The sequence below is a fragment of the Bowmanella denitrificans genome, assembly GCF_002887595.1.
In the GTDB taxonomy this organism is placed as follows: Bacteria; Pseudomonadota; Gammaproteobacteria; order Enterobacterales; family Alteromonadaceae; genus Bowmanella; species Bowmanella denitrificans.
In genome coordinates this window covers 1-81,002 of the sequence record NZ_PEBU01000017.1, presented here as the reverse complement: position 1 = coordinate 81,002, position 81,002 = coordinate 1, and the positions used below count along the sequence as shown (strand labels likewise).

At 50.3% G+C, this 81,002-nt stretch carries 82 protein-coding genes; 19 read left to right on the top strand and 63 right to left on the bottom strand.

Features of this window, described 5'->3' with window-relative positions; all coding sequences use genetic code 11:
- Positions 1 to 239 precede the first annotated feature (239 nt).
- Positions 240 to 995, top strand: a complete 756-nt coding sequence (locus CSR04_RS22955; protein WP_102798687.1) for a hypothetical protein — start codon at positions 240 to 242, stop codon at positions 993 to 995.
- A 56-nt stretch (positions 996 to 1,051) separates the two neighbouring features.
- Here the strand turns inward: CSR04_RS22955 and rplQ are convergent, their stop codons facing one another.
- From rplQ to CSR04_RS22830, 25 genes are all read right to left on the bottom strand, one after another.
- A complete protein-coding gene (gene rplQ / locus CSR04_RS22950; protein WP_102798686.1) occupies positions 1,052 to 1,450 on the bottom strand; it encodes a 50S ribosomal protein L17 in 399 nt (132 codons plus the stop codon).
- 42 nt (positions 1,451 to 1,492) lie between these two features.
- Positions 1,493 to 2,482 carry a DNA-directed RNA polymerase subunit alpha gene (locus tag CSR04_RS22945; RefSeq protein ID WP_102798685.1) on the bottom strand — a complete coding sequence of 330 codons (990 nt, stop codon included), beginning with the start codon at positions 2,480 to 2,482 and terminating at the stop codon, positions 1,493 to 1,495.
- A 22-nt stretch (positions 2,483 to 2,504) separates the two neighbouring features.
- A complete protein-coding gene (gene rpsD / locus CSR04_RS22940) occupies positions 2,505 to 3,125 on the bottom strand; it encodes a 30S ribosomal protein S4 (protein WP_102798684.1) in 621 nt (206 codons plus the stop codon).
- A gap of 30 nt (positions 3,126 to 3,155) precedes the next feature.
- On the bottom strand, positions 3,156 to 3,545 hold the full coding sequence (gene rpsK / locus CSR04_RS22935; RefSeq protein WP_102798683.1) for a 30S ribosomal protein S11: 390 nt from the start codon (positions 3,543 to 3,545) through the stop codon (positions 3,156 to 3,158).
- Between the two features lie 12 nt (positions 3,546 to 3,557).
- Positions 3,558 to 3,914 carry a 30S ribosomal protein S13 gene (gene rpsM, locus CSR04_RS22930; RefSeq protein WP_102798682.1) on the bottom strand — a complete coding sequence of 119 codons (357 nt, stop codon included), beginning with the start codon at positions 3,912 to 3,914 and terminating at the stop codon, positions 3,558 to 3,560.
- Positions 3,915 to 4,019: 105 nt separating this feature from the next.
- Positions 4,020 to 4,136: a 50S ribosomal protein L36 gene (gene rpmJ / locus CSR04_RS22925; protein ID WP_102798681.1), complete on the bottom strand. Its 117-nt coding sequence runs from the start codon at positions 4,134 to 4,136 to the stop codon at positions 4,020 to 4,022.
- Positions 4,137 to 4,160: 24 nt separating this feature from the next.
- Complete coding sequence (gene secY / locus CSR04_RS22920) at positions 4,161 to 5,480, bottom strand: preprotein translocase subunit SecY (RefSeq protein ID WP_102798680.1); 1,320 nt, start codon at positions 5,478 to 5,480, stop codon at positions 4,161 to 4,163.
- Between the two features lie 5 nt (positions 5,481 to 5,485).
- The gene (gene rplO / locus CSR04_RS22915) at positions 5,486 to 5,920 is read right to left on the bottom strand and encodes a 50S ribosomal protein L15 (RefSeq protein WP_102798679.1); all 435 of its coding nucleotides are present in this window, start codon (positions 5,918 to 5,920) and stop codon (positions 5,486 to 5,488) included.
- 3 nt (positions 5,921 to 5,923) lie between these two features.
- Positions 5,924 to 6,109 carry a 50S ribosomal protein L30 gene (gene rpmD / locus CSR04_RS22910; RefSeq protein ID WP_425427716.1) on the bottom strand — a complete coding sequence of 62 codons (186 nt, stop codon included), beginning with the start codon at positions 6,107 to 6,109 and terminating at the stop codon, positions 5,924 to 5,926.
- A gap of 3 nt (positions 6,110 to 6,112) precedes the next feature.
- Positions 6,113 to 6,613 (bottom strand): 30S ribosomal protein S5, encoded by a 501-nt coding sequence (rpsE, locus tag CSR04_RS22905; protein WP_102798677.1) that lies wholly within the window; start codon positions 6,611 to 6,613, stop codon positions 6,113 to 6,115.
- Between the two features lie 9 nt (positions 6,614 to 6,622).
- A complete protein-coding gene (gene rplR / locus CSR04_RS22900) occupies positions 6,623 to 6,976 on the bottom strand; it encodes a 50S ribosomal protein L18 (RefSeq protein WP_102798676.1) in 354 nt (117 codons plus the stop codon).
- Positions 6,977 to 6,988: 12 nt separating this feature from the next.
- Positions 6,989 to 7,522, bottom strand: a complete 534-nt coding sequence (gene rplF, locus CSR04_RS22895; protein WP_102798675.1) for a 50S ribosomal protein L6 — start codon at positions 7,520 to 7,522, stop codon at positions 6,989 to 6,991.
- Between the two features lie 14 nt (positions 7,523 to 7,536).
- On the bottom strand, positions 7,537 to 7,929 hold the full coding sequence (gene rpsH / locus CSR04_RS22890) for a 30S ribosomal protein S8 (protein WP_102798674.1): 393 nt from the start codon (positions 7,927 to 7,929) through the stop codon (positions 7,537 to 7,539).
- A 12-nt stretch (positions 7,930 to 7,941) separates the two neighbouring features.
- A complete protein-coding gene (gene rpsN, locus CSR04_RS22885; RefSeq protein WP_102798673.1) occupies positions 7,942 to 8,247 on the bottom strand; it encodes a 30S ribosomal protein S14 in 306 nt (101 codons plus the stop codon).
- Positions 8,248 to 8,258: 11 nt separating this feature from the next.
- Entirely contained in the window at positions 8,259 to 8,798 is a 540-nt protein-coding gene (rplE, locus tag CSR04_RS22880) for a 50S ribosomal protein L5 (protein ID WP_102798672.1), read from the bottom strand.
- Positions 8,799 to 8,814: 16 nt separating this feature from the next.
- Positions 8,815 to 9,129, bottom strand: coding sequence for a 50S ribosomal protein L24 (gene rplX / locus CSR04_RS22875; RefSeq protein ID WP_102798671.1), 315 nt, complete (start codon positions 9,127 to 9,129; stop codon positions 8,815 to 8,817).
- A 12-nt stretch (positions 9,130 to 9,141) separates the two neighbouring features.
- Positions 9,142 to 9,510, bottom strand: coding sequence for a 50S ribosomal protein L14 (gene rplN, locus CSR04_RS22870; RefSeq protein WP_102798670.1), 369 nt, complete (start codon positions 9,508 to 9,510; stop codon positions 9,142 to 9,144).
- 2 nt (positions 9,511 to 9,512) lie between these two features.
- The gene (locus CSR04_RS22865) at positions 9,513 to 9,854 is read right to left on the bottom strand and encodes a hypothetical protein (protein ID WP_102798669.1); all 342 of its coding nucleotides are present in this window, start codon (positions 9,852 to 9,854) and stop codon (positions 9,513 to 9,515) included.
- Positions 9,854 to 11,212 carry a DUF4397 domain-containing protein gene (locus CSR04_RS22860; RefSeq protein ID WP_102798668.1) on the bottom strand — a complete coding sequence of 453 codons (1,359 nt, stop codon included), beginning with the start codon at positions 11,210 to 11,212 and terminating at the stop codon, positions 9,854 to 9,856. The genes CSR04_RS22865 and CSR04_RS22860 overlap by 1 nt, the downstream gene beginning before the upstream one ends.
- A gap of 215 nt (positions 11,213 to 11,427) precedes the next feature.
- On the bottom strand, positions 11,428 to 14,007 hold the full coding sequence (locus CSR04_RS22855) for a M1 family metallopeptidase (protein WP_102798667.1): 2,580 nt from the start codon (positions 14,005 to 14,007) through the stop codon (positions 11,428 to 11,430).
- A 158-nt stretch (positions 14,008 to 14,165) separates the two neighbouring features.
- Entirely contained in the window at positions 14,166 to 14,912 is a 747-nt protein-coding gene (gene rlmB / locus CSR04_RS22850; RefSeq protein WP_102798666.1) for a 23S rRNA (guanosine(2251)-2'-O)-methyltransferase RlmB, read from the bottom strand.
- Positions 14,913 to 17,288: a ribonuclease R gene (rnr, locus tag CSR04_RS22845; RefSeq protein WP_102798665.1), complete on the bottom strand. Its 2,376-nt coding sequence runs from the start codon at positions 17,286 to 17,288 to the stop codon at positions 14,913 to 14,915.
- 121 nt (positions 17,289 to 17,409) lie between these two features.
- The gene (locus CSR04_RS22840; RefSeq protein ID WP_102798664.1) at positions 17,410 to 18,030 is read right to left on the bottom strand and encodes a tetratricopeptide repeat protein; all 621 of its coding nucleotides are present in this window, start codon (positions 18,028 to 18,030) and stop codon (positions 17,410 to 17,412) included.
- A gap of 79 nt (positions 18,031 to 18,109) precedes the next feature.
- Entirely contained in the window at positions 18,110 to 19,237 is a 1,128-nt protein-coding gene (locus tag CSR04_RS22835) for a MalY/PatB family protein (protein WP_102798691.1), read from the bottom strand.
- 14 nt (positions 19,238 to 19,251) lie between these two features.
- Positions 19,252 to 19,683, bottom strand: a complete 432-nt coding sequence (locus CSR04_RS22830; protein WP_102798663.1) for a response regulator — start codon at positions 19,681 to 19,683, stop codon at positions 19,252 to 19,254.
- A 159-nt stretch (positions 19,684 to 19,842) separates the two neighbouring features.
- Between CSR04_RS22830 and CSR04_RS22825 the strand changes: the two genes are divergently transcribed.
- Positions 19,843 to 20,061, top strand: a complete 219-nt coding sequence (locus tag CSR04_RS22825; RefSeq protein WP_102798662.1) for a YgaP family membrane protein — start codon at positions 19,843 to 19,845, stop codon at positions 20,059 to 20,061.
- 306 nt (positions 20,062 to 20,367) lie between these two features.
- On the opposite strand, the gene CSR04_RS22820 is transcribed toward CSR04_RS22825, so the two are convergent.
- A complete protein-coding gene (locus CSR04_RS22820; protein WP_102798661.1) occupies positions 20,368 to 20,559 on the bottom strand; it encodes a hypothetical protein in 192 nt (63 codons plus the stop codon).
- Between the two features lie 269 nt (positions 20,560 to 20,828).
- Here CSR04_RS22820 and CSR04_RS22815 point away from each other — a divergent pair, with 269 nt between their 5' ends.
- Positions 20,829 to 21,605: a DUF2884 family protein gene (locus CSR04_RS22815; RefSeq protein WP_102798660.1), complete on the top strand. Its 777-nt coding sequence runs from the start codon at positions 20,829 to 20,831 to the stop codon at positions 21,603 to 21,605.
- Positions 21,606 to 21,651: 46 nt separating this feature from the next.
- Positions 21,652 to 22,455 (top strand): NAD(P)-binding domain-containing protein, encoded by an 804-nt coding sequence (locus tag CSR04_RS22810; protein WP_102798659.1) that lies wholly within the window; start codon positions 21,652 to 21,654, stop codon positions 22,453 to 22,455.
- A gap of 38 nt (positions 22,456 to 22,493) precedes the next feature.
- Here CSR04_RS22810 and CSR04_RS22805 read toward each other — a convergent pair whose 3' ends face one another.
- Together CSR04_RS22805 and CSR04_RS22800 are read right to left on the bottom strand one after the other, a co-directional pair.
- Entirely contained in the window at positions 22,494 to 23,924 is a 1,431-nt protein-coding gene (locus tag CSR04_RS22805; RefSeq protein ID WP_102798658.1) for a sodium-dependent transporter, read from the bottom strand.
- A 124-nt stretch (positions 23,925 to 24,048) separates the two neighbouring features.
- Positions 24,049 to 24,759: an SDR family NAD(P)-dependent oxidoreductase gene (locus tag CSR04_RS22800; protein WP_102798657.1), complete on the bottom strand. Its 711-nt coding sequence runs from the start codon at positions 24,757 to 24,759 to the stop codon at positions 24,049 to 24,051.
- Between the two features lie 135 nt (positions 24,760 to 24,894).
- Here CSR04_RS22800 and msrA point away from each other — a divergent pair, with 135 nt between their 5' ends.
- The gene (gene msrA, locus CSR04_RS22795; RefSeq protein ID WP_102798656.1) at positions 24,895 to 25,437 is read left to right on the top strand and encodes a peptide-methionine (S)-S-oxide reductase MsrA; all 543 of its coding nucleotides are present in this window, start codon (positions 24,895 to 24,897) and stop codon (positions 25,435 to 25,437) included.
- A 3-nt stretch (positions 25,438 to 25,440) separates the two neighbouring features.
- Here the strand turns inward: msrA and CSR04_RS22790 are convergent, their stop codons facing one another.
- From CSR04_RS22790 to purE, 8 genes are all read right to left on the bottom strand, one after another.
- On the bottom strand, positions 25,441 to 26,907 hold the full coding sequence (locus CSR04_RS22790; protein WP_102798655.1) for a sensor histidine kinase: 1,467 nt from the start codon (positions 26,905 to 26,907) through the stop codon (positions 25,441 to 25,443).
- Positions 26,907 to 27,620, bottom strand: coding sequence for a response regulator transcription factor (locus CSR04_RS22785; protein ID WP_102798654.1), 714 nt, complete (start codon positions 27,618 to 27,620; stop codon positions 26,907 to 26,909). Before CSR04_RS22785 ends, CSR04_RS22790 begins: the two co-directional genes overlap by 1 nt.
- A 14-nt stretch (positions 27,621 to 27,634) precedes the next feature.
- Positions 27,635 to 28,354 carry a spondin domain-containing protein gene (locus CSR04_RS22780; RefSeq protein WP_102798653.1) on the bottom strand — a complete coding sequence of 240 codons (720 nt, stop codon included), beginning with the start codon at positions 28,352 to 28,354 and terminating at the stop codon, positions 27,635 to 27,637.
- A gap of 10 nt (positions 28,355 to 28,364) precedes the next feature.
- The gene (locus CSR04_RS22775; RefSeq protein ID WP_102798652.1) at positions 28,365 to 29,063 is read right to left on the bottom strand and encodes a spondin domain-containing protein; all 699 of its coding nucleotides are present in this window, start codon (positions 29,061 to 29,063) and stop codon (positions 28,365 to 28,367) included.
- A gap of 92 nt (positions 29,064 to 29,155) precedes the next feature.
- Positions 29,156 to 32,071 (bottom strand): ligand-binding sensor domain-containing diguanylate cyclase, encoded by a 2,916-nt coding sequence (locus tag CSR04_RS22770; protein ID WP_172449466.1) that lies wholly within the window; start codon positions 32,069 to 32,071, stop codon positions 29,156 to 29,158.
- A 193-nt stretch (positions 32,072 to 32,264) separates the two neighbouring features.
- Positions 32,265 to 33,122, bottom strand: coding sequence for a thioredoxin (gene trxA, locus CSR04_RS22765; protein ID WP_102798650.1), 858 nt, complete (start codon positions 33,120 to 33,122; stop codon positions 32,265 to 32,267).
- 100 nt (positions 33,123 to 33,222) lie between these two features.
- Entirely contained in the window at positions 33,223 to 34,362 is a 1,140-nt protein-coding gene (locus CSR04_RS22760) for a 5-(carboxyamino)imidazole ribonucleotide synthase (RefSeq protein WP_102798649.1), read from the bottom strand.
- The gene (purE, locus tag CSR04_RS22755; protein ID WP_102798648.1) at positions 34,359 to 34,850 is read right to left on the bottom strand and encodes a 5-(carboxyamino)imidazole ribonucleotide mutase; all 492 of its coding nucleotides are present in this window, start codon (positions 34,848 to 34,850) and stop codon (positions 34,359 to 34,361) included. Before purE ends, CSR04_RS22760 begins: the two co-directional genes overlap by 4 nt.
- Positions 34,851 to 35,168: 318 nt before the next feature.
- Between purE and nhaA the strand changes: the two genes are divergently transcribed.
- On the top strand, positions 35,169 to 36,344 hold the full coding sequence (gene nhaA / locus CSR04_RS22750; RefSeq protein WP_102798647.1) for a Na+/H+ antiporter NhaA: 1,176 nt from the start codon (positions 35,169 to 35,171) through the stop codon (positions 36,342 to 36,344).
- Here nhaA and CSR04_RS22745 read toward each other — a convergent pair.
- Together CSR04_RS22745 and betI are read right to left on the bottom strand one after the other, a co-directional pair.
- Positions 36,299 to 37,471, bottom strand: coding sequence for a BCCT family transporter (locus tag CSR04_RS22745; RefSeq protein ID WP_102798646.1), 1,173 nt, complete (start codon positions 37,469 to 37,471; stop codon positions 36,299 to 36,301). The genes nhaA and CSR04_RS22745 overlap by 46 nt on opposite strands.
- Before the next feature lie 2 nt (positions 37,472 to 37,473).
- Positions 37,474 to 38,070, bottom strand: coding sequence for a transcriptional regulator BetI (betI, locus tag CSR04_RS22740; protein WP_102798645.1), 597 nt, complete (start codon positions 38,068 to 38,070; stop codon positions 37,474 to 37,476).
- A 216-nt stretch (positions 38,071 to 38,286) separates the two neighbouring features.
- On the opposite strand from betI, the gene CSR04_RS22735 reads away from it, so the two are divergent.
- Positions 38,287 to 40,650, top strand: a complete 2,364-nt coding sequence (locus CSR04_RS22735) for a TonB-dependent receptor domain-containing protein (RefSeq protein WP_102798644.1) — start codon at positions 38,287 to 38,289, stop codon at positions 40,648 to 40,650.
- Between the two features lie 64 nt (positions 40,651 to 40,714).
- On the top strand, positions 40,715 to 41,758 hold the full coding sequence (locus CSR04_RS22730; protein ID WP_102798643.1) for an alkaline phosphatase D family protein: 1,044 nt from the start codon (positions 40,715 to 40,717) through the stop codon (positions 41,756 to 41,758).
- Here the strand turns inward: CSR04_RS22730 and CSR04_RS22725 are convergent.
- A complete protein-coding gene (locus CSR04_RS22725; RefSeq protein ID WP_102798642.1) occupies positions 41,755 to 46,260 on the bottom strand; it encodes a PAS domain S-box protein in 4,506 nt (1,501 codons plus the stop codon). The two genes, CSR04_RS22730 and CSR04_RS22725, sit on opposite strands and share 4 nt — an antisense overlap.
- Positions 46,261 to 46,472: 212 nt before the next feature.
- Here CSR04_RS22725 and CSR04_RS22720 point away from each other — a divergent pair, with 212 nt between their 5' ends.
- Genes CSR04_RS22720 through trmB form a run of 3 tightly spaced genes read left to right on the top strand, consistent with a single transcriptional unit; the run spans position 46,473 to position 48,851 of the window.
- Positions 46,473 to 47,429 carry an ABC transporter ATP-binding protein gene (locus CSR04_RS22720; protein ID WP_102798641.1) on the top strand — a complete coding sequence of 319 codons (957 nt, stop codon included), beginning with the start codon at positions 46,473 to 46,475 and terminating at the stop codon, positions 47,427 to 47,429.
- The gene (locus CSR04_RS22715; RefSeq protein ID WP_102798640.1) at positions 47,422 to 48,192 is read left to right on the top strand and encodes an ABC transporter permease; all 771 of its coding nucleotides are present in this window, start codon (positions 47,422 to 47,424) and stop codon (positions 48,190 to 48,192) included. Before CSR04_RS22720 ends, CSR04_RS22715 begins: the two co-directional genes overlap by 8 nt.
- Positions 48,192 to 48,851 (top strand): tRNA (guanine(46)-N(7))-methyltransferase TrmB, encoded by a 660-nt coding sequence (gene trmB, locus CSR04_RS22710; RefSeq protein ID WP_102798639.1) that lies wholly within the window; start codon positions 48,192 to 48,194, stop codon positions 48,849 to 48,851. The genes CSR04_RS22715 and trmB overlap by 1 nt, the downstream gene beginning before the upstream one ends.
- A 4-nt stretch (positions 48,852 to 48,855) precedes the next feature.
- Here trmB and CSR04_RS22705 read toward each other — a convergent pair whose 3' ends face one another.
- The 4 genes from CSR04_RS22705 to CSR04_RS22690 form a co-directional block, all read right to left on the bottom strand.
- On the bottom strand, positions 48,856 to 49,965 hold the full coding sequence (locus tag CSR04_RS22705) for a mandelate racemase/muconate lactonizing enzyme family protein (RefSeq protein WP_102798638.1): 1,110 nt from the start codon (positions 49,963 to 49,965) through the stop codon (positions 48,856 to 48,858).
- Positions 49,966 to 49,973: 8 nt separating this feature from the next.
- On the bottom strand, positions 49,974 to 51,869 hold the full coding sequence (locus tag CSR04_RS22700) for a serine hydrolase domain-containing protein (RefSeq protein WP_102798637.1): 1,896 nt from the start codon (positions 51,867 to 51,869) through the stop codon (positions 49,974 to 49,976).
- Positions 51,870 to 51,891: 22 nt separating this feature from the next.
- Positions 51,892 to 53,070, bottom strand: coding sequence for a dipeptidase (locus CSR04_RS22695; protein WP_102798636.1), 1,179 nt, complete (start codon positions 53,068 to 53,070; stop codon positions 51,892 to 51,894).
- A 223-nt stretch (positions 53,071 to 53,293) separates the two neighbouring features.
- Positions 53,294 to 54,439, bottom strand: a complete 1,146-nt coding sequence (locus tag CSR04_RS22690; RefSeq protein ID WP_102798635.1) for an alpha/beta hydrolase — start codon at positions 54,437 to 54,439, stop codon at positions 53,294 to 53,296.
- A gap of 212 nt (positions 54,440 to 54,651) precedes the next feature.
- Here CSR04_RS22690 and CSR04_RS22685 point away from each other — a divergent pair, with 212 nt between their 5' ends.
- On the top strand, positions 54,652 to 55,332 hold the full coding sequence (locus tag CSR04_RS22685; protein ID WP_172449465.1) for a GntR family transcriptional regulator: 681 nt from the start codon (positions 54,652 to 54,654) through the stop codon (positions 55,330 to 55,332).
- Here the strand turns inward: CSR04_RS22685 and CSR04_RS22680 are convergent.
- The 6 genes from CSR04_RS22680 to CSR04_RS22655 form a co-directional block, all read right to left on the bottom strand.
- Positions 55,308 to 56,459 (bottom strand): YkvI family membrane protein, encoded by a 1,152-nt coding sequence (locus CSR04_RS22680; protein WP_102798634.1) that lies wholly within the window; start codon positions 56,457 to 56,459, stop codon positions 55,308 to 55,310. The two genes, CSR04_RS22685 and CSR04_RS22680, sit on opposite strands and share 25 nt — an antisense overlap.
- Before the next feature lie 42 nt (positions 56,460 to 56,501).
- On the bottom strand, positions 56,502 to 57,548 hold the full coding sequence (locus CSR04_RS22675) for an N-acetyltransferase DgcN family protein (RefSeq protein ID WP_172449464.1): 1,047 nt from the start codon (positions 57,546 to 57,548) through the stop codon (positions 56,502 to 56,504).
- A 28-nt stretch (positions 57,549 to 57,576) separates the two neighbouring features.
- The gene (locus CSR04_RS22670; protein WP_102798633.1) at positions 57,577 to 59,835 is read right to left on the bottom strand and encodes a TonB-dependent receptor; all 2,259 of its coding nucleotides are present in this window, start codon (positions 59,833 to 59,835) and stop codon (positions 57,577 to 57,579) included.
- A 364-nt stretch (positions 59,836 to 60,199) separates the two neighbouring features.
- The gene (locus CSR04_RS22665; RefSeq protein ID WP_102798632.1) at positions 60,200 to 60,667 is read right to left on the bottom strand and encodes a GNAT family N-acetyltransferase; all 468 of its coding nucleotides are present in this window, start codon (positions 60,665 to 60,667) and stop codon (positions 60,200 to 60,202) included.
- Between the two features lie 11 nt (positions 60,668 to 60,678).
- Entirely contained in the window at positions 60,679 to 61,356 is a 678-nt protein-coding gene (locus CSR04_RS22660; protein ID WP_102798631.1) for a nitroreductase family protein, read from the bottom strand.
- Between the two features lie 122 nt (positions 61,357 to 61,478).
- Positions 61,479 to 62,192, bottom strand: coding sequence for an EAL domain-containing protein (locus tag CSR04_RS22655; protein ID WP_172449463.1), 714 nt, complete (start codon positions 62,190 to 62,192; stop codon positions 61,479 to 61,481).
- 147 nt (positions 62,193 to 62,339) lie between these two features.
- On the opposite strand from CSR04_RS22655, the gene panP reads away from it, so the two are divergent.
- A complete protein-coding gene (gene panP, locus CSR04_RS22650; RefSeq protein ID WP_102798688.1) occupies positions 62,340 to 63,953 on the top strand; it encodes a pyridoxal-dependent aspartate 1-decarboxylase PanP in 1,614 nt (537 codons plus the stop codon).
- A gap of 2 nt (positions 63,954 to 63,955) precedes the next feature.
- On the opposite strand, the gene CSR04_RS22645 is transcribed toward panP, so the two are convergent.
- The 8 genes from CSR04_RS22645 to sfsA all read right to left on the bottom strand — a co-directional run bounded on the left by CSR04_RS22645 (position 63,956) and on the right by sfsA (position 70,813).
- Positions 63,956 to 64,642, bottom strand: a complete 687-nt coding sequence (locus CSR04_RS22645; RefSeq protein ID WP_102798629.1) for a hypothetical protein — start codon at positions 64,640 to 64,642, stop codon at positions 63,956 to 63,958.
- A gap of 39 nt (positions 64,643 to 64,681) precedes the next feature.
- Positions 64,682 to 65,536, bottom strand: coding sequence for a pantoate--beta-alanine ligase (panC, locus tag CSR04_RS22640; RefSeq protein WP_102798628.1), 855 nt, complete (start codon positions 65,534 to 65,536; stop codon positions 64,682 to 64,684).
- Between the two features lie 10 nt (positions 65,537 to 65,546).
- Positions 65,547 to 66,341: a 3-methyl-2-oxobutanoate hydroxymethyltransferase gene (gene panB, locus CSR04_RS22635; protein WP_102798627.1), complete on the bottom strand. Its 795-nt coding sequence runs from the start codon at positions 66,339 to 66,341 to the stop codon at positions 65,547 to 65,549.
- A gap of 79 nt (positions 66,342 to 66,420) precedes the next feature.
- A complete protein-coding gene (gene folK / locus CSR04_RS22630; RefSeq protein WP_102798626.1) occupies positions 66,421 to 66,930 on the bottom strand; it encodes a 2-amino-4-hydroxy-6-hydroxymethyldihydropteridine diphosphokinase in 510 nt (169 codons plus the stop codon).
- Positions 66,927 to 68,276, bottom strand: coding sequence for a polynucleotide adenylyltransferase PcnB (gene pcnB / locus CSR04_RS22625; protein ID WP_102798625.1), 1,350 nt, complete (start codon positions 68,274 to 68,276; stop codon positions 66,927 to 66,929). Before pcnB ends, folK begins: the two co-directional genes overlap by 4 nt.
- Positions 68,277 to 68,392: 116 nt before the next feature.
- Positions 68,393 to 69,271, bottom strand: a complete 879-nt coding sequence (gene gluQRS / locus CSR04_RS22620; RefSeq protein ID WP_102798624.1) for a tRNA glutamyl-Q(34) synthetase GluQRS — start codon at positions 69,269 to 69,271, stop codon at positions 68,393 to 68,395.
- A 212-nt stretch (positions 69,272 to 69,483) separates the two neighbouring features.
- Positions 69,484 to 69,933 carry an RNA polymerase-binding protein DksA gene (dksA, locus tag CSR04_RS22615; protein WP_102798623.1) on the bottom strand — a complete coding sequence of 150 codons (450 nt, stop codon included), beginning with the start codon at positions 69,931 to 69,933 and terminating at the stop codon, positions 69,484 to 69,486.
- 175 nt (positions 69,934 to 70,108) lie between these two features.
- Complete coding sequence (sfsA, locus tag CSR04_RS22610; protein ID WP_102798622.1) at positions 70,109 to 70,813, bottom strand: DNA/RNA nuclease SfsA; 705 nt, start codon at positions 70,811 to 70,813, stop codon at positions 70,109 to 70,111.
- 86 nt (positions 70,814 to 70,899) lie between these two features.
- Here sfsA and pepB point away from each other — a divergent pair, with 86 nt between their 5' ends.
- Positions 70,900 to 72,186 carry an aminopeptidase PepB gene (gene pepB / locus CSR04_RS22605; protein WP_102798621.1) on the top strand — a complete coding sequence of 429 codons (1,287 nt, stop codon included), beginning with the start codon at positions 70,900 to 70,902 and terminating at the stop codon, positions 72,184 to 72,186.
- Between the two features lie 81 nt (positions 72,187 to 72,267).
- Here pepB and CSR04_RS22600 read toward each other — a convergent pair whose 3' ends face one another.
- A complete protein-coding gene (locus CSR04_RS22600; RefSeq protein ID WP_102798620.1) occupies positions 72,268 to 72,450 on the bottom strand; it encodes a helix-turn-helix domain-containing protein in 183 nt (60 codons plus the stop codon).
- Between the two features lie 204 nt (positions 72,451 to 72,654).
- Here CSR04_RS22600 and CSR04_RS22595 point away from each other — a divergent pair, with 204 nt between their 5' ends.
- Both CSR04_RS22595 and CSR04_RS22590 read left to right on the top strand, forming a co-directional pair.
- Positions 72,655 to 73,248: a YhgN family NAAT transporter gene (locus CSR04_RS22595; RefSeq protein ID WP_102798619.1), complete on the top strand. Its 594-nt coding sequence runs from the start codon at positions 72,655 to 72,657 to the stop codon at positions 73,246 to 73,248.
- Positions 73,245 to 73,820 carry a YjaG family protein gene (locus tag CSR04_RS22590; protein ID WP_102798618.1) on the top strand — a complete coding sequence of 192 codons (576 nt, stop codon included), beginning with the start codon at positions 73,245 to 73,247 and terminating at the stop codon, positions 73,818 to 73,820. The genes CSR04_RS22595 and CSR04_RS22590 overlap by 4 nt, the downstream gene beginning before the upstream one ends.
- Positions 73,821 to 73,832: 12 nt before the next feature.
- Here the strand turns inward: CSR04_RS22590 and CSR04_RS22585 are convergent, their stop codons facing one another.
- Together CSR04_RS22585 and rsmD are read right to left on the bottom strand one after the other, a co-directional pair.
- Positions 73,833 to 74,204 carry a diacylglycerol kinase gene (locus CSR04_RS22585; protein ID WP_102798617.1) on the bottom strand — a complete coding sequence of 124 codons (372 nt, stop codon included), beginning with the start codon at positions 74,202 to 74,204 and terminating at the stop codon, positions 73,833 to 73,835.
- A gap of 3 nt (positions 74,205 to 74,207) precedes the next feature.
- The gene (rsmD, locus tag CSR04_RS22580) at positions 74,208 to 74,792 is read right to left on the bottom strand and encodes a 16S rRNA (guanine(966)-N(2))-methyltransferase RsmD (RefSeq protein WP_102798616.1); all 585 of its coding nucleotides are present in this window, start codon (positions 74,790 to 74,792) and stop codon (positions 74,208 to 74,210) included.
- Positions 74,793 to 74,879: 87 nt separating this feature from the next.
- Here rsmD and ftsY point away from each other — a divergent pair, with 87 nt between their 5' ends.
- The 3 genes from ftsY to ftsX are packed head-to-tail and all read left to right on the top strand — an operon-like array spanning position 74,880 to position 77,783.
- On the top strand, positions 74,880 to 76,115 hold the full coding sequence (gene ftsY / locus CSR04_RS22575) for a signal recognition particle-docking protein FtsY (RefSeq protein WP_102798615.1): 1,236 nt from the start codon (positions 74,880 to 74,882) through the stop codon (positions 76,113 to 76,115).
- Positions 76,116 to 76,117: 2 nt separating this feature from the next.
- Positions 76,118 to 76,819, top strand: coding sequence for a cell division ATP-binding protein FtsE (gene ftsE / locus CSR04_RS22570; RefSeq protein WP_102798614.1), 702 nt, complete (start codon positions 76,118 to 76,120; stop codon positions 76,817 to 76,819).
- The gene (gene ftsX, locus CSR04_RS22565; RefSeq protein WP_102798613.1) at positions 76,803 to 77,783 is read left to right on the top strand and encodes a permease-like cell division protein FtsX; all 981 of its coding nucleotides are present in this window, start codon (positions 76,803 to 76,805) and stop codon (positions 77,781 to 77,783) included. Before ftsE ends, ftsX begins: the two co-directional genes overlap by 17 nt.
- Before the next feature lie 286 nt (positions 77,784 to 78,069).
- Here ftsX and CSR04_RS22560 read toward each other — a convergent pair whose 3' ends face one another.
- The 3 genes from CSR04_RS22560 to CSR04_RS22550 form a co-directional block, all read right to left on the bottom strand.
- Positions 78,070 to 79,431: a sigma 54-interacting transcriptional regulator gene (locus CSR04_RS22560; protein WP_102798612.1), complete on the bottom strand. Its 1,362-nt coding sequence runs from the start codon at positions 79,429 to 79,431 to the stop codon at positions 78,070 to 78,072.
- Positions 79,421 to 79,981, bottom strand: a complete 561-nt coding sequence (locus CSR04_RS22555; RefSeq protein ID WP_146027233.1) for a hypothetical protein — start codon at positions 79,979 to 79,981, stop codon at positions 79,421 to 79,423. The genes CSR04_RS22560 and CSR04_RS22555 overlap by 11 nt, the downstream gene beginning before the upstream one ends.
- Positions 79,974 to 81,002: HAMP domain-containing sensor histidine kinase (locus CSR04_RS22550; RefSeq protein WP_102798610.1), on the bottom strand; the 1,029-nt coding region annotated here is incomplete at its 5' end. The genes CSR04_RS22555 and CSR04_RS22550, both read right to left, overlap by 8 nt.

The window sequence follows — 81,002 nt, the reverse complement described above, 5'->3', positions numbered from 1 at the left end:
CTGGGAAGCCTTTCTGCCTGCCCCGTCGAAGTGGTGCGCATTCTAGAGATTTCCGCACAACCGTCAACAGGTTTTTTCATGTTTCTTAATTTTTGCCGTTCAAACGATTATTTTCCAGCCAAACGGCTATTTTTTGTTTTGTTTTGTTTATTTCTTGTTACTCTTTGAACTCATTTTCTGTACGACAGTCCAATATGGGACTAAGTCGTCAGTCGTTTGACACCTTCGGAAGTCTGTCCATGAGAAAGATAATATGTTCGGTGATGCTTTTGGCTATAACAGGGACAGCAGCCATGGCAGCGGAAAAAGCCGACAGCAATAATAAAGAGACTGCTGAGTTCATCCAAAGGCAAGTAGCACAGAATATGTCTATTGGCCGGGCAATAAAAAGTATTGTTGGCCACTATCCGCAGGATGTCGAGATAGTGGTGGGGACCGCTTTGGACTTATATCCTGACAGATATAAGGAAGTTATCCATGCAGCTATCGCTGCACAACCAGCACTTACAGAAGATGTGGTACGTATTGCTTTGGAAAAAGGTATCACCAGTTGCACTAATATAGTGGAGACGGCAATTAATGCTGAACCCAGCTATGTGGACTTTGTTGCAACTGCAGCAGCCTATTCAACACCTGAGGAATTGAACGATATCGTTCGGGTCGCAGTGGTGACAGAACCGAACTCGGCCGATGCAATAGTTCGTTCAGTAGCAAAAGCCCACCCGAATAAATTAGTGGATATCATCAAAACGGCAATGGAAGCCGTTCCCTTTGTAGGTGAATATATAGTAGATGCCTTACTCGCTACCTTTCCGGATAACGCTGACGCAGTAGTAACCACAGCTGTCCAGGAATCTTCAGCGCAGCACGAGAACCTGCAGCGTATTTTAGAAACTGCACGTAGTGCGGGTTTAACAGATGAACAACTAACAGAGTACGCAATAAAAGGTGGTGCCAACGCTGAAGAAGTCGCCGCCATCTTAAAGCAAGATTAGATTTTCGACAGACAATAAAAAACCGGGCCAGGCCCGGTTTTTTATTATTCGGTAGCTTATTCAGCTGCCGCTTCTTCGGTAGCTGCTTCTTCAGCAACTGGGCGGTCTACCAGTTCAACATATGCCATAGGGGCATTGTCACCGGTACGGAAGCCACATTTCAGTATACGAATGTAACCCCCTGGACGCTCGGTATAACGAGGACCCAGTTCATTAAACAGTTTACCTACAACCTCTTTATCACCAGTGCGGGCAAAGGCCAAACGGCGGTTTGCTACACTGTCTTGCTTAGCAAGTGTAATCAGAGGCTCAATAACGCGACGCAGTTCTTTCGCCTTAGGCAAAGTAGTTTTGATGATTTCGTGTTTCACCAAAGAACCTGCCATATTGCGGAACATCGCTTGACGATGGCTGCTGTTGCGATTTAACTGACGACCACTCTTACGATGGCGCATGGTTCTTTCCTTCTTAACAAATCAGTTTAACTTGCGACCTGATTAGTCTTTCTCAGCAATACTCTCTGGTGGCCAGTTTTCCAGGCGCATACCCAATGAGAGTCCGCGAGAAGCGAGCACGTCTTTGATTTCAGTCAGAGACTTCTTACCCAGGTTAGGGGTCTTAAGCAGCTCAACTTCTGTGCGCTGGACCAGGTCACCAATGTACTGGATAGCTTCTGCTTTCAAACAGTTGGCAGAACGTACTGTCAATTCCAGATCATCTACTGGACGAAGCAGAATCGGATCAAACTCCGGCTTCTCTTCTTTCGCCACTGGCTCTTTAATATCGCGCAGTTCTACGAAGGCATCCAATTGCTCAGCTAAAATAGTAGCAGAACGACGGATAGCTTCTTCTGGGTCGATAGTGCCATTGGTTTCCATATCAATGATCAGTTTGTCCAAGTCTGTGCGTTGTTCAACACGGGCAGACTCAACACTATAGGCAATACGCTCTACAGGACTGAAAGAGGCATCCACTAACAAACGACCAATAGGTCTGTCGTCTTCTTCAGAGGTACGACGAGTAGCGGCAGGAATATAACCACGCCCCATTTCCACTTTGATACGCATGCTGATGGAGGCATCGCCTGTCAGCGTACAAATCTGGTGTTCAGGGTTTACAATAGTGACGTCACCATCGTGCTGGATATCACCTGCAACTACCGGGCCTGCACCGGACTTAACCAGGGTCAGGGTAGCTTCATTCTTACCTTCGAGACGAACGGCCAGACCTTTCAGGTTCAGCAGGATCTCGATAACGTCTTCCTGGACGCCTTCCTTGGTGCTGTACTCATGCAGCACACCGTCAATTTCTACTTCAGTCACCGCGCAACCAGGCATGGATGACAGCAGGATACGACGCAGTGCGTTTCCGAGTGTATGACCGAAACCACGCTCCAACGGCTCAAGTGTGACCTTAGCGCGGGTTTTGGATACGTTATCTATCTCGACTAACCTTGGTTTAAGGAATTCAGTTACAGAACCCGACATTGTTTCCTCTCTTTGACCTTCTTTACTTACTGTAAAGTTCGACGATCAGCTGTTCGTTAATTTCGGCAGACAAGTCGCTACGCTCAGGAATGCGTTTGAAAACACCTTCCATCTTCTTGCTGTCCACTTCTATCCAAGTAGGCTTTTCGCGCTGATCGGCAAGCTCAAGGGCAGCCACGATACGTGCTTGCTTCTTGGCTTTTTCACGAACAGACACAACGTCTTCAGCAGATACGCTAAAAGAAGGAACGTTAACAACTTTACCATTGACCATAATGGCCTTGTGACTAACCAACTGACGCGCTTCAGAGCGAGTGCTGGCAAATCCCATGCGGTAAACCACGTTGTCAAGACGCTGCTCAAGCAATTGCAGCAGGTTTTCACCTGTGTTGCCTTTCAGACGTGCTGCTTCTTTGTAGTAGTTACGGAATTGCTTTTCCAGCACGCCGAACATACGACGAACTTTCTGCTTCTCACGCAACTGCACACCGTAATCAGACAGGCGGCCACGACGGGCACCGTGCTGACCAGGCGCAGTATCAATTTTACACTTCGAGTCAATTGCTCGAACGCCACTTTTCAGGAACAGGTCTGTTCCCTCGCGGCGGCTAAGTTTGAGTTTGGGACCCAAATATCTTGCCATGATCTTTCTCCAACTGTCCTAAAACGCTGCTTATACGCGACGTTTCTTAGGTGGACGACAACCGTTGTGAGGAATAGGAGTCACATCGGTAATGTTAGTGATACGGTAACCTGTTGCATTCAGGGCACGGATCGCAGACTCACGGCCTGGACCTGGACCTTTTACAAACACTTCTAGGTTTTTCAAACCGTATTCCTGGGCCGCAACACCGGCGCGCTCGGCAGCAACCTGAGCAGCGAAAGGCGTAGACTTACGTGAACCACGGAAGCCTGAACCACCGGAAGTTGCCCAAGACAGGGCATTACCTTGACGGTCAGTGATAGTCACTATCGTGTTGTTGAAAGAGGCATGGATATGAGCCATACCATCAGCAACCTGGCGTTTTACGCGCTTACGAGTACGTACTGGTGCTTTTGCCATAAATCCCCCCGCTTACTTCTTAATCGGCTTACGAGGACCTTTACGGGTGCGCGCATTAGTTTTAGTGCGCTGACCACGAACAGGCAAGCTGCGACGGTGACGTAAGCCACGGAAACAACCTAGGTCCATCAAACGTTTAATGCTCATTGACACTTCACGACGCAGGTCACCTTCAACGGTGAACTTGGCTACTTCGTCACGCAGTTTATCAATTTGCGTCTCATCAAGATCTTTGATCTTGGTACTCTCTGCAACACCAGCGGCAGCACAGATGCTTTTAGCACGTGTAGCACCGATACCGAAAATAGCTTGTACAGCGATTACGGCATGCTTGTGTTCAGGGATGTTAATGCCAGCGATACGGGCCACTAACAGCACTCCTATAGTTAAATTGTCGTCGGCCTAAAAAGCCCGCTAGGATACTTATCCAACGACAAAATTGCAAATTAAGCTCTCTAAAGAGCTTGTTTTTGATTAGCCTTGCCTTTGCTTATGCTTAGGGTCGCTGCTACAAATCACACGCACAACACCGTTGCGCTTGATGATTTTGCAGTTACGGCAAATCGCTTTGACAGATGCACGAACTTTCATTTCGTTACTCCGTAATTGCCAATCTTAACGGCCGAAGCCTTTAAGATTCGCTTTCTTCAGAACAGACTCGTACTGATGAGACATCAGGTGAGTCTGGACCTGTGCCATAAAGTCCATGATTACCACTACGATAATCAGCAGTGATGTGCCGCCAAAATAGAACTGTACGTTCCAGGCGATCATCATGAACTCGGGCACCAAACAAATAAAGGTAATGTACAGGGCACCAGCCAGAGTCAGGCGTGTCATCACTTTATCGATATAACGTGATGTTTGCTCACCTGGACGGATACCGGGCACAAATGCGCCGGATTTCTTCAGGTTATCTGCTGTCTCGCGCGGGTTGAACACCAACGCAGTATAGAAGAAACAGAAGAAAATAATGGCCGCTGCATACAACATAGCATGCAAAGGCTGTCCGGGTGACAACATCAAAGACACATCCTGCAACCAGGACATGGCTTCATTCTGACCAAACCAGCTCGCCAGCGTACCTGGAAACAGGATAATACTGGAAGCAAAGATTGGTGGGATAACGCCCGCCATGTTCACTTTCAATGGTAAATGTGTGCTTTGCGCGGCAAATACCTTACGGCCCTGCTGACGCTTAGCGTAGTTGACCACAATACGACGTTGGCCACGCTCTACAAACACCACGAAATACGTGACGGCGATAACAATCACACCAATCAATAACAGGAACAGCATGTTCAGGTCACCCTGTCTTGCCTGCTCAACTGTCTGACCGATCGCGGAGGGCAAGCCCGCCACGATACCGGTAAAGATCAGAATAGATATACCGTTGCCGATTCCACGCTCAGTGATCTGCTCACCCAGCCACATCAGGAACATAGTTCCCGTGACCAGGCTCACCACCGCTGTAAAGTAGAAGCCGAAACCAGGATTCATCACCAGACCCTGCATCAGGTTAGGCAGACCGGTGGCAATGGCAATTGCCTGGAAGATAGACAGCACCAAGGTTAAATACCTGGTGTACTGGCTTATCTTACGACGTCCCGCCTCGCCTTCTTTTTTCAGTTCCGCCATCTGAGGATGAACAACAGTCAACAACTGCATGATGATGGACGCAGAAATATAGGGCATGATGCCAAGCGCCAGGATTGATGCACGCTCAAGCGCACCACCGGAGAACATGTTAAACATTTCTACGATTGTGCCTTTTTGCTGTTCGAACAAACTCGCCAGCACTGCTGCATCAATACCAGGAATAGGCACGAAAGAACCGAGCCTGAACACGATAATCGCACCCAAGACAAACAAAAGTCTTGATTTCAGCTCGGTCAAACCGCCTTTGGCGCCTGAATCCAATCCTGGTTTAGCCATTTAGCTTATTCCTCTACTTTACCGCCAGCAGCTTCGATAGCTTCACGGGCGCCTTTAGTTACCTTCAAGCCATTTACAGTAACAGCGCGAGCGATGTCACCACTTTTCATCACTTTAACATGCAGCACGTCTTTCTTAACCAGACCTGCAGCTTTTAAAGTTTCCAGTGACACCACTTCACCCTCTACCTTAGCAATTTCAGCCAGCGTCACCTGGTCAGAAACCAGAGATTTACGCGAAGTGAAACCGAACTTAGGCAGACGACGCTGGATAGGCATCTGACCGCCTTCAAAACCAGGACGCACAGTACCGCCAGAACGTGATGTCTGACCCTTGTGACCACGGCCACCTGTTTTACCCAGGCCAGAACCGATACCACGGCCCAGACGCTTAGAGGGTTTTTTCGCTCCAGGTGCAGGAGCAATCGTATTCAAATGCATGAGTTACTCCTCAACTATCTCAACCATGTAGTTGACTTTGTTGATCATACCGCGAACAGCAGGAGTGTCTTCCAACTCACGAACATGACCAATACGACGCAGACCCAAACCGGTCAGCGTAGCCTTGTGGCTAGGCAGACGAGCGATTGAGCTCTTGGTTTGTCTTACTTTGATTGTCTTAGCCATGATTCATTACCCCAAAATCTGTTCTACGGACAATCCACGCTTGGCTGCTACCTGCTCTGGAGATTTCATATCCACCAGGGCATTGATAGTGGCACGCACTACGTTGATTGGGTTGGTAGAGCCGTAACATTTTGAAAGTACGTTCTGTACGCCAGCGACTTCCAGTACTGCACGCATCGCACCACCGGCAATAATACCGGTACCTTCAGATGCAGGCTGCATGTATACCTGAGAGCCGGAGTGACGACCCTTAATTGGGTGCTGAAGGGTGTTGCCATTCAGACCCACGGTAACCAGGTTACGACGCGCTTTTTCCATCGCTTTTTGAATTGCGGATGGTACTTCACGGGCTTTACCGTAACCGAAGCCTACACGACCGTTTCCGTCACCAACCACTGTCAGCGCGGTGAAGCTCATGATGCGTCCACCTTTAACAGTCTTGGCTACACGGTTTACGGCAATCAGCTTCTCTAACAGTTCACCGTTTTGAACTTCTACTTTAGCCATAATCTACTCCTAGAACTGAAGACCTGCTTCGCGAGCAGCATCAGCCAATGCCTTCACTCGACCGTGATACTTGAAACCGCTGCGATCGAAAGCCACCTCAGTGATGCCTTTTTCGATAGCACGTTGTGCGATCACTTTGCCAACTGCAGTAGCGGCATCTGCGTTGCCTGTTACTTTCAGGTCTTTACGCAGATCAGCTTCAACAGTAGAGGCAGCCGCCAGCACTTCTGCGCCGTTAGCGGCAATCAGTTGTGCATAGATGTGACGGGGAGTACGGTGTACTACCAGGCGAGCTGCGCCCAGTTCACTGATCTTTTTGCGTGCACGAGTCGCGCGACGCAAACGAGCTGTTTTCTTATCCATCGTATCAACCCCTTACTTTTTCTTGGCTTCTTTACGACGCACAACTTCATCGGCATAACGCACACCTTTGCCTTTGTAAGGCTCTGGCGGACGGTATCCACGGATGTTAGCTGCAACCTGACCTACCTGTTGCTTGTCAGCGCCTTTTACGACGATTTCAGTCTGGGTAGGTGTTTCTACGCTAACGCCGGCAGGCATTTCGTAGACTACGGGGTGAGAGAAACCCAGTGTCAGGTTCAGTTTGTTACCTTGTGCCGAAGCACGGTAACCAACGCCCTGCAGCTGCAGTTTTTTCTCGAAACCGTTGGTGACGCCGATCATCATGCCGTTCAGCAGTGCGCGAGCAGTACCAGCTTGAGCCCAACCGTCAACCGCACCTTCACGAGGCAGGGCTTTCAGGTTGTTTTCTTCTTTAACTACTTCAACTGCACCGTTGAACTCACGGCTCAGCGTGCCGTTTTTACCTTTCAGTGTGACCACTTGACCAGCGATAGTGACTTCTACGCCAGCTTGGATCTCAACCGGGGCTTTTGCTACACGTGACATCGAATAATCCTCCGTTACGCTACATAGCCGATGACTTCACCACCCATGCCGGCTTTACGCGCAGCTCGGTCAGTCATCACGCCCTTGGATGTTGAAACAATAGCGATACCCAGACCACCCATTACTTTTGGCAGCTCATCTTTTTTCTTATAGATGCGCAGACCTGGACGGCTGACACGCTCGATGGTTTCAATCACTTTCTTACCTTCGAAGTACTTCAGAGTTACTTCAAGGGTAGGCTTAACGTCACCAGATGCCTGGAAGTCAGCGATGTAACCTTCATCTTTCAGTACCTTGGCAATCGCAACACGCAGCTTGGAAGACGGCATAGTGACAGACACTTTGCTGGCCAGCTGACCGTTACGGATGCGGGTAAACATATCCGCGATAGGATCTTGCATACTCATCTTAGCTACTCCTTACCAACTGGCTTTCTTCAGACCAGGGACTTCACCACGCATGGCGGCCTCACGCAGTTTGATACGGCTCAGGCCGAACTTGCGCAGGAAACCATGAGGACGGCCAGTGATACGGCAACGGTTATGTTGACGTGTACGGGCAGAGTCACGAGGTAATGATTGCAGCTTGAGCACGGCGTCCCAACGCTCTTCGTCAGAAGAGTTTACACTGCTGATAATGGCTTTCAGCTCAGCACGCTTAGTTGCGTGCTTGGCTACCAGCTTGGCGCGCTTTACTTCACGCGCTTTCATTGATTGTTTTGCCATAACCCTACACCTTATTTCTTGAATGGGAAGTTAAAAGCAGCCAGCAGAGCGCGACCTTCCTCATCCGTAGCGGCGGTAGTAGTGATAGTAATATCCATACCGCGCACCTTATCAACTTTATCAAAGTCGATTTCGGGGAAGATGATTTGCTCGCGAACACCCATGCTATAGTTTCCACGGCCGTCGAATGACTTAGCATTCAGACCACGGAAGTCACGGATACGTGGGATAGCGATTGAAATCAAACGCTCCAGGAATTCCCACATACGCTCGCCACGTAGGGTTACTTTACAGCCAATCGGATAACCTTCACGGATTTTAAAACCCGCAACGGATTTACGCGCAACGGTTACTACAGGCTTCTGGCCAGCAATTGCCTGCATATCGGCAGTTGCATTTTCCAGAATCTTTTTATCCGCTACAGCTTCACCCAGACCCATGTTCAGGGTGATTTTTTCAATCCGAGGGACTTGCATGACGCTTTTGTAACCGAACTGCTTAGCAAGTTCCGCCACTACTGTTTCTTTATAGAAATCATGCAGTTTCGCCATCGTACTCTCCAATTAATTAAACCAGTTCACCGTTAGACTTGAAGAAACGTACTTTCTTCTCGCCTTCAAGACGGAAACCGACGCGATCAGCTTTACCCGTTTTAGGGTTCAGAATCGCTACATTCGATACATGAATGGATGCTTCTTTCTCAACGATGCCACCAGCAACACCTAACTGAGGGTTAGGCTTCTGGTGTTTCTTCATCACATTCACACCTTCTACTACCAGACGGTCAGACTCAACCAGCACTTTCAGGACTTTGCCTGTTTTGCCTTTGTCTTTACCGGCCAATACGACAACTTCATCATCACGACGAATTTTTCTTGCCATTATCGTGACTCCTTATAGTACCTCTGGGGCCAGTGAGATGATCTTCATGAATTTATCTCCACGAAGCTCACGGGTTACCGGGCCAAAGATACGCGTACCAATAGGTTGCTTGTTGTTGTTCAGCAACACGGCTGCGTTGTTATCGAAACGGATCAGAGAACCGTCAGGACGACGAACGCCTTTTCTAGTACGCACCACCACTGCATTCAGTACGTCACCTTTTTTAACTTTACCGCGAGGAATTGCTTCCTTGACGGTAACTTTGATGATGTCACCGATATGTGCATAACGGCGATGCGAGCCACCAAGAACCTTAATACACATTACCCTGCGAGCGCCGGAGTTATCGGCCACGTCCAGGCTAGTTTGCATTTGGATCATTGTTAGTGCTCCGCTGTTGTTAAGGCCTTCTCAGGCCGTTTAGCTGCTTTAATAGTCATACCCCTATAAAAAGGGCGCGAAATAATAACAGAAAAGAATTTGCGGCGATACCCGAAATGTTGAAAAAAGCGCCTAATTCGCTTTTTAACGCCGCAGCCCAGTCGCGACGGCCCTGGAAGGGCGAAGGACAGGGAAAGTTCAACGTTAAAAAATGCCAGCGGTGAAAATTCTTTGTCAGTCAAAAACCACTGATTGCACATGATGGGGGCAGGATGGTGGAAATTCATCCCCGTCACAAAAAAGGCCTCTAAAAAGAGGCCTTTTACCCATCCGTTGGATGTCACTAGTTCAGCAATACCACCCGGTAGCCGCTGGCTGATGTACTGTCCGGTTCCACAGCAACCATATAGTTGACCGCTTCATCAATGGCCAGAGCCGGTGTTCTGAACAATAAAGTCTGATTACCACTGTTATCATCATGCAAAGCAATGATCTCATAATAATCACTTGGCAAACTGATATCTTCACTTCCTGCAAAGCCCAAACGTTTGATCTTGTACTGGGCTGTCTCGACTGTCTCATCCTGGCGAACGAAATAGATATCCACGTTTGCGTAATCCTGTGCCAGGTTTACCACATTCAATTCGTGGTCATACACCTGGGGCAGATCACTCTCTTCAAACGCCAGTGAAGTCAGGGTATTTTCCTTATTCTTATAGAGTACGACTGTTTTGGCTTCACCTTGATTGAGAGTCAGCAGGCGATTGTTGAAAGACAGGCTGTTATCTTCATTTTGTGCTGAAATTTGATAATCACCATACTTAACAGCACTGAACTCACTTAGTTCATTATGCTGCAGGTTGCTACTCTGCTCGACATCATTGCCTTTAACCAGTGCTGTCAATCCGCTGTCTTGCAGACTGTTATACAGGCGGAATTGCGCCCCCGCCCGTACATCTTTGTAACTGGACACACTAGTGGAATTGATCACTAAGTCCACTGACAAGTTGTTTTGTGTGGTGGCGGCAGACTGTCTGATAACCAGCATATACTCAGTGTCATAACTGAATTTAATCGTGGGACTTTCATACAGCACGTCAGTTTTACCAGGCTCCGTCAGATAAACCACATAGTCACCGGTATCCCAGTCAGGGTTGGTCGTATCTGCATCCCAATACTTGCCCTCCACAACCTCACTGAAACTCAGACTGTCAATCTTATTAGCGTCGGTGAAAGGCGCGCCTGCTTCAGCCATATACAGGTCATAGTTGGCATCTGCCACAGCTGACATGGCGTAAAGAATGAAATGGTCTGTCAGTTCCTTACGTTCGAATTTATGCTCAATCAGCGTTGGACTCTCGTAATCACCAACAAGCAGGTAAAGAGACTTATGGCCGTCAGTGAAATTCACTTCTTTGCTCAAGACCTCCACCAGTTTATCGCTGGCATCGGTGCGTTTTAGAGTGAGGGTGGCATCGCCGGTATCCACGGTGTACAGCCCGGAAGCATCCCCGTAAGCCGCACCGCCTTGTTCAATGTCTTCAATGTAGAGATCGGTCTCGGCGCTGTTTGGAGAGCCGTTGTAGAATTGTACGTAGGCATTAGGATAGGTTTTATCATCATCACTGGAACCCCCGCAGGCGGTTAGTGCTAAAGCAGACGCAGTGATTAACAGGGGAAAAGATAATGCTCGCAAATGCATTTAAGGTCCTCATAACTTATAGGTTGGCTCGACTCAGCAAAGACCCGCCGCAGGCCGCGAAGTTCTTGAGGATTCACATTCTTTACCAATCTTTACATTGCTTTACAAACTGCAGTAACAAAAGCTAATTTTCCTGTATTTAGAGACTATTTCTGGCGACCAAACTGTACTAAGCCAATTAAAAAAGGCGGCCAACTGGACCGCCTTTGTCAAACTTAGCGTTTTTGATTTACCTGCTTCAGCAGTTGAGTAAAACTTGATTGGAAGCGTTGTTTCATAGCAACACATTGGCTTGCATCATTCATGGCCACCTCAAAACTGCGCGCCATACCATCAAATTTATCCATACGCGGCGTATAGAACGCTTTGGCCAGCTGAATATTGTGCGCATTACAACTGCTGGAGACAAACTCAGGCATGCGGCCTATGTGGTAACTGGGCATCCGCTCTACCAGTTGCTCAAAATGTGTGTCCAGCCATTGGTACAACAGATCCTGTTGTTCCTGCGCACGAGAAGCGACCACGAGGTTATAAATAACATTGGCTGGACTCATTTGCTCATCAAAGGAAAAGTTCAGAACTTTAGTCAGATTGCTATCTTGCGGGAAATACATGCCGGCCATTATCGTGCCGCGAATATTGGCATCCGTATGCTTCAAATAAGCTTGGTTGAACTTCTCGTACCATTCAGCATTGCCGTACTTAGCCGCATTGCGCAGTGCATAAGATGCCAGGTTGCGCGGCACTGATACAGGCTCATGCAGATAACTGGCAGCAAGCGCCTGAGCTTTGCTGTCCACCTCAGGCACATGCCCATATAGACTCAGCAAGCTAAAAACAGCCTGACGCAATTTAATGACATCTTCGGAATCATCGGGGCGCTGACTCATACCTAGTTGCTGATACCAGGGCAGTAATTTTGTTTGCAGGAAACTGGCAAAATCGTCCTCATTGGTTTTATCTACCAAATAAGTAAAATCGTTAAGCGAGGCGACCACCGCCCTTGCCACCATAGGTTCCTTATCTGCAGCCAGGGTATTCAGAACACTCAGATGTTGTTCAAAATCGGCTTTTCCGGCCTGCAGCAATGCACCGGAGTTATACAACAACTCCTTTTTCTCCCGGCCATTCAGCGCGTCTATATCCTTTAACAAGGCGCGCATCTGTTGGGCGGACATCTGCCAGCGGAAGTACCCCATTGCATTGTCATTAGGGTATACCCAATCTGCTTCAGCCAGCTCAACAACGTTGCTACTTGGTTTGTCCAGATACAGCATTCGACGCTGCAGCTTGCCATTTTTCTTGAAGCTCACAGAGAGGGGCACTATCCAGCTTTGCTCTGCCACGTCCGCCCCGGCCAGGTGATAACGGCTTTGGCTTACCGTGCCGTCCGCTGCAAAGCTGACCAGAGGATATCCAGGCTGCTCCAGATAAGTTCTCATCATGGCCGGCACGTCAAAGTCTGCCACGTCGCCCAGTACGGCCCACAGGTCATCGGCGGTGGTGTTGCCCCACTTATGCTTTTGCATATAGGCTTGCACCGCTTTTTGAAAGGGTGCTTCTCCGGTCAGTGATTCAATCATATTCAGAATGGATTCCCCCTTGCTGTAGTTCAGGCCCAGGCCATCCATCACATCCGCAGAGGAGCGCACAATCTTTTTCACCGGCTTAGTGGTGGGGCTGGCGTCAGCTTCAAAGGCCCCCTCCTGGACAATACGGGTATGGAAGTTCAGCTCAGGATAAAGTTTCATCATGACCTTACTGGCCATCCAGGAGGCAAACGCCTCATTCAGCCACAGATCATCCCACCAGGACATCGTCACCAGATTGCCATACCATTGATGTGCCAGTTCATGGGTTACGGTATCCAGCGGCCCACTGCGTTCTGCCAGACCAGGTTCATCTTCCAGCAACAACAGGCTACTTCTGAAGGTAATCAGACCGGCATTTTCCATTGCCCCGTGAGTAAAGTTTGGCACCGCAATAAAGTCCAGCTTTTCATAGGGGTAAGGTATGCCAAAGTAGTCTTCCAGACTTTTAAGTATTTGCGGCGTGTGCTTAATGATAAAACGCGTCTGCTCCGCCTTGCCTTTGGGGGTGTAAATTCGCCCTGGCACTGACAAACCAGAAATCTCGGCAGAATCCAGCTCTCCAATGGCATAGGCCACCAGATAGGTTGGTAGAGGTTTGGTGCGTTTAAACTCCACCGTTTGCCAACCATCTTTCACCTCCCGGCTCAGTACCGGGGTGTTCGATAGCACAACGTGTTTTTCCGGGGCCTGAATCTTCAGTTGAAATGGTATTTTGTAGTTAGGCTGGTCAAAGGAGGGAAATGCCCGCCTGGCTTCCATGTCCTCAAACTGGGTAAACAAGTAGTTACGCTCTTCAAACCTGGCCAGATACATGCCGTCAGAGCTGGTATTCACTTTGCCTTTGTACTGGATATGCAACTGATAGTCGCCAGGTTCAAGCACCGCGGCCGACTGGCCCCAAAAGATATCATAGTCGCCACCACTGACCGTCAAAGGAATGATTTTTCCATCTCTGATCAATTCCACTTTATCCAGGGTTAAATCAATCTGATAAAAGCCGACCTTGTCAGTGGCTTGCTTGATGGTCAGATCAATAAAAGTGTCACCACTGAAATCCGCTTGGTCCGGATCAACTTTCAAGCTGACTTGTTGAAAATTCGGCTGAATATTGTCAGGTAGTTGATAGTCTGGCGTCGCCTGCAAGCAAAAGCTGGTCAGCGCCAGCAGCCATCCATAAAAGCCGCGCGCAATTTTGTCGGCCATGGTTTTTCCTCTTCGTTGTTGTTATAGGGCTAACAGAGCACCCTACCCTAACAGCAACAAGCCGACTAGCGCAGAAAAGTTAACAACTGTGTCAGACAAGGCCAGGATAATGGGGAGACGATGTGTAAGTAGCGATAAAGGGGCTTGCCGCCCCCAATTTACAGTTGTGCGGCTCGTTGCCGTACGACTTCATATAAACAGATACCAGTGGCGACAGACACATTAAGACTGGATACCGAACCGGCCATTGGCAGTTTAATCAACTCATCACAGTGTTCGCGGGTCAGCCTGCGCATCCCTTTGCCTTCTGCCCCCATAACCAGCGCAATTGGGCCGGTTAGCTTAGCCTGATAAATATCCTGTTGCGCCTCGCCAGCGGTGCCTACGATCCACACCCCAGCCTGCTGCAGTTCCTTTAAGGTTCTGGCCAGATTGGTGACTTGCACAAGGGGAATGACCTCAGCCGCGCCGCAAGCCACTTTTCGTACTGTAGGGGTCAGAGACGCCGATTTGTCTTTAGGCACCACCACCGCATGCACACCAGCAGCATCAGCTGTGCGCAGGCAGGCCCCCAGATTATGTGGATCGGTAACACCATCCAAGATCAGCAGAAATGGGCTGCCACTGGCTGACAGAATCTGATCCAGGTCTTTTTCATCGTACTGGCGCCCTGGTCTGGCTTTCGCTACCACGCCCTGGTGCTGCTCCCCATGCGCTTTATCGTCCAGGGTTTTACGCTGGCAAAACTGAATAGAGGCACCAAAGCGCCTAGCCTGGTTGATAATATTCGTCAGCCGTTCGTCTTCACGTCCTTTCAAGACAAAAAGCTCAATCAGGCGCTCCGGTTCCCGCTGCAGCAGGGATTCAAGAGCATGGATACCATAAAGCCATTCTTGCTGAGCCATTTATCTATTCTTCCTGCTGGTTGCTTTTGATTTGCGGGACTTTTTATGATCGGCACCTTCTGCCTCTTCCCCGCGCCTGCTTCGGCGTGGGGCGGGTTTACCCGAGGTTGGCCATTTACCTTCTGACAGCTCACTTTTGTCGGACTTTCTGTTTACTTTTTTAACCATCACCTTGCGCCCCCCCTTACCTTTGCCCATGGGCTGGTCCAGCACAAAGTCGATTTTGCGATCATCCAGGTTCACGCCAGCTACTTTAACCCGCAGTTGGTCACCCAAGCGATAAACCGTACCAAAGTTCTCGCCAATTAAGTGTTGCTTGAGCTCGTCATAGTGGTAGTAATCGTTTTCCAGCGCAGTGATATGTACCAAGCCATCGATATGGAAATCACTGAGTCTGACGAAGAAGCCAAAATTGGTGACTGAAGCAATCACACCATCAAAGCTGTCGCCCACATGATCGAGCATAAACTCACATTTAAGCCAGTCAGCCACATCGCGAGTGGCATCATCGGCACGACGCTCAGTCATAGAGCATTGAATACCCAGCTGTGACACTTCTTCTTCGGAGTAAGCCTTACCGCCGGTCTTATTTTTACGTTTGGCTATTTTATCCAGTACCGCTTTAATCGCCCGATGCACCACCAAATCCGGATAACGCCGAATAGGTGAAGTAAAGTGTGCATAGGCATCCAGTGCCAGACCGAAATGTCCGACATTCTCCCGGTCGTACACGGCTTGCTTCATAGAGCGCAGCAACATGGTCTGAATCAGTTCCTGATCCGGACGATTAGCAATTTTGTCCACCACATTGGAAAAATCTGCCGGTTGGGGATCTTTGCCTATGCCATGCGGAATGCCGACTTCTCCCAGGTAGCTCAGAAAACTTAGCAGCCGGTCCTGATCCGGTTTGTCATGCACCCGGTAAAGGCCTTCAGCCTGGTGTTTCTGCAGGAAATTGGCGGCGCTGACATTGGCCAGGATCATACATTCTTCAATCATTTTATGGGCGTCGTTGCGCACCACCGGCACAATATGATCAATTTTGCGCTGGGCATTGAAAATAAATTTGTTTTCCTGGGTTTCAAACTCAATGGCCCCACGCCGCCCTCTGGCTTTTTTCAGGGTGCGGAACAGATCATGCAGATTTCGCAGATGTGGCACCAAAGGCTCGTAACGCTGATAAAGCTCTTTGTCTCCCTGCAGAATATCCCACACCTTGGTGTAAGTCAGTCTGGCATGGGAGTTCATTACCGCCTCATAAAACTGGTATTCCTTGAGTTGCCCTGACTTGGACACCTGCATTTCACAAACCATACACAGACGATCGACCTGCGGGTTTAATGAACACAGTCCGTTCGATAGTACCTCTGGTAACATGGGCACAACCTGCTCGGGGAAATACACCGAATTGCCCCTTTCGATGGCCTCTTTGTCCAACGCGGTAGCCGGACGCACATAGTAACTGACATCGGCTATCGCCACCCAAAGCTGCCAGCCACCATCATCCAGCGGTTCGCAATATACGGCATCGTCAAAATCCCTGGCGTCTTCACCATCAATAGTTACCAGCGGAAGCTCACGCAAGTCCAATCTGCCTTGCTTAGCCTCTTCAGGGACTTGCTCTGTGAGCCCCTTAACCTGCTTTTCAACGTCTTTGGGCCAGTTGTGCGGAATATCAAAGGTGCGCAGCGCCATTTCGATTTCCATGCCTGGGGCCATATGCTCCCCCAGCACTTCGACAATTTTCCCCACCGCATTCACGCGTTTCATCGGCCGCTGTATGATTTCCACTACTACGACATGTCCCTGGCGGGCACCATTTACATGCTCTGGTGGAATAATGATTTCCTGGCAGATTCGGCTGTCATCCGGCACCACCAGTCCCAGCCCCTGCTCCAGGAAAAAACGCCCGACAATGGCTTCACTGCGCGGCTCAACAACCCGCACAATACGAGCTTCCTTCTTGCCTTTAAAATTCTGGCTGCTTTCGGTTACCAGTACTATGTCACCATGCAGCAAAGCCTGCATTTGGGCATTATGAATAAACAGATCCGGCTGGCCGTCATCCCGCTTAAGAAAACCAAAGCCATCCCGATGCCCCAGCACCTTGCCACGGATCAGATCCATTTTTTCAGCCAGGCCATATTTTTTTGAACGGGTGAACAGAATCTGCCCTTCACGCTCCATGGCCCTTAAGCGGCGTTGAATGCCAATACGACTCTCTTCGTCCATGGCATCCACCAGCTCGCAAATCTCCATAAAGGAAAGCGGCTTGTTTTTATCGGTAAGAATTTGCAGCAGGTATTCGCGGCTGGCGACAGGATTTTCGTACTTTTCCTGTTCCCGTTGGAAGTAAGGATCGTCAGATTGAGACAAATGCGGAGTCCGTTATATCAGGTTTAGGCCCCTAGTATAGCGAACTCGCGCATTGATAGTAGCAGGGAATTTCAGCAAAACAGATTTGCACAGCAGTTACAGCCAATCCTACTCAAATTCCTTAACTGTCCAGCGCTCGCTTGGCGGCTCGAACCGCCTTGGGGTGCATCAATTTTTCAAGTTCTTGCAAACAACGGGCAATTTTCTGGTGAGTTGGCTTGTCATCGGTAATAGCGTTATACAACCAGTGGTAAGCATCTTCATAGTCATACGGGCTGCCATAGCCTTCGATAAACAGTTCTGCCAGACGGATCTGCGCTTTCAGATTACCCAGGCCAGCCGCTTCCCGCAAAAACACCACGGCTTTTTGCTTATCCTGTTGCACCAGTTTGCCCAGTGCGTAATAACGCCCCAGTTGTTCCAGCGCCTCGGGCAGCCCCTGCTGGGCCGCCTGTCGCATATAATGTACACCTCGCTCAGGATCGGCCTTAACACAGACTCCCCAGGCCAGCATATCGCCCCATAAGAATTGGTAGGCGGGCACCATCAATGTCTGCGCTCTGGCTTCAATATCTTGCACCAACTGGCATTTATCCAGCACCACCCGATCTAAATGGGCGTTGTCACGGATAAGACCTATCAGCTCGTCCTGAGAATAAAGCTGCACAGCTTTGAGCTCTTCCTCAGCCTGAACAGAGAGGCATAATGTCAACATCAGGGGCAAAGCAGCCAGGGCTTTCATCTTCAATCCTCTTGTGGGTGTGTTGTCTGTATCGGCCCGTCAACTGGATGCTGAAGAACTGATTCCATCAGAACCAGCCTTACCCTTTTAGTCTGGCAACGGCCTGCTCAAGGTAACTGCGCGGACAACCAAAGTTAATCCGGAAAAATCCCTTGTCGCCAAAGTCGACACCCGGCGAGGGACCCACCCCTTTTTCTTCGCACCATTTCTGCGGGTTATCCTCCTCCAGCCCGCGGGCATCCACCCAGGCCAGGAAGGTAGCCTGAGGCTTGAGCAGACGCAATCCGTCTATTTTGTTGATTTCCTGCATCAGATAATCGCGGTTACCACGCAAATAATCGAGCTGCGCCTGATACCAGTCATCACACAAGGTAAATGCAGCCTCTGTTGCAAACAATCCCAGCACATTGACCCAAGGCACTATCCCCATGGCAGCCTGGACAAACTGCTGCCGTACTTTGGCATCAGGAATAACCGCAAAAGACGCACCTAAACCAGCAATATTGAAGGTCTTACTGGCGGCCATCAGGGTAACTGAATGATGTTTTAAACTTTCCAGCTTGCTGGCAGGAATATGTAATGCCTGCTCATCCAGAATCAGGTCGCAATGAATTTCATCAGAACACAACATCAGGCCATGACGCTGACAAATATCTGCCACTCGCTCAAGTTCAGCCTCACTCAGCACCGAACCCACTGGATTCATAGGGTTGCATAAAATCAGAAGCTTGGCTTTAGGATCAGCGGCTTGCCGCTCCAGGCTTTCGAAATCCAGTTGCCAGCGACCTGACTCTTCAATGGTTGGGATATCTACCCGTTGTAATTGGTTCAGGGCCGGAGCGGCTAAAAGTGGCGGATAGTTGGGTACTTGCACTAAAACCTTATCACCAGGCTGGCAATAGGCCTTGCAGGCCACATTGAAGGCTGGCACAACACCAGGGGTCCAGACAATCCAGTCTGATTCGATCTGCCAGTTATACTGGCGACCCAGCCAGTGCACAATAGCTTGTTTAGCCGGTTCATACTGCGCCGGCAGCGTATAGCCCAACAGACCATGCTCAACCCGGTTATGCAACGCATCCAGAATCGGCTGTGCACAGCGAAATTCGCTGTCTGCCACCCACATAGGCAAAATGTCGCGGCCCTGATACTTGTTCCATTTAAATGAACAGCTTTGGCTGCGGTCGATAATCTGATCAAAATCCATAGGGCTCTCTTTTCTCATTCATTTGATGGGTCACGATAATCCCGTTGCAGCTTTTCACGCAGTACTCGCGCCAATTTTTCCTGCAACTCTTTTCTGGAGAAAGGCTTGGCAATAAATTCTGTGACACCGGCTTTATGTGCTTCGACTACGTTTTCGCGGGTAGCGTCGCCGGTAAGCATCAAAAAAGGTGTTTCAGGCTCCAACTGACGAAATACGGCCAGGAATTCCAGCCCACTCATGGTTCGCATATGCCAGTCACAGACGACCAGGTCGTAATAGCCGCTTCCCACCTCATTGAGGTGGTCAAGGGCAGGCGCCCCGTCACCAAAAAAACTGATTTCAGCAAAGTTCATATCACGCAACAGGTGCCCGAGCAGTTCCTGAGTGATGCCATCATCCTCCAGCACCAATGCATTCAACAATACTGCACTGATCTTTACGTCCATCCTATTCTCCTAATTTAGAGGGTTACTATATGCCCGCGACCGCGAAGGAAACAAATTTGATCTGGAACAATTTATTGCCTTCTGGAATTTGACGGACATCAATGTCCAATTTTTGTGCAAAGAAGACAATGATGCCATCAATCGGACGGAGAAAAATCAATGAAAGACAATGATAATGTTGGCGTTCTGGATACAGCCGTACGTTCAGTTTTGTCCTGTATCCTGTTGGCAATGGCGGTAGAGGGGATATTTTCAAATACAACCAGCGCAATTCTCGCCATTGCGGGTTTGCTGCTGTGGACCACCGCATCCAGTGGTATATGCCTGGTCTATAAACTGTTGGGCATTGATACCTACCACAAACCGGCAAACCACTAAAAACAAATAAGGCGCTCAAAGCGCCTTATTTATGTATTAGAGCGTGTTGACCTTTTGAGTATAGATTTTGTTCAAATCCAGCCACTTCTGGTCACTACGCTGGGCTGCAGGCCTAGTGGGCCTAAGTCAAAGCCCGGCAACACCGAGCAGGAGGGGCTGGGTTGACCCCTTCGGGCAGCGCTTGTGGGCCCTTTCTACGGCGTTATTACTCACTCATGTAGAATCACTACACCACGTTCGCTCTGCCTTGTATAAAGGGCCCACAAACTACTGCAAAATCATACTCAAAAGGCCAACACGCTCTCATTAAATGGCGTAGCTGAATAAAATACAGAGTACTAAACCAGCCACACCAAAAAAGCCGTATTCGACCTTTTCCTTCATTTCAGCGTCAACTGTTACAGGTTTGTGGATCATGGCCATAATGATGCTGCTAAAGCCCAATACGAAAGCTAACAGTGCCAAGCCAAACAGCAAGGCTTCAATCCAGTTGCTCATAGTTCACCCCAAGTTACATTCAAACTGTGCTTATTATGCATCAAAACAAGAGGATAATTCAGTGTGTTAGATCAAATTTTTAGCCGCCGGTTGCAAGCTGTTCACATCGACAGTTAGCGAATTTTGTTAACTTTTAGCAAAAATCGCTAAATGCACATTTCATCCATGTTCACCAAAAACCATAACCTACTGTTAACTATGAATTTATTCCATTGGCACAAGGGTTGCTGAAGCAATACCGAAGGCAAAGCCCAATAGAGGATAAATCAATGAGAACCTTAGTCGCTGCCACAGCCCTGTTTTTTTCCACTGCCAGCATGGCCAATGACTGCAATATGAACCTGCATGGTGAGATGGAGTTGAGTCATGGGCAACTTACCCTGCACTTGCCCGATGACAAGCTATTGCATCTGGATGGCCATAAAGCACTATTAAACGGTCAGGAAATGCACTTAAGCCATGCTCAGTTAAACATGCTGAATCAATACCATCAAAACGTTAATGATCTCGCTCCTAAAGTAGCAGGTATTGCTTTGGATGCGGTGGCCTTAGCTAATGAAGGGGTTGCAAAAGCATTTAATCAATTGCTGGGAGAAGACAACGAACTGGTTGCCGATCTGTCATCAGAAATTGATGCCTTACGTATTAAGCTGCACCAGGAATTCTACACCGAAGACGGTAGCATCAGATTTAACTCGGCCAACTTCGACAATGGCCAGTTTCTTGGCGAAGATTTTGAGTCAGAGTTTGAACAAAAACTGGAAAAACTGGTACAGCGTTCCATGGGTAGTTTGATGATCGCCATTGGTAAAGAAATGCTGTTCAGTGGTGGCGATATGCAAGCATTCGAGAAACGTATGGACAGATTTGGCGAACAGTTGGAAGCCGATATGGAAGTACGCGCGGCGGGCATTGAGGCTAAGGCACAGACTCTTTGCTATGACCTGAGCCAGTTGGATAGCCTGGAAAATCAAATCAGCAGTAGCATCCCCCAGCTATCAGGCCTGAATATGATCGAAGTTTCCGAGTCCAAATATTCCATGTAAGCTCGGCCTTATCTTTCTCCCTGGGCGGCGTAAGCCGCTTTTTTATATGCACAAAAAGATCGGAATCTGTGGCTGCGGTTGGCTGGGCTTACCGCTGGCCATGCAGCTAAAAGCCCGTGGTTATACCGTGCTGGGCACCTCAAGAAATAAAGACAAACTGAAATTCATGGCAGAGCAAGGCATTCAGGCTTTTGAATATTCACTCGGTGCGCCGCTGCCTTGGTCAGCCGCCCCCCCCGATGTGCTGGTAATAAATATTCCGCCCGGACGCCGGGAGTTTGATGAAGTTAGATTTGTCGCAGCCATGACCGCCTTGATTAATCAGGCACTGGTACAGAAAAGTCACATCCTTTTTATCAGCAGCACCTCGGTATACGGGGAGGTGAGCGGGGAAATATTCGAAACCACCCAGACTCACCCTGTCACGGCATCGGCTAAGGCCCATGCCATCATTGAGCAACAAGTATTACAAGGTAGCGGCACAATACTTCGCTTGGCGGGGCTAACCGGTCCGGCCCGTCACCCGGTGAGGCATCTCAGCGGCAGAGTTTTAGATAAAGGGCAACAACCGATCAATTTGGTGCATCAGCAGGATGTTATCACGGCGATAAAAGCGATTATCGTTCAGCAGCTTTGGCGGCAGACGTTCCACCTTAGTGCCACTGAACACCCCAGCCGCGCAGAATTTTACACTTGGGCTGCCACGGCAGCAGGATTAGCAGTTCCGCAGTTCAGCCAGGGGAACAATGCCGAGGCGGGGCGTTGGATCAATGCCTCTGCAACCCTGGATAAGCTGGGGTTTACGCTGCAATACCCCAGCCCGTATGATATGCCGATAGAGATTGGCTAAACATCAAGGCAGCCAAAGCTGCCTTGATGTTAGTTAACTCAGAACAGCAGATTTTTTCCGAAAAACACCGTCGATACGGTATTAACGAAAATCACCGCCAGAATCACCGGTATAAAAGTACCTAACGAGAAGTTCACATATTTCTGCAGCAAAGAGCCGGCAAAGGTACTGTTACCCTGGCTGATCTCTGCATCAAAATTCTGTTTTTTCCATTTGTAGATCACAAACAGGCACAGCAAAAATCCGTTCAGAGGTAGAATTGTTTCATAGAAAATGTCGTACACCACGTCAAAAAATGACTTGTTCAGCGGCATGCCCGACGCATTCAGGCCGTATGCAGTCAGGTTGGAAAATATCTCCACCCGGCCAAAAGACAGGGCGCTGACAATCGCCAGCAGAATCATCGCGCCACCCAGAGAATACAGGGCCTTACGACGGCTGACACCTTTACCATCCATCAGGCTGGCAACCGGCACTTCAATAATGGAAACCAGCGAGGTCAACGCAGCAAAAAACACTAACAGAAAGAAGAAACTGGCGATAAAGGATGCACCGAAATAACCAATGTTGGCTTGCAGCGCCAGGAAGATCTTCGGCAGGAATGTAAAGATCATACTGATACTGGACTCAGACAGGGTGCTAAGCTGCACATCCGGATTAAAAGAGAATACTGCTGGCAGAATCAACAAACCTGAGCAGGCGGCCACCAACAGTGACAAACCTGCCACCATTTTCCCTGCCTGCACAATATTGTTCTCTTTTTGAATATAAGAGCCATAGGTAATCAGAATCCCCATCGCCAGGGACAAGGAAAAGAACGCCTGAGCCAGGGCACCATTCAACACTTTACCTGTTACTTTGTCAAAATCCGGCACCAGGAAGAATTTAACTCCCAGTTCAGCATTGTCCAGGGTAAGCACATACAGAACCAAGGCTATCAACATCAGAAACAGCAGCGGCATCAGAACCTTAGCCGCTTTCTCAATCCCCTGTTTTACCCCTCCTTGTAAAATCAGGAAGGTCAGGGCAATAACCACCGCCATATAAATAAACAGTTCATTGCTGTTGATAAAAACACCAAAGCTTTCCGGTGCAGCCAGCAGGTCGAGTTGCCCCATAACAGATTTGGCCAGATAGCCAAAAATCCAGACCGTGATCACCAGATAAAACACACCGATCATAAATGGCGTTAATACCGACAACCAACCTACCGTACGCCAGGCAGGATTGCGACCTATCTCTGTATAAGCCCCCAGGGGATTTTGTCTGGTATGACGTCCCAGGCTCATTTCTGCCAGCATCACCGGCAAACAGATAAAAAATACAAAAATGGCATACATTATCAGAAAGGCCGCGCCACCGTTTTTACTGGCCATGACCGGGAAAGCAACAAGGTTGCCAATACCGACTGCCGAGCCTGCTGCTGCCAGGACGAAGCCCAGGCTGGAACTGAATTCTTCACGCTTCATTACTTGGTGAACTCCCTGGAGTTTATCATTATGGTTTTCTTCCCCAGCGCCGATGTTAACAGCCAAGTAACAAAATGTCTTTGTAGCAAACGTATTTATTCCACCACTTGCCGACGTGCGCTTTTTACCAATGGATGGGGTGTCCCTGCCAGTCAATAAAGATCGCTTCGCGCTGTTGTCTGGGCTTTTGCAACTCAGACAACAGGTATTGTGCCGCCTGGTGAGCAGAAAGACGTTGGTCGCGCGGAGCGCCGCCTTTGAAGGGACGCGACAGTGGGGTGTCCACTGTCCCTGGGTGGTAACACATAAGCTGCACACCTGGTACACGCCGCGCATATTCCACCTGCGCCGTTTTTACCAGCATATTCAGGGCGGCCTTTGAAGCCCGGTAACCATACCAGCCTCCAAAGCGGTTATCTTCAATGCTGCCCACCCGTGCACTCAGAAACGCCAGACGGGCATCCTGGTGGGGCTCAAACAAGCCAACCAAGTGTTTAAGCCACAAAGCGGGAAGAATACTGTTCACTTCAAAGTAACGTTGTAAATGCTGCGCTTGCAGATCCTCCAGACGTTTCTCGGGCATCATCGTCGATTCATAAAGCACACCAATATGACAGATAACCCATTTGAATCGCCAGCCCTGCTCTAGCATAGTCTGACAACAGCGGGCGATGGTACTGTCATTCTGTTCTGGCAATAACATTGACCCGCTCGAAGCCGAACAAGGACGGCGGCTAACACAAAACACCCGCTTGCCCGATTCAACAAGCAGCTCCGTTAGTGCGCTGCCAATACCACCACCGGCACCAATAACCAATACAGCATCTGTATCCATAACCTAGGTTTTCCCTAAAACAGACTAATAGCGTAAATACGACGATAAAGATCACTTGAAGCAGAAGGCACATGTACCCACATTATATGGTCAGCGCCGGAGTTCGCTTCGGTACAATCGACAAAGGTGAAAAAGATGGCAAAGAATATTCAACAAGCCACGTTGGCCGGTGGTTGTTTCTGGTGTATTGAGTCGGCATTTAACTCGCTAAACGGCATAGAGTCGGCATTTTCCGGATACGCAGGCGGACACCTGGACAGTCCCAGCTACAAAGCGGTATGCGAAGGAAATACCGGGCACGCAGAAGTAGTAAGAGTGAATTTTGATGCGGAGCAAATCAGTTATCGCGAAGTTCTGGAGATCTTTTTCGCCCTGCATGATCCCACCCAGCTTAATCGCCAGGGCAATGATATTGGCCCGCAGTACCGCAGTGCGGTGTTCTATCACGATGAGATGCAAAAACAGCAGGCCGAACAGTTAATTGGCGAGCTGGCTGAACAGCAGGTCTGGCCGGACCCGATAGTGACTGAAGTGACGGCACTGAACAACTACTATCAGGCGGAAGACTATCATCAGGATTATTTTCGTAATAACCCGCAGAATCAATATTGCAATGTAGTGGTGGCACCCAAGCTCGCCAAATTCAGGCAGAAATTTGCCAGCCGCCTGAAGAGCTAAGCCCTAGAACACCTGTTTCAGGTCAAAGCTGAAACAGGTCCCCTTGCCTAGTTCACTTTTTACCCTGAGCTCGGACTCCAACAAGGCCATCAACTTTTTACTGATGGCCAGGCCAAGACCTGCATGCAAGGATTTATCCTCGTGACTATTGCTGGCCCGGTAGCGCGCATCAAAAATATAGGCCAGCTCATTGCGTCCAATACCGACGCCGGTATCTTCCACTTCCACCTTAATGCTATCTTTGCCTAACAGCACGCGAATAATCACCCGTCCCCCTTTGGGTGTATGGCGTAAGGCATTCTCCAATAAGTTGGTCAGTACCCTTTCCAGTTTGGCAATATCAGCAAACACCTGATACTGGCACTGCCCGGGGACTATCTCCAGCTTCACCCCTTTCTCATTGGCTTTAAGAGAGAACTTCGCCACCACATCATACAGCAACTCGCCAAGGGGAAAGGCCTCCTGATTCAGGGTCACTTGACCGCCTTCCAGGTAGGCCAGTTCAAAGATCTGATCAATCAGGCGTTTAAGATTACGGGCATTTTTCAGGGAGATTTCAACAAAACGCCGCCGCTCCTCCGGGCTAAGGTGTTGATCATTCAACGCCAGGGTCTCGATATAGCCCTGCAAATTCGCCAGCGGTGTGCGCAGATCATGGGATAGGTCTGCCAGCAGGGTCCTGCGCTGCTGGTCTAATTGCTGCAGTTGTTCAAACTGTGAGTTGATTTGTGCCGTCATTTGCGTAAAGGCACAACCTAACTGATGGACTTCGTTGTGGCTGGTTGCACACCAATTATCCGCTGACGGTAACCTCTGATTGCTGCGAAAGGCTTGCATGGAACGGGTCAGTCGCAACAACGGGAGGGTAATAAACCTAAACAGTCCCAACAACACCACCAATAAGAAGGCCAGAGCTAATGAAGCCCACAATGCAATGGTTTGTAATCCATGGCTGTCTCTGACTTTGGCAAATACCGAGTCATAAGCTTCACCACCGATAATCATATACAGATACCCTTGCAACTGGTCGGCATGTTTGACCGCCGCCGCCGAGAATATTTTGCGACCATTGGGGTTACGCGGGTCATCCCCTAGCACGGGCACCGCATCCGGGTGCTCAATCAACTGCAATATGGGCGCCAGGCTCACAGACTGACGGCGAATTTTCTGAGGCTCTGCCGAGTAGGTGAGGATCCTGCCCTGGGGGTCCAGGTAGTAAAACTCGAAGCTCGGCCCCAGCACCATCAGGGTATGGAACAAGTTCTCCAGCCCTTGGTAATCATATACGCCCTGTGCCAACAAGGGGTTGTCATGTACAAGATGCGCGGCTAAATTTATGTGTAGCCGCTGCTCGGCCTCCAGCTTGGTCCGCTGGTGTAATTCACTACTCCACCAGTAAAACACCCACAGCATCAAAACAAATACCAACACCAGCGACAATGCCAGGCGCTGATACAAAGACAGATTCATCACAATACGCCCTGTGGATTGAGCTTATAGCCAACGCCCCAGACGGTTTCTATCACTTTGGGGTGATTGGGGTTTTGCTCCAACTTATTGCGCAATCTGTTGATGTGCGAATTCACCGTATGCTCATAGCCACTGTGATGGTAACCCCACACCGATTCCAACAATTGACTGCGGCTGAACACCTGATTAGGGTGACGAGCAAGGTAATGCAGCAGTTCAAACTCGGTGGCGGTTAAGTCCAAGTGCAATGAACCAAGGCTGGCTATGTGTTGCAACTGGTCGATACAGAGTCGCCCCAGTGTTAACTGGGCATCATCGCTATCGTTATGCTTGCGCTGCTGAATCAACGCTGCCTTGCGCAGCTGAGCCCGAACTCTGGCCTGTAATTCCCGGACACTAAAGGGCTTGGTCATATAATCATCGGCCCCCAACTCCAAACCAAGCACCCTATCCATTTCCGCGTCTTTGGCAGTTAACATCAAAATAGCCTGAGCAGGCCTTGCCTGGCGAACCTGCCGACAGATATCCAGACCACTGATATCCGGCAGCATCAAATCCAATAGCACCAGGTCAAATTCACCAGACAATGCCGCAGATAACGCATCGATTCCCTGATCAAAGTGTTGCGTGTGGATACCGGCTTCCAGCAGATTAACCCGCACCAGCTCAGCGATATCTGCATCATCTTCTACAAGCAACACCCTTTGGCCCATTTTGCTATTCCTCTTTATTGCGTGCGGGTGATACGGATCCTGGCGACAGGATTGTCGAAACGTTGCTCCTGGGTTAGCGCCGACGTAGCCAAGCCATCATCCATTGAAACGATACCGGGATGCATAGTCACCATGTTCCTGGCATCATCACGCACCTCACTGAAGCCTTCACCACCTGCGGCGCCAATCGACGCCATATTTTCAGTATTGGCTTCGGTACCGGCATCGTAAGCGTTAGTAAACAAGGTCCAGCTTTCTCCCACCATCAGTCCAGCCAGTCCCTGCGCATTGAGACCGGTAAAGGCATCATTTGATTTCCCCAACATGGCCGCAACAGACAAGTAAGCGTTGGTGACATCCTCAATATTGATGGTGATGGTCTGAGCATTTCCCGGCATGGTCAGCCCTTCCCCTGAAGCACTGGCCATCGCCATATCTAGTGCCAGTAAGTCAGCGTTGTCACCGCTTTCAGCAACCTTTTCCAGTGCCACAGAAGCGGGCTGCCCTATTTCCCATAAGGTACCTTCGCTATGCAATATCAGAGTAATAGGTGAAAGCGGTTGCCCCTGAGTCAGGTTATCCACCGTAACCTCATAGCTGACCATCAGCGGTTCCGGCTCGGGTTGAGGCATTGGTGTCATTGCAGTGTTATTGTCATTGCCATCAAAGCAGCCCGACAAACTTGCCGCACAAACCCAAAGGCATAACATTGGTTTATTATTCAAAACGTTCATAAACCACTCCTTAATTCACCGTTACAGTGACTTTGGCAACCGGGTTTAACCACCGATGGCGGCTACTGTCCAGATCGCTGCTACCGCCCTGCATATCCGTATCACCGATACTGCCACGATGAATATGTACTACAGGGTTGTTCTCTGTGGTGGTGACGCCCGTGCCATTCTGTCCCACTTCTGCATCGAAAAATGGCAACACGGGTAAGCCCGGTACACCAGGTGCGCCGCTGCCGCGGATTTCATCATTGGCTTCAGTGCCAGCATCATAGCCCTGCAAATAGAATTCATAGCTGCCAGCTTCGGTGGGAATTTCCCAGCTGTTTAAGCCAACAAATCCGTCGTTGGTGGGAACCATCATGCCGGTGACAGATAACCAGGTATTGCCCTCACTGGTAGACAGACTGGTCATAACGGTCATACCAGGAGACATAGGCCCCTGCGCCGGGTTTTCAACGCTGTCTGCGCCCATGGCACTGGCCATTTCAGCCAGACCGGCAATATTGCCGCCTTCAGCCATCGCCTGCAGCTCAGGACTTGCCGCTTCTCCGAGCTTAAACAAATACATGTCCTGGTTATGTGCACTGATAAAAAGAGGAGCAAAATAAACGCCGTGACTGATATTCTGTATTTGGATATCCAGGTCGGCAGCTTGGGCTGTGCTGGCAAGGACTGACATGCCAGCTAATGCAACTAGGGTATATTTCATAGCTTTTCCTTAATTGAACAGAGTCAGGGAAAAGCATCGGGGAGAATTATCGCAAAAGTATCACAAGACCTTCACAATTTCCTAAAGCTCGCTTAGCCTGCGATGCAGGTCTGGTTTCGACCATTCTGTTTGGCCTGGTACAATGCGGTGTCAGCTCGTTGCAGCATTTGCTCAGAATCCTGACAGTCTTGCTGTTCTGCTAACCCGATACTGGCCGTGACACTGAGTTCAGGAGCCAGCGCTGAATAGTCCAAAGCCTGTATTGCCAGGCGCAATCTTTCAGCAAGCTTATGAGCAGCATGCAAATCAGTGTTCGGTAATAAAACAGCAAATTCCTCGCCACCCCAACGGGCAACCAGGTCGGCGTCCCTGCTTAGTAAGCGCAAACATTCAGCAACTCGTTGCAAAACAACATCTCCAACAGCATGTGACCAGTTGTCATTAATGCGCTTGAAGTGATCTAAATCCAACAGTAACAAGCAGAATGGGTTAGCCTGACGGACGGCGCGGGAAAATTCTCTGTGCAAGGCTTCATCAAATGCTCTGCGGTTAGCCAGGCCAGTGAGAGCATCTTGTCGTGCCTGCAATTCATAGGCTTCAGCTTGCAAACGTATCTGCTCGAGCAACTGGGACTTTTCTTCATCAGCCCGTTTCAGAGATTCGGTTTGCCACCTCAGCGCTTGCGTCTGTTCCTGAACCTGCTCCTCAAGACGTTTTGCGCTGCGCTGTAACGCCAGCAAACGCAATTTGATTAGCAACACCAGAAACATCACAAACAGTAACCCAACCCCCACAGCAAATCCGGGATGCTGCCAAAAACGCGGAGGAATCTTAAAACGCAACTGCGCCACCTCGCCCCCCCAATCACCGCTGGGGTAACTGGCCATCACCTCAAAGCGGTATTCACCCGGGGGTAGACTGGTATATTCGGAGTTGTTATGAGTACCACGGTACACCCATCCTTTATCAAAGCCTTGTAAACGGGTTCGATAAAGGATGCGCGCTGGAACAACATACCCCAGTCCGGCAAACTGAAATTCAATGCGGCTGGCCCCAGCAGAGAGTGTCAGATTAGCCGCAGGATGCAGCGCTTGCCCATCGACCAACATCTGTTCAATCACCACAGGTAAACGAACATCGCCAAATTGCTGTAACCTGGCGGGCTGAACCACCGCAACACCTTTCGAGGTGGCTACCCAAATCCGTCCGTTTTCGGCCAGCGCCATGGCTGGATTGGAACCGCCATTGGCTTGAGCACTCACCATGCCATGGGACTCGGAAAACAGGCTGAACTCAACCTGCCCCCCTTCACCATCCAGTAATCTGTTGGCCTGGTTGGCGCTGATTCTCAGTACGCCGCGGTTACTACTTAACCAGAAATTGCCTTGTTGGTCTTCGCGAACCTGAAAATATTTATCAAAGGGCATGCCTTTATCGCGTCCCAACAACGCCAGTTGCTCATCCTCGTAGCGGTAACGTATCAGTCCCCTGTCGGTGGCTAACCACAACGCCTGACCATCAGTTTGTTCAAAAAAACCAAAGACAAACTGGGCACCATCCAGATGTGAAATGGATAAGGCCCGCAGACGCCCGTCCTGCCAACGGGCCACCCCTGAAGACGTGCCAATCCAGATGCCAGACCTTGTACTTTCAAATAAGGAAACGCTAAAGTTGCTGGGTAAACCATCTTGTACTTGCAGCGCGCTAATACGGCCTTGGTCAATACGATTCACCCCTAACGAGGTCGCCAGCCACAGACTGCCATCAGCCGCCGGTAATATCGCCCTGATTTCATTAGACAGCAGGCCCGTGTCCCGGTCATAGCAGGTCACCTCCTGATTGTCCCGCCAGTGGATTAATCCATGCGTAAAAGTACCGACCCAAATGCCCCCTTCCCTGGCATGCGCCAGACTGAGGATGGTCTGCTTGATCCGTTGCCCTGGCAGATGGGTTATTTGCCCTTTCTCAAGCAAATTTACCCCTTTACTGGTGCCGACCCACACCCGTTCAGCCTCATCCGTTAACAATGTGCGGACAAAGTCGTCGCTCAGTCCCTGCTCGGTGGTAAAGGTACGAAATGCTGCATCACGCAGCCGGAAAAGCCCCCCATTGGTGCCAAGCCAGACACTTTGCTCCTTGTCCTTGTAAATGGCAGTAATACGACCATTGGGCAGTCCATCTTCCTGACCAAGATGTTCAAGGCCATATGGCCCTAATCGATAGAGTCCCCGGCCAATCGTACCCAGCCATAATGCTGTGTCATCAACCAGGAGTTTGGAAATAGGCAGATTAGCCAGCTCATTGTCCAGCAACTGGAATTGTTGACCATGAAGTCTGAAGGCTCCTTGTTCCGTTCCAGCCAGTAAGCCGTCACTTGGATGCCAAGCCAAACTGAATACCGGACCCGAGGGCAAGCCCCGAAATTCGGTAACAGGGCTGACCTTATCATCCTCGATAACAAAGAGACCCTGAGCCGTAGCCACCCAAATGCGCCCCAGGGGATCTTCAAGCAGATCAAACACGCTTTCATCTTGCAGACCATTTAGCATGTTAAAGACCTGTCGCTTGCCATGTCGATCGTCACGCATCACACCGGAACCGTCCGTCCCAATCCATAAACGCGCCTGACTGTCACATAACAACGCCCTGACCAGCACCGGCGCTGAAGGCAGACCTGACCAACGCCCTTTACTGGTAAAACTGATGCCGCCACGAGCCCCCGCCACCAGCAAGTTACCCTGACAGTCATTAGCCAGGGTAAATACCCCATCATCCGGCAATTGTGTCAGCTCACCACGACCAAATACCTGAAAGTCCCGGCCGTTGTAGCGTGCCACACCTTCCCAGGTGGCAAACCATAGGTAACCGTCGTCGGTTTGCATAATACTGTTGATAGTGTTGTGGGGAAGACCATCTCTGGTGGTCCAGCTTTCACGGAAATAATCCTGCAGACGGCCATCCGTCGCAGCAGCAGAAGGGCATAATGATAGCGGCAGCAGAAGCCACAAAAGGCAATAACTAACTGTTGATCTTAAGCTCAAGATACATCCAACAATAAAGCAATTGGGCTCAGCCTGAGCCTGGAGGCTGGCAACCTCCAGTTGTGCCAACATCGATCAAATTGGCTGCGGAAAATGCCTGAAATTCATCCAATTGTCAATATTATTGAGTCAGAAGTGCCTCACATTGGCTGCTTTCATTCTAATAGAGCAAGCTGTACAAACGTCGGCGGTAACGACTGGCCAGTGGATCACCAGCAGGTAAAGCATTGAGACTGTCCAGCATCACTTTCTTGGCATCGGCAAAAGCCAAGTCTTTTTGCAGCACCGCCAGCAACAATTCCAGCGCTTCTTCCACTCTGCCAGCTTGCTGCAACTGTACCGCCAGTTTTACCTTCAGGGCCAGATCATCCGGAGCCTGTGCCAATGCATCCTGCAGCGCCTTAATTTCAGGGGTATCCGCTGCTTGTTCTGCCAGTTCCAGCCTGCCTTTAAGGCTTTGATACTGCGCATCCTGGTCAACCATAGTGATGCTGTCCAGCAGCTCTCTGGCTTGCGGTAAACGTCCTAAGTCAAGATAGGCTTCGACCAGCACCAGTTTGATATCAGCGCGCTGGCTGTCAAGATCCAGGGCTTGTTTAGCCAGGGTAAAAGCTTGCTGAGCGTCCCCGTCGGCCAGACTTTGGCGGGCTTGCTCCAGCAGGTTATCAGCAGGACTGGGCAGATGTTTTTCCAGCAAAGTGCGAATTTCGCTTTCACTTTGCAAACCAGCAAAACCATCGATGGGCTGCCCGTCTTTTACCAGAATCACCGTTGGCAGACTGCGTACACCAAATTGCATCGCTATTTGTTGCTGCTCATCACAATTCACTTTGGCCAGGATAAGATCACTGGCATATTCACCGGCCAGTTTTTCCAAAATTGGCATCAGGTTCTTGCAGGGCTCGCACCAGTCAGCCCAAAAGTCCACCATGACCAACTTCTGTTGGGACGCTTCCAGCATTACCTGCTGGAAATTATTCAGATCTACGTTGACGATATTTTCCACGAATTCTTCCATTTAGACTGCATTGAGCAATTGTTGAGATTATCGGGTCAAAACCGCGATTTACAAGACAAGGGCACCCAGATAAGAACACCAAGGGCCAGTTGGCCCTTGGTCAGCGTGCTTGTAATTTTTTTCCTTCCCCCAGAACATGAGGAAAATGGCTGGCCGGCAGATAGTCAGCCAACGCCAACATGGCCTCACCTAACTGCTTATAATTTCCGGCACTGAGATTGATATGCGCCATCTTGCGTTTTGCTCTGACGCTCTTGCCGTACCAATGCAAATGGCTGCCAGGTACTTTCAACAATTCCAGATCCAGACCATCGTAGCCAATCACATTGATCATGACATTAGCTCCTCTGGCTTGCGTATCACCCAAAGGCAAACCGCACACGGCACGCAGATGATTTTCAAACTGACAGGTATCAGCACCCTGCATGCTCCAGTGCCCTGAATTATGTACCCTGGGCGCGATTTCATTGACCAGCAGTTGGTCGCCCACCTGAAAAAACTCTACAGCCAGCACACCAACGTAGTCTAAGCCTTCTGCCAAGCGGCTAAAGATATCCTGTGCCTGCCCGGTTAGGGCGTCACTGCAATCAGGTGCAGGAGCCAGTGACACATGTAATTGCCCCTGGTGATGCAGATTTTCAGCCAATGGATAGAACTTTAGCTGGCCGTCTTTACTGCGCATGCCCACCAGCGACAGTTCACGTTCAAACTGCTGCATCTGTTCAACCACCAACGGCACCTTTTTCAAATCCAGTGCAGCCAGGGTCTGCTTCAGTGCGGGCAAGTCTTCACGCTCAGCCAAACGCCACTGACCATAACCATCGTATCCATCGCGACTGGCCTTGAGGATAAGTTTATCCCCCAGTGCATCCACCGCCTGGTCTAATTGCTCGACATTATCAACAATACGATGGGCACAATTGGGTATGGCAAGACGTTCGAGTAAACGTTTTTCCCTGACCCGGTCAGCACCGGTTAAAATGGCTTCCTTTCCAGGCAACAATTTACCGGTCAAGCGTGCCTGTTCCAGCAATGTCTCAGGAATATGTTCAAACTCCACCGATATGGCATCGGCAGCGTCCAGGGCCTCAGCAAGAGACAGCGGTAGTTTGTCCTTAGTAACAGGATTTACCACGTCTTCATTACTGACATCCACCGCCTGCACATCAATGCCCAGTGGGGCACCGGCCAGATACATCATTCTGGCTAATTGCCCGGCCCCGAAGATCAGTACCTTCATTCAGGCAGCTCCAATTCCTGGTTAGCCAGGACTTTATTGGTTTGGGCCTGACGAAATGCCTTAATACGGTCGGCCAGACTTTTATCGCTGATCCCCAGAATCTGAGCAGCCAGCAAACCGGCATTCGCCGCTCCGGCTTCACCTATTGCCAAAGTGCCTACGGCCACGCCTTTAGGCATTTGCACTATCGAATACAAGGAGTCCACGCCACTAAGGGCTTTGGATTTAACCGGTACACCCAGCACAGGCAGGTGTGTGTGGGCGGCGATCATACCTGGCAAATGAGCAGCGCCACCAGCCCCGGCAATAATCACTTCTATCCCATTATCGGCCGCTGTATGGGCAAACTCACTCAAAAGATCCGGGGTACGATGTGCAGACACCACCCTGGCGCTGTACTCAACCCCAAGTTCTTTCAACATCAGGGCAGCCTGCTGCATGGTGGGCCAATCAGACTGTGAACCCATCACAATGGCAACTTTAGGCATTGTAGCTCCTCAAATATCGGCAAAAATGCAAACCAGAGAGACTGCTTACAATTCCCCTGGTACAACAGATGCGCGATTGTACATTAATCTGCCGTCCAGCCAAAGTGTCGAGGATGGCTTACCGCAACTGGTCTTGCCGCACGGGTCGGTTTATCGAAAAGCATGGTTATGACTACTTGAAAATCAACCGGTTAAGTCATAAATATAGTCGCTGTCATCTGAACTTAAGCGCTTTTACTGGCAGCCTGAGCATGAATAGCTGACAATGGTATTGGGACGCAGACCAGCCCCCTATAACGAGTAAAGGAGTCACGCCCCATGAGTGCACTGAAAGACTTTTTCAAGCTAGAGTCGGCCAGCGGAATCTTATTGATGATTGCCGCCGCTCTGGCCCTGATTGTGGCTAACTCGCCGCTCTCTGGATTGTACAACTCTTTTCTGAATATTCCGGTGGCCGTGCAGGTGGGTAAACTGGAGATTGCCAAACCGCTGCTACTGTGGATCAACGACGGCTTTATGGCCATCTTCTTCTTTTTGGTTGGACTGGAACTTAAACGGGAGATCCGCTCTGGTCAGTTGTCTAAACCCGACAACATTATGTTGCCGGCCATTGGCGCTGTTGGTGGAATGGTAATACCGGCCGCCATCTACGTGTTTTTCACTATTGGTGACAGTCATGCCTTGTCAGGCTGGGCGATACCGGCCGCAACGGATATTGCCTTTGCACTGGGAGTGCTGGCCCTTCTTGGCAGCCGTATTCCGACCAGTTTGAAGGTATTTTTAGTCTCACTGGCAATTATCGACGACATTGGTGCCATTCTGATCATTGCCCTGTTCTACACCAATCATATATCCACCGGTCCTCTTATAGTTGCAGGACTTTGCCTGTTTGTGTTGTGGTGGATGAACAAACGTAATATCACTGAAATTGCGTCTTACGTGCTTATTGGTGTGGTACTTTGGATAGCCATGCTCAAGTCCGGTGTACACGCCACATTGGCAGGAGTGCTACTGGCCTTTTTCATCCCAATGTACGACAAGAAAAAGGCCGGCTATCTGCCAGTGCAGGAACTGGAGCACAGCCTGCACCCGGCAGTAGCGTACGTGATACTGCCACTGTTTGCCTTTGCCAATGCCGGAATCGATTTTTCCGAAATGGGGCTGGAATCCATTACACACCCTGTCACCCTGGGCGTGTTACTTGGCTTGTTTGTTGGTAAGCAGATTGGCGTATTTGGCTTCTGTTATGCCGCAATTAAACTGCGTTTAGTAAAACTGCCCAGCGACATCAACCTGATGCAGTTATATGGTACAGCTTTGCTATGTGGCGTAGGTTTTACCATGAGTCTGTTTATCGGCTCCCTGGCATTTGAGGAAACCGGCGTACGAATGGCCTTTGATGAGCGGGTGGGCATCTTGGCCGGTTCTCTGTTGTCTGCCGTGGCTGGTTATCTGGTTTTGCGCCGATGTTGCAAGGACAAAGACGTTGCCTGATTGCGGTGCCTGGCCCAATAGGCCAGGCCCAGTATATATAGCAAGATAACCAGGGCGCCAAACAACTGTATTTTCAACCACTGAGCGTTATACAACATTCCCAGCACCATTAGTAAAATGAAGTGCAGCAGGATGTAGCGCGAAGTGCCCAGTCGTAATGCGTCCAGATTGAGGTTCTCGGCGTATAAACGAATCAACGAATCCAGGGAGTTGATCAGAAACAGGATGCCAAGGGCGAGCATCACCGCAACAGCCAAAGTGGAGAGCGACAGGTTCTGCACCTGAAAGTGATAAAGCAGCGAAAACCACAAGGCAATCGGAATAGATGGCAGCAACAATAGCACCAGCAACAAACGCCAGGGCTTAATGCCGTTAAGAAAACGGGCCATAAACTGGCCAATCATGATGCTCCAGGAGAACCACCAGAGCAAATAGAACTCATGCTGATCATCCAATGGCATCAGTAACAGAGGCATAACTCTGAAGTAGTCAGCCAGTTCGCCAAGATAACCCATGTATTGTTGCCATTGCACCCCGGCATCCCAATACAACAGCACAATAGCGCCAAGCAGCGCCCACAAACTGGCGCGACTCAGCCAGGTCAGCCAACGTAAATGCAGGCTGGAGACAATGGCGCATAGCAAAACGACGGCCAGCAATAGATTGGCTGCGACATGGGCATAGGGTTTGTCTTGTAGCGCAGGTAGGTACCAGGGCAAATTCACCATAAATAAATGCAGAGTAAAGGCACAGGTACCAATAATCACCAGGCTATTCAATCGGTTAACCCAGACAAGACGAAAAAATCCAAGACGTGGCTCAAGCAAACAGAAATACAGGGAGCTGACAAAGTACAAGGCCCAGTTCAAACAGCCCCACATGGCAAACTCCATCGCCAACGGGTTAGTCAGGCTGTACTGTGGAAATTTGCCGGTATCCGCATAACGGGGAAATTCGGTCAGTGGCAACATCACCAGTCCGATGTCCAGACTGGTGGTAAAGAGGATCGCCACAAAACTCCATAAGCCAACCGGATGCGTGCCAATGCAAGGTTTGTCGGCATAAAACCAAAGCATGACCAGAGCCAGCACAGCGGTCAGCCCCAAACCCACCAGCAACAGATACATCGCTAGTTCCTGGCTTGGTGCTTTTCCAGCATCAGATGGATAAACGCCTTGCAATTATGCAGTGCCAGGTCGAAGGCTTGTCCATCGGAGCCACTCAGCGCGGCGCGTAACCAGTAGCCGTCAATCATCGCTGCCGTCATGGCTGCGACATTGCGCACCTGAGAGGCATCGATTAAAGATCTGAACGAATACCTAAGATTGGCCTCCAGCCGAGCTGCGTTGATACGTTGTAAACGCATCAGATCTTCACTGTGCATGGACTGCGCCCAGAACGCTAACCAGGTTTTGGCTGCCCGCTCTGAGCGTTGTAAGCGGGTGAAGTTCGCCTCGACTATCATCATCAACCGGTCAACCGGACTGGGTTGGCCATGAATCTGTGCCAGTAAATCCTGTTTAAGCTGCTCCAGCAGAAATCGCACCGTGGCTTCCAATAAAGCCTGTTTGCCACCAAAATAGTGGCTGATAATCCCGGAGGATACACCAGCCAGACGGCTGATAGTACTGATGGTGGTGCCTTGCAAACCAAATTTTTCGACCGATTCCAGGGTCGCGTCGATCAGTTGCTGCCGACGTACTTCTTCCATTCCAACTTTGGGCATAAGTTCTTTTTGCCAGTTTTTTCCTCAGCTTACCTATGATTGAACGGTTCAGACAATCCCGGCGAAGAACTTCTATCGCTTAACCGCGCAATAATTAAACAGAAGCTTTATTTTAATTAAACGTTCAATTAACATTAATCCAATTGTCATATTGGCTTCCCATAATTTTCGCGCTTCAAGCACAACCTCAACAAACAAAATTAGGGATTACCAATAATGCGCACTCCATCTTTGAGCCTGATCAGTCTGGCTGTACTTGGCGGCCTGTCTGCTCAGGTTGCCGCCGACGATGCAGCCCAGACCATGATAGAAGAAGTATCTGTGGTTGGTAAGAAAATTTCTTATGCCAACAACCTGGTCGATGCCTCGATGATTCAACAGCAGGCCCCCGCCACCAGCGTGCTGGCGGTAATTGATAACCTGCCGGGCATCAGCATTAATGAAGGCGATGCATTTGGTGGTGACGACTGGTCTACCAGCATCACTATGCGTGGCTTTGCCAGTACTGGTAGTCAACAGCAATTGGGTATGACCATAGACGGTTTACCAAACGGTGGCTCCACTTATGGTGGTGGCTCAAAGCCCAACCGTTATATGGATGCCGAGAACATGGCGACGGTTGAAGTGGCACAGGGCACATCTGATATTTCTTCTGCGTCACTTGACGCATTAGGCGGTACATTCAACTTCGTCAGTCGCGACCCGGCTCGTCGTCAGGGTACCACCTTTGCTTACAGCAACGGCGACCACGACGCCAGCCGCTATTTTGTCCGTCATGACAGTGGTGAAATCTTTGACAATACTTATGCCTATGTCAGCTACTCAAGCACCTCTAACAGCCGCTGGATTGGCGAAGGCTCAAATGGCGGTGCCGAGCGTAGCCACTTTGAAACCAAGTTTGTCTCAGACTGGGGCAACCTGAGTGTAACAGGCCGTTTGTCCTACGATGATGTGGAAGAAGACAACTACAATGCCATCAGTAAGGCCCAATTCGCACAAAACCCGGACTGGGATCAGCTAACCTGGAACTGGACTGGTATTCCTCATTATGACCAGATGTTTGCCGAAGGCTGGTCGACTCTGCGCGAGAACACCTTTGCCTACCTGCGTTTTGACTACAACCTGTCGGCCACCAGCAACTTCAGTATGACGCCTTACTATCACAAGATGAAAGGTCGCGGTGACTGGATCCCGCCTTACCTGAATATCGTAGTAGACAAAGATGGTAACCCGACCAACAAGGGTGGCACCAACACCCAATATGGCTTTACCGATCAACAAGGTAACCCATTAACACCGGCGGCTGGCTGTACCGCCAACTATAGCTGGCCTTGGGATTCCGGTGCAGCCTTACATCCATCCTGCTACCCGGATGACGCCATTCCGGTGATGTCTTATCGTCATACTCATTATGCCAAGGACCGTACTGGTACTGTGGGTAAATATCAGCTAACTCTGAACAACCATGATCTATTGGCAGGCTTCTGGTTTGAAAGGTCTGATCGTGATGAATCCCGCGACTGGCACAAAGTTGTTGATGCCAAGGTTTATCATCATTTTGACCAGACCCCTTACTGGATTCAATACGACAATAATTACGTTACTGATACCTTTAAATGGTACATCCAGGACACGATTAACTTCGACAACCTGACAGTGAACCTGGGCGCGCAGCAGTTTATGGTGGAAATCGAGAAGCATGACCGCTTTGCCAATACGCGCACAAAACTGGATAGTGATTCAGATGTACTGTTCAGTCTGGGTGGGGTATATCAGCTTACCGATGAACTGGAAGCCTTTGCAGGTTTCAGCCAGAATTTTTCTGCTATCAGCGATCAGGTGATGGAGAAAGCCGGTGTTGATGTGTCAGACCTGAATCCAGAAACCGCTGACAATATTGACCTGGGCTTACGTTACCGTGCTGACAACCTGAACTTGTCTGCCACCCTCTACCATATCGAGTTTGAAGACCGTATTGTCAATATCCCGCCGGGTGCCGCTATCGGTGGTATTGTTTACGATGAGGGCGATGGTACCTTTAGAAATGAAGGGGGTATTGAGTCACAGGGTCTGGAACTGAGTGCCACCTACCGCTTCGATGATCAGTGGAGCCTGTATGGTTCTTACACATTGAATCGTTCTGAGTACACAGAAACAGTGGAAACCACAACCACCAAACAAGTGGACGGTCAGACAGTCACCGAACGCAAAGTTCAGGTAGTTGCCGATACTGATGTCATCGATGCCGTAGAAGACATGCTGTCGCTGAGCCTGGATTACTTCTCGGGTAACCTGCGTGGTGGCTTGTCCGCCAAATATACTGGTGGTCGCACCGGTGGCTATCTGGACATTCTGAACAATCCGCAGCAGCGCAACAAGGTAGACAGCTACACTCTGGTTGATCTGAACGTGGGTTACAATCTGGATGTGGGTATCAAAGGGATTTCCTCTGTGGATGTCGCCTTTGTCGTAACCAACCTGCTGGACAAACGCTATCTGGGTTCTGGCACTACCGACGGATTCACCTACTTTATTGGTGCACCGCGTACCGCGTCTCTGACGCTGACAGCAAACTTCTAAGCCGGTTGTATTGCCCCTTAAGTGCGCCTAGATGGCGCACTTTTTTTGTTTACGGAGAGCACCAATGTACAAGCCCATACTGTTCTGCTTCACCTTACTGCTAAGTTGCCAGGTAAGCGCCGGGGCGCCGATAAAGATCCTGTTCGGCTCTTGTGCCAAACAGGACAAACCCATACCAATACTGAATGCCATCAATGCTGAGCAGGCCGACCTGTTTATGTTCCTGGGTGACAACATATATGGTGATACCGAAGACATGGCCCTGCTTGCAGCCAAATATCAGCAGCTTGGCAATAATCCCGGATTTAAACAGCTACGCGCCAATACGCCGCTAATCGCTATTTGGGACGACCATGACTATGGCGAAAACGATGCCGGGCGCGAGTACCCCATGAAAGAAGCCTCCCGGCGTATTATGCTGGATTTCTGGCAGGAGCCGATGGATTCCCCACGCAGACGTCAGCCAGACGGTATCTATACCTCCTACACCTATGGCCAGGGCCAACAGATAATACGCGTCATAATGCCGGATCTACGCTGGAACCGCGCGGCGCTTCCCCATGTTAGTGAGGATGTGTATGAAAGTAAGCGCAAACCAGCCAATATGGGCCCCTACCAGCCAAATCAGGAAAATAGCGCCAGTATGCTGGGCGAGCATCAATGGCAATGGCTGGAACAGGAACTGAAGAAGCCCGCCGCCATACGCATTATTGCCTCCAGTCTGCAACTGCTGCCGGAGTTTACCGGCTGGGAGGCCTGGGCAAATTTTCCTGCCGACCGCAACAGACTGCTGCGCTTAATTCGCACAGCAAAACTGAACGGCGTAATGATTGTTAGCGGTGATACTCATTGGGGAGAGCTGTCCCTGGTGGAACAGGACCTGGATTACCCGCTGTGGGAAATTACCAGTTCAGGATTAACCGAAAAGTGGAAAGCCGTCAGCCCCAATCAACACCGCCAGGGCGACTTCACCCATGAGGTCAACTATGGGTTTCTTGAAATCGATTGGCAGACCGATGATCCTGTTATCCATTTTGGCTTGCGGGGTGTGAACGGTCAGCAGGTAATCGGCCGCACCATCAGACTTTCTGCCATTAGTCCCTATTAACTCAGCGAGTTGCCGGCACTCTTATTGCTGTGCTTTTGCAAGCTATCCAGGGCGTCCTGACAATGTGCCAGGGCGGCTGGAAAGTCCATGCTTTCCATACTCTGCGCCAGGTCTTTTGCCGTTGTGGGTAACAATATCAACAGCTCTGCCCGCAAACTCTCAAAAGCCGATAGTGCATCAATATCGGCACCTTCAAGCAATGTTTCCAACGTTTTTAGCCCATCATATAACTGCGCGGGTTCAAGATGCTGAGTTGCACCTTGCTTTTGTGCGGAATCGGCCCATTTCGCCAGTAGCGGGTATAACTGCTCTAACTGCTGCTTTAAGCTGGTGACTAAGGCCGGATAGTCACCTTCCAAATTTTTGCGCAGCAGGGTCTCCAATTGACTGCAAATCTTGGCCGACGCATTAGCCCCCAGCATGGCCGTCATGCCTTTTAGACTGTGTATCAAATCAGCCGACTCAATGGCGCTGTCAGTTGGACGCTGCAAAGGAAGTTGCGCCACTAAATCAGGCGCTTCCTTCAGAAAGTTTCTTGCCGCGTTAGCATATATCTGCTGGCTATTGCCCAGACGCCGTATGGCTGACTGGCTATCCAGCCTGATTGTTTCGTTGATAATGGGCGACGGCTGCGACTCAGGCTGGTGACTGCCCTGAACTAAATTTCGCTGTATGGTGGTAACCAGCTTATCCAGTTCAAAAGGTTTGCCGATGTGATCGTTCATGCCGGCATTTAATGCATCTAGCCTGTCCGATTCCATCGCATTGGCGGTCATCGCCACGATAGGCAGGTCTGTCATCACCAGAGTCTGGCGAATTTCCCTTGCCGCCGTATAACCATCCATTTCCGGCATCTGGATATCCATCAACACCAGATCAATATCATCCCGACGAGCGGCCAAAATGTCCACGGCGTGCTGGCCATTGCCCGCAACCTGAATTTTGGCCCCTTCCAGTTCCAGCAATTCAGTTGCAACCTGCTGATTGGTTGGATTGTCCTCCACCAGCAAAAGACTAACACCTTTAAGTCTGGGCACTCCGGCGGTGATTTGTGTGCCCAGCCTGGCCGTTTTCCCCATGGCATCAGCAACAGCATCCAATAACATGGACGGCGTCACAGGTTTGTGTAAATGGGCATGAATCATTCCATTGTCAGTTCGACCTCTTTGCTGAGTCAGTTCGTTGCCATGGGCTGTTACCATAATGATCAAAGGCAACTTGTCAGTTGGATACATGGCACCGATACATTCGCAGGTTTCCCAGCCATCCAGACCCGGCATGTCCCAATCCATCAGCAATAAGTCATAAGGCGCAGAATGGCCCCCTTTCGCCATTTGGCTGATGGCCTGATCGCCCTGAGAAACACTGTCAGCCCGCCAGCCGAAAGACGCCACCATCTTACATAACACTTCCCGGGCACTGGCATTATCGTCTACCACCAGCACTTTCAGGTCTTTTGGCAAATTATGTAAATCGCGTTCTTCGGCCAACGTACAAGGTAAGGAAAAAGAAAACTCGCTGCCTTTGCCAGCTTCACTTTCTACATGTAACTGCCCGCCCATTTGCTGCACCAGCCGCTGACTAATGGCCAGTCCCAGCCCGGAACCACCAAAACGCCTTGCTGTAGAGTTCTCAGCCTGGCGGAAGCCGTCAAAAATATGTGGAAGCTGTGCCTTGGCGATGCCGATACCTGTGTCTTTTACCCGAAATTCGAGTTGTAACTGCTCATCCTGGCGCTCAATAATTTTGAGGGACAATCTAACTTCCCCCTGCTGGGTGAACTTTACCGCGTTACCCGCCAGATTGATCAGAATCTGCTGCAAGCGCAAACCGTCCAGCACCACACGTTTAGGGATATCGGCGCAGATATCAAAGAGAATCTCCAGATTTTTATCGCCAATATCTGCTGAAGCAATTGCGCCAACCTCCACCAACATGGTATCCAGATTACAGGGCTGTGGGTCCAGTTCCAGCTTGCCCGCTTCCACCCGGGAAAAATCCAAGATGTCATTGAGGATACTCAACAGCAGACGGCCAGCGGATTCGGCCTTCTTAACATAATCCAGTTGACGGGTTTCGAGCTGGCTTTTACCCAGCAGTTGTAGCAGCCCTAACACCGCGTTCATGGGTGTGCGAATTTCGTGGCTCATATTGGCTAAAAATGCCGACTTGGCACGGTTTGCACTGTCGGCCTCCAGTCTGGCGGCCTGCAGTTTTTGTTCATAGGTGCGCTGTACCGTCACATCCCGGTTGATCCCCACTACGCGCACCACTTCCCCGCGGTCATTCCACTCCATGGCGGCCGACGCCTGAACAATACGCACCTCACCGCTGGGCCGGATAATGCGAAATTCGGGATTAAAGGTGCCGTTGCCTGCCAATGCTTCAGTCAGGCTCTCTATGGCCATTTGCCGATCATCTTCGTGTAACACCTGATGCCAGGTCTTGTAATTCAGAACGTGGGACTTAGGCAATTGGTAGATACGATACATCTGCTCGTTCCATTCCAGACTATCGCTGGCCACATCCCAGTTCCACACCCCCAACTCTCCCACCTCTACGGCTTTAAGGAGATGCTCCTGCATATGCTGCAATTCTGCCCGCGCCGCGACCTGTTGGCTGATATCCGATGCCATCCCCAGATACCCAGTGATATTGCCTTTATCGTCGTACAAACAGGTAACAGAAAGCTGAACAGGAAACAGGCTGCCGTCCGCCCTGACGTAGGTCCATTCATGGACATTTGCCAGCCCCTTCTTTGATTTACAAATGAACACTTCGAAACCAGGTTCTATCTGCTCTCCCAGTTCGGCGGAGAATGTTCTGGCTCGCTCGGCAATTTCTTTTTCCAGATGAAAAATAGCCGGGGTATTTTTACCTATAATGTCCTTTGCCTTATACCCCAGCATTTTTTCCGCTGCCGGGTTAAACATCACAATCACACCCTTGGGATCCGCAGCAATGACTGCATAGCCAGCCTGGCTGAGTACGGCTTGCTGTAGCCGGTGTATTTCGGTAATTTCAGCGGTCTGACTGGCAACCCGCTGTTCCAGCTCTTCATTTAATTTTTGTATCTGGCGCTCCACGGCTTTTTGTCGGCCAATATCCCGCATAATGGCCGCCACCCCGACAATCCCCCGACCTTCTTCTAACACAGGGGTAACAGAGACGGACAAATCCACCAAACTACCGTCTTTACGAAGGCGTACCGTGTCATAAGGCAATACCACTTTACCTTGTCTAATTTTTTCCAGAGTGCGGCGGGATTCATCCAACTTGTCTTCAGGCACAAGTAACTGCAAATAGTCTTTATCGAGCACTTCGTCTCGTTGAAATCCAAGAATACGTTCAGCGGCCAGGTTCCAATCTGTGACCTTGCCTTCCAGAGTGGCACTGACCACCGCATCCTGGCTGTTGGTGACAATGGCTGCCAATCGGCCTTGCTGGCGATGTAACTGCCGACGCTGTTGCAAGTTAAGCCAATAGAGCAATACAAAACCACCAATGACAGCCATACCGGCAAACATGCCGGCAAACAACTTGCCCGTGGCCAGCGACGCATCACGATTCACTGTGGTTTTCGCAAACAGCATACTGGCAAGTACGTTCTGTTCACTGTCCCCTGATCCTAACTGGATGGTTTTCTGCACCAGGAAAAAGCCTTCTCCTTCTCGAAATACGGTTTGCTGGCCGGAATCAACTTCACCGGCACTGAATTCATCAGACCAACGCCAAGGGCGGTCAAACTCAAATGCAAAACGTCGAGCGCTGTCAGGGTGTAGCAGAAAGTCACCCCTGGCGTTGGTCAGATACAGGGTTTTACCTGAAGGTACATCTTCAGCCATCACAGTGAGTAAGCTGCTGGCGTCGATGTTTAATACCATCATGCCAAAAGGCTGGTTGTTGTGGTCCCAAACCGGGGTGGCAACTCTCAGGGTCGGCCGATAGGGTTCCTCAAGTTGGCCAAACTCACGATTAAGATTGATCTCAGACACATAAAGTTGGCCAGGCTTTAATCTCAAGGTGTGTTGAAAGTACTCGCGATGCCCCTTGCTTTGCAATTCTGATTCACCAACCACTTGCAGACCGTCCGGGGTTCTATTTACCCTCACCAACTCCCGACCGTTATCTGCCACACCAACATAACGAACTTGCAAGACCAGCGGGTGACTTTGCATAAAGCCGGTGAAAATCTGCGTCAGACGACGTTTCCATCTGTCGCTGGTACTGTCTTCCTGAATATCCAGACCATTATTTTGCGCCGCCCTGACCAAGCCCTGCACGGGTGGCACGGAAGCAAGAAACAAAGTATTGCGTTTATAGCCGTCAACCGATTCCTGTAACTGCTCGGCACGCAGATTAACCTGGCTATTGAGCTTGCTGATATTGTCAGCGATGGCGTTGTCCCGCTCTCTGTCAACGTTCCAGATAAACACCACAACCAGGCCTACCAGCAAGCTCAGAACCAGTATCACCCGACCGAGGTTTAACAGTTTTTTCATTCCCTATTTCCTTGATGCCATTCCCGTACAGCTTATACCAAATACCTGAAATCCTCTTTGCCTTGTGTTAAACAGCCGGTTGAGATGCTTTGTTGAACGCTAAATAGCGCAATTGGCCTGAACAAGGTTGAAAATTCAGCCTGCTGTCCCAATCATTGCTCAACTTAACGATTTCCATATCCCGCAATCCTGCTCACTCCAACAGGAACAGCATGACTAAACAAAAAGCGTTACAAATCCAAGGACTGCGTAAGACCTATCGAGGCGGCGTTGAGGCCCTTAAAGGTATAGATCTGGAAGTTCAGGAGGGCGACTTTTTCGCCCTGCTTGGCCCAAATGGAGCTGGGAAATCCACCACCATCGGTATTATTGCCAGCCTGGTCAATAAATCCGCCGGCAAGGTGGCGCTGTTTGACGATGATATGGACAAAGATCTGGTTAAAGCCAAATCCCATATTGGTTTAGTCCCACAGGAATTTAACTTTAACCAGTTTGAGACCCTGTTGCAGATAGTGTGCAACCAGGCCGGCTATTATGGGGTACCACGTCATGTGGCCGTGCAACGTGCAGAAAAGTATCTCAAGCAACTGGATCTGTGGGAAAAGCGCGATATGCCTGCACGCACTTTGTCTGGTGGTATGAAGCGCAGGTTAATGATTGCCCGGGCCTTGATGCACGAACCTAAGGTGCTGATCCTGGATGAACCCACGGCCGGAGTGGATATTGAAATCCGTCGCTCCATGTGGACCTTTCTGCAAGACATAAACCGTCAGGGTATCACCATCATTCTCACCACTCATTATCTGGAAGAGGCGGAGATGCTGTGCCGCAATATCGCCATAATCGATAAAGGGCGTATTATCGAAAACACCAGCATGAAGGGGCTTCTGGCCAAATTAAATATTGAAACTTTTATTCTTGATTTGCCTGCCAATAGTCTCAAGCCTCACCTGGAAGGCTTTACCTTCCGCCAGGCAGATGACCATACACTGGAAGTGGATGTTCCTAAGGCTACGGGGCTGAATAGCGTATTCAGTCAGCTCTCCGAGCAGGGCATTCAGGTACTGAGCATGCGCAACAAATCCAACCGACTGGAAGAATTGTTTGTGCGCCTGGTGGAAGATGGTCGTGCACAAAAGGTGACTCCCGGGGAGGCTCAACATGGCTAATTTGCAGTTTACCGCCCTGAAAACCTTGTGGCGCAAAGAATGCACGCGTTTCCTGCGCATCTGGGTACAAACCCTGGTGCCACCAGCTATTACGATGAGTTTGTACTTTGTGATATTTGGTAACCTGATAGGTAACCGCATCGGCCAGATGGGCGGCTTCAGTTATATGGAGTTTATCGTTCCCGGCCTGATCATGATGTCGGTGATCACCAATGCCTATGCCAATGTCTCCTCTTCGTTTTTTAGCGCTAAGTTCCAGCGCAATGTGGAGGAGTTGCTGGTTGCGCCTTTATCTAACTGGATTATTATTCTCGGTTTTATTGGTGGTGGCGTGGCACGCGCCCTATTGGTTGGCTTGATTGTTACCCTGGTGTCATTATTTTTTGTGGATATTCAGATTCACCATCCAGTGATGCTGGTGACGACGCTGGTATTGACCGCCACCTTGTTTGCCGCAGCGGGGCTGGTGAATGCCGTGTATGCCAAAACCTTTGATGATATCAGTGTTATCCCTACCTTTGTGCTGACCCCCCTGACCTATCTGGGCGGGGTATTTTATTCACTCACCTTGTTGCCTGAATTCTGGCAGTGGGTTAGCAAGGCCAATCCGGTTGTGTATATGGTTAACGGTTTTCGCTACGGTTTCCTCGGCGTGTCCGATGTGGGCATTGGCACATCCCTGGCAGTATTAGTCGCCTTTAACCTGGCGTTATTCGCCACCGCCTGGCATCTGATCAATAAAGGCGTGGGGATCCGCAGTTGATGGGTGAATCAAAAGTCGTTACCAGTAACCAGAGCGGGCCTCACGAGAAGCTGGAAGAGTTGGTCAAACGGCACCTGGCCAGCGACTCGCAAAAGCCTTTTAATCAACATACTCTGGATGCCTTTGCCGAGGCCCAGACCTGGCTGGATAACTGGCAGGGACCACTGATCCTGGATTCCTGCTGCGGGGTAGGTGAAAGCACGGCCGTAATTGCCAGCCTTTACCCCGAAGCCAAAGTCATTGGCGTCGACAAATCGGCGCTGCGTACCGCCAAGCATGAGCGCGGCTATGCGGTGGATCAAGACAACTACCTGGTGCTGCGCGCCGACCTCAATGATTTCTGGCGTTTAGCGCATCAGGCCGGCTGGCGCCTGCAAAGGCACTTTTTGCTCTACCCCAATCCCTGGCCCAAGTCGATGCATGTCAAAAGACGCTGGCACGGCGGAGCCTCCTTTGCCGATATTCTCAAACTGGGTGGTACTTTAACAGTACGCAGTAACTGGCCTTTGTATATTGAAGAATTTGCCCTGGCCCTTGGCATTGCCGGTATCAAAGCCAATCCTGAACGCTATCAGGCCGAACACCCGATGACCCCCTTTGAACGCAAGTACTGGGCCAGCGGCCAGCAAAGCTGGCAATTAGAGGTGGAGCTGCCCTGACGGCCTATAAACGAATGCAATACGGGGTGCGTAAGCAGCTTTCGTCCACCTCGGCACCGTGGCCGGGGCGGTCGCTTATCTGCATAAGCCCGCCATGTTGTTCTGCGTAACGCACCCCGCCCCGGATGGGGTCCTGCCGGAACTGATAGGCGGTATCCAGGTCGATAAAATGGATATTGCCCCTGGCCAGAGCCAGATGGGCGGCCGCCGACACGCCAAGACGGCTTTCGGCAAAACAACCAATCATACATTTAAGTCCTGCGGCTTCGGCCACAGCACTTATCTTCAGGGCAGTAAAAATTCCCCCGGCCTTGCCTAGCTTGATGTTCAGATAGTCGGCCGCGGCCATATGAGCCAGATTAAGCGCATCAATATGACTGAACAGGCTTTCATCGGCACAAACAGGAATCGATTGTCGCTGCCTGAGCTCTGCCAGTCCCCTCACATTCCAGGCCGCCAGCGGTTGTTCCACGTAGTCCAGGTTAAGGCTTTGCATGGCGCGCAGGCTGGCCAGCGCGGTGGGCAGATCCCAGCCCTGATTGGCATCAATACGGATAGCAATATCAGCACCAGCCAGTTCCCGTACTGCCGCTACGTGTTCAACATCCTTAAGGCCATCGCGCCCCACCTTCAGCTTGATAGCAACAAATCCTGCCGCCAGCACTTCCTGCGCCTGCGCCAGAGTATCAGCCACGCTAGTCTGCAGTCCTATAGTCATATCGGTGCGCAATTCCCGCAATTGTCCACCCAAAAACTGGTATAGCGGCATACCGGCCGCCTTGGCGGCGATATCATAGAATGCCATATCAAAGGCAGAGACAAGTGAAGGCTCACCACAAGTTGCATTGAACAGCTCACCTACCCTGGATTCTATAGCCAGCGCATCCTGCCCCAGTAAAATCTCCGCCAGTTGTCTGGCTGCCAGATAGTTGCTTTGCTGACTGTCACCAGTAATAGCTGCGAAGGGGCTGGCTTCCCCCCAGCCATAAATGCCGCTGTCGGTGGTCAGCTTCACCGCCACATTGTGCGCAGCGGTGATAGTTCCGCGTGGGGTACTGATTGCATGACGAATCGGCACATCCAGATTGGCAATATCAACTTGTATGATTTTCATATATCCGGCTAGCTATAATAGTGGAACCCCAGCAGGTTCCAGTGCAGGCAAAACCACAACATGGCGAACCCAGCCAGCGTTACCAGGCTATAGCGGATGCGAGCCCAGCTGCCAGCCAACAGGCGATGGCGCCAAATCTGCACTGCATAAAAAGCATGGGCCAGTAGCAGCGGTACCGCCAAGATAGGGAAGCATAGCGCCAAAGTAAAAGAGGTTGGCAGGTTAAACATCAGCTCCGGCAACTCAGTGGTTAAGGCCGTCAGTAACAGAATAACAAACAACAGATTACTCAAGGCTAATCCAGCAGACGCCAGCCAGGCACGATATTCGATACCCGTTTGGCTGCGCCACAGACGCCACTGATACACCAGACGCAGCACCACACTGCAGAAGATAAGCAGGCACAACGCCAGCAACAGCAGATTAAAATTCAGGGTGTCTTGTAGTGGCGCTTTATAACTTTGCGCCACCCCCATGCCATCCACCACAAACCCGCTAATGCTGCCATCCGCATCCTGTTGAAACGCGATCTGCTGATAACCATCTAGCTGTCGGAACAGGTTGTGGTCCACTTCCAGGTAGCGCTTATCACCAATCAGCAAGGTGTTGTCATCCAATGCCGCGACTTTGGTTTCGCCAAGCATGCGACGCAGGGATTCCGCCTGGCTATAGTTATTGCGCCAGCTATGGTAAGTGCCGATATATTTGTCTGCTCGCCCGGCAAAATCCGCCGGGGGTGGAATCGCCGCAACCGCTCGCGGAAAAAAGGCGTCATAGAAGGATTTCACCAGGGCTTTGTGGGGTTCAGGGCCGCCAGGCGAGCCACTAAAGGACGTAAACAACATCAGATTTTCTTGTCTGGACAAACCAAAATGCGAGAAGAAAATCAGCGTCGCACCATCATGGCCGTATATATCCAGGCCGTCGGCACCGTACTGGCGTAAAAGTAATCCCAGTCCCATGCCACGTACCCGTGGATCATGGCTAAAGCCGTCATCCAGCATACGTTGCAAGGTATCTGCCTGCAGAATACGGCGTCCGTTAAATTCACCGTCATTCAACAACGCACCGGCAAACTTGCTCATATCAAGCGCGGTGGTAGCCATCGCCCCGGCCGGGCCAAAGTTGCTCACCAGTTCATAACTGATTTCCTGCTCACCACGGGGGTGGTACTTATAGTTTTTGGCCATACGCGGCTGCAAATCCGCTGGCAAAGGTTCTGCAAAACTGGAATGTTGCATATCCAGCACAGCAAAAATATGCCTCTGTACATAGTCATTAAAGGGCTGGCCGGCAACGTTTTGTACAATCAGCCCGGCCAGCGCGGTTGCCCAGTTAGAATAAGCCGTATGCATACCAGGGGGATTGACTCTTTGTGGCTGATATTTGGCCAAAGATTCGGCCAGCGGCATCAGGCGCTCAGGGTCGTCAACAATCAAGTAGCCCAGCCCACCGTCTTCGAAGCCAGCGGTATGGGTCATGATGTGGCGCAGGGTTACCGGCTGACCAGGCCAGCTGTCCTCGATCTGGAATGACTTAAGATAGCGGTTTACATCCGTATCCAGGTCCAACCTTCCCTGCTCAACCTGCTGCATTACCGCCACCCAGGTAAAAAGTTTGGAGATCGAGCCAGGCCTGAACAGACTGGTGTCAGGGTCCACCGGAATGCGCTTTTGCAGATCTATGTAACCATAGCCTTTGGCAAAAATAATTTTGCCGTCTTTCATCACCATCACCACCCCGGAGGGGTTATGGGCGCGTTCCATGGTGGGCTTAACAGCCCCGTCTACAAAGGCTTCGACCACAGCAGGATCATTAATATCCAATGCCGTTTGTGCCTGAACACTGAGGGTGAACAAGAGCCCGGCCAGGAGATTAAGCAGAATAATGCGCTGTAACGTCATAACGATTGACTCCAATGTTGGCTCAGGCTTGCCAGATTTCACCCAGCACCCGTTTAAAATTGCCGCCCAGGATCAAGCGGATGTCCGCCTCGCCATAACCGCGACGCAACAAGGCATCGGTCAGGTCATAGATCCGCTTGGGATGGTCAAAACCGTCTGTGTCCAGCTTGTCTCTGAAGGCATAACTGGACTTATACTGGGCTTTCAACATATTCAAAAAGGGCGCAGGAATGTCATCATAGCCATCCATGTCCATATCCGACCCTACGCCGACGTATTCCACCCCCACCTGCCTGGCGATATAGTCAATATGATCAATCATGCTGATCAGATTGGTGGGCTCGCGATGACTGACAAACTGGCGAATACCGGTAATACCCATGACGCCGCCGGATTTCGCCAAGGCTTTGATCGCCTCGGCCGACTTGCAGCGAATATGGCCTCCGGCAAGCTCACGCACATTGGAATGTGTAATCAGTACCGGCTTAGTGGACACCTCAAAAGCATCCAGGGTGGTTTGGTCGCCGCAATGGCTCACATCCACCGCCATGCCCAGCGTATTCATGCGCTGCACCACATCTACACCAAAGCTGCTCAGGCCACCGTCGTTGCGGTCGGTAGAACCAGTGCCAATCAGGTTGCGACTGTTGTAGGTTAGCTGGCTGATGCGCTGCCCCAGGGTGTAAAACTGGTTAATATCATCCAGGCTACGGAAATGATCTGAATTCTGGGTGCCAACAATAAAACCCACCCGCTGGCCTTTTTTCAGATTGTCCAGATCGCTGATACTATCGATGCGTTGCAAATGCTGCGGATGCTCGGCCGCCAAGGCATTCAAACGGGCCACAAACGCTAACGCCTCATCCGCTCCCACTCCCACCGCGGGATGAAATACATCGGTGCCACTGGACAAAATCAGGCGCAGATACTTTTCATCCAGGCCATAGCCATCTTCCAGTTTGGGTTGTTTGCTGGTGGCGGCCTTTATGGTCTGCCCAAGCGGCGCCATCAGCGACAACATATCAAAGACCTGCGTGCTTTGAACTAATTCAATCACCTTGGCACTGTAGCGGGATTCACTGGCCGCAAAGACCTTGAAACTGCCCAAATTCAGCATAGGAACCGCAACAGCGGCGGCCAGACCAGATTTAAGAAAAGCGCGTCGGCTAAGTGGATATTTCGTGTTTCTCACTGTTTTCATTATTTTTCTCCAACACTTTGTGGGGGTGGCCGAACGGCATGCTAGGTGTCAAGGGTCCAGCTTCACATGCCTGCCGTCCGGCCTGTCCGTCTCAGACAACAACCTGGCGATGGCTGTCTGTGGCAGTCGGACTGGTTACACTTTAACCGTGCGCAACATCTTTTGTACAGCCCTTTTACATATTTAGGCTGTTTTATTTTCATTATTGAAGGGTTTTGCCCGCTCAGTCCATCGATTGGCTGGCTGTAACTGGCTGCAAGGCCATAGGTCTGACCTTACTTAGCAAGCTATATAAATATTTTCCTGGCTCTTCATTAATCACAAAGTGGGCGGAATGCTGGAATGCAACATATTCTTTATGCGGGGATTCGACCTGTTCGAACCAGTTCTTAACCAGGTGGGTAGGGGTTTGCAGATCATGCTCGCCCTGAAAAATAAACATCGGCACGCTAAAAACATAATGTTGCGGGTACTCGATTTCATAGTGGTAAAGATCACGAATGAGTTGCCGGGTTGCCAGTGAAGGCTCGGAATTTGTGATAAAACTCAGCAGTTCACCGATGCTGGTATCCGGTGACAATACCGCATCCAGAGTCAAATGGGTGCGAAAGTCATCGGTAGGGTCACGCAACGCATAAATAGAACCAGCAAAGCGGGGCACATATTGTTGTATGGCCTGGATATGCGCCATTCCTTGGTCGGCGTCCGGCCACTGGCTAAGCGCCTCCAGGGCGTTAAAGGTGTCTATATCCCCTTGCTCTTCAGCCAGCACCATCATCTGCCTGCGACTGCCTTCAAATCCAGACTGCCAGCCCAGTGCCTGCCCAACGCCCACATAGGCAGACACCAGATCAGGGCGTTTAGCAACAACGCCAAGACCGAGCATGCTGCCCCAGCTATGCCCCACCAGCACCAGTTTAGATTGTCCAAAACGCTGGGTTACATGCTCCATCACGGCGACTGCGTCCTCGACCATAGTGGCATAGTCTGTCACGCTGGCGGCCTGATTATCAGCGATAGAGCGTCCGGCCCCCCGCTGGTCCCATTCCACCACGGTAAAATACTCGGTAAGAGGCAGCAATAAACGGTGTGATAGCGGTGTAAAAGCACCACCTGGACCACCATGTAAATCCAGTAACAACGGATTCGATAAATCCCTGCCACGGACCCGGATATACTGGCGCACACCATTTATTTGCAGATAGAAGGATTCGTCTATGCCGCCATTATTGGTATTGAGCCACAGAGCATTGCGATTTATCTCCTTACCAGCAGAAACAAGCTGATAGACGGAGCACAGCGTGCCCAGCACAAAAATCAGGGCGACCAATATTAATCCCAGGGGAGCCGATATTTGCCACTTCTTCATCCTTTACTCCATTGTGTTTAGTTGCTGCCCACAGGGCCAGAAAGAAACACCATATCGCTTGGCAAATCAATTTAACAGCCTTTTTACAATATATGGCTGTACAAAATACAGGAAATCATCAACATTCTCCGCAATCAGTAGCTCTATCGCTTGAATAGATGGGTCAGCTGGTGTATTAATTTTTGAGCCTCAACCAAGGTCAATGCACACAAATGGACAAAAATAAAATTAACGATGCCTCCGAGGCATACAATATCGTGATGGACGCTATAGTGACCCAGGCTCTGCCGCCCAGTCACAAGGTGTCTGAGAATATTCTCAGTGACATGTTCGGCATCAGCCGCACTATTGCCAGAAACTTGATAGAACGGCTGATTGCCCAGCAATTTCTGGTTTCGCTGTCACCTCGCATTACCCAGGTTGCGCCGTTAACCTTGCTGGAAATAAGGCAAAATTTCACCTTACGCAAAATGCTGCTGCCAGAGGTGATCTCTCTGGCTGGCGCCAAGATTGATATCGAGCATATTCGCCAGTTGAACAAAAGAATTCAGGGCTTATTGCCGGTTAAAGACGACCAAACCGCTCTGCAGCTGCTAAAAATCAACAAGGAAATCAATCTGGCTTTTTGTGCCCCGGCTGGCTACCCGTTAATGAATGACTGGGTTCGGCAACTGGAAGACACCGCCATGCGCATTTACTGGCTGTATATTAAAACCCGCCAATCTTTTCCCTACTCTGGTGATCAACAAAACAGCCTACTGGATCTCATCAAGGGTGACGAACCCAGGGCCATTCAGGCGCAAGTTCAGGATATGATTGCCCAGACCGAGGAGCGTATTTTAAACGCCATATTTTCACACAAGCAGTTCTATACCCAGGACCTGCTGGTCTGAGTCTTTTGGCCTTTGCTCCGGGCCTTGGAACTGCGCAAAATACGCACCAGTCCGAAGGTCAGCAAGGGCAGGATAACCACCACCAGGTAGGCATAGGACAGCATACCGTAGCCCTTGGCAATCAGCGTTACCAGGCCAAACTGTTCAGCCAGCAACATGGCCAGGCTTAAGCATCCCAGGGCAATAGCCAACCGGTAAGTTTTGGGTAAGGTTTTATGCCGTTCCTGGAAAGCACCAGCAACCCGTTCATTTATTGCATGAATAATTCCTGCGCCAGTTTCCACAAAAGTGCCGAACAAAATAAGCTGAAACACCACAAAGAACCATATGGCGCCCAGCCCCTGCAAAAGCGCTGTGACTGGCACCGGCGCACTGATAATGTGTGGATACTGGGCCAGCATCGCTATAAACACAAAGATGCCCGGCACTATACCAATTACCCCAGCCAGGGCACCGGCCCCCAAAGCTTGTTGGCGACTGTGCAAATGGCGGGTCACAAACAATACGGCAGCCAGGGCATTAAGATTGTAGGCTGCATAGCGCACTCCGTCCCAATACCAGATGGTACTTGTGTTTGGTTCACTGCTGAAAGAGGCCGCAATATCGCCGCCAAAATCATGTACAACCCAAAGCAGAAAACCGGCATACACCAGATACAGTAGTACCGACCAGAACGTCAGCGCGCGCTCTATCACCCGGGTTCCCAGATAAGCCAGCAAGCCTATACAGGCCAGCAATATCAGCGTGCCCCAAATACCCGGCCAAGCAAATAGATCGGTCACCATCTGCGCTGCCGCAGAGCCAAGCACGGCCAGTACCAACAGGGCAATTAGCAAGTAGATCAACTCAAACAGTACCCAACCTGGCCCCAGCAGTTGTTTGAAGAAGCGCCGGTAATCATGGCTGTGGGTGAGGCGGGAAAACTCAAATGCAATAGCCAGCACAACGCTCCAACACAGGCTGGCTACCAACATGCCCAGTAGCCCGTTAACCGGGCCATGCACCAGAAAAAATTCGGCAATTTCCCGCCCGGTACCATAGCCGCCACCCACAATCACCGACTGAAAGACCAATCCTGGCAAAAAATAGCACTGCAATAGGTTTCGTATCCTGCCCGAATTAATCATCACTTCCTCCCTGACTGCACCGGCTGGCTTGCCTCAGCAGCATCATGCCAGTTCGGCCTGACCATGCCAAACCCGTTGAATCTCATCCACTATGGAGGCGCAGCCATCGGTCAGTGGGTCGACACAAGGCAGGCCCGTTTCCTGTGTCAATGCCTGTAAATATGCCGTTCTTTTATGCGGCGCCAGACCGGAAGTATTTACACAGATACCTACACAGCGGACCTTGGGGTTGGTCAGGCGCGCGCACTGGAGATTAAGCGCGATACATTCACGGATAGATGGCAACTCATATTGCTTACAGGTACTGATTTGTGTGCGGGTGGCGTCGTGGCAAACTACCAGGGCATCAGGCTGTGACCCATGCAGCAGACCGAGACTGACACCGGCATAGGACGGATTAAACAAAGAGCCCTGACCTTCAATCACATCCCAGTGTTCCTTGTGATTGGCGGGGGAGATCACTTCAGCAGCACCGCAGATAAAGTCTGACACCACCGAATCCACCGGAATACCGCTCCCGGCAATCATAATACCGGTTTGGCCTGTAGCTCTGAATGTGGCTTGCATGCCCTGCTCTCGCATCGCTTTAACCAATGCCAGAGCGGAGTATTTTTTTCCCACCGCACAGTCTGTGCCCACCGTCAGTAATCTCAGACCAGTGCGTTTTTCACCTGTGCCAATAGGTAAGCGTGGTGGCGCCCGGCGCACATTAATCAGGGCCGCACCAGAGGCACTGGCGGTTTCTACCAACCCAGGGATTTCGGCCAGGTCAGTATGCAGACCACTGACAATGTCCATGCCCATGGCCGCTGCTTCATTCAGTACTTTGCTCCAATTAGCGCCGATACCGCCGCCCATAGGGGCAACACCAATAATCAAACTGCGCGCTCCGGCCAGCACCGCATTCTGAATACAGAGCTCGGGCACGCCAAGATCGATACTGCAGCCCGGCAGGCGAATTTGCCCCACCACGGCCTCTGGACACCATTGCACTATACCCGCACCAGTCTTGGCATAGAGCATTTCGGTGACATCCCCCAGAAAAACCAGATAAGGGGTTTTTAGCTGCACATTGGTTATTTGGTTCATACCCTGCTCTCTCCCGGAAAATACAAAATCAGAATGAATACGTGGCCGACAGACCTATAGTGCGCGGCTCCACAGGGGTACCGGTGATATCCATATTGCCTGTACCGGGAATCATCTGGGCGTTGAAGCTGGCATAGTCATCGGCGTCCAGCAGATTATTCACATACAGGTTCAGCACCAAATCCTGCCAGGCCATTCCCACGCTCATATCCACCAACAGTGTGTCATCGCTGTCCAGATTGATCGTTGGGTTAGTCGGGTCGCCATTGTTAAACGCCGAAGGGAAGCTGTCGCGATACCTTACCCCGGCCGTTACCCAGCCATAAGTGTCGCGGGACAGATCAAACTCATATCTGGCAATAGACGACAAGCTCCAGCGCGGCACGCCGGGCAAATCCGCACCGGCCAGACCAAACAAGCTGGGCTCGTCTTCATTTAAAGTACTGTTGCTGTAGGCCATAGACGTTTTGATAGTAAAGCTGGAACTGGGGCTGATGGTCAGCGCCCCTTCGAAGCCTCTGGCCGTTACCCCGCCTCGGGCATTGCCTTGGGTACGCAAACCAAAAAAGGAGGCGTAGGCCTGGAAATCCTGCCAATCGATATACCAAAGGGCCGCGTCATAGCTGAACAGACCATCGGCCCAATCTCCCTTGGCACCGATTTCATAACTCCATAAATTGTCCTGATCCACTGTGGGTTGCGACAACAATTGCCCGGTTACAGGGTGATTAATCGACAGATTGGCAGATGCAGGACGATAGCCGCTGGCAACTCTGGCATACAGGGACATATCTTTATGCGGGCGATACCTGGCGGTCAGCAGATAGGTCTGAATATCTGCCTCCGCGGTTGGCAGGGTCAGGTCTTCACTGGCACCAATCAGCAGCCCATCGCGCAGATAATTCAAAGCCAGTTCGGTATCGGCGTAGCGCATGCCGAGGGTCAGATCAAAGTCATCACTCAGATAGTAAGTCAGGTTACCAAAGGCCGCCATTTCCTTGTAATCACTGGGGAAGGCCGCCAGTAAGCCGACGATTTCCGCTGGCAATGCCAGTATTTTTTGTTGGTTCTGGGTGGATTCATCGGCCAGATATAAGCCCGCAATCCATTCCAGTTTACCTTGTGCGGTAGAGGTGATCCGCAGTTCATGCGTGGTCTTTTTTGACTCCACATCCACAGTGACCGGCACAGTATCGATACTCCCCGGCGTCATACCAGTCAACTGTTCGATAATGGGGGCATACAAGGGTTTACCATCTTGCGCCAGGCCGCTGGTGTATTTCACATAACTACTGGTGAAATTGACAACCGCCCCATCCATTTCATATTCCAGGCTGCCCGACAACATGCGCTGAGAGGTATTTTCATCACCAAAGGTACGGTTTGAGGTCAGCTTGCCGTACATTTCCTGTTTATCCAGTCCGGCAATATTCACCGCCGAGCCCATGCCAAAACTCGAGTTTTGTTTTAATGCCTTGATACGCAGGCTGAGTTTATCAGTGGCATCAAACAGCATATCTGCACTGTAGCCATAGTTTTCCCCATGGTTGGCATCCTCCCGTATGACGTCACCCGTTAGTGCATCTACCTGATCCACATAACCGGCATCATCAGCGGAAAAACCAGCCAGGGTGATGCCCAGCCGGTCTTCCACCAGTGGCAGACTATAAAAGCCGCGATACAGTTTATTGACGCCGCCGCCTTTAGTAGCAGACATATCTGCCGTCAGCGCCCCCCTGGCGTCAAACAAGGCTGGCTCGCGGCTGATATAACGGATGGCACCGCTGATAGCTGTGGCACCAAATAAGGTTCCCTGCGGCCCTTTAATCAGTTCCACCCTTTCCACGTCACCTAACAAACCATCGAAAAACAAGCTGTTACCTTTGGCGAAACTGCTGTTACTGGTCAGTGGTACATCATCAATGTAAATCGCCGTTACCGCGGTTCCTCCCAACTGACTGACACCACGGGCAGTAATTGAACCCCGCCCTCGCTGACCGCCTTCGCTGATCACCTGATAGCCAGGGGTATAGCCGATGACATCACTGATTGAGGTCAGACCGCTTTTCACAAACTCATCGGGGTTAACGGCGCTAACCGCAGCCGGTACATCCTGAATACTCTGCACCCGTCTTGAAGACGTCACGGTGATTTTCTCTACCGCCTCATTGGCCGCACTGACTTCCAGATCCTGCGCAACATCCGCCAGGGATGTCAGTGGCCAGCCTGCCGTCGCTAAGCCTGCCAAGATAAGTGAGTATTTAGTTCCCGGTTTGTTTCCGTTCATCTTCCACCTCAACAACCTGTTGTTTTATAAATGTTTTATTTCTTATTTCTGGGGTTGGTTCGGCAAATCTGACCGGCTTAACCCTGCTTCTGTATACACTTTAGTCACACAGCAAGATATTTGTACAGCCTTTTTTAACATTTTAGCTGCGCTATTTTTACATTAAACAACTTAAGGCAGGTATTTCTTGTTAGACCGGATAGCAAGGCAGCTCAAACGCGCAATGCGTAGATAAGCGGCCGCAGACTAGCAGAAATACTGAAATTTCAGTTAACAGAAATGCGCTTACGCTGAGACGCTAAGGCAGCGGGGCAAGGCTCGCTAAGACATATCAACGGACCTGTTGCCTTAGCGAGACATAGAATTACTCAGATGGCAAAGATGGGGGGCTTACAAGATCAATCAAAAAACTGTAACCATGCTGTACAAAACCAAGGTTTTTGTAGAACTCGTGCGCCTTTTCACGGCGCAGACTGGATGAAAGCATGGCCTTATAACAGCCTTTTTCGCGGCAAAGCTCTAATGCGTATTGCATCATCACCCGGCCAACGCCCTGGCCCCGATGTGAATCGGCCACAACCACATCTTCAATAATGGCTGACTTAGCGCCCTGATGCCCCAGATTATCCACAATTAACAGCGCGAATGTCCCCACCGCTTGTTCGGCCTGGCGGGCCAGGTAGAGTTTATAGTCAGGATAACTGGCCATCCGCTCAAAGAGTTGCTGCGCCTGTTCCAGGCTCAGTACGTCCTTGTCAAAGTCAGGCTGAGCATATAGCCCTAACACCTCAGATAAGGAATCTTTGCTGACTTGTCGGATACTGATGGACATCGCAGGTTCCACTAAATAAAGGTCGCAATCTCATCCAAAGATTTTTTCACCAGCGCGTGTTCGGGCACAGTGGCGTCTTGGGCGGGATAACCGGCAATTAACAACATATAGGGTCGTTCATTATCTGCATCGCGTTGACAGACTTCGGTCAGGAAGCTCATGGGTTTGGGGGTATGCGTCAGGGTAACCAAACCTGCCTGGTGCAGGGCCTGAATCAAAAAGCCGGTGGCCAGGCCTACGGATTCATGCACATAGTAATTCTGCTGATTATCTTCGGCATGAATGCCGCCGCGCTTCTGACTGAAAATGGCGATCAACCAGGGGGCATTTTCAAGATAGGGTTTATGCGCATCGGTACCCAGGGGCTTTAACGCGCCCAGCCATTCCTCACCAGCCCGCCCAGCGTAGAAAGAACTTTCCAGGGCTTCGGCCTGTTCGCGAATTTGCCGCTTTACATCCGGGTCCTGAATGGCAACGAAGTGCCAGGGCTGGTGATTGGCCCCGCTTGGCGCGGTACCTGCAGCACGGATACAGGTTTCAATCAACTCCCGGCTGACAGGCCGATCAGAAAATGAGCGGATGGTATGGCGGCGTTGGCAACTGGCATAAAATGTTTTAGCCCGATTGAGCATTTCTTCAGGAGAAAATTCCTGGTAATCGCTAAGGGGAACACAGGCATGGTCTTGCATGGGGCACGTCCTTTTTTATTTGATTCGCTGCAACGAATAAGTACCTTAACCTAACCAAATTGGTCAACCAGAGGCCGCTTGATTAACTGCTACATTTTATTTACATCTGTCAACTAAAGTGCTCAGTTCAGGTATGCCTGAGGACGGCTGAAATAAAAACCCTGCCCATAACGAATGCCCAGCCCTTGTACCGCTTCCAGGGCGGTTTTGTCCTCAATATGCTCGGCAATCACTGCAACACCCCGCTGCTCAGCCAATTCATTCAGGTAGCCAACGAAATCCATTGCTTCCTGATGCTTAACCATCTGCTTGATAAGGGCACCATCCACTTTGACCCCATCAATGGGCAAATCGAGAATACTGGTGATATTGCTGGATATAGCCCCGAAATGGTCGACAAATAAACGTACATTCAAGGTTTTGCAAATCGCCAGAAAAGACAAAAAGTCATCGCGGAAATCAAAGGCCGTAGAGGCCATCAACTCCAGAGTTACACGGCTGGGATCCGGATAATCATCCAGAAATTCAGCCAGAAACTTGGCAAAACCCGGTTCGATAATGTCCTGCTGACTGATGTTGATACTAAATGCCATATTGTTGTTACGAAAGTAGCTGGCGCAGCGATAAAAAATACGCTGGCTCAGTTCCCCAAAACACTGGTGCCGCTCCACCAGATACAGGAATTCGCTGGGTAGGAAGGTGCGCTCATCATCGGTGACCAACCTTGCCAGGCATTCGTAACTCCACACCGCATGGTGCTGTAAGTCCATAATGGGCTGGAAATACGGCACGATGCGCTCAATATCAAATAATCCGGCTATCTCTTTAATTCGCATGCAATTGTTCTTCTCAGTGCGCTTGTCTGAATATAGCAGTGACCGCTTAGGTTGTAACCGATTTATCATACACAGGAAGTCTGGCGGGTGACGAAGCAGCGGAAAAGAGGTAAAGTCCGCCACCGGACGGTTCAATTGAGAATGTCAGTGACAAATGCCCAAGCCAGTCTGGCTCATCTGTATCGCGTATTTACCAAGCCGGAAGGCCAGGACTCAAAGCTGGCGCAAATTGAACAGCACCTGTCCGACAATCTTGCCGATTTTTTATCCCGTCATGTAGTCGCCAGCCCCCGCTCACTGGAAGATATTGAGCAGGACTTCAGTGAGTCGCTCCTGCCCGAGCAACCGCAGTTTGTATCTGAACATGCCCAGCAACTGCTGGATAAACTGGTAGCACATTCGGTAAACACCTATTCACCGCGTTTTATCGGCCATATGACCTCGGCCCTGCCTTATTTTCACCTGACCTTGTCCAAGTTGTTGGTCGGGCTGAATCAGAATTTGGTGAAGATTGAAACCTCCAAGGCGTTTACCCCTTTGGAACGTCAGGTGCTGGGCATGATTCACCGTTTAATCTTTAATCATGAGCCGGACTTCTATCAGCAGTTTCTGCACAACGCCGGCCATAGCCTTGGCAGTTTTTGCAGCGGCGGCACCATCGCCAATATCACCGCACTTTGGGTTGCCCGCAATCGCCTGCTGAAAGCCAGGGGCACATTTCGCGGTATTAGTCAGGACGGCCTGCTGGCCGGAATGCAGGAATATGGCTACAACAGCTTATCCGTCATCACCTCCAGGCGAGGCCACTACTCCTTAGGTAAGGCAGTGGATGTATTGGGCTTAGGTCGTAGTAGCCTCATCGCCCTACCCTGCCCTGACCAGACCCTGGACCCGGCTCTGGTCCTGAAAGAAGGTATCGCCATACAAGCACAGGGTGGCAAGGTATTAGCAATTACCGCTATCGCCGGCACAACCGAAACCGGCCATATTGATCCCCTGGATGAACTGGCCGATGTGGCTGAAGAGCTGGGCTGTCATTTACATGTAGATGCAGCCTGGGGCGGTGCAACGCTTTTTTCCCGGCGTCACGGCAAACTGCTCAAAGGCATAGCACGAGCCGATTCGGTGACCCTGGATGCCCATAAGCAAATGTATGTCCCCATGGGCGCGGGCATGGTGTTGTTTAAAGACCCTGACGCAGGCAATCAGGTGCGCCACCATGCCCAGTATATTCTGCGCCATGGCTCAAAAGACCTGGGAGCCACCAGCCTGGAAGGCTCGCGAAATGGTATGGCGATGATGCTGTACGCTTCCTTGCATATTCTTGGGCGCAGTGGCTACGAGCTGCTGATTGACCAAAGTCTGGAAAAAGCTCAGCGATTTGCAGATATGATTGAAAAACATGGCAATTTTCAGCTCACAACGGCACCGGTACTGTGCCTGCTGACATACCGTTTAGTACCGCAGGTTGTGCAGGACAAACTACAGGCCAGTCCGGATCTGGCAGCCAGCATAAACCCGCTACTTGATGAATTAACGGTTGCCATTCAAAAACACCAAAGAGAATCCGGGCATTCCTTTGTGTCCAGAACCAGGCTGGAGATCCAGGCCTATCCTCAACAGGCTATCAATGTATTTCGCGTAGTGCTGGCCAATCCCCTGACCAGTGACGAAGATTTAGCTGAAATTCTGGCTGAGCAGAATCGTCTGGCAGAAACCTTGCCTCAATATCAGCAAGTTATCCTTGCCTGTGGCAGATAAGACTATTCCTTTTTAGGGCAGTCATCTACCACTTTACGCAATGCTTTTTCGACTTCAGGCAGCAGGCCAGCATAACGACTGTGAAGATAGTGGTATACCTTATCACTGTAAATCGCTGGTAGGGATATTTGCAGCTCTGCGGCATCAATCATTTGAATGTTTTGGTAAGACAATGCCAACACTGCATATTTAAGACGTTTCAGTTCCAAAAGTTTAAGAATCTGTGCGTGGGATACTAATTCCATCCGCTTAATCTTACGATGCCGCAACGCGAAGCTCATGGCATTCTTGCCGCCAAGCAGCCCCACTGTCTGTGTGGGGTCATCCAGTATCTGCTGCTGACAAAGGCTGTCAGAGGCACAAACCAGATAAACTTCCACATTCATCAAAGGCACATTGACCTTGAGCATTTCCGGCAACTGCTGTTCAACTAGAGAAAATTTAGCCGCAATGCCATCCACTTCGCCGCGATTACCCACAATAAATTCGCGCTCCCCGGCCACCTCAACAAATTGCAGATCAATGCCAAGGTGGCTGTAAGCCATACTCAGGTCTTTTTCTATCAAACTAATTTGCGGATGTTTGATTGTGCTGATCAAAAGGCGGGGACGGTTGTTTTCAGCTTCTGCAACGAAAATTTGCGCCCCCATTAGCATGATTATGGGGGCGCACCATTGTCTGGTATCCATACTTATCCCTTTTCCGTTGTTCACAGAAAAGTGTAGCCGCTATTCCTTCAGTTCAACCTGAATATTATCAATCAGCCTGGCACGACCTAAAAAGGCCGCCCCCAGAATAACTAAATGGCTGTCTTCATGGCTGGGGTGCAGCAAGGTTTCTGCAGAACGTATCTCGATATAGTCAGGTTTAAAACCAGCATCCATCAGCTTTTGCTTATGTTCCTGAATCAACCTGGAAAAGTCCTTCCTGCCCAGTTGCACCGCTTCGGCTACTGATTGCAGAATACGATACAGGGTGGGCGCCACTTCCCGTTCATCAGTGGTGAGGTAGTTGTTCCTGGAGCTCATGGCCAGGCCATCCCCCTCCCTGACGGTGGGCACACCATGGACCTTCAGATTCATGGATAAGTCCGTCACCATGGCTTTGATCACCTGGAGCTGCTGGAAGTCTTTCTCACCAAAAAACGCATGATTGGGCTGCACCATATTGAACAATTTGCAGACAATAGTGGCTACGCCGCGAAAATGTCCGGGACGACTGGCACCGCAAATCATGTAGGAAATGCCCGGCACCTCCACAAAGGTTTGCTGTTCCAGACCTCTGGGATAAATGTCATCGACCTGTGGGGTGAACACCACATCCACCCCCAGCGATTCCAATGCTGCCAGGTCATGGGCCATGGTGCGCGGATAGGCAGCTAAGTCTTCATCAGGCCCAAACTGCAAGGGGTTAACGAAGATAGATGCCACTACGACATCCGTGACTTTTCTGGCCTCTTTTACCAGGCGCAGATGGCCGTGGTGCAAGTTGCCCATGGTTGGCACAAAGCCAATGACCTTGCCTTCAATCTGCCAGCGACGCCTGATTTCACGCAGGCTGGTGATATCACTGATCACTTGCATAACGTTCACCTTAATTAAAGCTGTGCTGCTCGGACGGGAAACTGCCGCTTCTGACTTCGTCGATATACTGGCTGACAGCCTTACGGATATCGCCGGTTTCGGCCAGATAGTTTTTGGAAAACTTCGGCATATAGTTGGCACTGATGCCGAGCATATCGTGCATCACCAGTACCTGACCATCGGTGCCGGGACCGGCACCTATGCCGATTACAGGAATACTCAGCGCCGCACTGATACGTTGCCCCAGTTCAGTGGGAATGCATTCCAACACCAGCATCTGGATTCCGGCCTGTTCCAGTTCTTGTGCCTGGGCCAGCATGTCATCGGCTGCACTTTGCTCGCGGCCCTGCACCTTGAAACCTCCCAACTTATGCACAGACTGTGGGGTTAAGCCAAGATGACCACATACCGGCACACCACGTTCAACCAGGCCGGCTATGCTGTCACACAACCAGCTACCGCCTTCCATCTTGACCATTTCAGCGCCTGCTGCCATCAGCGTGGCGGCATTAGCATAGGCCTGCTCTTTGGTGGCATAAGACATAAAAGGCATATCAGCGATAACAAAAGCGCGCTGCGCGCCTTTCTTCACTGACTTGGTATGATAAGCCATCTGCTCCACCGTTACCGGTAAGGTACTGTCTTCACCCATCAGCACCATACCCAGGGAGTCACCTATCAGCATTACATCTATGCCTTGTTCATCAAAAAGTTTGGCGAAACTGGCATCGTAGGCCGTAATTACACTGATCCGCTCGTTCTGCTGTTTCATTTTGAGCAGCGTCGAGATCGTCACTTTTTTCATAGGTTACCCCCGCGTCGCAACAAGCGATTTATCCCACCTGAGTATGAACACGCTTGGTCATACCCCTAATGCTCCATTGTCAGAGTTGTGCCAGTTTCTGCTTTACCTTATGGCTATCCAGCAAGGTTAGCAGACCGTTTGCCGGGCAATGAGAGATAAGATGACTCAGCGGTCGTCCATCCGGCATCACCAGTTGTGGCGCAATCTCAAACAATGGATACAATACAAACTCCCGCTCCGCCATTCCGTAATGAGGAATGATCAGCTCAGGTAATTCAATCACTTGATCGTCAAACAACAGGATATCCAAATCCAGGGTACGCTCACCCCAGCGGCGTTCCCTTATTCTTCCTTGTTGGTTTTCTATGCCTTGCAAGGTGTGCAGCAATGCCAGTGGCTCAAGCTGAGTGTCAAGCGCAGCAACGGCATTGACGTAGTCAGGTTGATCCTGAGGTCCCATCGGTTTACTGGTGTAAAAAGACGAGCAATCCACCAGCCTGGCCGTCTCTTGCATGGCATTTAGTGCGTCAAGCAACTGCTCTGTGGGCCGATGCAAATTGCTGCCCATACCGACATAGCAAAGGCTCATTGTGGTTGTGGCTTCTTGCGAGCTTTGGGCTTGCGCCGCCTTTTGCTGCGATTAGCGCCGTCGGCATGCTGCAATTTGTCCAGCATCCCCTTACGCTGCTCAGCGTCGGCGTCCTGAAACTCGGTCCACCAATTGGCCAGGGATTCAAGTTCTCCCCCTTCAATACCTGCACGCAATAGCAGAAAGTCATACCCGGCACGGAATTTGGGATGTTCCAGCATCTGATAGGCACGACGACCAAAGCGGCGCGACAACCTGTGCTGTAGCATCCATATATCACGAATTGGCAGGGTAAAACGCTTGGGGATCATAATGCGCTGCAGTTGCTTGTGCAGCACATCGTTCATGGCCATATTAAAGGCATCCTGTCCGCTCAATCCGCTTTCCGACTGCAGCTGCTGGCTGCGCTGTTCAACCGGGTACCACAGCAGCGCGGCATAAATAAAAGCCGGCGTAACGCGCTGGTCATTATTGACCCGCTCATCGGTATTAATCAGCACTTGTTCAACAAACTGGCATTCTTTGCTGCCTGACACCTTCAGCATTGACTGTAGTTGCGGAAACAACTGGCCGAACAGCCCATAACGCTGCAACAGGTGATAGGTTTCCAAACCTTTACCGGACAAGAAAAGCTTCAGCACTTCTTCAAATAAACGCGCCGGTGGAATATTGGCCAGCAGCGGTGCCAATTCAGGAATAATATTTCCGGCTTCAGGGGCTATCTGCATATCCAGTTTGGCGGCAAATCTGGCGGCACGAAGCATACGTACCGGGTCTTCACGGTAGCGGGTCTCAGGATCACCAATCAGGCGAATTTTTCGCTCTTTGAGCGCCTGCATACCACCAGCGAAATCCGTCACACTAAAGTCGGCGATACTGTAATACATGGCATTGCAGGTGAAATCCCGGCGCTGAGCATCTTCTTCAATACTGCCAAATACGTTATCGCGCAGGATTAACCCTTCATCACTATGTTTACTGAGCTTATCATCCACTTCGTCAGTCTGTGACTGATGATGGCCTCTGAACGTCGCTACCTCGATCACTTCCCTGCCAAACACCACATGGGCAAGACGGAAACGTCGGCCGATAAGACGGCAATTGCGAAACAGTGCTTTAATTTGTTCAGGTTCAGCGTCGGTGGCCACATCGAAATCTTTGGGATGCAGGCCCAGTAGCAGATCACGTACGCAGCCCCCCACCAGGTGCGCCTGAAAACCCGCATTATGCAGGCGATACAACACCTTCAGTGCATTTTCACTGATATCTTTACGGGATATGCCATGCTCGGCTCGCGGTACAATGACGGGCGTCAGCTTGACCTGTGTTGGCTGGCCACCAAACACTTGCTTTACCTTGTTTATGACTCGGGAAATAATAATGCTGTCTCCTACGGAGCCCTTAAGCCTAAAAAATGGGCGCTAATAATATACCAGCGAAGCAAAAAAGAGAATCAGACAGGTCAGAGCTCAACCAGCCACTCCCGCTGGGGAGGCAATTGTCTGACCGACCAGTTCTTTACAGCCCATTCCAGCAACGTTTCAGCCTGTGCAAACTCAGCCAACCTGGCAGGCGCAAAACCCAGTATTTGCAGGGCACTGCGCAAGTTATCCAGGACCTTACGGGTATCCAAAGCCGGCGCGTGATTTTGTTTACTTAGTTTCTGACCTGGCCGCAGGCAAGCCACAGGCAGATGTAACCAGGCCGGCGGATTGATGCCCAGGCCTCTGTATAACGCCAATTGCAATACCGTGACTTCCAACAGATCGGCACCTCTTACGACTTCGGTAATGCCCTGGGCAATATCATCTGCCACCACTGCTAACTGATAAGCATAAAGGCCATCTTTACGGCGGATAACAAAATCCTCCTGGGCCACATCGGGATTAACGCTGATGCGCCCCAGGTGGCCATCGTCAAACTCCAGTAACGGCTGTTGGTTAAGAAATCGTATGGCAGAACCTTTTTCCACCGTTCCCTTTGCCTGACAACGAACATGCCCCCCCTGGGCTTTGATTTCAGCGCGGGTGCATCGGCAAAAATAGCTCATACCTGCATCGCGAAGCTGCCTTAATGCACCATCGTAATATTCGCTGCGTGTGCTTTGAAAAATCACCGGTTCGTCCCACTTCAGACCGTGGACGTGCAATTGCTCAAGAATCAACTCTGCAGCACCGGCCATTTCACGAGGAGGATCTATGTCTTCTATTCTGACCAACCATCGCCCTTGATGGCTTTTTGCTTGCAGGAAACTGCCCAGTGCAGCGACCAGTGAGCCCAAATGCAAAGGACCAGAAGGGGAAGGCGCGAAACGCCCTATGTAAGCAGAATATTCAGACATGAGCGGTGTTGATCAGAATCATGCCAGGGTATTTGTCGCTAAGCATGCTTTATCATCAAGACTTACTGCAGACGGGCAGAGTGAAGACATGCTGGACTTTTTCAACAAGTAAGACGAAGGGTACCGTCTTTAAGAGGCAGTCAGCCCGACCCGTTCGGCCGGGCTTGCGCAGCAGCAATCTACGTGCACATCCGCAAACAGCAAGGCAATATTTAGCCCTGCATTTGCTTTTCTTTAATCTCTGCCATGGTCTTACAATCGATACAAAGATCCGCAGTAGGACGGGCTTCCAATCGACGCACACCAATTTCAATACCGCAGGCATCGCAAAATCCAAAATCGTCTTCTTCGATACGCTTCAGGGTTTTCTCAATTTTCTTGATCAGCTTGCGCTCGCGGTCACGGGTGCGTAACTCCAGGCTGAATTCCTCTTCCTGGGCAGCGCGATCGACCGGATCAGGGAAATTGGCCGCTTCGTCCTGCATATGGTGCACTGTACGATCCACTTCCTCTCGCAACTGGTCTCGCCACGCTTTCAGCAAGCGGCGGAAGTGTTCCAGTTGCCCCTCATTCATGTACTCCTCGCCAGCTTTCTCCTGATAAGGAGCTAAACCGGCCAGGGCCAGTAATCCGAGTGACTTATGTGAATTTTCTGTTGGCATCAGCCAAGTCTCCTAAACAGCTTTCAGAGCTAAAGCAAGCGGCTATCTATAGCAGAAAGGCCCTTGCCAGGCAATTTATATCATTTGACCAGGCTGCAGGGCCACGTCAAATGCCGTACTGCCAAAAATCAGTAGCCTTATATGGCTATTGACGGGTAAAAATCAACCCTCAATATTAGAGAATCAGATCGAGTGGTTGATTTAATAGAATTTTTTCGGCATCAAAGGTACAGCTGTAGGCCATCACTTCAACACCTGCGGCCAATGCATCCTGCAATGCCGCTGCATATGCCGGGTCAATATGTCGGGCCACCTGTACAGATTGGATACCGGTATGCTGAACACAAAAAAACAACACTGCGCGCGCGTGGTTGCTCGCCACCCAGGTCAGTTCCTGCAAATGACGCTGTCCGCGCAAAGTAACAGCGTCAGGAAAGTATCCTCGCCGACCGTCGAGTAAGGTCACGGATTTTATTTCAACATAGCAGTCCGGTTCCCCTGCTTTGCTCAGCAACAAGTCAATGCGGCTATTTTCTTGCCCATATTTTACTTCCCGGCGAATTGACTCATAGCCGCACAGCGCGTTAACCCGCTGTTGGAATATCGCTTCTTCCACCAGCTTGTTGGCATTTAAGGTGTTAATGCCAATCCAATGATTCTGAAAGTCTTGTGCCAGTTGCCAGCTATATGCCAGCTTACGTTTGGGATCGGGATGATAAGACAGCCAAACCCTGAAACCCGGCTCAGCGCAGCCCGTCATGGCGCCGGTATTGGCACAATGCGCGGTGACAATCTCACCGCTGTCCAATTCCACATCGGCCAGAAAACGCTTATAGCGTTTAATCAGCTTGCCGCAAAGCAAAGGGGATTCAAAGTGCATAGCTTGAGAGCAGTACCTTAACTGGTAGAATGAAATAAATAGCCTGAGCTCGAAAGCCGCTCAGGATAGCACAACAGGAGTATTTCATGTCCAGCTTGCAAGTCAGACTTAGCGCTTCCAATCCCGACAGTCATTGGGGTAGCAAGGCACCGGTTTCTTTTGATAGCCAGTCCGCCACCATTCACCTGTCAGGCTCTGACAAAGACCAAATCCGTAGTATACGTAAAGCCGCCAGATTACTGGATAGCATTGGCATTGAATCTGTACAATTGACAGATGACTGGAGCCTTGAACAGCAATGGGCCTTCGCCGGTAGCTTCACCACGGCGAAAAAGCAGAATCATATTCAATGGGTCAGTGATGCCAATCAGGATAAGCTGAGCCAAATGTATCAAGCCATGCTGTTTACCCGTAATCTGGTCAACCGCACTCCCGAGGATATTTATCCACAAAGTCTGGCCAATGAAGTCAGCCAATGGTTGTCCACACTGGCACCACAAGCCGTCACAGTGAAAACCCTGGTTGGCGAGGAATTACAACAAGCCGGCTGGACCGGTATTTATAATGTGGGCCGGGGAAGCAGCAGACCTCCCGTATTATTAGAGCTGGACTACAACCCCAGCGGCGACGCCAATGCACCAGTAGCCGCCGCATTAGTGGGAAAAGGCATTACCTTTGACAGCGGTGGCTACAGTATCAAGGCCAGTGAAGGGATGCTGACCATGAAGTGTGACATGGGCGGGGCTGCAACGGTAAGCGGTGCACTGGGTCTGGCCATTATGCAAGGCTTAAACAAGCGGGTGAAGCTGTTCTTATGCTGCGCCGAAAACCTGATCAGCGGCCATGCTTATAAGCTTGGCGATATTCTGACTTACAAAAACGGTATGACCGTGGAGATCGTCAATACCGATGCTGAAGGGCGTCTGGTATTGGCGGACGGATTGCTGGCTGCCGGAGAAACCGGTGCAGGATTGATTATCGATGCCGCCACCCTGACCGGAGCTGCCGTGATGGCACTGGGCGGTGAATACCATGCCTTGTTTGGTTTGGATCATCAAACTCAGCAGAAAATGCAAACCTATGCTGAGCAGGAAATGGAGCCTGTATGGCCGTTACCTTTAGAAAACTGGCATCAGGAAATGTGTCCATCCCCCTATGCGGATACGGCTAATAGTCGCCCCATGAAAGGAGGCGGTGCGGGTGGTGCCTCTAATGCGGCAGGCTTTCTGTCTCGTTTTGTGCCCAATCAAGGCCAGGGCTGGGTGCATATGGATTTAGCTGCGGCATTTAATAACACCGCCACCAACACCATGCCTGCCGGTGCTACAGCACAAGGCATTCGTACCATCGCCAGGGCGCTGCTCGAAGCTTAATGAGTAAAATGACAACCTCCAGCTAAACTAGCTGGAATTGCAATGGAATTAAAAAGGGAAGCGACTGGCTTCCCTTTTTAATTAAATTCCGCCCAGACGTTCGGCAAACTCTTTATATTTGCGTACATCTTCGCTGTCAAACAACGGTTTCCCCTCTGCATCTTTATCTCTTGCCACCAAGAGACTTTCCCGTTCCAGACGTTCCACCCTGATCTCTTGCACTCCCAGATACTCGGCCACTTCAGACACCGACATCAAACTCATTGCTGTATTCCTCTTTATTATAAGAATTCTGATTCATTATAGTCCGCCCAATTCAGACAACCTGCTGCCGGATAGACATTTATGCACTAAACCTGTGGCTAATGCGCCCTGATTCAGGTCTTTTCAATTAACTTACTGAAAGTCTGCCGCTTTTGACAGATAATAGACAGACTAAAAGAATGTCACTCTACTGCTGGGAAATCAATGGATACCTGGTCTGCCGCCATTATGTTGTTTTTTATTATGGATCCTTTGGGGAATTTGCCCATTTTTATGTCCGTACTCAAGGGGATCCCATCACGTCGCAGACGCTATATTGTGGCGCGTGAGTTATTATTTTCCCTGGCCATTATGTTGCTGTTTCTGTATAGCGGACAGGCAGTACTGGATTTTCTCAACGTACGTCAGGAAACGGTTAGTATTGCCGGAGGGATAGTATTGTTCCTGATTGCCATCAGGATGATTTTCCCTCAACCCGGCGGTCCGGTTGGCCATAGTTCTGATTCAGAGCCGTTTCTGGTGCCGTTGGCTATTCCATTAGTTGCAGGCCCCTCCTTGCTGGCCGCATTGATTCTGATCGCCAATCAGGACCCAAGCCGCATGACTGACTGGACCATTGCAGCTGTTTCTGCCTGGCTGGCGTCGTCGGCCATTCTAATGTTTTCTGGTTTATTCCACCGCTTACTGGGTGAGCGCGGATTAACGGCAGTAGAACGTCTTATGGGGATGATTCTGGCGATGATATCAATACAGATGTTCCTGGACGGCATAGCTAAGTATTTGGAGCACAGCGTATGAAACTCAACACTTTTCAACGAGTACGCACGCTGGAAGGCTGGCAGGCAGTGGCCTTTGGTGCCACGCTGGTAGAACGCAGCCTGCCGAATTATTTACTGTTCTGCGAAGTCTGTGAATTTGGTGATGCGGAACAGTATCGCAACAGTCTGAATGCGGTATGGGACTGGCTGGCCAATCCAAAAGCCAAATTAAACCTGGCGGTGCATCTGGAACGAATAGAAGAAGCCACCCCGGACGCCAATGAATTTGACACTTACGGTGTTTATCCGGCTATCGATCTCTGCATGTCTTTTGCAGCCTTATTACAGTTGATGATGGGCGAAGATGCACAGGGCGCGGTGGTGATCAGTAAGCTTTCTCAGGGATCGGTAGAAGCCTTTATTGAGGCTACCAGCGAAGATGAACTAGACGCTAAACAGATTAAAGCTCACCCACTTATGCAATGGGAAGTCGCCTTTCAAAATGAATTACTGGACTTGGTTGAGACACTTCCCAGAGATAAAAATAGCATAACAGCTTTACGCACTATGGCGGTGGAAGAAGGTATCAGCAATATCGGCCTGGAAATCTGATTAACAGCGACACTAGAATGCTTTTGGCAGGGCAATCGCCAGCCAGGACATCAGTATAATCAGCATACTGAAAAACACTGCTGCCGACCCCAGATCTTTGGCTTGTTTTGACAATGGATGCCTGTCTGTGCTGATTCGGTCAATAGCCGCCTCGATTGCACTGTTAATACATTCCACCACCAGTAACAATATTAACGGTCCAGTTAGCAGCACCAGTTCAACCGGTGTGTTGGCTAACCAGAAAGCCAATGGGATCATCACGGCACAAAGCATTAGCTCCTGACGAAATGCAGCTTCGTGGCGAAACGCATACCCTATACCGTCCACTGAACAGATTGCTGCGCGCCATATTCTGGTCAATCCAGTGCCATTAGGCTTTTGCATTTCTCACCCCAGATACTGAAATAATTGATAACTGACCTGTTTGGTCTGCTTGTGCTTAAGTTGCTGCCATGAATCAGGGACAGGCAGAGTCGCTTCAAGTTCCGCCTCAACATAAATAAGCGCAGCGGGATTCAGCAGTTTATATTGCGTCAATAATGGTATGACCTCCACCAGCAGATTGTGGTGAAAGGGTGGGTCAAGAAAGACCAGATCAAATCCTTGCTGACATTGTGCGAGAAAAACCTGTAACGAGGTGTTTATCACTTTGGCTTGGTTTTGCGCCCCAACAAGCTGGATATTTTTGGTTAACAGCTCAGCAGCCTGACGGTCTTTTTCAACAAAGGTTACCGAATCAGCAAACCGGGACAAAGCTTCAAAACCCAATCCTCCACTACCGGCAAAGGCATCCAGACAGCGGCTATCGGCGGTATGCGCAGCCAACCAGTTAAACAAGGTCTCTTTGGTTCTGTCGGTCGTTGGACGAAGCCCCTCGACATCCAGCACCGGTAACTTTCTGCCACGCCAACGTCCACCAATAATGCGAATACTGCCCATGGCTGAGGCCGGGCGTTTTACAGCTCGCTTCATTTGTCAATTCAAGAAATGCTATGATTGCGCACAGTCTAATCGGCCAGGGCCGATAACCCAACGTTTTTCAAAGGATCTCTAACGCTCATGTCAAAGTTTTTTGGCTGGTTCAAAAAAGATAAACCGGCACCAGCAGACGACAAGCCAACCCCTGCGGCCCAACCAGACGCCCCCATCCAGGAGCCAGCCACATCAAATAAACAGGAAGTAGATAATACTCAACCAGAACAACATATAGAGACGCTCAAGGAAGACCCATCATCTGATGACAAGACCGTTTTGCCTGTCGACGAGGATGTTGCTAAACCAATAACTGAGCCTGAGCCTGAGCCTGAGCCTGAGCCTGAGCCTGAGCCTGAGCCTGAGCCTGAGCCTGAGCCTGAGCCTGAGCCTGCAAGTAAAAGCGGATTCTTCGCCAGACTCAAGCAAAGTTTATCCCGCACCAGCAACAATATTGGCAGCGGTATTGCCAGTTTGTTTCGAGGCAAAAAAATCGACGATGAATTGTTTGAGGAGCTGGAAACTCAGCTGTTGGTTGCCGATGTGGGCATCAATACCACCAGCACTATTATCAAACAACTGACGGAGGGCGCCAAACGCAATGAGTTACGCGATGGTGATGCTCTGTTTAGCCTGTTAAAAAAACAAATGACCGGAATGTTGGAGGGAGTCAGCCAACCTTTGCAAATCCCCTCATCGTCCGGCCCCTTTGTGATTTTGATGGTCGGTGTTAACGGGGTGGGTAAAACCACTACTATCGGTAAGCTGGCCAGACAATTTCAGCAGCAGGGTAAAAGCGTGATGCTGGCTGCAGGAGATACCTTCAGAGCCGCTGCGGTAGAGCAACTGCAAACATGGGGGGAACGCAACAAGATCCCAGTGGTGGCTCAGCACACCGGCGCTGACAGCGCATCTGTTATCTTTGATGCACTGCAGTCGGCCAAATCACGCAATATCGACGTATTGATTGCCGATACGGCTGGCCGTCTGCAAAACAAAGATAACCTGATGGAAGAGCTGAAAAAAATCGTGCGGGTTATGAAAAAACTGGATGAAGACACCCCCCATGAAATCATGCTGACTTTGGATGCAGGCACAGGACAGAATGCCATCAGCCAAACCCGACTGTTCAATCAGGCAGTCGGTTTATCAGGATTGTGTCTGACCAAGTTGGATGGCACCGCAAAAGGCGGCGTCATATTTGCTCTGGCCGATCAATTTGGTTTGCCCATCCGCTATATTGGTGTGGGTGAAGGTATCGACGACTTACGCCCCTTCGACGGACCACAGTTTGTTGAAGCCCTGTTCAGCGAAAAGGACTGACCATGATTCGCTTTGAGCAGGTCAGTAAGACTTATCCCGGCGGTCAGCAAGCCCTGCGCCAGGTTAATTTCCATATTGCACCAGGTGAAATGGCCTTTTTAACAGGCCATTCCGGGGCAGGAAAAAGCACACTGCTGAAGCTTATCAGTATTATGGAGCGCCCTACAGTGGGGAGGGTACTGATCAACGGTCACGACTTGAATGTCATCCACCGCCGCCAAGTGCCTTTTATTCGCCGTGACATCGGCATGATATTTCAAAGCCACCAATTGTTAATGGACAAATCTGTATTTGACAATGTGGCTCTACCGCTGATTATCGAGGGCCATACGCATAAGGAAATTGCAAAGCGTGTTGGTGCAGTGCTAGAAAGGGTGGGACTGGCGGATAAAAGCCGCTGCCTGCCGATTACCCTGTCCGGTGGTGAACAGCAGCGTGTTGGCATTGCCAGGGCCGTAGTGAACAAGCCGCCACTGCTTTTGGCGGATGAGCCCACCGGCAACCTGGATCCCAAGCTATCACTGGAGATCATCCGTCTTTTCGAAGACTTTAACCAGGCAGGCGTTGCGGTACTTATTGCCACCCATGATCTGGGACTGATAGCCCGCATGAAGTATCGCACTTTGACTTTAAAGAAAGGCCAGATGATCACCGACGGGTTAACAGAAGAATGGCCAGGAGACGACGATGAGCCTGCTATTTAAAGGTCGTGCCCAGGGGGCTGAACGGGTGGGTATTTCACCATTACAGCAACTCACCATGTTTTTTGTCAGCCATATACGCCAGGCCCTGGCCAGTTTAGGTGAACTGTGGCGCAACCGCGCGGCGTCAATGATGACCATCGCAGTTCTGGGGCTGAGCATTACCTTACCCAGTACCTTGTATATATTGTTGAAGAATACCGAAAGAGTCAGCGCAGGCTGGGATCAGGCTTCAGAGATCACGCTGTTCTTGCATCGCAGTACGCAGATTGGCGATATTCACCAATTACAAACCCGGCTTGGACTTTGGCCAGAGATTGAAAAGGTTGAGCATATAGACAAAAGTCAGGCCATGGATGAATTTAAGCAATTGTCCGGCTTTGGTGATGCCCTTAACCACCTGGACGATAACCCTCTTCCCGACGTCTTACTGGTTACCCCCACCAGCAAACATACGTCCCCCACAGCCGCAGGGCTGCTATTGGATAAATTACGCAAAGAGCGTGAAGTAGAAGTCGGCCAGTTGGATATTCAGTGGTTGGAACGCTTACATGGCCTGGTTGGTATTGCTAAAGAACTGGTCAGCGTCATTGCGCTGTTATTATTTCTGGCGGTGGTACTGATTATTGGCAATACCATACGCTTAAATATCCTCAATAAGCGCGACGAAATTCTGGTCATGAAGCTGGTTGGCGCCACCGATGCCTTTATTCAACGTCCGTTTCTCTACACCGGCTTCTGGTATGGTTTGCTTGGCGGTTTACTGGCCTGGGTTACCGTAGCACTACTTTTATGGTGGATGAGTGACAGCATTGCCAAAGTGGCGCAATTGTATCAAACCCAGTTTAGTCTCGACGGCCTGCAAGGCGATGCCCTGCTGACCATGTTGGGATTATCCGTTTTTCTGGGTCTGGCCGGCTCAATGATATCCGTGCATAAGCATATCCGTGCCATAGAACCTAAATAAGTTGGCAGTTGGCAGTTGGCAGTTGGCAGTTGGCAGTTGGCAGTTGGCAGTTTAGTCTGACCCGCCCTCATGCTCTGTCAAAGGATTTCTGCTAACTGACAACTGATTACTGGCCACTTTGATCCGACGGCTTACATCCCGTCGGACTCAAGTCCGACCCACTGTGGGTTGGGCTTAAGCCCAACAACAATAGCTTCAATATCCGTGGTTACTTTACAGTTGGCAGTTCAGGTCGCCCCTGCTCCGCCAACTGATTACTGCCAACTGATTACTGACCACTGAAGACTTATTCCCGGAACGCTTCCGGGGACAAATGATGCTTATCCAGCAGTTTGTAGAATTCGGTGCGATTCCTACCTGCTATTCTTGCAGCCTGGGTCACATTACCAGTGGTAGCTTTGAGTAAATCTGCCAGATATCGGCGCTCAAACTCGTCCCGGGCACGGGCAAAGGAAGGTAAAGAGCTGGGTTTATCACGCAGGGCTTTTTGCACCAGCTCCGCCGGAATCAGTGGGCCGCTGCATAAAGCCACCGTCTGCTCAACCACATTTTGTAGTTGCCTGACATTACCAGGCCAAGGCGCTGCAATCAGCAGCTCCATTGCCTCATCCGAATAGCCGGTTACCTGCTTTCTGCTGCGAGACAATATCTGGTTAAGGAAATGGTTCACCAGCAAGGGAATATCATCGCGACGCTCTGCCAGTGGTGGCAATCTCAGTTCCACGACATTCAGGCGGTAATACAGATCTTCCCTGAACTCTCCATCCTGGATGGCTTGCTCAAGGTTGCGGTGAGTTGCACTGATAATCCGCACATCAATGCTAATAGGCTGTGTTGCGCCAACCGGCCTGACTTCACGCTCTTGCAGCGCTCGTAGCAGTTTCACCTGAAAATTCAGAGGCATGTCACCAATTTCATCCAGGAACAAGGTGCCACCATTTGCCGACTGAAATAGGCCGACATGCTCGCGATTTGCGCCGGTAAATGCACCTTTGGTGTGGCCAAACAACTCGGATTCAAATAGGGATTCGGGAATGGCTGCACAGTTTACCGCCACAAAAGGTGCACTGGCCCTGTCACTGATCAAGTGAATGGCCTTGGCCAGCAATTCCTTACCCGTACCACTTTGACTGTTTATTAAAATACTGACATCACTGTCTGCCACTTGCCTGGCCTGCTGTAGCAGTTCTTCCATCTTGGCACTGCGACTGATAATGGCACTACGCCAATTGCTGTCGTCAGTCTGGCGGTTATCGTCACTCCCCATAGGATGCAAGCGGATTGCGTCAGCTGTGGCGGTGAGCAATTGTTGGCTGTCAAAGGGTTTTGTCAGATAAGAGAATACGCCTTTTTTAGTCGCTTCTATTGCATCAGGGATAGTGCCATGCGCTGTAAGAATAATTACCGGCATGCCTGGGTAGCGCTCCCGCGTCGCACCAAACAAAGCCATGCCATCCATACCCTCCATACGCAGATCGCTGATAACCAGATCCGGATTAAAGGTCTCCATGATGCCCAATGCCTGTTTGCCACTGTCGGCACTTTCCACTTTGTAACCTGCGCCAAGCAAACGCATACTGATTAGTTTCAACAAGGATGGATCATCATCCACGACTAAAACCCGCTTGTCTGCTACCTCATTTACCATTGGTTTCAGCTTCCCTCTTCAGAATATTTCTCTCAATTGCTTTTAATTGCTGCAATTGTTGTTCCAAAGATTGTTTCTGTTTCTGCAACCATTCCCTGTCTCTTTGCTCTTTCTTTAAATCAGACTGTAGGCGCCGGATTTTTTCGTCCAGCTCCGTTGACTCTCGCTGTAGTTGTATCTGCTCATCCAACTGATCAGATAACAAGTGCAGAAGCCCTAAATCATCATCTGACTGCTTCTGCAAATACTGGCGCAAATGGCTTCTTGCCAGTTGCGAATTTTTCAGCGGCGAGCCAGGTAAACTATAAAGCATGACCAAATGAATCGCCGCTTGCTCATCACCTGTCTCAGCTAATTGTTGTTGATGAGAGACTTCAGTCTTTATCCCCGTGCTGTCCAGTTTAGTTATCTTTTTATAGTACCCTTCAGCACTGACTGGTTGATTGACCGGCAGCGGTTCATTTTGTGGCAGGAAGGGCAACGTTTCGCATCCAGACAACAGTATCGTCGCCAAGATAAGCCCTAAACACTTGCTACTTAAATTAAACATGAATAATCTTCTCCACCCCGGAGTGGGGCAAGCTTATCTTGAAATGACAGCCTTTCTGGCTGTCCATTAGTTGAATGTGGCCATTATACTTTTGCACGAGCTCGCGAGTAATCGTCAGCCCCAGTCCACTCCCTTTGATTTTTGCATCGGCACGAACGCTGCCCTGAAAGAAAGGCTCAAATACCTGCTCACGCTGATTTTTCGGGATTCCCGGACCTTGATCAATGACATTCAGCAAAAATACATGCACATCCAACTCTGCACAGATCTGTATATTGCCCTGAGCCGGTGAAAACTTCACCGCATTTGACAGCAAATTATCCAGAATTACCCGCAAGTGTTCAGGATGTAAGGGCATCTTGAAGTCATTCTCCGGTAACTGTATCTGTAAGTTTTTACCCTGAATCTCCAAGGCCCGATCATTCAGCACACGTTCTAAACTGTATGACAGATAACTGGACTGTGGTTTGAGGGCGGAGCTGTTATCTAACACCATATTGAAGTTCAGTAGGTCCTCAATCAGACACTGCAGACGACTGACACTGGTTCGGATAATACCCGAAACCTCTTGCTGAGCAGGATTCAGGGCACCCGCCGTACCATCATACAAAAGTTCTGCTCCTTCGCGGATGGCAGCCAGTGGGGTCTTCAACTCATGAGAGATATGCCGGATAAAGTGACTTTTTTGTTGCTCCAGATCCAGCAGCTTTAAGCGCATAGCATCCAGAATCTGCGCTACCTCCTGAATATCCTGTACTCCTTCCACGGTGACAGGTTGGTCAAAGTTGCCCTCCTGCAGTCGGCCTATCTGAGGCTTCAGTTGGTTTATTGGTCGCATCAGCAACTTAACAAAAAGCAGTGCAATTAATAAGGAAGCCGGAATCACTAATGCGGACTGTAATACAGTAGCGCGAAGCTGGTCAGCGCTACGTTCTATGGCCAGCACTTCAGAATCAATTGCCTGACGGCTCAGTCGATACAGTTCGTTAGCTGCCTCGTTTAGATTACCGTAACCCCGTTG

Bases quoted from the DNA above. Each gene is read 5' to 3' on its own strand.
- rplF (WP_102798675.1), bottom strand. From the start codon at position 7,522: ATGTCACGTGTAGCAAAAGCCCCGGTTGAGATCCAAGCTGGCGTAGAA.
- rpsH (WP_102798674.1), bottom strand. From the start codon at position 7,929: ATGAGTATGCAAGATCCTATCGCGGATATGTTTACCCGCATCCGTAAC.
- betI (WP_102798645.1), bottom strand. From the start codon at position 38,070: ATGCCCAAAGTTGGAATGGAAGAAGTACGTCGGCAGCAACTGATCGAC.
- trmB (WP_102798639.1), top strand. From the start codon at position 48,192: ATGGGTGAATCAAAAGTCGTTACCAGTAACCAGAGCGGGCCTCACGAG.
- CSR04_RS22725 (WP_102798642.1), bottom strand. From the start codon at position 46,260: ATGAAAAAACTGTTAAACCTCGGTCGGGTGATACTGGTTCTGAGCTTG.
- CSR04_RS22855 (WP_102798667.1), bottom strand. From the start codon at position 14,007: ATGGCCGACAAAATTGCGCGCGGCTTTTATGGATGGCTGCTGGCGCTG.
- nhaA (WP_102798647.1), top strand. From the start codon at position 35,169: ATGAGTGCACTGAAAGACTTTTTCAAGCTAGAGTCGGCCAGCGGAATC.
- CSR04_RS22860 (WP_102798668.1), bottom strand. From the start codon at position 11,212: ATGCATTTGCGAGCATTATCTTTTCCCCTGTTAATCACTGCGTCTGCT.
- ftsX (WP_102798613.1), top strand. From the start codon at position 76,803: ATGAGCCTGCTATTTAAAGGTCGTGCCCAGGGGGCTGAACGGGTGGGT.
- CSR04_RS22655 (WP_172449463.1), bottom strand. From the start codon at position 62,192: ATGCGAATTAAAGAGATAGCCGGATTATTTGATATTGAGCGCATCGTG.
- gluQRS (WP_102798624.1), bottom strand. From the start codon at position 69,271: ATGTCTGAATATTCTGCTTACATAGGGCGTTTCGCGCCTTCCCCTTCT.
- CSR04_RS22590 (WP_102798618.1), top strand. From the start codon at position 73,245: ATGAAACTCAACACTTTTCAACGAGTACGCACGCTGGAAGGCTGGCAG.
- CSR04_RS22760 (WP_102798649.1), bottom strand. From the start codon at position 34,362: ATGAAGGTACTGATCTTCGGGGCCGGGCAATTAGCCAGAATGATGTAT.
- CSR04_RS22745 (WP_102798646.1), bottom strand. From the start codon at position 37,471: ATGTATCTGTTGCTGGTGGGTTTGGGGCTGACCGCTGTGCTGGCTCTG.
- rplO (WP_102798679.1), bottom strand. From the start codon at position 5,920: ATGCATTTGAATACGATTGCTCCTGCACCTGGAGCGAAAAAACCCTCT.
- CSR04_RS22815 (WP_102798660.1), top strand. From the start codon at position 20,829: ATGAGAACCTTAGTCGCTGCCACAGCCCTGTTTTTTTCCACTGCCAGC.
- folK (WP_102798626.1), bottom strand. From the start codon at position 66,930: ATGAGCCTTTGCTATGTCGGTATGGGCAGCAATTTGCATCGGCCCACA.
- CSR04_RS22675 (WP_172449464.1), bottom strand. From the start codon at position 57,548: ATGAACCAAATAACCAATGTGCAGCTAAAAACCCCTTATCTGGTTTTT.
- ftsY (WP_102798615.1), top strand. From the start codon at position 74,880: ATGTCAAAGTTTTTTGGCTGGTTCAAAAAAGATAAACCGGCACCAGCA.
- CSR04_RS22585 (WP_102798617.1), bottom strand. From the start codon at position 74,204: ATGCAAAAGCCTAATGGCACTGGATTGACCAGAATATGGCGCGCAGCA.
- CSR04_RS22805 (WP_102798658.1), bottom strand. From the start codon at position 23,924: ATGAAGCGTGAAGAATTCAGTTCCAGCCTGGGCTTCGTCCTGGCAGCA.
- ftsE (WP_102798614.1), top strand. From the start codon at position 76,118: ATGATTCGCTTTGAGCAGGTCAGTAAGACTTATCCCGGCGGTCAGCAA.
- rpsD (WP_102798684.1), bottom strand. From the start codon at position 3,125: ATGGCAAGATATTTGGGTCCCAAACTCAAACTTAGCCGCCGCGAGGGA.
- rplX (WP_102798671.1), bottom strand. From the start codon at position 9,129: ATGGCAAGAAAAATTCGTCGTGATGATGAAGTTGTCGTATTGGCCGGT.
- CSR04_RS22660 (WP_102798631.1), bottom strand. From the start codon at position 61,356: ATGCAAGACCATGCCTGTGTTCCCCTTAGCGATTACCAGGAATTTTCT.
- pepB (WP_102798621.1), top strand. From the start codon at position 70,900: ATGTCCAGCTTGCAAGTCAGACTTAGCGCTTCCAATCCCGACAGTCAT.
- CSR04_RS22730 (WP_102798643.1), top strand. From the start codon at position 40,715: ATGTACAAGCCCATACTGTTCTGCTTCACCTTACTGCTAAGTTGCCAG.
- CSR04_RS22560 (WP_102798612.1), bottom strand. From the start codon at position 79,431: ATGGTAAATGAGGTAGCAGACAAGCGGGTTTTAGTCGTGGATGATGAT.
- CSR04_RS22720 (WP_102798641.1), top strand. From the start codon at position 46,473: ATGACTAAACAAAAAGCGTTACAAATCCAAGGACTGCGTAAGACCTAT.
- rpsN (WP_102798673.1), bottom strand. From the start codon at position 8,247: ATGGCAAAACAATCAATGAAAGCGCGTGAAGTAAAGCGCGCCAAGCTG.
- CSR04_RS22825 (WP_102798662.1), top strand. From the start codon at position 19,843: ATGAAAGACAATGATAATGTTGGCGTTCTGGATACAGCCGTACGTTCA.
- rpsK (WP_102798683.1), bottom strand. From the start codon at position 3,545: ATGGCAAAAGCACCAGTACGTACTCGTAAGCGCGTAAAACGCCAGGTT.
- CSR04_RS22705 (WP_102798638.1), bottom strand. From the start codon at position 49,965: ATGAAAATCATACAAGTTGATATTGCCAATCTGGATGTGCCGATTCGT.
- msrA (WP_102798656.1), top strand. From the start codon at position 24,895: ATGGCAAAGAATATTCAACAAGCCACGTTGGCCGGTGGTTGTTTCTGG.
- CSR04_RS22645 (WP_102798629.1), bottom strand. From the start codon at position 64,642: ATGGATACCAGACAATGGTGCGCCCCCATAATCATGCTAATGGGGGCG.
- CSR04_RS22715 (WP_102798640.1), top strand. From the start codon at position 47,422: ATGGCTAATTTGCAGTTTACCGCCCTGAAAACCTTGTGGCGCAAAGAA.
- CSR04_RS22790 (WP_102798655.1), bottom strand. From the start codon at position 26,907: ATGAATCTGTCTTTGTATCAGCGCCTGGCATTGTCGCTGGTGTTGGTA.
- rplR (WP_102798676.1), bottom strand. From the start codon at position 6,976: ATGGATAAGAAAACAGCTCGTTTGCGTCGCGCGACTCGTGCACGCAAA.
- CSR04_RS22835 (WP_102798691.1), bottom strand. From the start codon at position 19,237: ATGGATTTTGATCAGATTATCGACCGCAGCCAAAGCTGTTCATTTAAA.
- rpmJ (WP_102798681.1), bottom strand. From the start codon at position 4,136: ATGAAAGTTCGTGCATCTGTCAAAGCGATTTGCCGTAACTGCAAAATC.
- CSR04_RS22955 (WP_102798687.1), top strand. From the start codon at position 240: ATGAGAAAGATAATATGTTCGGTGATGCTTTTGGCTATAACAGGGACA.
- CSR04_RS22735 (WP_102798644.1), top strand. From the start codon at position 38,287: ATGCGCACTCCATCTTTGAGCCTGATCAGTCTGGCTGTACTTGGCGGC.
- CSR04_RS22690 (WP_102798635.1), bottom strand. From the start codon at position 54,439: ATGAAGAAGTGGCAAATATCGGCTCCCCTGGGATTAATATTGGTCGCC.
- rplQ (WP_102798686.1), bottom strand. From the start codon at position 1,450: ATGCGCCATCGTAAGAGTGGTCGTCAGTTAAATCGCAACAGCAGCCAT.
- CSR04_RS22685 (WP_172449465.1), top strand. From the start codon at position 54,652: ATGGACAAAAATAAAATTAACGATGCCTCCGAGGCATACAATATCGTG.
- trxA (WP_102798650.1), bottom strand. From the start codon at position 33,122: ATGGAAGAATTCGTGGAAAATATCGTCAACGTAGATCTGAATAATTTC.
- CSR04_RS22785 (WP_102798654.1), bottom strand. From the start codon at position 27,620: ATGGGCCAAAGGGTGTTGCTTGTAGAAGATGATGCAGATATCGCTGAG.
- rplN (WP_102798670.1), bottom strand. From the start codon at position 9,510: ATGATCCAAATGCAAACTAGCCTGGACGTGGCCGATAACTCCGGCGCT.
- rsmD (WP_102798616.1), bottom strand. From the start codon at position 74,792: ATGAAGCGAGCTGTAAAACGCCCGGCCTCAGCCATGGGCAGTATTCGC.
- CSR04_RS22670 (WP_102798633.1), bottom strand. From the start codon at position 59,835: ATGAACGGAAACAAACCGGGAACTAAATACTCACTTATCTTGGCAGGC.
- panC (WP_102798628.1), bottom strand. From the start codon at position 65,536: ATGCAAGTGATCAGTGATATCACCAGCCTGCGTGAAATCAGGCGTCGC.
- rplE (WP_102798672.1), bottom strand. From the start codon at position 8,798: ATGGCGAAACTGCATGATTTCTATAAAGAAACAGTAGTGGCGGAACTT.
- CSR04_RS22945 (WP_102798685.1), bottom strand. From the start codon at position 2,482: ATGTCGGGTTCTGTAACTGAATTCCTTAAACCAAGGTTAGTCGAGATA.
- CSR04_RS22555 (WP_146027233.1), bottom strand. From the start codon at position 79,981: ATGTTTAATTTAAGTAGCAAGTGTTTAGGGCTTATCTTGGCGACGATA.
- panB (WP_102798627.1), bottom strand. From the start codon at position 66,341: ATGAAAAAAGTGACGATCTCGACGCTGCTCAAAATGAAACAGCAGAAC.
- CSR04_RS22695 (WP_102798636.1), bottom strand. From the start codon at position 53,070: ATGAAAACAGTGAGAAACACGAAATATCCACTTAGCCGACGCGCTTTT.
- dksA (WP_102798623.1), bottom strand. From the start codon at position 69,933: ATGCCAACAGAAAATTCACATAAGTCACTCGGATTACTGGCCCTGGCC.
- CSR04_RS22775 (WP_102798652.1), bottom strand. From the start codon at position 29,063: ATGAAATATACCCTAGTTGCATTAGCTGGCATGTCAGTCCTTGCCAGC.
- CSR04_RS22780 (WP_102798653.1), bottom strand. From the start codon at position 28,354: ATGAACGTTTTGAATAATAAACCAATGTTATGCCTTTGGGTTTGTGCG.
- rlmB (WP_102798666.1), bottom strand. From the start codon at position 14,912: ATGGCTCAGCAAGAATGGCTTTATGGTATCCATGCTCTTGAATCCCTG.
- CSR04_RS22820 (WP_102798661.1), bottom strand. From the start codon at position 20,559: ATGAGCAACTGGATTGAAGCCTTGCTGTTTGGCTTGGCACTGTTAGCT.
- rpsE (WP_102798677.1), bottom strand. From the start codon at position 6,613: ATGGCTAAAGTAGAAGTTCAAAACGGTGAACTGTTAGAGAAGCTGATT.
- CSR04_RS22810 (WP_102798659.1), top strand. From the start codon at position 21,652: ATGCACAAAAAGATCGGAATCTGTGGCTGCGGTTGGCTGGGCTTACCG.
- sfsA (WP_102798622.1), bottom strand. From the start codon at position 70,813: ATGCACTTTGAATCCCCTTTGCTTTGCGGCAAGCTGATTAAACGCTAT.
- CSR04_RS22600 (WP_102798620.1), bottom strand. From the start codon at position 72,450: ATGAGTTTGATGTCGGTGTCTGAAGTGGCCGAGTATCTGGGAGTGCAA.
- CSR04_RS22830 (WP_102798663.1), bottom strand. From the start codon at position 19,683: ATGGACGTAAAGATCAGTGCAGTATTGTTGAATGCATTGGTGCTGGAG.
- CSR04_RS22665 (WP_102798632.1), bottom strand. From the start codon at position 60,667: ATGTCCATCAGTATCCGACAAGTCAGCAAAGATTCCTTATCTGAGGTG.
- CSR04_RS22700 (WP_102798637.1), bottom strand. From the start codon at position 51,869: ATGACGTTACAGCGCATTATTCTGCTTAATCTCCTGGCCGGGCTCTTG.
- purE (WP_102798648.1), bottom strand. From the start codon at position 34,850: ATGCCTAAAGTTGCCATTGTGATGGGTTCACAGTCTGATTGGCCCACC.
- CSR04_RS22800 (WP_102798657.1), bottom strand. From the start codon at position 24,759: ATGGATACAGATGCTGTATTGGTTATTGGTGCCGGTGGTGGTATTGGC.
- CSR04_RS22595 (WP_102798619.1), top strand. From the start codon at position 72,655: ATGGATACCTGGTCTGCCGCCATTATGTTGTTTTTTATTATGGATCCT.
- CSR04_RS22680 (WP_102798634.1), bottom strand. From the start codon at position 56,459: ATGATTAATTCGGGCAGGATACGAAACCTATTGCAGTGCTATTTTTTG.
- secY (WP_102798680.1), bottom strand. From the start codon at position 5,480: ATGGCTAAACCAGGATTGGATTCAGGCGCCAAAGGCGGTTTGACCGAG.
- CSR04_RS22840 (WP_102798664.1), bottom strand. From the start codon at position 18,030: ATGAAAGCCCTGGCTGCTTTGCCCCTGATGTTGACATTATGCCTCTCT.